This window comes from Nitrosomonas ureae (assembly GCF_900108305.1).
Lineage (GTDB): Bacteria > Pseudomonadota > Gammaproteobacteria > Burkholderiales > Nitrosomonadaceae > Nitrosomonas > Nitrosomonas ureae_B.
The window spans coordinates 1-115,343 of sequence record NZ_FNUX01000003.1; the positions used below are offsets into that span (position 1 = coordinate 1).

Annotated in this window: 96 protein-coding genes, 3 tRNA genes and 1 CRISPR repeat array (1 of these 100 running past the window's edge); of the genes, 34 read left to right on the forward strand and 65 right to left on the reverse strand. The window is 45.6% G+C overall.

Annotated features, from left to right (window positions below; all coding sequences use genetic code 11):
- The first annotated feature begins 395 nt into the window (after positions 1-395).
- The 5 genes from cheY (at position 396) to pbpG (ending at position 3,879) form a co-directional block, all read left to right on the forward strand.
- A complete protein-coding gene (gene cheY / locus C4S39_RS02585; RefSeq protein ID WP_103965500.1) occupies positions 396-803 on the forward strand; it encodes a chemotaxis response regulator CheY in 408 nt (135 codons plus the stop codon).
- 32 nt (positions 804-835) lie between these two features.
- Positions 836-1,591, forward strand: coding sequence for a protein phosphatase CheZ (gene cheZ, locus C4S39_RS02590; RefSeq protein ID WP_103965501.1), 756 nt, complete (start codon positions 836-838; stop codon positions 1,589-1,591).
- Between the two features lie 138 nt (positions 1,592-1,729).
- Entirely contained in the window at positions 1,730-1,984 is a 255-nt protein-coding gene (locus C4S39_RS02595; RefSeq protein WP_258039250.1) for a helix-turn-helix transcriptional regulator, read from the forward strand.
- A gap of 385 nt (positions 1,985-2,369) precedes the next feature.
- Positions 2,370-2,597 carry a hypothetical protein gene (locus tag C4S39_RS02600; protein ID WP_103965502.1) on the forward strand — a complete coding sequence of 76 codons (228 nt, stop codon included), beginning with the start codon at positions 2,370-2,372 and terminating at the stop codon, positions 2,595-2,597.
- A 427-nt stretch (positions 2,598-3,024) separates the two neighbouring features.
- Positions 3,025-3,879 carry a D-alanyl-D-alanine endopeptidase gene (gene pbpG / locus C4S39_RS02605; RefSeq protein ID WP_103965503.1) on the forward strand — a complete coding sequence of 285 codons (855 nt, stop codon included), beginning with the start codon at positions 3,025-3,027 and terminating at the stop codon, positions 3,877-3,879.
- Here pbpG and C4S39_RS02610 read toward each other — a convergent pair.
- Positions 3,876-5,381, reverse strand: a complete 1,506-nt coding sequence (locus C4S39_RS02610; RefSeq protein WP_103965504.1) for a carboxypeptidase M32 — start codon at positions 5,379-5,381, stop codon at positions 3,876-3,878. The genes pbpG and C4S39_RS02610 overlap by 4 nt on opposite strands.
- 120 nt (positions 5,382-5,501) lie before the next feature.
- Between C4S39_RS02610 and hemJ the strand changes: the two genes are divergently transcribed.
- Positions 5,502-5,945 (forward strand): protoporphyrinogen oxidase HemJ, encoded by a 444-nt coding sequence (gene hemJ, locus C4S39_RS02615; RefSeq protein WP_103965505.1) that lies wholly within the window; start codon positions 5,502-5,504, stop codon positions 5,943-5,945.
- A 54-nt stretch (positions 5,946-5,999) separates the two neighbouring features.
- Here the strand turns inward: hemJ and C4S39_RS02620 are convergent, their stop codons facing one another.
- The 6 genes from C4S39_RS02620 to C4S39_RS02645 form a co-directional block, all read right to left on the reverse strand.
- A complete protein-coding gene (locus C4S39_RS02620; protein ID WP_103965506.1) occupies positions 6,000-6,401 on the reverse strand; it encodes a hypothetical protein in 402 nt (133 codons plus the stop codon).
- Positions 6,398-7,330 (reverse strand): ParA family protein, encoded by a 933-nt coding sequence (locus tag C4S39_RS02625; RefSeq protein WP_103965507.1) that lies wholly within the window; start codon positions 7,328-7,330, stop codon positions 6,398-6,400. The genes C4S39_RS02620 and C4S39_RS02625 overlap by 4 nt, the downstream gene beginning before the upstream one ends.
- A gap of 121 nt (positions 7,331-7,451) precedes the next feature.
- A complete protein-coding gene (gene def / locus C4S39_RS02630; protein WP_103965508.1) occupies positions 7,452-7,985 on the reverse strand; it encodes a peptide deformylase in 534 nt (177 codons plus the stop codon).
- Positions 7,975-8,721, reverse strand: a complete 747-nt coding sequence (locus C4S39_RS02635) for an S-methyl-5'-thioinosine phosphorylase (protein WP_103965509.1) — start codon at positions 8,719-8,721, stop codon at positions 7,975-7,977. Before C4S39_RS02635 ends, def begins: the two co-directional genes overlap by 11 nt.
- Positions 8,722-8,740: 19 nt before the next feature.
- Positions 8,741-9,286, reverse strand: coding sequence for a hypoxanthine-guanine phosphoribosyltransferase (locus tag C4S39_RS02640; protein ID WP_103965510.1), 546 nt, complete (start codon positions 9,284-9,286; stop codon positions 8,741-8,743).
- Positions 9,287-9,596: 310 nt separating this feature from the next.
- Positions 9,597-9,746, reverse strand: a complete 150-nt coding sequence (locus C4S39_RS02645; protein ID WP_258039251.1) for a hypothetical protein — start codon at positions 9,744-9,746, stop codon at positions 9,597-9,599.
- A gap of 100 nt (positions 9,747-9,846) precedes the next feature.
- On the opposite strand from C4S39_RS02645, the gene C4S39_RS02650 reads away from it, so the two are divergent.
- A complete protein-coding gene (locus C4S39_RS02650; protein ID WP_103965511.1) occupies positions 9,847-10,416 on the forward strand; it encodes a hypothetical protein in 570 nt (189 codons plus the stop codon).
- A gap of 25 nt (positions 10,417-10,441) precedes the next feature.
- Here C4S39_RS02650 and ligA read toward each other — a convergent pair whose 3' ends face one another.
- A complete protein-coding gene (gene ligA, locus C4S39_RS02655; protein WP_103965667.1) occupies positions 10,442-12,469 on the reverse strand; it encodes an NAD-dependent DNA ligase LigA in 2,028 nt (675 codons plus the stop codon).
- Positions 12,470-12,589: 120 nt separating this feature from the next.
- Here ligA and C4S39_RS02660 point away from each other — a divergent pair, with 120 nt between their 5' ends.
- From C4S39_RS02660 to C4S39_RS02680, 5 genes are all read left to right on the forward strand, one after another.
- On the forward strand, positions 12,590-13,414 hold the full coding sequence (locus C4S39_RS02660) for a DUF2914 domain-containing protein (protein ID WP_103965512.1): 825 nt from the start codon (positions 12,590-12,592) through the stop codon (positions 13,412-13,414).
- A gap of 39 nt (positions 13,415-13,453) precedes the next feature.
- Complete coding sequence (locus C4S39_RS02665; RefSeq protein ID WP_103965513.1) at positions 13,454-13,999, forward strand: NUDIX hydrolase; 546 nt, start codon at positions 13,454-13,456, stop codon at positions 13,997-13,999.
- 161 nt (positions 14,000-14,160) lie between these two features.
- Positions 14,161-14,940, forward strand: coding sequence for a DUF4126 family protein (locus C4S39_RS02670; protein ID WP_103965514.1), 780 nt, complete (start codon positions 14,161-14,163; stop codon positions 14,938-14,940).
- 103 nt (positions 14,941-15,043) lie between these two features.
- On the forward strand, positions 15,044-16,180 hold the full coding sequence (gene earP, locus C4S39_RS02675; RefSeq protein WP_103965515.1) for an elongation factor P maturation arginine rhamnosyltransferase EarP: 1,137 nt from the start codon (positions 15,044-15,046) through the stop codon (positions 16,178-16,180).
- 78 nt (positions 16,181-16,258) lie between these two features.
- The gene (locus C4S39_RS02680) at positions 16,259-16,822 is read left to right on the forward strand and encodes an elongation factor P (RefSeq protein WP_103965516.1); all 564 of its coding nucleotides are present in this window, start codon (positions 16,259-16,261) and stop codon (positions 16,820-16,822) included.
- Between the two features lie 58 nt (positions 16,823-16,880).
- Here the strand turns inward: C4S39_RS02680 and C4S39_RS02685 are convergent, their stop codons facing one another.
- The 12 genes from C4S39_RS02685 to gluQRS all read right to left on the reverse strand — a co-directional run bounded on the left by C4S39_RS02685 (position 16,881) and on the right by gluQRS (position 27,810).
- The gene (locus C4S39_RS02685; RefSeq protein ID WP_103965517.1) at positions 16,881-17,441 is read right to left on the reverse strand and encodes a NifU family protein; all 561 of its coding nucleotides are present in this window, start codon (positions 17,439-17,441) and stop codon (positions 16,881-16,883) included.
- Between the two features lie 85 nt (positions 17,442-17,526).
- A complete protein-coding gene (gene sufU / locus C4S39_RS02690) occupies positions 17,527-18,015 on the reverse strand; it encodes a Fe-S cluster assembly sulfur transfer protein SufU (RefSeq protein WP_103965518.1) in 489 nt (162 codons plus the stop codon).
- On the reverse strand, positions 18,015-19,274 hold the full coding sequence (locus tag C4S39_RS02695; protein ID WP_103965519.1) for a cysteine desulfurase: 1,260 nt from the start codon (positions 19,272-19,274) through the stop codon (positions 18,015-18,017). Before C4S39_RS02695 ends, sufU begins: the two co-directional genes overlap by 1 nt.
- Positions 19,271-20,578, reverse strand: coding sequence for a Fe-S cluster assembly protein SufD (sufD, locus tag C4S39_RS02700; RefSeq protein ID WP_103965520.1), 1,308 nt, complete (start codon positions 20,576-20,578; stop codon positions 19,271-19,273). Before sufD ends, C4S39_RS02695 begins: the two co-directional genes overlap by 4 nt.
- On the reverse strand, positions 20,575-21,369 hold the full coding sequence (gene sufC / locus C4S39_RS02705) for a Fe-S cluster assembly ATPase SufC (protein ID WP_103965521.1): 795 nt from the start codon (positions 21,367-21,369) through the stop codon (positions 20,575-20,577). Before sufC ends, sufD begins: the two co-directional genes overlap by 4 nt.
- Positions 21,366-22,802 (reverse strand): Fe-S cluster assembly protein SufB, encoded by a 1,437-nt coding sequence (gene sufB, locus C4S39_RS02710; protein WP_103965522.1) that lies wholly within the window; start codon positions 22,800-22,802, stop codon positions 21,366-21,368. Before sufB ends, sufC begins: the two co-directional genes overlap by 4 nt.
- 129 nt (positions 22,803-22,931) lie before the next feature.
- Positions 22,932-23,267, reverse strand: coding sequence for a HesB/IscA family protein (locus C4S39_RS02715; RefSeq protein WP_103965523.1), 336 nt, complete (start codon positions 23,265-23,267; stop codon positions 22,932-22,934).
- A gap of 148 nt (positions 23,268-23,415) precedes the next feature.
- Positions 23,416-23,904, reverse strand: coding sequence for a Fe-S cluster assembly transcriptional regulator IscR (gene iscR / locus C4S39_RS02720; RefSeq protein WP_103965524.1), 489 nt, complete (start codon positions 23,902-23,904; stop codon positions 23,416-23,418).
- A gap of 646 nt (positions 23,905-24,550) precedes the next feature.
- Complete coding sequence (locus C4S39_RS02725; protein ID WP_103965525.1) at positions 24,551-25,003, reverse strand: PAS domain-containing protein; 453 nt, start codon at positions 25,001-25,003, stop codon at positions 24,551-24,553.
- Between the two features lie 56 nt (positions 25,004-25,059).
- Positions 25,060-25,539, reverse strand: a complete 480-nt coding sequence (locus C4S39_RS02730; protein ID WP_103965526.1) for a polyketide cyclase — start codon at positions 25,537-25,539, stop codon at positions 25,060-25,062.
- Positions 25,540-25,564: 25 nt separating this feature from the next.
- A complete protein-coding gene (locus C4S39_RS02735) occupies positions 25,565-26,728 on the reverse strand; it encodes an NAD(P)/FAD-dependent oxidoreductase (protein WP_103965527.1) in 1,164 nt (387 codons plus the stop codon).
- Positions 26,729-26,868: 140 nt separating this feature from the next.
- On the reverse strand, positions 26,869-27,810 hold the full coding sequence (gene gluQRS / locus C4S39_RS02740) for a tRNA glutamyl-Q(34) synthetase GluQRS (protein ID WP_258039252.1): 942 nt from the start codon (positions 27,808-27,810) through the stop codon (positions 26,869-26,871).
- A 98-nt stretch (positions 27,811-27,908) separates the two neighbouring features.
- On the opposite strand from gluQRS, the gene mpl reads away from it, so the two are divergent.
- On the forward strand, positions 27,909-29,303 hold the full coding sequence (gene mpl / locus C4S39_RS02745) for a UDP-N-acetylmuramate:L-alanyl-gamma-D-glutamyl-meso-diaminopimelate ligase (RefSeq protein WP_103965528.1): 1,395 nt from the start codon (positions 27,909-27,911) through the stop codon (positions 29,301-29,303).
- A 38-nt stretch (positions 29,304-29,341) separates the two neighbouring features.
- Here the strand turns inward: mpl and C4S39_RS02750 are convergent, their stop codons facing one another.
- Positions 29,342-29,869 (reverse strand): adenine phosphoribosyltransferase, encoded by a 528-nt coding sequence (locus tag C4S39_RS02750; protein ID WP_103965529.1) that lies wholly within the window; start codon positions 29,867-29,869, stop codon positions 29,342-29,344.
- 129 nt (positions 29,870-29,998) lie between these two features.
- Positions 29,999-31,099, reverse strand: coding sequence for a copper-containing nitrite reductase (gene nirK / locus C4S39_RS02755; protein ID WP_103965530.1), 1,101 nt, complete (start codon positions 31,097-31,099; stop codon positions 29,999-30,001).
- A 704-nt stretch (positions 31,100-31,803) separates the two neighbouring features.
- On the opposite strand from nirK, the gene gshA reads away from it, so the two are divergent.
- Entirely contained in the window at positions 31,804-33,099 is a 1,296-nt protein-coding gene (gene gshA / locus C4S39_RS02760) for a glutamate--cysteine ligase (protein ID WP_103965531.1), read from the forward strand.
- Between the two features lie 8 nt (positions 33,100-33,107).
- Complete coding sequence (gene gshB / locus C4S39_RS02765) at positions 33,108-34,082, forward strand: glutathione synthase (RefSeq protein ID WP_103965532.1); 975 nt, start codon at positions 33,108-33,110, stop codon at positions 34,080-34,082.
- A 176-nt stretch (positions 34,083-34,258) separates the two neighbouring features.
- Here gshB and C4S39_RS02770 read toward each other — a convergent pair whose 3' ends face one another.
- On the reverse strand, positions 34,259-36,724 hold the full coding sequence (locus C4S39_RS02770; RefSeq protein WP_181023734.1) for a DUF4832 domain-containing protein: 2,466 nt from the start codon (positions 36,722-36,724) through the stop codon (positions 34,259-34,261).
- Between the two features lie 428 nt (positions 36,725-37,152).
- Here C4S39_RS02770 and C4S39_RS02775 point away from each other — a divergent pair, with 428 nt between their 5' ends.
- The gene (locus C4S39_RS02775; RefSeq protein ID WP_258039253.1) at positions 37,153-38,145 is read left to right on the forward strand and encodes a peptidylprolyl isomerase; all 993 of its coding nucleotides are present in this window, start codon (positions 37,153-37,155) and stop codon (positions 38,143-38,145) included.
- A gap of 46 nt (positions 38,146-38,191) precedes the next feature.
- Here the strand turns inward: C4S39_RS02775 and ftsH are convergent, their stop codons facing one another.
- Positions 38,192-40,033 carry an ATP-dependent zinc metalloprotease FtsH gene (gene ftsH / locus C4S39_RS02780; protein ID WP_103965534.1) on the reverse strand — a complete coding sequence of 614 codons (1,842 nt, stop codon included), beginning with the start codon at positions 40,031-40,033 and terminating at the stop codon, positions 38,192-38,194.
- Between the two features lie 121 nt (positions 40,034-40,154).
- Complete coding sequence (locus C4S39_RS02785; protein ID WP_103965670.1) at positions 40,155-41,501, reverse strand: OmpP1/FadL family transporter; 1,347 nt, start codon at positions 41,499-41,501, stop codon at positions 40,155-40,157.
- Positions 41,502-41,847: 346 nt separating this feature from the next.
- Here C4S39_RS02785 and C4S39_RS02790 point away from each other — a divergent pair, with 346 nt between their 5' ends.
- Complete coding sequence (locus C4S39_RS02790) at positions 41,848-44,244, forward strand: EAL domain-containing protein (protein ID WP_103965535.1); 2,397 nt, start codon at positions 41,848-41,850, stop codon at positions 44,242-44,244.
- Positions 44,245-44,679: 435 nt separating this feature from the next.
- Here the strand turns inward: C4S39_RS02790 and C4S39_RS02795 are convergent, their stop codons facing one another.
- The 10 genes from C4S39_RS02795 to C4S39_RS02825 form a co-directional block, all read right to left on the reverse strand.
- Positions 44,680-45,045, reverse strand: a complete 366-nt coding sequence (locus C4S39_RS02795) for a LuxR C-terminal-related transcriptional regulator (RefSeq protein ID WP_103965536.1) — start codon at positions 45,043-45,045, stop codon at positions 44,680-44,682.
- Positions 45,046-45,175: 130 nt separating this feature from the next.
- Entirely contained in the window at positions 45,176-45,949 is a 774-nt protein-coding gene (locus C4S39_RS02800) for a plasmid recombination protein (RefSeq protein WP_103965537.1), read from the reverse strand.
- Between the two features lie 3 nt (positions 45,950-45,952).
- On the reverse strand, positions 45,953-46,093 hold the full coding sequence (locus C4S39_RS15220) for a hypothetical protein (protein WP_181023735.1): 141 nt from the start codon (positions 46,091-46,093) through the stop codon (positions 45,953-45,955).
- Positions 46,086-46,382 (reverse strand): helix-turn-helix domain-containing protein, encoded by a 297-nt coding sequence (locus C4S39_RS02805; RefSeq protein ID WP_103965538.1) that lies wholly within the window; start codon positions 46,380-46,382, stop codon positions 46,086-46,088. Before C4S39_RS02805 ends, C4S39_RS15220 begins: the two co-directional genes overlap by 8 nt.
- Position 46,383: 1 nt before the next feature.
- Positions 46,384-46,623 (reverse strand): helix-turn-helix transcriptional regulator, encoded by a 240-nt coding sequence (locus C4S39_RS02810; RefSeq protein WP_103965539.1) that lies wholly within the window; start codon positions 46,621-46,623, stop codon positions 46,384-46,386.
- 134 nt (positions 46,624-46,757) lie between these two features.
- Positions 46,758-47,390, reverse strand: coding sequence for a hypothetical protein (locus C4S39_RS02815; protein WP_103965540.1), 633 nt, complete (start codon positions 47,388-47,390; stop codon positions 46,758-46,760).
- Positions 47,391-47,413: 23 nt separating this feature from the next.
- Positions 47,414-48,103 carry a tyrosine-type recombinase/integrase gene (locus tag C4S39_RS15660; protein WP_258039254.1) on the reverse strand — a complete coding sequence of 230 codons (690 nt, stop codon included), beginning with the start codon at positions 48,101-48,103 and terminating at the stop codon, positions 47,414-47,416.
- Positions 48,085-48,405, reverse strand: coding sequence for a tyrosine-type recombinase/integrase (locus tag C4S39_RS15665; protein ID WP_258039255.1), 321 nt, complete (start codon positions 48,403-48,405; stop codon positions 48,085-48,087). Before C4S39_RS15665 ends, C4S39_RS15660 begins: the two co-directional genes overlap by 19 nt.
- Positions 48,315-48,608, reverse strand: coding sequence for an Arm DNA-binding domain-containing protein (locus C4S39_RS15670; RefSeq protein WP_258039256.1), 294 nt, complete (start codon positions 48,606-48,608; stop codon positions 48,315-48,317). Before C4S39_RS15670 ends, C4S39_RS15665 begins: the two co-directional genes overlap by 91 nt.
- 164 nt (positions 48,609-48,772) lie before the next feature.
- A tRNA-Leu gene (locus tag C4S39_RS02825) sits at positions 48,773-48,859 on the reverse strand.
- A gap of 413 nt (positions 48,860-49,272) precedes the next feature.
- On the opposite strand from C4S39_RS02825, the gene aroC reads away from it, so the two are divergent.
- Positions 49,273-50,442, forward strand: coding sequence for a chorismate synthase (gene aroC, locus C4S39_RS02830; RefSeq protein ID WP_103965541.1), 1,170 nt, complete (start codon positions 49,273-49,275; stop codon positions 50,440-50,442).
- Between the two features lie 555 nt (positions 50,443-50,997).
- The gene (locus C4S39_RS02835; RefSeq protein WP_103965542.1) at positions 50,998-51,639 is read left to right on the forward strand and encodes a PEP-CTERM sorting domain-containing protein; all 642 of its coding nucleotides are present in this window, start codon (positions 50,998-51,000) and stop codon (positions 51,637-51,639) included.
- A 104-nt stretch (positions 51,640-51,743) separates the two neighbouring features.
- Here C4S39_RS02835 and C4S39_RS02840 read toward each other — a convergent pair whose 3' ends face one another.
- Positions 51,744-53,810, reverse strand: coding sequence for a di-heme-cytochrome C peroxidase (locus tag C4S39_RS02840; protein WP_258039257.1), 2,067 nt, complete (start codon positions 53,808-53,810; stop codon positions 51,744-51,746).
- A gap of 480 nt (positions 53,811-54,290) precedes the next feature.
- Between C4S39_RS02840 and C4S39_RS02845 the strand changes: the two genes are divergently transcribed.
- The 3 genes from C4S39_RS02845 to C4S39_RS02855 are packed head-to-tail and all read left to right on the forward strand — an operon-like array spanning position 54,291 to position 59,865.
- Entirely contained in the window at positions 54,291-55,550 is a 1,260-nt protein-coding gene (locus C4S39_RS02845; protein ID WP_308457298.1) for a TolC family protein, read from the forward strand.
- Positions 55,547-56,701 (forward strand): efflux RND transporter periplasmic adaptor subunit, encoded by a 1,155-nt coding sequence (locus tag C4S39_RS02850; RefSeq protein WP_103965545.1) that lies wholly within the window; start codon positions 55,547-55,549, stop codon positions 56,699-56,701. Before C4S39_RS02845 ends, C4S39_RS02850 begins: the two co-directional genes overlap by 4 nt.
- A gap of 2 nt (positions 56,702-56,703) precedes the next feature.
- Positions 56,704-59,865, forward strand: coding sequence for an efflux RND transporter permease subunit (locus C4S39_RS02855; protein ID WP_103965546.1), 3,162 nt, complete (start codon positions 56,704-56,706; stop codon positions 59,863-59,865).
- Between the two features lie 116 nt (positions 59,866-59,981).
- On the opposite strand, the gene C4S39_RS02860 is transcribed toward C4S39_RS02855, so the two are convergent.
- The 3 genes from C4S39_RS02860 to purL form a co-directional block, all read right to left on the reverse strand.
- Complete coding sequence (locus C4S39_RS02860) at positions 59,982-61,970, reverse strand: M1 family metallopeptidase (protein ID WP_258039258.1); 1,989 nt, start codon at positions 61,968-61,970, stop codon at positions 59,982-59,984.
- A 72-nt stretch (positions 61,971-62,042) separates the two neighbouring features.
- A complete protein-coding gene (locus C4S39_RS02865; protein ID WP_103965671.1) occupies positions 62,043-63,272 on the reverse strand; it encodes a ChaN family lipoprotein in 1,230 nt (409 codons plus the stop codon).
- 40 nt (positions 63,273-63,312) lie between these two features.
- On the reverse strand, positions 63,313-67,299 hold the full coding sequence (gene purL, locus C4S39_RS02870; protein WP_103965548.1) for a phosphoribosylformylglycinamidine synthase: 3,987 nt from the start codon (positions 67,297-67,299) through the stop codon (positions 63,313-63,315).
- 71 nt (positions 67,300-67,370) lie between these two features.
- Here purL and C4S39_RS02875 point away from each other — a divergent pair, with 71 nt between their 5' ends.
- A complete protein-coding gene (locus C4S39_RS02875; RefSeq protein WP_308457299.1) occupies positions 67,371-68,933 on the forward strand; it encodes an NAD(P)H-hydrate dehydratase in 1,563 nt (520 codons plus the stop codon).
- A 175-nt stretch (positions 68,934-69,108) separates the two neighbouring features.
- On the opposite strand, the gene C4S39_RS02880 is transcribed toward C4S39_RS02875, so the two are convergent.
- The 9 genes from C4S39_RS02880 to C4S39_RS02915 all read right to left on the reverse strand — a co-directional run bounded on the left by C4S39_RS02880 (position 69,109) and on the right by C4S39_RS02915 (position 81,500).
- Positions 69,109-71,016, reverse strand: a complete 1,908-nt coding sequence (locus C4S39_RS02880; RefSeq protein WP_103965549.1) for a GGDEF domain-containing protein — start codon at positions 71,014-71,016, stop codon at positions 69,109-69,111.
- A gap of 321 nt (positions 71,017-71,337) precedes the next feature.
- On the reverse strand, positions 71,338-72,354 hold the full coding sequence (locus C4S39_RS02885; protein ID WP_103965673.1) for a ribonuclease T2 family protein: 1,017 nt from the start codon (positions 72,352-72,354) through the stop codon (positions 71,338-71,340).
- Positions 72,355-72,454: 100 nt separating this feature from the next.
- Positions 72,455-73,132 carry an EAL domain-containing protein gene (locus C4S39_RS15675; protein WP_258039259.1) on the reverse strand — a complete coding sequence of 226 codons (678 nt, stop codon included), beginning with the start codon at positions 73,130-73,132 and terminating at the stop codon, positions 72,455-72,457.
- Entirely contained in the window at positions 73,015-75,357 is a 2,343-nt protein-coding gene (locus C4S39_RS02890; RefSeq protein ID WP_258039260.1) for a diguanylate cyclase, read from the reverse strand. Before C4S39_RS02890 ends, C4S39_RS15675 begins: the two co-directional genes overlap by 118 nt.
- Positions 75,358-75,369: 12 nt before the next feature.
- Positions 75,370-76,815 carry a hypothetical protein gene (locus C4S39_RS02895; protein WP_103965550.1) on the reverse strand — a complete coding sequence of 482 codons (1,446 nt, stop codon included), beginning with the start codon at positions 76,813-76,815 and terminating at the stop codon, positions 75,370-75,372.
- Positions 76,784-77,128 (reverse strand): hypothetical protein, encoded by a 345-nt coding sequence (locus tag C4S39_RS02900; protein WP_258039261.1) that lies wholly within the window; start codon positions 77,126-77,128, stop codon positions 76,784-76,786. The genes C4S39_RS02895 and C4S39_RS02900 overlap by 32 nt, the downstream gene beginning before the upstream one ends.
- Before the next feature lie 174 nt (positions 77,129-77,302).
- A complete protein-coding gene (locus C4S39_RS02905) occupies positions 77,303-78,139 on the reverse strand; it encodes a PEP-CTERM/exosortase system-associated acyltransferase (RefSeq protein WP_103965552.1) in 837 nt (278 codons plus the stop codon).
- Between the two features lie 551 nt (positions 78,140-78,690).
- A complete protein-coding gene (locus C4S39_RS02910) occupies positions 78,691-79,926 on the reverse strand; it encodes a pyridoxal-dependent decarboxylase, exosortase A system-associated (RefSeq protein WP_181023736.1) in 1,236 nt (411 codons plus the stop codon).
- Positions 79,926-81,500, reverse strand: a complete 1,575-nt coding sequence (locus tag C4S39_RS02915; protein WP_103965553.1) for an acyl-CoA ligase (AMP-forming), exosortase A system-associated — start codon at positions 81,498-81,500, stop codon at positions 79,926-79,928. The genes C4S39_RS02910 and C4S39_RS02915 overlap by 1 nt, the downstream gene beginning before the upstream one ends.
- Before the next feature lie 200 nt (positions 81,501-81,700).
- Between C4S39_RS02915 and gltX the strand changes: the two genes are divergently transcribed.
- The 4 genes from gltX to C4S39_RS02935 all read left to right on the forward strand — a co-directional run bounded on the left by gltX (position 81,701) and on the right by C4S39_RS02935 (position 84,930).
- Entirely contained in the window at positions 81,701-83,095 is a 1,395-nt protein-coding gene (gene gltX / locus C4S39_RS02920) for a glutamate--tRNA ligase (protein ID WP_103965554.1), read from the forward strand.
- Between the two features lie 53 nt (positions 83,096-83,148).
- Positions 83,149-83,224: transfer RNA gene (locus C4S39_RS02925), tRNA-Ala, on the forward strand.
- A 38-nt stretch (positions 83,225-83,262) separates the two neighbouring features.
- Positions 83,263-83,338, forward strand: a tRNA-Glu gene (locus C4S39_RS02930).
- Positions 83,339-83,802: 464 nt separating this feature from the next.
- Positions 83,803-84,930 carry an ADP-ribosylglycohydrolase family protein gene (locus C4S39_RS02935; RefSeq protein WP_103965555.1) on the forward strand — a complete coding sequence of 376 codons (1,128 nt, stop codon included), beginning with the start codon at positions 83,803-83,805 and terminating at the stop codon, positions 84,928-84,930.
- Positions 84,931-84,943: 13 nt separating this feature from the next.
- Here C4S39_RS02935 and C4S39_RS02940 read toward each other — a convergent pair whose 3' ends face one another.
- On the reverse strand, positions 84,944-86,674 hold the full coding sequence (locus tag C4S39_RS02940) for a thiamine pyrophosphate-dependent enzyme (protein ID WP_103965556.1): 1,731 nt from the start codon (positions 86,672-86,674) through the stop codon (positions 84,944-84,946).
- 375 nt (positions 86,675-87,049) lie between these two features.
- Positions 87,050-87,520 carry a sodium:proline symporter gene (locus C4S39_RS02945; RefSeq protein ID WP_103965557.1) on the reverse strand — a complete coding sequence of 157 codons (471 nt, stop codon included), beginning with the start codon at positions 87,518-87,520 and terminating at the stop codon, positions 87,050-87,052.
- A 535-nt stretch (positions 87,521-88,055) separates the two neighbouring features.
- Between C4S39_RS02945 and C4S39_RS02950 the strand changes: the two genes are divergently transcribed.
- Complete coding sequence (locus tag C4S39_RS02950) at positions 88,056-89,228, forward strand: type III PLP-dependent enzyme (protein WP_103965558.1); 1,173 nt, start codon at positions 88,056-88,058, stop codon at positions 89,226-89,228.
- A 72-nt stretch (positions 89,229-89,300) separates the two neighbouring features.
- A CRISPR array of direct repeats spans positions 89,301-91,831; the repeat unit is 28 nt; unit sequence GAAACACCCCCACGAGCGTGGGGAAAAC.
- A gap of 110 nt (positions 91,832-91,941) precedes the next feature.
- On the opposite strand, the gene cas2e is transcribed toward C4S39_RS02950, so the two are convergent.
- The 9 genes from cas2e to yidD form a co-directional block, all read right to left on the reverse strand.
- On the reverse strand, positions 91,942-92,208 hold the full coding sequence (gene cas2e / locus C4S39_RS02955; protein ID WP_219817907.1) for a type I-E CRISPR-associated endoribonuclease Cas2e: 267 nt from the start codon (positions 92,206-92,208) through the stop codon (positions 91,942-91,944).
- Positions 92,195-93,094, reverse strand: a complete 900-nt coding sequence (gene cas1e, locus C4S39_RS02960) for a type I-E CRISPR-associated endonuclease Cas1e (RefSeq protein ID WP_103965560.1) — start codon at positions 93,092-93,094, stop codon at positions 92,195-92,197. The genes cas2e and cas1e overlap by 14 nt, the downstream gene beginning before the upstream one ends.
- Complete coding sequence (cas5e, locus tag C4S39_RS02965) at positions 93,084-93,815, reverse strand: type I-E CRISPR-associated protein Cas5/CasD (RefSeq protein ID WP_103965561.1); 732 nt, start codon at positions 93,813-93,815, stop codon at positions 93,084-93,086. Before cas5e ends, cas1e begins: the two co-directional genes overlap by 11 nt.
- An 11-nt stretch (positions 93,816-93,826) precedes the next feature.
- Positions 93,827-94,870, reverse strand: coding sequence for a type I-E CRISPR-associated protein Cas7/Cse4/CasC (cas7e, locus tag C4S39_RS02970; protein WP_103965562.1), 1,044 nt, complete (start codon positions 94,868-94,870; stop codon positions 93,827-93,829).
- 56 nt (positions 94,871-94,926) lie between these two features.
- Positions 94,927-95,565, reverse strand: coding sequence for a type I-E CRISPR-associated protein Cas6/Cse3/CasE (gene cas6e, locus C4S39_RS02975; RefSeq protein ID WP_103965563.1), 639 nt, complete (start codon positions 95,563-95,565; stop codon positions 94,927-94,929).
- Complete coding sequence (casB, locus tag C4S39_RS02980) at positions 95,558-96,106, reverse strand: type I-E CRISPR-associated protein Cse2/CasB (RefSeq protein ID WP_103965564.1); 549 nt, start codon at positions 96,104-96,106, stop codon at positions 95,558-95,560. The genes cas6e and casB overlap by 8 nt, the downstream gene beginning before the upstream one ends.
- Before the next feature lie 2 nt (positions 96,107-96,108).
- Positions 96,109-97,611, reverse strand: coding sequence for a type I-E CRISPR-associated protein Cse1/CasA (casA, locus tag C4S39_RS02985; protein ID WP_103965565.1), 1,503 nt, complete (start codon positions 97,609-97,611; stop codon positions 96,109-96,111).
- 8 nt (positions 97,612-97,619) lie between these two features.
- On the reverse strand, positions 97,620-100,127 hold the full coding sequence (gene cas3 / locus C4S39_RS02990; RefSeq protein WP_219817908.1) for a CRISPR-associated helicase Cas3': 2,508 nt from the start codon (positions 100,125-100,127) through the stop codon (positions 97,620-97,622).
- Between the two features lie 192 nt (positions 100,128-100,319).
- Positions 100,320-100,559: a membrane protein insertion efficiency factor YidD gene (gene yidD, locus C4S39_RS02995; protein WP_103965567.1), complete on the reverse strand. Its 240-nt coding sequence runs from the start codon at positions 100,557-100,559 to the stop codon at positions 100,320-100,322.
- Positions 100,560-101,034: 475 nt separating this feature from the next.
- On the opposite strand from yidD, the gene C4S39_RS03000 reads away from it, so the two are divergent.
- A complete protein-coding gene (locus C4S39_RS03000; RefSeq protein WP_103965568.1) occupies positions 101,035-102,600 on the forward strand; it encodes an amino acid permease in 1,566 nt (521 codons plus the stop codon).
- A gap of 107 nt (positions 102,601-102,707) precedes the next feature.
- On the opposite strand, the gene C4S39_RS03005 is transcribed toward C4S39_RS03000, so the two are convergent.
- The 5 genes from C4S39_RS03005 to C4S39_RS03025 form a co-directional block, all read right to left on the reverse strand.
- Entirely contained in the window at positions 102,708-103,340 is a 633-nt protein-coding gene (locus tag C4S39_RS03005; protein WP_103965569.1) for a DedA family protein, read from the reverse strand.
- A gap of 165 nt (positions 103,341-103,505) precedes the next feature.
- Complete coding sequence (locus C4S39_RS03010) at positions 103,506-104,741, reverse strand: AI-2E family transporter (protein WP_103965570.1); 1,236 nt, start codon at positions 104,739-104,741, stop codon at positions 103,506-103,508.
- Positions 104,742-105,737: 996 nt separating this feature from the next.
- The gene (locus tag C4S39_RS03015; protein WP_103965571.1) at positions 105,738-106,835 is read right to left on the reverse strand and encodes a lipocalin-like domain-containing protein; all 1,098 of its coding nucleotides are present in this window, start codon (positions 106,833-106,835) and stop codon (positions 105,738-105,740) included.
- Entirely contained in the window at positions 106,835-109,384 is a 2,550-nt protein-coding gene (locus C4S39_RS03020; protein WP_103965572.1) for an FtsX-like permease family protein, read from the reverse strand. The genes C4S39_RS03015 and C4S39_RS03020 overlap by 1 nt, the downstream gene beginning before the upstream one ends.
- On the reverse strand, positions 109,381-110,046 hold the full coding sequence (locus C4S39_RS03025) for an ABC transporter ATP-binding protein (protein ID WP_103965573.1): 666 nt from the start codon (positions 110,044-110,046) through the stop codon (positions 109,381-109,383). The genes C4S39_RS03020 and C4S39_RS03025 overlap by 4 nt, the downstream gene beginning before the upstream one ends.
- Before the next feature lie 283 nt (positions 110,047-110,329).
- Between C4S39_RS03025 and C4S39_RS03030 the strand changes: the two genes are divergently transcribed.
- The 5 genes from C4S39_RS03030 to C4S39_RS03060 all read left to right on the forward strand — a co-directional run bounded on the left by C4S39_RS03030 (position 110,330) and on the right by C4S39_RS03060 (position 115,141).
- Positions 110,330-110,611, forward strand: coding sequence for a peptidylprolyl isomerase (locus C4S39_RS03030; RefSeq protein ID WP_013646895.1), 282 nt, complete (start codon positions 110,330-110,332; stop codon positions 110,609-110,611).
- A 39-nt stretch (positions 110,612-110,650) separates the two neighbouring features.
- Positions 110,651-111,181 (forward strand): toxin-activating lysine-acyltransferase, encoded by a 531-nt coding sequence (locus C4S39_RS03035; RefSeq protein WP_103965574.1) that lies wholly within the window; start codon positions 110,651-110,653, stop codon positions 111,179-111,181.
- A gap of 238 nt (positions 111,182-111,419) precedes the next feature.
- Positions 111,420-112,847: a calcium-binding protein gene (locus C4S39_RS15085; RefSeq protein ID WP_146059735.1), complete on the forward strand. Its 1,428-nt coding sequence runs from the start codon at positions 111,420-111,422 to the stop codon at positions 112,845-112,847.
- 82 nt (positions 112,848-112,929) lie between these two features.
- On the forward strand, positions 112,930-113,142 hold the full coding sequence (locus C4S39_RS03055) for a response regulator transcription factor (protein ID WP_103965578.1): 213 nt from the start codon (positions 112,930-112,932) through the stop codon (positions 113,140-113,142).
- Positions 113,143-113,350: 208 nt separating this feature from the next.
- Positions 113,351-115,141, forward strand: coding sequence for an ABC transporter transmembrane domain-containing protein (locus tag C4S39_RS03060; protein ID WP_258039262.1), 1,791 nt, complete (start codon positions 113,351-113,353; stop codon positions 115,139-115,141).
- Here the strand turns inward: C4S39_RS03060 and C4S39_RS03065 are convergent.
- On the reverse strand, positions 115,124-115,343 hold the end of the coding sequence (locus tag C4S39_RS03065; protein ID WP_103965580.1) for a phosphorylase family protein. It continues 542 nt past the right edge of the window; the window shows 220 of its 762 coding nt (coding positions 543-762); the start codon falls outside the window, past its right edge — the gene reads right to left on this strand; its stop codon occupies positions 115,124-115,126. The genes C4S39_RS03060 and C4S39_RS03065 overlap by 18 nt on opposite strands.

The window sequence follows — 115,343 nt, forward strand, 5'->3', positions numbered from 1 at the left end:
GGCCATTTTTTGGTTGTCTTTTCCATGGAGAAAGCTGCAAAATTTCCCAATCTTTCGATGAAAATCCAACCAACCAAAGTTATTCTCCACATTGAATGGAAATATCAGATTCAATTTCTCAACAACAATTGTTGGGTACTTTTTTCAGGGATGACTAATTAATCAAAAAATACTCCTCCGAAAAATATCGGTAAACGTCATCTGAAGCACATTAAAACCTCTAAATCTAAAGTACGATTCCCACCCAATCTTTTTCTGATTTTACCTAAACTTTAATAATCATCTGTCGTAAACACACCAGGTGAGATTAATACAAACAAAACCATTTAATTAGTCAGTTATAGATTTTGCAATTCCAGCACTACGAAAAGATATAGCTATTTACGGAGAAAAGTATGTCTGACAAAAATTTAAAATTCTTGGTGGTCGATGATTTTTCTACTATGCGTAGAATCGTTCGCAACCTTCTAAAAGAACTTGGATTTGTCAATGTTGACGAGGCTGAAGATGGTGCAATTGCGTTGCGTAAACTGCAGGATGGTAATTTTGATTTTATTGTATCCGATTGGAATATGCCCAATATGGACGGATTAACCATGCTCCAGCATGTGCGTGCAAATTCGATATTAAAGGATATTCCCGTCCTCATGGTTACCGCTGAAGCTAAAAAAGAGAATATTGTGGCTGCCGCTCAAGCTGGTGCAAGCGGTTATATCGTTAAACCATTTACTGCCGCCGTGCTTGAGGAGAAGTTAAATAAAATTTTCCAGAACATGAAAGCCAAGATAGCTGAGAAAGCGTAAATCCCATTTAATAACATACAGGTAAGTTAACTATGAATACAAAACACCAGACAAAAATAAAAGTTAATGAAATTGATCAAATTCCCACCCCCAAAAGATCCAGAAAACCGATTCAATTAGCTGATGCATCAAAAAGTTTTGAAACTAATCTCACAAAAAGTGAGGAACTAATAACCGATAAAAAAGTTATTGATCAGGTTGGATTGTTAACACGAAATTTACATGATAGCTTACGAGAATTAGGATATGACACACGTCTCCAAGAGATTGCTGCTGAAGTGCCCGAAGCTCAAGATAAGCTGACTTATGTAGCCACAAAAACTGAACAAGCTGCGGAGCGCGCACTCAACGCTACTGAGATCGCGATGCCGATTCAAGAAAAGCTTGCAAATAATGCAATTTATCTATCCGAAAAATGGAAACAAGCCTTTGAAACTCAGCAAGTGAATCCAGATACTGAAATATTCAAAACATTACTTATTGAAACACTTCAATATCTTGACAAAGTACCTGAACAAACTAATGCAACCAATACACAATTGCTTGAAATAATGATGGCACAGGATTTCCAAGATCTCACAGGCCAAGTAATCAAGAAAATTACGCATATGGTACAAAGCTTAGAAAAAGATCTAATCGATCTATTGTTGGCCAATGCCCCTGTCAAGAAGAACCATGCGGATGATGAAGGGCTTATGAATGGACCGGTCACCAATCCGGAGAAAAGAAATGATGTTGTATGTAATCAAGATCAAGTAGATGATTTTCTGGCTAGCCTTGGTTTCTGAGCTACACATAAAATTTTCCAGGTATCACTGTATGAATTGATCTCTGGTTTTGCGATTCTGATTTTCTTTATTTTGGAGGGATTTCTTCCCGCGATAGCATCTGATATACAAAACCATGCAAGGACGCACAGGGCAAGCTTGAGCAACCTTATAAGGAACAAACATGGCGAACACTACGCAACAAATCGCACTCCACCCCCGCGCAATCCAGCGGTTGCCATATCTCAAAAACAGCGTTTAGGCGTTTCCGGCTCTACAATTTGGAACTGGTATAAGAATGGCACATTTCCCAAGCTCATCAAATTGTCTGAAAACTGTATAACCTGGCATGCCACAGATGCAGAAGCATGGGCACAAGCTCGCATCGCCGCTAGCCTTCCAGATCATGCTTAACAACAAAATACCCCCGCTAGCAGGCAAAGACAGGTTTGGAAATAAATCACCGTCAAATCGTAACACTAAAAAATTTCTCGCATACGGTAAGATAGCTAGAAGATAGTAGTGAAATCCAACTCAAACCATCCAATTGCTTTTATGTCTTTTAAGAAAAAGCAAAGAATAAAAATTGCACTTCGTACTTAAATCCATCTTGGCTTATAAAGTTCGTCATCACTTTTAATTGATTTAAACTCAATCAATCGCAAGAAATACACATTCCCCCAGTTCTTTAATTTGAAAAAGAAATGGCCATTACAGCCTTGATTGTGATAAATTCATGGTTGGTAAGTCAGGTATATAAAAATTGGCTTCCTTCATAACATTAATATAGGAGTTGAAAATGAACAAATTTCTGATCGCTGCAATCGGTTTGGTTTTTTTATTGGGATCTTCTGTCACAATGGCAAGCGGAAACAAAGAGTCTTCACTGCCTCCAGTATCTGCCCAGGATATCTTGAATAAAATGTCATGCGAAGGCAAAAAAGACGGTGAGAAAATTAGAGATCGTACTGACGGTGAAATGATTACCTGCCCTGCGAAAATAAAACAGCCCAATTTTGGTAAATAATTAATTAGCTGTAGAGCAAACCCATAAATAGGTCAAGTTTGGATAGATAGTTTTTTTATGCTTTATCATCTAAAGCAATCGTATCGATTGAATAATGATTTGAATAAATTAAGCGACTACTGGCTTGATCTATTGTTTTGCGTGCCAACGCAAGAATATATCTTGGAGCGGATGGATAATCCCTCAGCAAACTGAATAATTTTTTCTTGGATTTGTCGCAATCATATTGGTGGATATAATCATCTAAAATAACTTATCGCAACGATCCATTAAAACTACACACAAAATTATCATTCCCAGAAGAAAGTAAGGCCCCAATAAAAATATCTTGATAATAAAATGCTTAAAAGATATTTTCCTCGCTCATAAAAATAGGTGAATTAATACAAATTTGATTTGCAATTTTTACTCATTGAGAAGGAAAATAATGAAACAAGTATTTATTTTATATTGTATTTTGTTTTTTTATACCGGCAGTTCACTGGCACAAAAAAACAATCTGGACGTTAAATCTCAGGCGGCCCTCGTTTTTAATGCACAGAATGAGCACGTCATCTACGACAAGAATGCCGATAAGGTTATGCCCATCGCTTCCATCACCAAATTAATGACGGCTATCGTCACACTGGATACCCGATTATCACCGAATGAAATCATCACGATAGAGAGTGCTGATGTTGACAAGCTGAAGTACACAACTTCCCGCTTACCCGTAGGCAGCAAGCTTTCGCGACATGAATTGTTGAAGTTATCACTGATGTCTTCAGAAAACCGTGCAGCAGCAGCATTAGGGCGTACCTACCCTGGTGGCACTCAGGCATTTGTGAATGCCATGAACATTAAAGCCAAACAAATGGGTATGCTTAATAGCCGATTTGTCGAACCTACCGGATTGAGCAGCAATAATGTATCGAGTGCGCGCGATTTGGCCAAACTGGTCGCTGCCTCCAATCGCTATAGTGTCATACGTGAATTCTCCACCGCATCACAACATTCCGTATTTCCGGGAAACAAACGCGGTCAGTTGCAATATGTCAATTCCAATAGCTTGGTGCGCAGCCAGAACTGGACTATCGATGTTTCCAAAACCGGATACCTGAATGAAGCCGGGCGCTGCCTAGTCATGCACGCCAAAATTTCCGGGCAGCCCGTTGTTATCGTGCTCCTTAATTCGTGGGGTAAAAATACCCGTATCGGTGACGCAAATCGTGTCAGGAAATGGATAGAAAGCAATCAAAACCGTAAGCAGGTTAGCGGGATCAATCAGATTAAACCAAACTAACCCAGTTGGTAAATCTCACTGTATTTAGTCGTTAAGTAATGAATAAAATGATCCGGACTCAAAGCCTCACCTGTTACACGCTGCACCAGTTCTTGTGGCGTGTAAAGTCTGCCCTGGCGATGGATTTTTTCGTTTAACCACCTTTTAATTGGCGAAAAATTACCTGTTGCAATGTTCATTTCCGTCTCAGGTTGCTCACTCAGCAATACGGTATAAAACTGACAGGCATATATCGCACCCAGTGTATATGAAGGAAAATACCCGAACGCTCCGCCGCTCCAATGCGAATCCTGCAATACGCCCAAGGTATCAGTGGGTGGCGTAATTCCCAGATATTTCCGCATCAACTCATTCCAGATATCAGGCAAATCATCGACTCGCATCGAATCGTCAAACAGACCCTTCTCGATTTCGTAGCGCAATATGACATGCAATGGGTAAGTCACTTCATCCGCTTCCACACGGATAAAACCCGGTTTGCACGTATTGATCGCGCGATAAAACGAATCCACATTGGCGGATTGCAGATTATCCGGAAATGTGGCTCGAATCGTATCGAAATAATGCGAGCAGAACGGCTTGCCTTGCGCAACCATGCGTTCCCAGAACAACGACTGGGATTCATGAATCCCCATCGTTAATGATTCCGATGCCGGCACATCGCCCAACTCACACGGGCGCCCCTGTTCGTACAGTGCATGACCAGTCTCATGAATCACCGAATACAAAGATTCGATAAAATCACTGTCTTTATAGCGCGTTGTAATTCGCACATCGGTAGGATGGCTGCCACCGCAAAAAGGATGCACCGACACATCGATCCGACCTTGTTGAATATTAAAACCGATATCCTGGCTGATTTTGCGTGCTAACGCTTCCTGTTTATCCAACGCAAATCTGCCTTGCAAGAACGATGTATCCGGCTGCAGAGGATGGCTCTGAATAGTCTCGATCAATGGGATCAATTCCTGTTTCAGGCGTTCGAATATGGGCGTGATCATGTCCATCGTGGTGCCGCGCTCAAACAGGTCGATATTGGCATCATAAGGCTTCAAATCGGGCGATACACGCTGCGCCCACTCGGTTTTCAATGCCAGGAAACGTTTCAACACCGGCGCGAAATCGGAAAACTTATTCTCTTTTCGCGCCATCACCCAAATACCCTGCCCGCGCGAACTCAATTCTGCCAGCTCCTGCACCAGTTGCTTCGGCACTTTGGTTTCCAATTCATAACTGTGCAGCGCTTCGCGGATATTACAGCGCTCCACTTCACCCAGGCAATCAGAATTTTTTTCTTTCAGCTCATTCAAGCAATCCCCCAGCGCAGGATCTGTCATGCGCTCATGAATCACCCCCGCCAGCGCAGCCATCTGTTTCGCGCGCGCCTCACCGGCACCTGCAGGCATCATCACTTCCTGATCCCATCCCAGCGTACTCATCACGCCATTTAAATGAGCAATTTCTTCCAGTTTCTGTACTAAATTTTGATAATGTTGATTCATAGTCATTCCACTCTTTAATCAAAATACTAATAATTACACTTAATCCCCTAGCCTCAGAGAATAGCGCTAAAATCACAATCACCATTTCGTACAACTTTAACACTAATCATTCACACAAACATGCTCTGGATAAAATCACTGCACATCATTTTTATGGTCACCTGGTTCGCAGGATTATTCTACCTGCCACGCTTATTCGTCTATCACGCCCAATGCGAAGATCAACCCGGCAAAGAGCGCTTCAAGATCATGGAGCGCAAACTGTATTATGGCATTATGACCCCCGGCGCGGTGCTGACTGTAGTGTTCGGCGTGTGGCTTTGGCTGAGCTACGGTTTCTCGGGAAGCTGGTTGCACGCCAAGCTGGCATTGGTATTGATACTGATCGTCTATCATTATTACTGCGGAAAATTTGTCACGGCGTTTAAAAACGACAGCAATACGCATAGTCACGTGTTTTACCGCTGGTTCAATGAATTTCCGGTACTTGTTTTGTTTGCAGTAGTAATACTGGTGGTGGTTAAACCGGATTTGGTTGAATGGATTTCCGGATTACTTAATTAAATATTATTAATATAGAGGTATCGTTAAAATTCCCAGAGGTTTCTTGTTTTAAATTTAACGCACTGAATCACCCTGAATAGCTTGCGAACGTATACGCGCACCTACAGTTGCTTCGATAATTTTATCACGAAGAATTTCCAATTTGTCTTGCCTAGAAATTGGAATATCAAGTTTACGCGCTATTGGCTCAACCGACTTGCGTGTACAGTAATGTGTGTCGAGAAAGCGTTGAGCCTCTTCTCTATTTGGAAAGGCTATAAGTTTGTTTATCACATCCACCAAATCAATTTCATTAACCTGATTTATTGTTTCGTCTCTATTCCTTTTGCGAGTAAAGCGTATCTCGATATTGTATGAATCATCACTCAACTTAGACAGATCATCCTCACTCAACCTATCGATTGCACGAGCAAGTCGCCGAAAAACTTTCTGAAATATAAATTTTCCGTTATTCATTTTTTGCCCTTATTCTCAAGCACAGCCTCAAATTCATCAACGAATGCTTCAATCTCACTTACTACATCAGCGTGAGTGCTATTCGAATAATAATTTAGTACTACTGGCTTCAAATTCTGAGGTGCATCAGAAAAAATTGTTTTATTTTCACGGAAATAGCTTTTGAATGTTGGAACACCGAGTCGTTTTGTTTGAGAGATAAATTGCCTTTGTGCCGAAATTGGCTGACCACTATTGATCTGAATCATTGTGAAAATAACACCAAGTATTTCAGGCTTAATTTTCTCTGTGCCATTATCTAAGTCGACATAATCGTTAAATTCTTTGACGAGTTCATTAACGCTACGATGCAAGTAATCGATTCCAAGAGTTGAAAGATAATCAGGCTTGGCAGGAATAAGGATCTTTTCACTTGCAACAATTGCATTTTTAGTGACGATATTGAAGTTGGGCGGACAATCCATCAACACGATATCGTAGTCATCGCTGTTAGCAAGCCCAGAGATTGCTTCTCGAAGCTTCCCATGTACTTTGATGTAATTTCGCTTTGCTTGTTGTAAATTTACGCCACCAAGGAGAGTGGCCAATTCTAAATCTACATTTATTAATCCCAAATGGGAGCAAATTAGATCAATACATCCTTCATTTTTTAGGAAACGATTAACATCTGGTGAAATCACATAATCAGTTAGCGGAGCTGGCTCTTTTCCTTCGCTGATCGCATCAAACCAAGATTTGATGGTTAGTGATGCTTTGTAAGCATCATCCCATTTATCTGGTGTAACGAAGGAAAATGTTAGGCTCGCTTGGGCATCCATGTCAATCAATAATACCCTTTCACCTCTGTAAGCAAGTTCACCAGCAAGATTTGCTGTTACTGTGGTTTTACCGACACCACCCTTGTAGTTTATGACAGCAACAATTTCCATAAACATTCCTTAATAATTCTAACTAGAATTAAACAAACAACAATAAATTACCCATTAATTTTCTCTTCTCTAATTACATCTACATTTCTATTTGCCATAAAATATTTAGCCTCGCAAATACCTAATCATCCACAACCACTTGACCCGGAAATAGCACATCCGTAAATCCAAAAGAACGAAAATCCTTGATCCGCATCGGATACAGAATCCCCTGCAAGTGATCACATTCGTGCTGCACCACGCGCGCGTGGAAACCATTGACGTTGCGGTCGATCGCTGAGCCGTATTGATCGAAGCCCTGATAGTGCAGGCTCGCATAACGTGGTACGACGCCGCGCATGCCGGGTACGCTCAGGCAACCTTCCCAGCCGTCTTCTTTGTCGTCGGATAATGGCGTCAAATGCGGATTGAGGAGCACGGTAAAGGGCACTTCGTCGGCATCGGGATAACGTTGATTCTTTTCAAATCCAAAAATGACAACTTGCAGGCTCACGCCAATTTGCGGCGCCGCCAGGCCTGCGCCGTTCAAATACGCCATGGTGTCCTGCATATCCTGAATCAGCGTATGCAGTTCCGGGGTATCGAATCGATCGACAGGTTTAGCCACTTGCAGCAGCAATGGCTCGCCCATTTTGAGTACCGGTTTAATGGCCATTGCAGCTCACCACATGTTCCAGAATGTTTCTAACTCCCTTCATCGCTTGCTCCAATACGGCATAAATCTCCTTTAACGGAATACCGTTCACGTTAGTGCCGCGTCCTGCGGCATAATTGGCGACCACGGCAATACTGGCATAATTTAAGTTCAGCTCCCTTGCCAGCGCGGCTTCCGGCATACCGGTCATGCCTACGATATCCGCGCCGTCGCGCTCCAGTCGGTTGATCTCGGCAGCTGTTTCCAGCCGGGGACCTTGCGTCGCGGCATAAACTCCACCATCGAAAACTGCTTCGTTGGCATTTTTTGCCGCTTGCAGCAATAATGCACGGGTGCGCTGACTATATGGCAAGGTCATATCAATATGCGTAACGGGCTGTTCCTTGCCTTCAAAAAAAGTGAAGCTTCGTCCATAAGTATAATCAATAACCTGATCCGGAATCATTAGCCGTCCCGGTGCCAGATCAGCGCGAATACCGCCGACCGACGCTACAGCGATGACATGCGATGGCTGCAAAGAATGCAGCGCCCATAAATTTGCGCGATAATTGATCGCATGCGGTGGAATCGTGTGTCCATGCCCATGCCGTGCCAGAAAAACGATATCTTCATTTCTCATCTTGCCAAAGGTCAATGGACCGGAAGGCTCACCGTAAGGGGTACGTATAATTTCCCGGCGCGATATTTCCAGGCAGGATAATTGCGTCATTCCACTGCCGCCAATAATTGCAAACATCATTCTCCCAAACTTAAATTCAATCCTTTACTGCATAAACGGCGGGTAAATTCCGCCACGCGCCGTGTATATCCATACCAAATCCGAAAACGTAGCGATCCGGAACGATCAGCCCGACAAAATCGGCCTGGAGGGGTTTCGGCCTACCTGTCTCTTTCTCGGCAAACACCGCGCTATAAAATGCTTTCGCGCCATTCTTCAGCACCTTGTCACGAATGGCAGCAAGCGTAAGGCCTTCATCCAGAATATCATCCAGCACCAGCACAACCCGATCTTTGACACTTTTTCCAGGCTCCACCCGCCATTGAATTTCTCCGCCGCAGAGTTGCTCGTTATAACGCGACAAATGCAAATAATCAAAATCCAGCGGAAAATGAAGTTGCGGTAACAAATGTCCGGTAAATACCACCGCACCACGCATCACGCATAAAACCAGCGGCTGTTGCTGCGATAACCGCTGCGTGATATCCAATGCCATACGATGCACTGTTTGCGTAACTGTCCGCTCGGAATAAATAAGTTCCGCCGTTTGCAGGATTTGTTGCGCTTGTTGGATACTCAACATAATATATACTTAATTAAATTAGATTTATTTCATTTAGTTATAATAATAGTTTGTTGGAACAGGTACTATTCCATATCACCCTGTAATCTTATGAAGAAAAATGAAAATGTATCTTATCGGAAACTTGCTAAAAATAGTCGCAATCGTTTTATTATTGACGAATCCCGTTTTTTCCCAAACCCCGCTCTCTTTTGATTACCCGGTCTACAAAGATGGAAAGTTGACCATTCCCCGTATAGATACAGAAACACAAACGGGCCGCTTTCAGAAAGCGGAGTTTCAGTTTGACAGCTCGACGAATACTTGGAAGCTACTTACTTTCATCGAGACTCCAATGTTGCTGCGATAACCGCTGCGTGATATCCAATGCCATACGATGCACTGTTTGCGTAACTGTCCGCTCGGAATAAATAAGTTCCGCCGTTTGCAGGATTTGTTGCGCTTGTTGGATACTCAACATAATATATACTTAATTAAATTAGATTTATTTCATTTAGTTATAATAATAGTTTGTTGGAACAGGTACTATTCCATATCACCCTGTAATCTTATGAAGAAAAATGAAAATGTATCTTATCGGAAACTTGCTAAAAATAGTCGCAATCGTTTTATTATTGACGAATCCCGTTTTTTCCCAAACCCCGCTCTCTTTTGATTACCCGGTCTACAAAGATGGAAAGTTGACCATTCCCCGTATAGATACAGAAACACAAACGGGCCGCTTTCAGAAAGCGGAGTTTCAGTTTGACAGCTCGACGAATACTTGGAAGCTACTTACTTTCATCGAGACTCCAATTACTCCGGGACCAGTCACCTATGAGGAAAAAGTCGAAGTTATCGTGACCGATTCCTCACCGGTTCAGGTTTTTCTCAAAATCAGCGGAGAATTCTCTAATGGTTGCGCACATTTTCAACAAATCAATCAAATATTGAAGGGCAATATATTTGAAATCACGCTGCATATTGGTCCTAATCCATTTCCATCAGGTATAGCCTGTACAATGGCATTGGTACCCTATGAAAAAATCATTCCGCTGGAAGTGTATGGTCTACCCGCAGGAATCTATGAGTACAACGTCAATGGAGAGCACACCGGTTCGTTCACGCTGGCTCAGGACAATACCTTATGAGCGGGCGCCCCATTCGAAACAAGGATTATTGCAACAATGCCAATAGTCCCGTTTCGTCAAGAATAGTTATTCCCAAGTTTACCGCTTTATCATATTTACTGCCCGGATCAGCACCCGCCACGACATAATCCGTTTTCCTGGAAACACTACCGCTCACTTTGCCGCCCAGCAATTCAATCTTTTCCTTGGCTTCTTCCCGGCTCATGGCCGGTAATGTTCCAGTTAAAACAAACGTCTTGCCCTGCAAGGGTTTGGTGTTTCCGGCTAACGCGGATATTCCCTCATGCTCATTCCAATGCACTCCACAGGCGCGAAGCTGTTCAATCACTTCACAGTTATGCGCTTCGGCAAAGAAATCCGCGATGCTTTGCGCAACCACCGGACCAATATCCGGAATTTGTTGCAAACGCTCACTACCGGCTTCGATCAGCCGGTCGAGGCTGCCAAAATGAGCCGCCAAATCCTTTGCGGTGGCTTCTCCAACGTTACGAATCCCCAATGCATAGATAAATCTTGCTAATGTTGTCTGTTTACTTTTTTCTATCGCACGCAGAATATTACCGGCTGATTTCTCCGCCATACGTTCCAGATTAGCCAGCGCGCTTAATCCCAATTTATACAAATCTGCCGGGGTGCGCGCAATCCTCTGATCGATCATTTGTTCAACCAGCTTATCGCCCAAACCCTCAATATCCATCGCCCGGCGCGAAGCAAAATGCAGAATCGCCTGTTTACGCTGCGCCGGACAAAATAATCCGCCGGTACAACGCGATACCGTCTCATCCACAAGCCGCACGGCTTTAGCGCCACATACCGGGCAATGCTCCGGCATTACAAAAACCCGCACATCTGGCGGACGTTTTTCCAGTATCACCGATACAATTTCCGGAATCACATCGCCCGCACGACGAACGATGACGCTATCACCAATGCGGACATCCTTGCGCTCAATTTCATCTGCATTGTGCAAAGTGGCGTTGGTAACGGTCACGCCACCGACAAACACCGGTTTCAAGCGCGCAACCGGCGTCAAGGCACCGGTTCTGCCAACCTGGATATCAATACCCAACAGTTGCGTGATCGCTTCCTGTGCCGGAAATTTATGCGCTAGCGCAAATCGTGGTGCGCGTGATACGAATCCTAACCGTTCCTGCTGTGCCAATGAATTGACTTTATACACTACGCCATCAATATCATACGGCATGCGCGTGCGCTGCACCTCAATCGCTTGATAATACGCTAACAATTCTTGCGCCCCCTTAACTACACCACATTCTTTGGCAATAGGGAAATGTAACGCTGCAAGATAGGCCATTACCTGACTGTGTTTTTCCAGCGGCATGTCGCCATCCTGATAGTCCCCGACGCCATAAGCGAAGAAAGTTAAACGCCGGGCTGCAGTAATACCGGGATCCAGTTGACGTAACGACCCTGCTGCCGCATTGCGCGGATTGGCAAATTCTTTTTCACCTTTAGCGGATTGACGCTGATTCAAAGCCAGAAAATCCGCTTTCAACATTAATACTTCGCCTCTCACTTCCAGCAATGGCGGTGGATTCCAGACCGGGAGCAATAAAGGAATCGATCGAATCGTTCTCAGATTCAACGTGATATTTTCACCCGTATAGCCATCCCCACGTGTCGCGCCGGTTTTAAAAATTCCATCTTCATAACATAAACTGACAGCCAGCCCGTCAAATTTCGGCTCGACAGCATATTCGACGTTATCTACCGATAATCCTTCGCACACACGCCGGTCGAAGGCTTCCACGTCAACCGCTTCAAACGCATTACTCAGCGATAGCATCGGCATACGATGCACAATTTGCGAAAAAGCTTTGAGCGGTGCCGCGCCCACGCGTTGCGTCGGAGAATCGGCTGTGATGAGTTGCGGATAGTCTTGCTCAATGTGCTGTAACTCGCGCAATAGTTTGTCATAATCGGCATCAGGAATGGTTGGATTATCCAACGCATAATACCGGTAATTGTGCAGCTCGATCTCGGCACGTAAATGTTGTGCGTATTGTCTTATTTTCTCGATCTTTTCATTCATATTGAATAAGTATAATGAATATCGGTGAAACGCGGTTTCAGTTCTTGAGCAAAAATCCTTTATACTGCGCATTCGTCAAAAACTAATCCTGCGACTTCATCTTGCCCCAAAAAGTACATCATGAGCAACAATAACAATACATTAAAAATCCGCATTCAAATTCAACAAGAATCTCCACAAGCCATCGAAGAAATCTACCCCGAACCTGAAATCGTTTATGAAGAATCTCTGGATTGGAGAAAAATTTCCATTGCCGCATTCGCGCTGCTAACTATTTTAGTTTTGCTCGGCTATTTAATTTTCAGTAGCGGAAGCTCTGAGAAGCCCATGAATGATTCGGTTATTTCCGCGCCTGAGAACACATTTTCTCCAGCAAAGATTGAGATTGAGCCCGATACGCTTGATGCCTCAGCGGGATCTGAGTTAAATACTCCGGTCAACACGCATCCTGCTGAATCAGTCCCGGCGCCCGGCAACAACGTAATCACACCCCAAACCATAATCCTGCCCGCCAGAAAGCCAGAAACAAGCTCTATTACTGATTCATCCAATACATCAGACAAAAATGCACCCCATACCGCATCTCAATCCAAACCACATAAAACATCGGACCAACCCGAAGTTATTAGAGCCTTGTTAACTCATGCCATTAAAGCGCTCGAACCTGTTGATTCGATTGATACTGTACAATTAAAACCAAGTGAAACCAAGCTCATTCATTTCTACCTGCAATTACAAAACCTGCAAGGGAAAAATATCCGGGTTAACTGGTATTTCAATAACAAACTGGATTCACAATTGCGTTTGCAAGTGCATAATGACAATTGGCGCACTCACGCCAGCAAGCAACTTGATCACCAGCGAATAGGCTCCTGGCATGTGGAATTAACCGATGAATCGGGAAATCAACTGGCGGCCCGGGATTTTACCGTCACGCAAAACTAAGTTTTTTGATATTACTGAATAAGCAAGCTAGGATGCATCATGAAATATTGCAGCAACTGTAGTGCCACTGTCGTATTGATGATACCTGAAGGTGATTCTTTACCCCGCTATGTATGCAGTACCTGCAATATCATTCATTATCAGAATCCTAAAATGGTTGTGGGATGTATTCCTGAATGGGAAGATAAAATCTTATTGTGCAAGCGTGCCATAGAACCTCGCAAAGGCTGGTGGACTTTGCCCGCCGGTTTTATGGAAAACAATGAAACGCTGGCACAAGCCGCGGCTAGGGAAACCCTGGAAGAAGCTAATGCACGCGTGGAAATAGGCGATCTATACGCAGTATATAGCCTGCCTCATATCAGCCAGGTTTATTTTATTTTCAGGGCAAAATTGCTAGACCTCGATTTCAAGCCCGGAATCGAAAGCCTGGAAGTCAAGCTGGTATCCGAGCAAGAAATGCCGTGGGAAGAAATGGCGTTTCGGGTCATTCACGACCCGCTCAAGCACTATTTCAAGGAACGCAATCAGGGAAAATTCGGTCTACATGTCGATGTGATTAACAAAGTTCAAAATACCCCATAAACTAGCCAATGGTCAGTATTCCGGAAGATACGTACAAACAGCATCTATACGCATTGTGTTGATTTTCTGACATTGATTCGGCAAGCGGATCATAACCATCTGACAACCCCACGATATGTCATAATTTGATCAATGATCATATATGGATAAGTAATTCTACTATGGAAAATTACGAAACACTGCTGGCAACAATTGCCTTAGTGATGGGTGCTTCCTGGGCCAGTGGCATTAATCTGTATGCGGTTTTACTGGTGCTGGGACTAGGCGGCTCGACAGGCCATATTAATTTGCCTGCCGAATTATCGGTATTGCAAGAACCGTTGGTGATAGGTGCTGCCGGTATTATGTATTTCATTGAATTTTTTATGGATAAGATTCCGGGAATGGATTCCGCATGGGATTCCATTCATACTTTTGTTCGAATTCCTGCAGGTGCCATGCTAGCAGCTGGCGCAGTCGGAGACGTGACGCCCGCGCTCGAAATTGCAGCGGGTATTTTAGGAGCCGGTGTGGCTGCAACCAGTCATGCCACCAAAACTGGCACACGGTTATTGATAAACACGTCTCCTGAACCGGTTACGAATTGGTCAGCTTCCATCGCGGAGGATTTTTTGGTGTTCACTGGGATGTGGGCAGCGCTGAAACATCCGGAAATTTTCCTGATATTATTTGTTGTCTTTGTAGGTATTGTCGTCTGGTCATTACCAAAACTATGGCGTTTAATCAGAGTGTTGATTTCTGAAATCACAAAATTTTCCGGCTTTACAAACGAGCAGGCTGTGGCAAGCAATGATCCGGACTCTATTGCGCCATCAATGGAATCCCAGTCACATAAACAGATAATGGCATTAGAACGACTGCAACAATTGCACGATAGCGGTGCGCTCACAGAACAGGAATTTGAGCAGCAAAAAAGCACTATCGTGAGAAAAAACAATTAGAAAGATAATTGCGTGATTAAATTTCCCAATCATTGCGATGCAATACTCCTGACAATATACGCGCGCAAACAAAAGATTCCGAACGTAACCTGCCGGTAGCTGAATGCGACGCCAATGGGATATCTTTTGCGCAGTTATCGATAATTTCGGTGATATTGGCGTATGCTGGCGTCTTGCCAAACAACTGGCTCATGAACATGACCAGTCAGTACGGCTGTGGGTTGATAATTTAGTCAGCTTTGCCAATATATTACCGGATGTAAACTCTCAAGCCCGGTACCAAATCATTCAATGCGTTGAGATCTGTTATTGGCAACAGTTATTTGTGGAAACTGAACCGGCAGACGTGGTCATTGAAGCATTCGCTTGTGAATTGCCTGAAAAGTATGTGATGGCAATGTTACAGAAAGAAAGGAACCCTGTCTGGATTAATCTGGAATATCTGAGTGCCGAACCTTGGGTAACTGAGTACCACGGCTTACCTTCACCACACCCTCGTTTTTCTTTAACCAAGACATTCTTTTTTCCAGGCTTTGTGCCTGGCAGTGGCGGATTGTTGCGAGAGAAGGATTTTCTGGCAAGGCATGATGCCTTTAACCAAGCAACTGAGCGGGAATTCTTCCAACGCAAAGGGTTACCTGAAAGAAAAGCCGGGGAGATACGTATTTCACTATTTTGTTATCAGAGCGCACCCATCGAAAACTTCATTCAAGTATTATCAGAATCAACAGTGCCCGTTTTATTGATCGTACCGCAAGGAATTGCTGCTGATCGCATTGCAGCATTATTTAATCATGCGCCATGCCAGGCTAAGGCATTAATAAACTATAAGCGACTCACTATTGAGATTATTCCGTTTATGGAACAAACGGAATATGACCTATTGTTGTGGAGTTGTGATTTTAATTTTGTGCGCGGTGAAGATTCTTTTGTGCGTGCACAGTGGGCGATTAAGCCCTTTATATGGAATATTTATCCTCAACATGAGGGGGCGCATTGGGATAAATTGGATGCATTTCTTACGCTATACACAACAGGGTTACCCGTCAAAGCAGCATCTGCCGTGCAAGCAATGTGGCACGGCTGGAATGAAAAACATGAACTGAATAATCTTATTTGGGAAAGCTTTGCAGCTTGTTACGAGCCTTTGATTCAGCATAATAAAAACTGGACTAATCAATTGCTGAAGCGGGAAGATTTGGCATCCAATCTGGTGCAGTTTGCTGGAAATCAGCTATAATTCCCGGCTATCAAGCTCAAAGTTTACTGTTGATAACCACATTAATCTAGCTTCTAACCTAAAATTTGGAATTGAACTATGAAAACCGCAATGGAATTACGCTCAGGTAACGTGATAATGATTGGTAATGACCCTATGGTTGTGCAACGGGCAGAGTTTACCAAGTCTGGCCGTAACGCATCTGTGGTAAAAATGAAATTGAAGAACCTGTTTTCCAGTACCACAACTGAAACCGTCTACAAAGCGGATGAAAAATTCGATTTAGTTGTTCTGGATAGAAAAGACTGTACATACAGCTATTACGCCGATCCACTCTATGTTTTTATGGATGCGGATTATAATCAGATTGAAGTTGAGGCTGACAACATGTCAGACGTTCTGAATTACTTGACGGATGGTATGGAAGATGTATGTCAGGTAACTTTCTACGATGACAAGGCGATTTCTGTTGAGCTACCCAATACGATTGTACGCGAAGTTGAATATACCGAACCAGCAGTGCGGGGTGATACAACGGGCAAGATCATGAAACCGGCTCGCCTTGCAGGAACAAATTTTGAAATTCAAGTGGCGGCTTTTGTAGAGATTGGCGATAAAATCGAGATTGATCCGCACAACAATGAATTCCGAAAGCGTGTTTGATGACTGATCGGAATTCATTGATGAAAGGTGGCTATGCCGCCTTTCTTATGTCGGGTATTTAACTGGCAACAACTTGAATATCCGGCTCTATGGTTCTAAGCATATTCTCAATTCCTCTCAGTGTGCCTGAAATAGAGCTGGGACAGGTACCGCATGCGCCTTGATAATGGATATGCAGAATGTTTCCCTCAAGTCCCAGGATATGCAAATCACCACCATCACTTTGCAGATAAGGACGTACCTCTTCATCTAATAAAACATTGATTTTCTCCAAACGCAATTGATCTTCCGGATTCAAGTTAGCCAGAGCCTGGCTGGCAGTAGCGACGGTTTCGGCAGATTGTGCAGAAGCAGCCGGCGCTGCACGGATAGGATCGGCAATATCTCGCGCCAAGTCTTGCCAATTAGCTTCACCATCCTGGGTGACAGTGACCCAATGATCAATATAAAAAACATTCGTGACATGATCAATATCGAATAACGCAGATGCTAGCGGGTCGTCTCTGGCAGCTTCGGCATTATCGAATGAACGTGCAACGCCCCATGTCAATGGTTCTTTAAGAATGAATTTCAAAGCGTTCTTATTGGGTGTTCCTTCAATGTCAGAAATTTTTGGCATTTTTTCAGTATTAAAATATTGAAGTTGCTATTTATATGCAATATGGATGGCTAATAGTTGCTATACACATATCTTGGATTGGCACTCAACCAGCAGAATGACTCGACATCGCTTGCGAGGAATCATTATTGGCCTCGGTCGAAGTGCTAGAAATAGAGTTGAGTGCGGCATACAGAGTGTGCCACGGCAGAATTGCGCATTTAACCCGCGTCGGTAAGTCACGAATGCCTGAAAATACCGTTAATCGTCCGAGATGATTCGGATGACCGGTATCCAGTTTTCCAGTAGCCAATTCGCGAAATTCGTGAATCAGTATTTCCGCATCCGAGCGGGATTTCCCTTTGACTGCAGTTGTCATCATTGACGCAGAAGCCTTGCAGATTGCGCAGGATTCTCCTTGGAATGCAATATCGCAAATCTGCTCATTCTCAAGCTGCAATGTAATATCCAGGCGATCACCACACAACGGATTGTGACCAACCGCATGATGATTGGCTTGATCCAGCTTGCCATAATTACGCGGCTTTCTGTTATGGTCGAGAATAACTTCCTGATACAAAGAATTGGTATGCATTACAAGAAAACCTTCTGAACAGTTTTAATCCCGGCAATCAAAGCATCAACTTCTGCCTTGTTATTATAGAAAGCAAAAGAGGCTCTGGAAGTAGCCGGCACATTAAATCGCTGCATGACAGGTTGTGCACAGTGATGCCCGGTACGCACGGCAATGCCATCTTGATTTAAGATGGTTCCAATATCATGCGGATGGATTCCATCAATGGTGAAAGAAATGACGGCGGTTTTTTCTTTCGCTGTACCAATAATCTTAACCCCAGGGATTTGAGCAAGACATCCCGTTGCGTAATCAAGCAATGTAGATTCATACGCAGCAATATTCTCGATACCAATAGCCGTCAGATAATCAATGGCAGCACCAAAGCCAATGGCAGCGGCAATCGGTGGAGTACCCGCTTCAAATTTATGAGGAATGGTGTTATAGATCGTTTCTTCAAAAGTTACCGATGCGATCATATCCCCACCACCTTTATAGGGCTGCATCGATTCCAGGAGTGCAGCTTTACCATAGAGTATGCCTACTCCGGTCGGCCCATATAATTTATGCGCTGAGAATGCATAAAAATCGCAATTAAGTGCCTGCACATCAATAGGTATATGGGGAGCAGCCTGCGCACCGTCGATTAGCACAGGAACTTCATATCGATGGGCGAAATCGATCATTCTTTTAATCGGATTAATCGTGCCGAGTGCATTAGAAACATGAATCAAGCTGACGAATTTAGTGTGTTCATTAAACAGCCTTTCATATTCGTCGACATCTAATTCGCCTTTGTCATTAATTGGAACGACACGGATTTTTGCACCTTTTTCATTAGCCAGCATTTGCCACGGAACAATGTTGGAATGATGCTCCAATGTTGTAAGAATAATTTCATCGTTTTCCTGGATAAATTTGCGTCCATATCCTTGCATGACCAAGTTAATGGAATCTGTTGTGCCGCTGGTAAAGATAACTTCTCTGTCTTCGCGTGCATTGATGAATTGCTGTAATTTGCATCGTGCATCGTGATATTCCTGCGTGGCAACTTCAGATAGATAATGTACGGCACGATTAATATTTGCGTGTTGTTTAGTTTGATAGCGTACTAAACGATCGATGACTAATTGTGGCATTTGACTAGATGCAGCATTATCAAGATAGGCGAGCGGTTTCCCGTCAATTGTCAGCTCGAGGATAGGAAAATCGGCGCGGATCTTTCTCCAATCAACGTCAGAAGTAATTTCTGATTTCAGAGAAGCATGGACTGAATTCATAATTTATTACCTCGAGTTTGATTAAGTACAGTTTGTTCCAGCTGCTGCCTGAGTGAGCTTACGGAAATACGATCGATTATTTCCGCACCGAAGGCGTAAGTTAACAAACTGCGCGCTGTTGCTTCTGATAAGCCACGGCTTTGTAGATAAAAGATTTCTTCTTGATCAAGCTGACCAACTGTTGCTCCATGTGCGCATTTAACATCATCGGCAAAAATTTCCAGTTGTGGCTTTGTATCTATTTGTGCAGTTTTACTGAGTAACAAGTTACGGCTCGATTGCGACGAATTTGTTTGTTGCGCATGAGGCCGTACAATAATTTTTCCGTTAAATACAGCATGCGCTTTATCATTGACGATACATTTATGTTGCTGACGGCTGATTCCATTTGGTTTTATGTGATCAATGCTAGTATGCGTATCGGCTAACTGGTTACTTGAAATTAACGCAAGCCCATCAATCGCGCACTCTGCAGCCTCATCAATGAGCTGAACATTCAGATTGTAGCGAGAAATCTGCGCTCCCAATGAAATACTGACTGACTGATAATTACTTCCACGAGCCAGTGAAACTGCGCAATTTGCCAGATGATAAGCTTGTGCGCTCTCACGTTGAATTCTAATATGTCTGGCATGTGCATTGGCGGACAAGCTAATTTCTGTTACTGAATTCGTGACGTAGGCGGCCTCCTGAAGAGAGACATAATCCTCAACAAATGTTACGTTACTTCCGGACTCTCCAATTATCAAACAGCGCGGATAAGAGGTTACTTCTGATTGTGTCGCGATGAACAATAAGTGAACAGGTTCTGCGATGACGGTATTCTTTGGCGCAATGATCAATGCGCAATCATGAAGGAATGCTGTATTGAGTGCGGCAAATACGTTATTATCAAATCTCGCGTATTGACCGAAATGAGACTCCAGAATTGACGCATGCGTCGATAAGAATGTTGATAAATTGCCAATCTGCAGCACTGTGGGATCAATATGAGTCGACAATTGCGGAGAATAATAGCCATCTACAAACACCAGAGAGTTTTTTGCCTCCTTCAGATACAAATGTTCAATATCCTGCGCTCGCAAACTAGTGTGCGGTTGTGCAGATTGGAAGGATAAGCGAGTGAGCGCTGAGATATCAGTGAAGCGCCATTCTTCGTCGCGCTTCGTGGGTAATCTTTGCGTACTGACATGATCAATTGCACGAGCACGTAATTGATTTAACCATGATAACGGCTCATTTGATTTTATCGACCAAGATTTCAGCAAGCAATCAAGGTAATCGGTAGCAACTGTTTCGCTCATGCGATTGCTCCGGCAATTGATCGTTTATTCGCAGTAACCCAGTCATAACCTCGTGTTTCCAGTTCAAGTGCTAATTCCTTTCCACCTGTCAACACAATACTGCCTGATTGCATAATATGCACAAAATCCGGCACGACATAATCCAGTAAACGTTGATAGTGCGTTACTAAAATTGTGGCATTGTCTTTATTGGCAATTTGATTAACACCATTGGCCACGGTCTTCAGTGCGTCGATATCAAGGCCCGAGTCCATTTCATCCAGGATGCTCAATTTCGGTTCTAGCAAGGCCATTTGCAAGATTTCGTTTCGTTTCTTCTCGCCACCTGAGAATCCCTCATTCACACTACGATCCAAGAAATCGGGATTCATGTCTAATAATTTCATTTTTTCACGTACGAAATCATCAAATTCGAGAGGATCCAACTCTTCTTTGCCTCGCTGGGCTTGTATTGTGTTATAGGCAAGACGAAGAAATTGCGTGTTTGCTACGCCTGGAATTTCGATGGGATACTGAAAAGCCAAAAATAATCCGGCGCGCGCACGATCCTCAGGCGCCAGTTCCAACAAATCTTTGTCTTCAAATCGAACGGTTCCTGCTGTAATTTCATATGCAGCGTGGCCTGCCAGCACTTTAGCTAAAGTGCTTTTTCCAGATCCATTCAAACCCATGATTGCATGAATCTCCCCACTTTTTACCGTGAGATCAATACCTTTGAGAATCTCGGTGCCATTAATACTGGCACGCAGTCCTTGAACCAAGAGAAGGGTTTTACTGTTATTAACAATCATCCGACACTCCCTTCCAATTTAAAGCTGAGAAGCTTGGTAGCTTCAACCGCAAACTCCATCGGCAATTGTTGAAACACATCCTTACAGAAACCATTAATAATCATAGAAACCGCTTCTTCTGCATCAATTCCACGCTGTGAAAAATAAAAAAGCTGATCTTCACCAATCTTAGAAGTAGAAGCCTCATGCTCAACAATTGCGCTGTTATTATGAACTTGAATATACGGGAAAGTATGCGCGCCACATTGATCGCCAATAAGCATAGAGTCACATTGCGAGTAATTTCGCGCACCTTCGGCGGTCGGGGAGATACGTACCAAACCACGATAGCTACTATTTGAATGGCCAGCCGAAATACCTTTACTCACTATGGTGCTACGCGTATTTTTCCCGAGATGAATCATTTTCGTCCCAGTATCAGCTTGTTGATAATTATTGGTTACCGCAACTGAATAAAATTCTCCGACCGAATTATCACCTCGTAATATGCACGATGGATACTTCCACGTGATTGCGGAACCGGTTTCTACCTGTGTCCATGAAATTCGAGAATTCTTCCCTTTTGCCAAGCCCCTTTTAGTAACAAAGTTGTATATACCACCAATACCATTTTCATCACCGGCATACCAGTTCTGGACTGTTGAATACTTGATATCCGCATTATCTAGCGCAACCAGCTCAACTACTGCGGCATGTAGCTGATTAGTATCAAATCTGGGTGCAGTACAGCCTTCAAGATAAGAAACAGCGGCATCTTCTTCAGCAATGATTAATGTACGCTCAAACTGCCCGGATCCTTCTGTGTTAATGCGGAAATAGGTGGATAGATCCATCGGGCATTTGACACCTTTAGGAATAAAACAAAAAGAACCATCTGTGAATACAGCAGAATTCAAAGCTGCAAAATAATTATCACCCACAGGCACAACAGTCCCCAGATATTTCTGAATAAGCTCAGGATGGTTATGCACAGCTTCGGAAATGGAGCAAAAAATAATGCCGACTTCCGCAAGCTTTTGCTTATAAGTAGTGGCTACTGAAACACTGTCAAAGATAACATCAACAGCGACACCTGCAAGTGCTGCACGCTCGTGCATCGGCACGCCAAGCTTTTCAAATGTACGCAATAATTCAGGATCAACTTCATCCATACTTGCCAGTTTTTTCTTGGGCTTTGGTGCTGAGTAATAACTGATCGCTTGAAAATCAATTTTTGGATAATGAACGTTCTGCCACTCGGGCTCTTTCATTGTTAACCATTTTTGATAGGCCTCCAGGCGAAATGACAAAAGCCACTCAGGCTCATTCTTTTTGGCTGAAATTAATCGAATGATATCTTCATTGAGCCCTTTGGGAGCAACATCAGATTCAATTTTAGTAACGAAGCCGTGTTTATACGGTTGATTAACCAGACTTTGCAGTACTGCACTCATTTGGTTTCTTCCTTTATTTTAGTATTTATATAGTTTGAAACAGATATCCTACAATCTTAAATTACATCAAAACGACTACTGATATACAAACCGGAAATATACTGGAATCGAGATTGCTATTAATTAAATCTAAACGGATTCTTTTACGCTGAAGCTATCGCCACAACCGCATGTATTATCAATATTCGGATTAACAAACTGGAAAGAACTGTTGAGACCTTCCTTGACAAAATCGATTTGAGAACCATCCAAATAAGGCAGGCTGTATCTATCAACAACTATCTTAGTTTTATGTGACTCAAATAACTGATCATCGGGTTTAATCTCATCAGCATAATCAAACGTATAAGAAAATCCTGAGCAACCCGATTTTTTAATCCCAACCCGGAGTGCAAGTCCTTTACCACGCTTAGCAAGTTGTTGCTGAATATAATTTGCAGCATTTTCAGTTAGTGTAATAAGCATAATTTAGTCCAATGTATTATTTCTTCATATAAGCAAAAACTTATGCTAATTCAAATTAGACACAGACTTAATAATATTGTTCTATAGCAATTCATCGATAGAACATTGTTGGATTTCTGAGAACGGAAAATCTTATTAAAAACGAGTATCAACTGTACGCAGCTGTTGTTTGACGTCGTATTTCAGTTTCACGTCGCATATCAAGAAGCGGCACAATTGCTTCATTCTGCTGATTGATTTGATTATCAACCAACTCCTTAAGCGTAACAGCACCAAGATACTCAAAAATGAGCTCATTCAATTTTGCCCATAAATCATGCGTCATGCACTTTCCATCATTATGGCAATTCTCTTTACCGCCACATTGGGTCGCGTCGATAGGCTCATCAACTGCAAGAATAATGTCGGCTATCGATACCTTATCCAAATCTTTTGAAAGACAATAACCGCCTCCAGGACCGCGAACGCTATCCACCAATTCAGACTGGCGCAACTTTGCAAATAGCTGCTCCAAGTACGACAAGGAAATCTTTTGTCTTTGACTGATATCCGCCAGTGTTATTGGATGGCTGCTTTGCTGCAAAGCAAGATCAAGTAGCGCAGTAACCGCAAATCTTCCTTTTGTAGTTAATCTCATGATTAATCCTCTAAATTAAGTGTTAGCAAAAATAATACCCGATTGATTTGGTCAACTATACAATACCCGATTGATTTAGTCAACAATAAGCAAGGTAATTATTTGATCATGGCAACGGCCCGATAATCATCGAATAATTAGTCAACCGCTCCTAAAAAATATCCGACAACTAAAGCAATCTAGTGAATACATTGCTGTACGATTTTTGCATTGTTTCTGTTTTCTTTTTCTGTTTCATCAGATTGCCCTGCACGGCGCAGGTTATCAATACCGCTGGTTTGAGGTGACATCGCCCTTGTTTATGTGCGAGGAATACCGTTGATAGTCGGATATTAGCAACTCATTGCTCGATATATCCGTTTCTTGCAAGCTCTGGGGATATTCTGAAGTTCTTCAGCAAGATTCGGTAACCTTCCTTTGTGTTTAATAATTGGATTGTTATTAGCATGAGCATCACCTTTCTTTCTGTTTTACTTAAGGTTGCGAACCCATATCAAACTCGGCAACACTCTAAATTTTCAGCGCTTTATATAATTAGACCGAACTGGTAGAGCAAATATGATCATGTATCGAAAACGCCACACCCGATACCACCTCTGCCATCATCTAGTGGTGCCGGTAGTTTTATTTTTGTATCTGATAGTACCTATTTCTTAAATGCCGCCAGCTGTTCCTTCAGTACTTTGATTTCTTCTTCCGCCCGGATTTGCGGAGTAATATCATACTGTACCCCGAGGAAATAGAGTAAGTTTTCGTTTGAATCAAAAAGTGGGGACACCAGCAGATGGTTATAAAATAGTTCGCCATTTTTGCGATAGTTTCGCAATACCACTTCTACAGATCTTTTATTCTTAATGGCTTCCCGGAGTTGCTTAACACCTGATTGATCATGCTCACTTCCCTGTAAGAAACGGCAATTCTTACCCACGGTTTCCGCCAATGTATAACCCGTTATAATTTCAAATGCCTTATTAACATACACCAAAGGCAAATCCTCTTGGTCAGGATCGGCCAGTGTCACCCCATTGACGCATGAATCAAGAATCTTGGACAATACTTGTGGAATCAATCCAGGGTCTTTTTCAACGATAAAATCCATGATTTTTTCTCCAGGTTAATCAGCTATTGGCTAAATACACGCATTGCGATGATTGATTATTTTGAGCTGGCCAAATCTGCCTCAATAATTTTTTTGATGTTTTTTACGGTTCTTTCCGTTCCGTCCTGAACTGCTATGCGTACCAGTTTCTCAAAAGGCCTCACATGAAGATCAAGGCTCAGCAGTTCAAAGGTAAACGTTATTCTGCTATCAGACGCATTGACTGATTCCATCACATAGTCACATCGATAGGGATTGGATGTTCCTTCAAAACAAATGCGCGTACCAACATCAAAAATTTTAACCTTGAAAGCTGATTCCGATCGATTGCCTTGGTCAATGCGTACTTGACGGCATAACGTTCCCAGCTGTATTGGGCCATCCGTCAATTTTTCCAGTTCCTTAACTTCAGGTGACCATCTGGGGTAGTTAATAAGCAGATCATTACCAATGAAATTGAAAAGTTTATCTGCCGGACTTTGAATAATTGTACTGGCCTTGCCTATTACAGGACTATCTTTAAACAAACCAAGCATATATATATCTCCTGCGTAGTGTTTGCTAAACCAAGTAAGTATCGATTCCCGCCAATAATAAGTCATATTGGGCTTCTACGAGTTCTTTTATTGTCAGTGCCGGAATACCGGTGATCACATTTCCTTCCGAAACCAGCCAACCAACAGCATCCGCGGCTCCAATGCTTACCACATAGCCTAATTCGTGGTGTATATAAGGCTCAAGCAGTCCGGGAAAACCTGAATGGCGTAATATATTGCGCGCTACTAACTTTCCTTTACGAACAGCTGATTGTGCTGTTAGCGTATTCGATCCTGGAGATTGATAGTACGAGCAGTCACCGGCCGTGAAAATATTTTGTAACGGCTTCCGGTTAATTACAATCTGCCCGAAAGCGTTAGCTGTATAAGTTTTTTGCTGCTTCTTGCCCAGAAACAAAATTGACAGACCGGATGGTAATTCAAATTGCTTCTTTGTTATTTTTTCGGCCAGAAAAACATGATCAGAACCCTGCTCACTGTAGTATGTGTTAGGGTAAAAAGCAATTCCCAGATCTCGCATACGGGATTCAGCATACGTACCAAAACCATCGGGAAATTGCTCAAGAACATGCTCACCTGAATGAATCAAACGTAATTCTGCTTTATATTTCTTACGCATCAGGAATTGCTTTATCTCAAACAGAAACTGTATGCCGGTTGCCCCTCCCCCTACAACAGAAATCACTGGGTTCGCAGCATCGTTTTGATCAAAAAAATTTCCTAATAAATCAGATCCACTGGTAGCAGAAAAATCAGACAAACCCAATACATTTCTTGAATCCATGGGGCTTGATACACTGTTCTCGCAGCCGGATGCAATAATCATATAGTCAAAATTCAGAACCCCTTCATCAAGAATTAATTGCTTGCTTTCTTGACAATCCTGTAACGTATTTTGATCAAGATCTACCGATGCCAGCACATGCCTGCATCCATAACGACTTTCTAAGTCATAGAATGGAAACAATAAATCTGTTAGGGGATACCTGAATGTTTCATGCAAATGCGTAATCTTCAGATGCTGCGTTCCAGGATCTATGAGCGTGATATCCGTATCGGGAGCAAATTGCAACAGATTGATCAATGCAGCAAGCCCTGCATATCCTCCGCCTACAATAATCACTTTCAGTTTTTTTTGTTTTTTTATATTAAAAGGCAAAAAAGCCACGCCATCTCCTTACCTGCTGTCGCTTAGGAACACTCAATTCCCCCGTTAACATATTATCAACCTCAGCACTTCTCAAAAATGCTTCTAATCACCGCCACTACAGACTAGCACAAATATTGTTTGATAGCTTCAATTCGAAATTATCGAGGAATAAGATTGATTTGCCAGTTTTCTCTAGCCCACTGCCAAAAAGAAGAGATATTTCCTTCGAGAATCACCACCGGGGGTTTCTGCCCCAGAAAACATAGCGCCTTAACCAATTGCGGCAGGGCATTTGCAATATCAATTGGCTCGGCATTGGTTTGTTTACTGAGTTTCTCACCCGTTGCATTGGTTACGACCGGAAGATGCATATATCGCGGCGTGCTATAACCTAATAATCGCTGTAGAAATATTTGGCGCGGCGTAGAATCCAAAAGATCCGCACCTCGAACGATATGCGTAACACCCTGCTCAGCATCATCGACTACAACGGCCAATTGATAAGCATATATGCCATCAGCCCGGCGTAGTACAAAATCGCCAATTTCCCGCTTGAGTTCTTGTACATATGAGCCCCTTAAAATATCTTGAAATTGAATTTCATTCTCATTCGTTTGGATACGCAGTGAATATGCTTTGTCTGATAAAGAAGGATTTTTCAAACATGTCCCGGGATAGACGGGACCACCAAGGCCGATGATGCTGGAATCAGCGATCTCTTTCCTTGAGCAAGTACACGGATAAATTAAATTCTGTTTCTCCAATCTATTCAGAGCTTCCTGATATGCTTCAAGACGTCGGCTTTGAAAAATTACTTCTTCATCCCATTCCATGCCCAGACTTTCCAGTACAAATAAAATTTCACTTGCAGCTCCCGGCACTTCGCGCTGAGAATCAATATCTTCAATTCTGACTAACCATTTGCCTTGATTAAATTTTGCATCAAGATAACTGCCTATAGCCGCAACCAGTGAACCAAAATGCAAAGGCCCGGTTGGTGATGGCGCAAACCGACCACGATAACTTTTTTCTATCAATGGGTGAATACTCACTAAAGAAAGTATGTTGAATTTATAAAATACTACACTACTGCGTTGCATTGGTATTACTGACTGAACTTATGAACTATAATTTACAAAGAAGCGCACTCTATTTGTTTTTCTATTTCCTCTAATCGAAATTTCTTTTAAGCTGGATCATGCATATTCACATCGTTGGGATTTGTGGCACTTTCATGGGAGGCATTGCAGCCATTGCACGAGAGTCCGGGTATAAGGTAACAGGTTGCGATCAAGATGTTTATCCGCCGATGAGTACACAGCTTGAATCTCAAGGGATAGAATTAATATCGGGTTATTCAATCGAGCAAATCCAGCTTCAACCGGATATATTTGTAATTGGTAATGTGATTACCCGCGGAAACCCGCTGATGGAAGAAATTCTCAATCGGAATTTACCTTATATTTCCGGTCCGCAGTGGTTATCAGAAAATATTTTGAGGCATCGCTGGGTGCTTGCCGTTGCCGGTACGCACGGCAAAACCACAACCAGTTCGATGCTAGCCTGGATATTAGATTACGCTGGATTAAACCCAGGCTTTCTGATTGGTGGAATTCCCGAGAATTTTGGCCTATCTGCAAGAATTGGAATTATTCGACCGGAACACGCACGGGATTCTGAGTCAAATTCAGCTGAAATTTCACCATTCTTCGTTATTGAAGCAGACGAATATGATACGGCTTTCTTTGATAAACGTTCTAAATTTGTTCATTATCATCCCAGAACCGCAATATTAAATAATATTGAATATGATCATGCGGATATCTTTCCTGATCTTTCAGCCATCAAACGTCAATTTCATCACTTTGTACGAATTATTCCCAATAACGGCTTGATCATAGCCAATGGAAGAGATGAGAATATAAAACAAGTTTTGACACAAGGCCGCTGGACCCCTCTAGAGGAATTTGGAACTGAGGCTGATTGGAGTGCTCAATTGCTTGCAAATAATGAAATGGATATTTATTTTGATCGAATCCATCAGGGTTGTTTACAATGGGATTTATTAGGTGAGCATAATCGCATGAATGCTCTGGCAGCATTAATCGCTGCCAGGCATGCCGGAGTACCGATCGAAACAGGAATTGCAGCATTATCAGAATTCAAAAGTGTTAAACGTCGCATGGAGAAACGCGGCACCGTCAACGGCGTTACGGTTTATGATGATTTTGCGCATCACCCTACTGCAATTCAAACAACATTAAATGGCTTAAGAACCCATGTTGGTCAAAAAAGAATTATTGCGGTACTCGAACCTCGCTCTAATACGATGAAAATGGGTGTTTGGAAAGATTATCTTGCGCAAAGTCTGCAAGAAGCAGATCATGTTTTTTGCTTTGCGCGTGACTCGCAATGGGCAAAATCAACTCTCAGCATGTTAAACAATCGAGTCGATTACTGCGATGATTTAAATCAGCTAATACAAAATATCGCAGCAATTACAAAACCTGGGGATCAGGTCTTGATCATGAGCAATGGCGACTTTGGCGGCATTCATGATAAATTATTATCGATCTTACAAGAAAACCAGTGATATCTTCTGGTGCAGGTATCGAAACAGGTTAGCGATATCTACTCGCCCTCAAATTCACATAATGCAAAGACTCTATGTCCGAGCTTCTCCAGGCGAGCTCTCCCTCCCACTTCTGGTAAATCAATAACGAAACAACACTCCACGATTTCCCCGCCCATATCTTCTACAAGTCCTACAGCCGCTTCCGCAGTCCCGCCGGTTGCAATCAGGTCATCAATCAAAAGTATTTGATCTCCCGGTTGAATTGCATCCACGTGGATTTCAATACGGTCACTGCCATATTCTAATTGGTAGTCTCTTCCCAATGTTTCCGCAGGAAGCTTATTTTGTTTGCGGATAGGTACAAATCCTTTGCCCAATTGATACGCAACCGGCGCCCCAATGATGAATCCACGCGACTCAATCCCAGCCACCTTATCAATCGTGACTGCATCATAACGGTTAGCAATCCCCTGTATTGTGGTATACAACCCGCAAGGGTCCTTTAATAGTGTTGTGATATCACGAAACATGATTCCATGCCGTGGATAATTCGGGATGGTGCGGATACGAGATTTAATCGGCATAAAGTTTGAATATATTCGATTGTATTTAAAAATAAAGCGATCAACGTCTTACCAGTAAACAAAAAGGCCCCGACCCATTACAGGTCAAGGCCTTCCGATGTGACTTCAACAATTACACTAAATCAAATCTTAGTGATCCATTGCAGCGTCTTTATTAAAGCTCTTTGGCGCTTTAAGCTGGATCATGAGATCATCATCCCATTTTCCTTCAACATTCATGTGCAGTGCAGCACCCAGCAATACAGCTTCAATCAGGTTATGATTCAAATATACGTATAATCCTGGTTGCTTGAATTCATACGCAGCAGCAACTGCACCACCGGCTGCAACAAACCAAGTTTCCTGATTGGTAGCAGGCGTATCGTTGAATGAACCTTCTGGCCAAAACAGATCAGCATGGCCGCCGATCAAGTGCGGATAGGAAGCGCGATTAGATTGTGAATGGATAAACAATACCTTATCGCCCACTTTAGCTTTCAGTGCATTGTCACCGGTAATCGCACCAACTGCACCGTTGAATACCACGTGAGTTGGAATGAGTCCTTTAGCTACTTCCAACATGTCTGCCATGCCTTCGGCTGGTGAACCATAGGTTTTGAAGTTGCCTTTGTCGTCTTTAGGCAGATAGAAATCTTGTTCGCCAATGTAAAAAGCTTTGTCATATTTGTATGGCTTGCCTTTCGCATCTTTCAGACCATCTTTTGGTAAAACCATAACGGCACCATTCATGCCAGAAATAACGTGGAATGGAATCATGGTTCCGCCTGGTGCGCAGTGGTAAACAAACACACCTGCTTTAGTCGCTTTCCAGCGTAAAACCACTTCTTCACCCGGTTGCACCAATGTTAAGCCAGCACCACCCAATGCGCCGGTTGCTGCGTGGAAATCCACATTATGAGCCAACGTGCTTTCTTTTGGATTAACCAATGTCAGTTCAACATAGTCGCCTTCATGAACAACGATGAGCGGACCAGGAATACTGCCATTGAAAGTCAGACCCCAGACTTTTGCACCTGGCGCAACTTCCATCAGTTTTTCTGTGGTTTCCATGCGTACTTCAACGATTTTTGGTCCTTTAGAAACCTGATCATGCACAGGTACATTCGGTGGAGCCACCAATTCTTGTTTTACACGTGGTAATTTTGAAAGGTCCGGAGCGGCCACAACTGCTTGCGTTGCGCCGAAACAGAGCAATCCTAATCCTACTACTGCCTGAACAGCTTTAATCATATCTCCCTCCATAAATGATGAACTTTGCGCTTTTTGTATACGCCATTCTTAATTCGTTGAGACAATCTCAAATTGCTTCAACATCTTCCCTTTTCTGAACCGCAAGAGTAAAGGGCAGCGGGGGCAACTATACACTTTCTTCGTTGTACTGTCTATTTTTGCCTAACGTAAACTACTGAAATCTTTTTAATAAAGTCACAATATGAATAGGGTATTTTCTCATTAATATGAATAAAAAAATAATCCTCCTACCATCGCAATAATCTAATCTCTGCAACAACCAAATCAGCTTACGCGCCTTTAAGCACAACAATAACGCCACCAATTTCATTCATGTCTCATCGGCAGCCACCAATACTTCGCCTTTTCATCACGGTTACTTCAGCAGCCAGCCCTGCAAAATCAGTCTCTCACAAAGCTTTATTGATGACTGCTACCTCCGGCATCCATTAATTGCAAGGAGTCGCGAAAATAATTTTCATGATCGCTCTCCGTTTCACCGGCTACCTTATGATAGAAGCCGCATAATAAAAATTGACAGTACTGCCGCTACCAGAACACGCCGGGGAAAAACTTTCCACTAATCCTACCGCGCTTGCTTGCGTCGCTCCAAAACCAAATATAAAACACTTCAGGATTAGGCTGATCACAATCTATTTAAGCCATAATGCTATAATGGCTCTAGTTCAACAATTCAAAGCAAAATGCCAGTACCTCATCTTTCCACAGCCCTGCGCGGCCCTATCCTTGACCTCGAAAATCGTATCATTAATGCCATGCCAACCATTGAACATTGGATGAGGGGCAAATGGCGCGAGTATACAGTGCCATTTTACTGTTCCGTAGATTTACGTAACAGCGGTTTTAAACTGGCGCCCGTTGATACCAATTTGTTTCCCGGTGGGTTCAACAATCTAAATCCGGACTTCATTCCTTTATGTGTACAAGCGATGATGAATGCAATCGAAAAGATATGTCCGGATACGCATAGCTTATTGTTGATTCCGGAAAACCACACACGCAATATTTTTTATCTGCAAAACATTGCCACCTTGCAAAATATTATGCAACGGGCCGGACTGAATGTCCGTATTGGCACCTTATTGCCGGAAGTGACTACAGCCATCGATATTGATCTTCCCGATGGGCAATCTATACAGCTTGAACCGATTGTGAGGAAAAACAATCAATTGGGTGTAGAAAATTTTCAACCCTGCGCTGTGTTGCTTAACAATGATCTATCCACAGGCATTCCGGAGATTTTACAAAATCTGAATCAAATTGTGATTCCTCCTTTGCATGCCGGCTGGGCAACGCGCCTAAAATCTAATCATTTTGCCGCTTATGATCGCATTGCTCTGGAATTTGCGGATTTGATTGGCATTGATCCTTGGTTAATCAATCCACGTTTTAGCTCATGTGGAGAAATTAATTTTCATGAAAAACAAGGTGAGGAATGCGTAGCAGCGGCTGTTGACCGCATTATCTCGGTGATCAGGAAAAAGTATCAACAATATGGTGTTAAGGAAGATCCTTTCGTCATTGTCAAAGCCGATTCGGGAACTTATGGAATGGGAATCATGACAGTAAAAAACGGCACCGAAATTTTTAAGCTAAACCGCAAACAGCGGAATAAAATGGCCGTAGTGAAAGAAGGATTGCAAGTTTCCCATGTGCTGGTACAAGAAGGCGTTTATACATTTGAAACGATCAATCAAGCGGTAGCGGAACCCGTTATCTATATGATAGATCGCCACGTCGTCGGAGGTTTTTATCGCGTTCATACCGGACGCGGTATCGACGAAAACCTTAATGCTCCCGGCATGCATTTTGTTCCTTTGGCATTTGAAACCACTTGCCTGGAGCCGAACGCCTCCCAATCTAATATCATTCCGAATCGTTTTTATGCCTATGGCGTTGTAGCGCGTTTGGCGTTACTAGCCGCAGCATTGGAATTGCAGCAAACCGATACCTCGGATGCGAAATTAAGTTCCGCTTAAATTCCGCTATGAAGCTTGCCTTTATCATTGATCCGCTGGATTCCATCAAAACGCATAAGGACACCAGCTATGCTCTGATCCATGAAGCAGTCGCTCGAAACCATCAGATATATGTACTTTATCAACAGGATATCGCATTAATCAACCAAATTGTCACAGGCTTCTCACGCGCACTGTCACTCACAGGCTCATCATCTGTGGATGATCCGTGGTACAGCATCAGTGATATCTCGGCCATCCCTTTACGCGAATTCGACGCTGTATTAATGCGTAAAGACCCACCGTTTGATATGGAATACATTTACAGCACGTACTTGCTGGAATTAGCTGAGACCCAGGGTGCCTGGGTAATCAACAGCCCCAGGAGTATCCGCGATTACAACGAAAAATTTGCCATCACTAAATTTCCGCAATTTATTACTCCTACGCTAGTAACCAGCCAGGCACATTTAATTAGAGAATTTCTTATTATTCATAAAGATATTATATTAAAACCACTGGATGGCATGGGTGGTGCCAACGTGTTTCGTATCCATCTTGCAGACTATAATATCAGCGTGATTCTCGAAATGCTGACTCACTATGGGACGCGAACTATCATGGTGCAACGCTTCATTCCTGAAATCGCTCAAGGTGACAAACGCATACTTCTGATTGCAGGCAAAGCGGTACCTTTTGCTTTAGCACGCATTCCTAAACCCGGTGAAACGCGTGGCAATCTTGCTGCCGGTGGTACGGGAACAACGCAACCCCTCTCTGCGCGCGACAAAGACATTGCAGACTCGCTAGGTCCGGAATTGGTTAAAAATGGTTTAATGCTGGTTGGATTGGATGTGATTGGTGACTATTTAACAGAGATTAATGTCACCAGCCCTACAGGAATGCAGGAAATCACACAACAGACCGGATTTAATGTTGCAGCTATGATGCTGGATGCCATAGAGGGACTGTCGGAAAATAGCCAGAACAGCGATTCTCCATAAATAAATTACCGATAAAATAATTACTTGAAAATATCATTTATCTCGAAAATTCTATTTTCCGATAACTCCATAGAAGAAAACAGCTATTGATAATCAAAATCACCATCTTTAGATGGTGATTTTGATCAAATTTGTTGAATTAAAGACGGCAATAATACTTGGCAATACCCCTAATTCTATTTCACCTTCCAAGACAGAAAATTTGCCCAGCTATAGAATTGATTATTTCCATTTTTGAATCCACGTATCCGAACACGGCTTTTACCATCGGATGAAAGGTAAGCTTGCGGAGCCGCGAGGGTTATCCGAACCATTACATCATCGGTATTATCTACGCTACGAGTATCCATCAGATCCCAGTTTGCACTATTATAGTTGTACAAATAGACTTCCTGTTTCACTTTTTTCTTGGAATATTGTCCCCCATAGATTAAGTTGAGTTCCGAAATCCTGTCTGGTGGAAGAGCTGTGATGGTAGTCGATGCGTACCAGTCGGTGGCTTTGCCACCAGATGTATTGAGAGCTTTGACATCATAGGTATCAGCATCGCTATTTATTAAACTAGCGAGGCTCCCTGTGTCATATTTTCCAACTATAATCCCAACTTTGTCTGCATAATAAATAGGGGGTTCAGCGATAGATGTGTGATTTAGCTTGTTATAACCTGTCGCCGCTTCCCAACTGTTTGTATTAGCTAGTTGAATAGCATACTCCGGCCTTGGGTATAGCTTAGGCTCTGGATCGGGTAAATTAAGCAGTAACTCATAATCACCCGCTGGAAAATTCGCTGGAATACTAACCTCACCGGCAATAGTATGTATCGCACCAGGTAACCAAAGCCTTGGGTCAGTTGACAACTTAAACGCATGCACTGAACCACCGGTGTGTCGCAAGATTAACTCTGCCGCACGTGGATTAATCGGTGCAGAAAACCCTTCATTCTTTAGCTGTAAACTGAATTTGAATTTATTGCCGGGTATGATTTGGTTATCGAAAACGCTTTGCAAAAGAATAAAGCGATAGCCCAACCGCTTCTCGATTTCAGCATAGCAACTACCATCTACCCATTTCCGCAATAGCGGCTTATACCAATCCAGATTGAGAAACGACCAATGAAACCTAGCTAGTTCATTTAATGCAGTCGCACAGTTAAGCCGACTAGGATCCGGATCGAAAAGAGAATTATAGTCGCACGTTTCGCCACTCATAGGCACCCATTTTGTATCCTCCTCAAGATAAGAATACTCAGAAGCGTTAGCAAATGTTCCACCATCCGATTTACTAGAAACAAAACAATCGTTATGATGCCCGATACGAGCCAAGTAGGAACCATTATGCGCCGCAGCTAGATCTACCGGCGAGGTATTATTGAGTATATTTTGCTTGTAACGCGGTGTTCTGAGTTGGATCATACGATTGGCAGGTAACATATCAAGCATGCCAAAAACTACATCGGCGCGATCATTCCAGTCCGCATCGGGTTGAAAATGGTCCGAATACCACCATTCCCCCCAAAGACCAATGAAGCCAGCCTCCATTACGGCAATCAAATCACTATTATTGTTGAGCGTACTAGATAATTGGTTTAAATGGGATAATATCCTTTCTTTGGATGCATCATTATAAGGCGGAGTTAGGTTTGGTCCCGAAGATTCAGAATAAGAAAATCGAGGAATCACTTTTAATCCTGCTTGGCGGATTTTATTAAAATCAGCTTGCATCAAATCCAGATACTGTTGACTGATATCACTGTTTACAAAATCCTCAAGATAGAAATAGCGGTGAATTAGACTAATTCCCTCGTTTTTACGGTAACACTGCAGAGTGGCCAAATCGAGCGGTTTATAATTGCCAGATTTCACTTTAGCGCTTGCAAAGAATCCGCGTTCAGGATTTGCAATAACTCCATTTATTGGCGTGTAATCAAATCGATACGTATTAAAATCGCCTGTATCTCCCTGAAAACCACTATCTGGATAGAAATCTATGATAGCCGTCGAATGATCGGCCCAAGCAACCCAATTAAAACTGGGCACCCCATTACCAAAGATATTCAGGTCAGAAATTCTAATACTGAAATCAATATCTCTTCCACCGTCAGCTAATGCTTTATCATTAACCGGATAAAAGTCAATTTGCTGCCAACCCCAAGCCTCCTGATGAGGGTCGCCCGTAAATTTAAAAATTGTGATCTTATCCTGCCCACCCTGAATAAGCACATCGGCTCCGATCGAAAGTGAATTTCCGGTTCCTCTGTAGCCCGTCGTGGGATCCTTGTCTACATCCACAAGTAAATTATATCGATAGCCATCCGGGATAAACGCTGGCCCATCATTCACTTTATAGCGTATATGCAGATCATCGCAATCATGAGCCATGGTAATTGTGTTCCAATCAATATGGCCTGCCTCAGCTTTATCTCCAGAGGGGTCGCTTATATATGGCACAGCGGATTCCCATCCTTCACGGTTTCCATCGATGACAATCGATGTTCCTCCAACTTGATTCGAGAGATTCTGCAGTCCTTCCTGCGTCGAATTGACCTCCTGGACATAACTGCCCCCTACGAGGACTAGCGTAGTAATTGCCAACCACCTACCCAAAAGAGGCATTTGTGCGGTTTTTAGTTTGTTATTGTTCATATTCATCCCATAACGTTAAGCTCAGCGTCTGCATCATATTGCTGAGAATAAGGACGTTAATCAACAAAAGCTCTAAAGTTACACGAGATTTAATAGCAAATTTGTTGTTAGCGCTCCGTTTTTTCGGTTCTGTCATAAGTAAGGCGCCCCGCAGCTAGCTGCGGGGCGCCTTACTTATGCATTTTATATCTCCTGCAGCCAAGATAGATATAAGTAACTTGTACCAACATTGCACTGAATTTGTCCTAGAATTGTCCTGTAGGAATTAGGGAGTTTCCGAAGATGTATTTCAGTCAACAACAGTGCAGTGGCTCTTTTAAGTTGAACTGCCCTAGGGTTAGAAGTCTCCGGCAGAACCAGGGATTTATCGGTTATTATTACCACCGCCTTGCATAGATACTATGATACAAAACTGCAGCTTATCCAAAATGAAATATTGCCTCAGCCAGGCATCTGTCAGTAAAATCCAATTTCAATCCATACAAAAATACCCAATTATCATGCGCGTCAGCCCAGCCTTATATAAAATCGTATTGTTTGCCTGTCTGTGTTTTTCATCGCCCATTACACACGCTAACCAGGTTGCGTGCTTTACAACCAATATGGGACAATTTTGTGTTGAGCTTTTTGAAACACAGACACCAATCACAACCGCCAATTTCATCAGCTACATCAACAGTGACGCCTATACCAATGGAATCTTCCATCGCAGTGTTCCTGATTTTGTCATCCAAGGTGGCGGTTTTAAAATTATTCCTGGCACCACCGGAGAATCACTCACCGCTGTAAATTCTCTTCCTCCAATAATTAATGAATTTAAAATTTCCAATACCCGTGGAACCGTCGCCATGGCAAAAGTTGGCGGCAATCCCAACAGCGCAACCAGCCAATGGTTTGTCAACTTGAATGACAACTCTTTGAATCTGGATAATCAGAATGGAGGGTTTACCGTATTTGGCCGCGTTATTTTTGATGGCATGACCGTCTTCGATGCTATTGAAAAACTCCCCATAAGGAACCTGGGAAGTGGCAGCTTTACTGACACGCCACTGAAGGATTATGATGACTCATCATCCGTATCGTTTAATAATTTAGTCCGGATAAATAGTGTTGAGCTCATTGATACGGCAAGCATCTTCAGTCAGGAGATTTTGAGTTTTGCGGTGGATATCGGAACAGGCAATGCGCTGGAAGTCAATTTACGGTTGATTCAAAGTAGCCCTTCCATTGTATTTGAACTCGACCTGAACAACATAGTAACGCTGGACAATATCCCCCCTAATATCGCCACTTTCTCGAGCGCAAACGGTCAATTACACATCCCATCGGCAATGATCAATCCATCCACCGTTATCAGAAACGTGCAAATGCAATTAACCAATGCAGAATCATTTCAATTCACATTAGTCAGTTACGAATAAAATTTCGATGCGGCAAAGATACGCCCCAGAGAGGTAACGCCATGAATCAACCTGAGTATCCGGATTTATCGACGGGATACGCAATTATCGCTTGCTTTAATTTAAGTATTTCAGGTTGATTGAGCGTTTCTTTTTCCAATAGCTCTTGCGCAGTTTGATTCAGCAAACCACGATTGGATTGAAGTATATTGAGCGCACGTTCCAGAGCTTGATCAACCAGCATACGAATCGCAACATCGATCTTATTAGCAGTTTCTTCACTATAATTGCGGCTTTGTGGCATAGGAACATTGGGTTGTAGAAATACCGATTGCTCCCGGTCATACGCCACGTTACCCAATGCCTCGCTCATGCCATACCTCAGCACCATGGCGCGCGCAATATCGGTGACACGCATTAGATCATCTGCCGCGCCGGTAGAAACTTCGTTAAACACGATCTGCTCGGCTGCGCGCCCTCCCAGCAATACCGACATTTTATTTTGCAACTCCACGCGAGTCATCAAATAGCGGTCTTCGGTAGGACGTTGAATGGTGTAACCCAGTGCGCCGACACCCCGCGGGATAATGGATACTTTATGAATCTCGTCGGTGCCCGGTAACGCCAACGCCACCATCGTATGTCCAAGCTCATGAAATGCCACTACACGGCGTTCATCGGGGTTCAGCAGGCGGTTACGTTTTTCCAATCCTGCCACAATGCGCTCAATGGCATTATTAAAATCCGCCATCGTAACCGATGGCGCGGCACGCCGGGTTGCTAACAGAGTCGCCTCGTTGATAAGATTAGCCAGATCCGCTCCGGTAAATCCCGGCGTCAGCGCTGCAACCTCTTCAATTTTAACGTCGCTGTGCAGCTTCACTTTTCTTGCATGGACATTAAGAATTTGTTCCCGCCCGATTTTATCAGGACGATCCACCAACACCTGGCGATCGAACCGTCCGGCCCGCAACAATGCCGGATCAAGAATCTCCGGTCTGTTGGTCGCTGCCAATAGCACGATGCCGCTGCTGGAATCGAAACCATCCAGTTCCGCCAGCAGTTGATTGAGGGTTTGTTCCTTTTCGTCATGCCCGCCACCCAATCCGTAGGCACCGCGTGCCCGCCCCAATGCATCCAGCTCATCAATAAAAATTATTGCCGGCGCCATCTGCCTTGCTTGTTCAAACAAGTCGCGCACCCTGGCCGCACCCACACCGACAAACATTTCTACAAATTCCGATCCGGAAATGGAGAAAAACGGTACACCCGCCTCACCCGCCACTGCGCGTGCCAGCAATGTTTTTCCAGTGCCTGGCGGCCCCACCAGCAAAATACCTTTCGGTGCCCGTCCGCCTAAACGGCCATAATCCACCGGGTTTTTCAAGAAATTGATAATTTCTACCAATTCCTCCTTGGCTTCATCGACACCCGCCACATCATCGAAAGTAACCTTGGTTTCCTTTTCCACAAACACTTTGGCGCGGCTTTTACCGATCGACATCAATCCGCCTCCCATACTGCTTCCCATGCGGCGAATCACAAATAACCAGATTCCGACAAAAATTGCTGTCGGCACAATCCAGGACAATAAATCACGCAGCCAGGTGCTTTGTACCACACCGGTATAAACCACATGATATTTATCCAGAATTTCCGCTAATTCCGGCTCCACCCGCGTCGTAACGAAATCCTTATATCCATCCGCGTGCTTTTCTTTCAATGTTCCGAAAATCTGATTCTCGGTAATTGCGATCTCGGCTACCTGCCCCTGCTCCAGCAAATGCTGGAAACGACTATAGGGAATGGGTTCAACTTGAGTATATTGCTTATACAAATTCTGCACTAACAGCAAGCCCAATAGTGCCATGGTAATAAACCAGAAATTAAGATGCGTTCTTCTGTCCATTGATTAATTCCGAAATTGGGTTGGAAAATTTATCTATTACACCGTTACAAGCGACATTATAAGATAATGCAGCTCCGCACAAGTTTCAGCTCCGCAACCCGATGAATTGTGACGATCAGAGTTAGAAACGCCAGTCTAACTGCAGACCACCGATATTGATTTGCTCGGAAAACTGACCGGAAAGAAAATCCCCCGTTACACCCCTGCGACTGATCGAAGGACTGTCCATAAACAGATGCGCATATGCACCATGAATGGAAATATTATTCCGAACTGCATAAGTAAAGCCAACAGTCAACCAATAACGATCGCTATCGGGAATTCGAGGCGATCTGTGCTGTGCATTGGGAACCGGCGTTTGATCATAAGCAAATCCTGTTCGCCATATCCATTTATGGGTTGCGGAAAAATAATTAACTCCGAAAGCATAACGCCACGTATCGTTCCATTTAAGATTTTGCACATCATCGGATTGCGATGAGGAGAAATTCGTTCTGAGTTCTCGAACCAAGCTCCAATGCGTCCATAAAACATCCGCGGAAACTTCCCAGCGCGGATTGAGATGGTGCGAGAAACCGAATAAGACCGAGTCCGGCAAAGTCACTGGTGTAACCGCATGCGTATCCACCAAAATATTTCCTTGCGTCAGCGCAATGGCTTTATCCGGTATCGTAAAATTTGCATTCCCTTTCACGTCATGAGCAACGCGGGAACGATAACTGACGCCGAATCGAGTATCAGGAGTCAGCGCGTAGAATGCGCCCAGATTGTAGCCAAAACCGACGCTATCGCCCTTGAGCGAAACATGCCCATCCGCGGCTTGCGGCGCAATTCCCTGACTCAGGCATGGCAATGCGCCCTGCAATAAAAAACATGCCGGCCCCAGATCAATTGCGTTGGTTAATTTGGCTCGCAGGTACTGGACATTAAAACCGGCACCTAAAGAAAATTTTTCGGTCAGCTTGAACGACATAGACGGATTAAAGTTAATCGTCAGAATTTCTGAATCAATGGCCTGGTAACGCCCTTTCCAGTCCGAATCATAACTATTGCGCATGCCATAAGGTATATTAAATCCAAAACCAAAGGCTACGCGGTTTGACAACTCCTGCACATAATAAAAATTCGGAATGAAAACCGATTGCCCGGCATCTCCGCCATTCCCGCCCGTAAGCGGCGCGTTACCTAGCTGCGAAGCGCTATTATGAAAAGTCGCAGACGGTGCGATATAGTAACTCGCGGCAGAAATCAATTTACCGCGCACCTGACTCATCGCAGCCGGATTAAAGAACACCATACTGCCATCACCCGTATTAGTGGGCGCGCCAGAGAACGCTTGACCCAGTTCCTTGACACTGTGTTCCATCACAGCAATACCGGCACCGGATACCGGCGAAGAAACCGCGAGTAAAATAAACCCGGTGCACAGAAACTTCCAATAAAATAAACCTTCTGCAATACGTCTCATATTAATGAGCATACTCCCGTAATTTTTCTCCAGTGCCTTACCCGCCATGTCGCACTATAGAAGCTTACTTTATTTCAAAAAATATTAAGCCCAATTTTTTGAGTATGGATATAAGAATTCTCTGACATGTAACGCAATGAATATTTATATCTTTCACGCACTCCGCATTTTGCCATAGAAAACCGCATATTTACTCACCGATTTCAAGTCGCTGAGAAGCGATGCACCCTCACTCGAAACTACGCTTGCACAATCATCGTAACCATTCAGCAATACTCCAAAAATCTCCATTATCTTCCTGCAAAAAAGCCTTATTATATGATGTCAGGATCCAATTAATCACAATGTGAATTCCCAATCTCCCCCTCCCAATCGTTCTGGCGCATTACTGGCGGAACAAATCAAGCTGACTTATCAGCAAGCTCCTAAGGCATTATTTGTCACATTGATTGTTGCCACCATGCTAGCTTATATTTTTTGGGGATTGGTCGGAGAAAACTGGCTTCTAGGCTGGCTGGCGGCAATTTATGTCCTCACTCTCGGCAGGTTTCTGATGGTCAAAGCCTATTTTCGTAAAATGCCATCCGCTGCCGAATCAGTAACCTGGGGGCGGCAATTTTTTATTAGCATACTATTAGCAGGGATACTGTGGGGTTCTGCCGGGAGCATTTTTTTTGTTGCCGATAGTGCCATTCATCAACTGTTTCTGGCCTACTTACTAGGCGGCATGATTGCAGGCGCAATGGCAACCTTATCATCGTATAAAGGCGCCTTCTTAGCTTTTTCGGTACCTGTCGCGCTTCCTTTCACCTATCAGGTCATCATGCACGAAAGCGATATTCAGATGATCATCGCGCTGACTTATTTGCTGTTTGTACTTACCATGAGCAGAATTTCACACCAACTGCATCAGACAGTCACGGATTCGTTAAAATTCCGTTTTGATAACGTTGAGCTGCTAAAGCGCCTGATTCAAACCAAAAACCAACTGGAGCAGCGAGTAGCGGAACGCACCGAAGCGCTCACCATAACCAATGATATCCTGCATCAGGAAAAAGAGCTGTTTCAGATCACATTGGCAAGCATCAGTGATGCAGTCATCACCACGGATACCCATGGAAAAATCACTTTCCTGAATCCAACTGCGGAAATATTTACCGGTTGGAGCAATGCGGAAATGCACGACACATCGCTACAGAACGTATTCAATATTATGGACATAGCCACCCATAAACCGGCCCCGGACCCATTGATAGATCACTTAAACGAGCTTGAAAATTCTTCCAGGTACCGCGAATGTATACTGATCCATAGAGACAAGAAAGAATACATCATTGATTACGCCGTAGCGCCGATTCAAGACGAACAAAAACATATGATTGGTGCCGTGATAACGTTTCGCGACGTGACGGAACAACGCAAGTTGACGTTGAAACTTGCCTACCAAGCTGCACATGACTCGTTAACCGGTTTGCTCAATCGTAAGGAATTCGAGAATCGCCTCAGCAAAATCCTGACATCCATACGCAAAAATGACATGCATGCGCTGCTGTATCTTGATCTCGATCAATTCAAAATTATCAACGACAGTTGCGGCCATAGTGCCGGTGATAAATTGTTGCGTCAAGTAACCGCATTATTGCATTCCAAACTGCGCGCAAGAGACACATTGGCACGTCTTGGCGGTGATGAATTCGGTGTTATTCTCGAGCACTGCCCTAGAGATCAAGCGCTACAAGTAGCCGACACATTACGTGAGCTGGTGCAAAATTTCCGTTTCCAATGGCGGGGAAAAACTTTCACTATTGGTGTAAGCATCGGATTATTTCCGATCACTCATGAGAATCAAGGTCTCGAGCATGCACTCAATGCAGCTGACAGCGCTTGTTATGCCGCCAAAGAACAAGGACGCAATCGAGTACAGATATATCAATCCGTACCTCATCTGCAAGATTCTGTCGAAATGCAACAATGGTTGCCGCGTATTCAGAATGCCCTGACAGAGCAACGTTTTCAGCTTTATTATCAACCAATCCAATTAATCTCGCCGGAGCACACGGAACAGGAACAACATGGTGAAATTTTGTTGCGCCTGCAAGATGAGAATGGTCAATTGATTATGCCCGGAGCATTTCTACCTGCCGCAGGGCGGCATGATCAAATACTGCTAATCGATCGCTGGGTGGTGCAACGATCACTACAGCTCATAAAAGCGCATGCAGCACACACAACCAATGCAATCTACACCGTCAATATATCCGGACAAGCACTTGTAAGCGGGGACTTCCTTGATTTCACGGTAAGCAGCATCAAAGCCAGCCAGTTGGATCCCGCCTGTATCTGTTTCGAAATTAGTGAACAGACTGCGCTGAATGACTTACAGCATGTTGTACGTTTTGTCACTACCTTGAAAGAATTGGGCTGTCGCATTTCCATCGATGATTTTAGCAGCAACTTATCATCGTTCAGTTATTTGAAAGATATTCCGCTTGATTATCTGAAAATCGACGGGCGATTGATCAAAAATATGCTTACTGATCCGATCAACCAGGCAATGGTTGAATCGATTCATCACATCGGCCATATCATGCGGCTTAAAACAATCGCCGTGTGGGTGGAAAATGATCAAACACTGCAAATTCTGGAAAATATCGGTGTCGATTATGTACAAGGCTTCTGGGTGGCTGAACCCACACCTCTTAATGCGGGCTTACCCTCAACTGACAAAAAGGCTCAGGGATAATCTCCAACCCGCTTTCCTTTCTGCATTACTATACGCCTATGAACCAACTGATGATGGGTAAACTATATTGAAGGTAATGATTCCAAAGACGGTTTCTAGTTATAGATAAAGCAGTATTCGAGGTCATTAGCACGTACTTTTTTAACGCACTCAATGATTTCTAAGAATATAATTTTATTAATATAAAATTATATTCTTGGGAGAGGGGGAACCGCGAAATGGCCTTAAACCATTAACTGGCATAGCTTATATAACTATAAATTAAAAAAATACCGTCATAAGTACCGTCAAATTCTACTGTTGAGTATCATGTAAGGGGGATGAGTGCGCCCAATTATTGGTGTTAACGTTAACTAAAGCTTAGACTAGCGGTATTTTATTTAAAACACCTAAAACTATCATCCGCCCCTGACAAGAAATATCCCCCTACCAGAATCATAAACTATCCATAAGCGCGTCATAACGTGCAAGCTTTGCTGCATTAGTAAGTCCAGGTTTAATCGGTTCCACTTTGCACAGTTCCAATACTTTAAAGCTAGCCGCTAATCTATCCTTGGGTGATAGCCCTTCATCATTCAGTGAATCTTCAATTGTTTTTAGTGCCCGCCCGCACAAGCTTCTTAACCGCTCAGAATGCGCCGCTTTGATGTTTGTAAGATATTGATTCAATGCTGCGCGAAACTCAGGGTCTGCACGCCAAACACTCACTGTTTTTGCCGTTATTTTCAAGGTTTCCGCTATTTCTTGACACATTTTTCCCTGGGCCAGCAATAAAATTGCTTGTTCCTGTTTTTCGTTCATTTTTAACATTCCTTAACTTTTATTTACTTATAAACTTCTTCATTAATCTGTGATTTATTGCCATCTCAACTAGATTGCAAATGAAACACTATACACAGGATAGTGTTTGATGTTTTTGAGGGTCAAAACGCTATATAGTGTTTATTTCTTTTCCCTTGCCTTTGGAAGTCATGATCTGTACGAATGATCTACCGGTATATTTTGCAGGCTGGTGTTTTTGATTAATCCCCAACAATTGCGCATAAGGTAGCGGATCATTGTGAATAGCATCACGCACACATGGCCAAATGAGTGACTTAATCACTGGATCAATCGCTAAGACGGCCAATATCTGTCTTTCGAGGGATTCTTTAGTTTTTCCATTCATTCGTTTGGCATCATTCCTACTAAGGCCATAATACCCTGCAACTTCTGCATGAAACACGTTAATCAAACGGGTTAAATTACCAATGCCCCCCATGATCTTATTGCCTTGCATTTTGTTATTCAGTAACGGCAAAATTAAGGCGTGCGCATGAGGTGCGCTTTCATCTAAATGGACATCAAAAGATAACAACACCCCCGGCACATGCCGTTTAACCCATTCCAAGCAATCTCTAAAGAAAGGCCTTGTGTCTTGCTGGTGTCGATCAATGGGCAGGCTAAAAATTATTTCAATGCCCATTACTTGATTGGTACGTGTTTGATCTATCCCAGCCTGTAACAGTAAAACTTTAGCATGACGATCAATCGATTCGGCACTATCCGATGTTGTCAATGAGTAGTTTAATGACGTTCTGAGTGCATCAATATTGGCGCCAGCGGCACGTTCAGCCTGTAGCGTGCGTTTATTATGTTTCAATGCATTCAGTACGCCATTTTTCCCCTTAACCTTACCTAGCCGTAATAAATGGCTTGCTGCCATCTTTCAACCTTCCGCAAGCCTAGATAAGTACAAATAAATAGACCATAACTCGTTTATACTCTGGGAAGGTATATCAGCGCCCATCCCCAGATAAGAAAAACGCACCAGCAGCATTTCCAGACGTTCCAGCCATCTTTCATTCATGATCTACCCCGCTATGTAAGACATAGCAACCAACACGATGCTTATCACCATTTTCAGCCTCAATGACTTGCCACACTGTTTCGATAAAAAACCCTTTTTGCCTTAATTGCAATATTCGTGCTGGTGGGTGGTAGACGCCCAATCCACGACTGGCTTCATAGGTGTTGATACTGAACAGATGCAAGGCTCGCAATAATCGGGTACATTGCTGTTTTGCGTTATCGCCGGTAAACTGCTGGTTGATTTCTTTAAAAGCCACTTCTTTATGGGGTGGTATTTTTTTGTTCATATTAAGCCCCTTGATTGCCGGTGATCGCTAACGCTGCGCGAAGCTCACCAACATTCCAGCAAGTGGTACGAGGGGATAATTTTCTGGGCCTAGGTATGCGCCCGGCATTTACACCACGCCATACACTGGCAGCAGAACAGGCGTATAAGGCTTGTACGACTGGTTGCCTCACATTGGCAGTATCAGGGAGCTGATCGAAGTTTTTGAGAGCTTCAGGGATTGAGGTTTGAATTGCTTTCATACGATATTTTCCTGTAGTTGTGGATTGCAGGTAGAATCATAAGAAAATCAATTTTTACTTCCTATATGGCATAGTTAAGAAGTCAAAATAAGGGTATTAAAAATAACTTTCTTTGCTTTGCCCTATCTTATCGTTTAGCTTAGTTTTCCTTTTTGAGTGGAAACCGTTTCCAACAACTGCTGTATCGCCTTTTTTATGTACTTGATCTCTTTAAATTTTAAACTTTTCCAATCGTTTAACCTAAGGCTTTTTAATTCAGCTCTTTCTCTTAAATTGGAAAGTTCATTTTGAATTTTTTTCAAAGAAATTTGAATATTTCTACTCTCAAGCCATTTTACAGCCATACGCTCAGCATCAGATCGGTTCTTCGCTGACCATTGGCGCAAAAACTCAATTCGACTTTTCAAGTAATCTATTTCATCAGCTTTATATTCCAGTGCTATTCGTTCCGCATTAGCACGAGTTATTGCAAGAGAAGCTATTTTTATTTGATTTTCTAGCCAATCAGGGCTTTCCAATTCATGTAACTCATTCTCTAATTGCTTTACTTGTTCGGCATTTTCTAGAAAACCGAATACAATACTTGCTATTGCCCCTTGGTTTAAATGACGGCGATTCATATTACAGAAAGTTTTTGGCGGTCTATGGTTTGGCCGAACAGTACCGCCAAGAAGCAGTATCAATTCATCACACTCGTTAGGTGTTAGGAATCTCGGTTCATTTTTTAAAGCTCTTAATTTGCGAAACCATTCACGTTTAGTTGTCATTTTATAAAATATTTATCTATTAATCAGTCCCTTAAATTCATCACCTTAGCACCTATCGCCAATTCATCCAGATAATCCGCCCACCAGCACATCATTTCTTTGCGTTTAGGCAAATGTTCAGCGTAGTTATAAGCAGCTACTACTTTGTTTCGTTCCGCATGAGCTAATTGCCTTTCAATCGCTTCATGCGGCCACCCATGCTCATGCAACAGTGTGCTGGCCATGCTGCGGAAACCGTGTCCGGTCATTTCATCTTTTTCATAGCCCATGCGCCGCAAGGCTGCATTGATGGTATTTTCAGACATTGGCCGGGCACTGCTGCGTATGCTGGGAAAAATATATTGACCATCACCGGTTAAAGGATGGATGGATTGCAGAATCTCGATAGCTTGCGGTGACAGGGAGATAATGTGCGCTTCACCCATTTTCATTTTATTTCCTGGTATACGCCATTCTTTCTTGTCAAAGTCGATTTCTTGCCATTCTGCTTGTCGGAGTTCGCCGGGTCGCACAAAAACCAATGGCGCAAGCTGTAATGCACATTTAGTAATGTAAGAACCATTAAATCCCCGGATTGACCGTAGCAATGCGCCGATGGCTTTAGGGTCGGTTATGCTGGCATGGTGTTTGACTTTGACCGGTGTCAGTGCCCCTCTTAAATCGCCGCTAGGATCGCGTTCAGCGCGTCCGGTGGCTACGGCATATCTAAACACACTCGCCCCGCATATTCCCGGCAACGTTGAGCTTTTTCATGCGCTCCACGGCTTTCTATCTTGCGCAATACCGCCAGTAAATCCGGTGCGGTAATATCTTTTATAACGCGGTTGCCTAGCCAGGGAAAAATATCTTTTTCCAAATAGCGCTTGATATTGTTTGCAGTCGATTCTGCCCATGTTTTGCTGGTTTTGGTGTGCCATTCCAGCGCTACAGCCTTGAAAGTATTTTCTGCCGCAGTGCGTGCAATCCGTTTATTGATGGCTTTGACCAGTGATGGGTCAATATCTTTTGCAAGCAATTCACGCGCTTCTTCCTGGCAGCAACAAGAGAAACAGTTGGGTAGACACCGATAGCCAAGGTTTTACGCTTGCCCACAAACCGATAATCCATGCGCCAATATTTACCAGTAGATTTCACTAATAAATATAGTCCACCGCTATCGCTAACTTTATAAAATTTATCTCTTGGTTTAGCGTTTCTTATTGCGGTATCGGTAAGCATTTGACGGTATCTCGCATGACGGCATCAAAAAGTACCGACAAAAATACCGTTAAATCGACGGTATGTCAAAATATCTCACGATATCTCTTGATACGATCATTTCTTAAAAATATTATTAATTACAATGGATTTGATACGATATGAAGCTTACTGAAAATCTTTATTGGTGCCGAGAGGGGGAATCGAACCCCCATGATGTTACCATCGCGGGATTTTGAGTCCCGTGCGTCTACCAATTCCGCCATCTCGGCCAAAACATTTTACTGTTCTTGAACAAACAAGAAAGCGCGATTATCACTGAAAACTAGGTGTACAGCAAGCATCATGGGGGAAAATGTACTAATGGAATGGGCACCCGCTACCCTAAATGACATCGATGCACCAAAGTAAGGGGTATTCCAGAATTACGTAACTAGTGCTGTGATTCAATAAAACCGGATACTGAAGTGGTGACCATGTCACTTCCGCGCCGACTAATAAACCGCATTCCAGCGCAAGAGATAGCATGACAAATGAATTTCATTCTTGATATGCTTCAAGCTAAGCTTGATGGCTTGCATACATCGGCCAATAGACCAAGCTCAGAAGCTTTTTCAGAGAAAAAAGCTGAGGTACATATGATAGACTCGCATCATCACCCTAAATACAAAATAGCAATAATAATATGTCTGGCAATACATTCGGTACGCTTTTTACTATCACCTCATTTGGCGAATCACACGGCCCAGCAATTGGTTGTATTGTGGATGGATGCCCACCAGGCTTAACTATCAGCACCGAAGAGATACAACTTGAATTGGACCGGCGTAAACCCGGCACGTCGCGTCATGTCACGCAACGGCGTGAATCCGACACGGTTGAAATTCTATCCGGTGTGTTTGAAGGACAAACTACGGGTACGCCCATTGCTTTACTGATACGCAATGAAGATCAGCGCAGCAAGGATTATAGTAAGATCATGGATACCTTCCGTCCCGGCCATGCTGACTATACCTACTGGCAGAAATACGGCATCCGCGATTATCGTGGCGGTGGCCGCGCATCGGCGCGTGAGACTGCAGTGCGTGTTGCAGCCGGTGCGATTGCAAAAAAATGGCTGTACGAGAAGCATGGTATTATGATCCGCGGTTATATGGCGCAGTTGGGACCCATCGAAATTCCATTCAAATGCTGGGAGGATATCAGGCAGAATCCCTTCTTTGTTGCAGACAGCAACTATGTCGATCAATTGGAAACGTTCATGGATCAATTGCGTAAATCCGGCGATTCGGTGGGTGCCAAAATCAGCGTAGTGGCGCAGGGTGTTCCAGTCGGCTGGGGCGAACCGGTATATGATCGACTGGATGCCGAAATCGCCTACGCCATGATGAGCATCAATGCAGTAAAAGGCGTTGAAATCGGCGCAGGTTTTTCCAGCGTAACGCAAAGAGGCACCGAGCATTCGGATGAGATGACACCGAATGGCTTTTTAAGTAATAATGCCGGCGGCATCCTCGGGGGTATTTCAACCGGCCAGGACATCGCTGTTCATATTGCGATTAAACCGACATCCAGCATTCGTCTCGGACGACATTCAATTGACAAGAACGGCAATCCGGTTATCGTCGAAACGCATGGCCGGCATGATCCTTGCGTTGGCATCCGCGCTACCCCGATTATCGAAGCTATGCTCGCCCTGGTATTAATGGATCATGCTTTGAGGCATCGCGCGCAAAATGCCGATGTACAGTGCAAAACACCCAAAATTCCCGGCACTGCAAATGCAATAGAAAAATCTGTGATGACATCTCAAGCACCGTCGAGAGAAGACCCAGAACCTGAAGAAGATGTCTAGGCACTAACAACATGATAAAAACCTTGTTATCAAACAAGGTTTGGATATTGCTTAAGCTGAGTATTTCCTACCGCTGCAAACTTAATTCTTAACAGTATCGTGTCATTGCAGACTCTTTACTCTGCTGATTCTCAGCCAACTCTCGTCCTAGGAGACGGAGAATTAACCCATAGAGATTTAAAAGTATCGCATCATTCATTGCGATGCAAAACTTCCTATATCGATATTGCTAGTGCAAAAAGGATATATATCCTATCGCTCAAACTGAAAACATAGTACTAGTGTACTAGAAGAAAAGGAGCTATCTCTTATTACGTTCGAGAGATTCTCAGATTATCTTACAGATGGCTATGCAGAAGTATTTCTTCATGTAAATTTAAAAAATAACTAAGAAAAACAAATTATCTGCAAGTCACTACACACCAATTTCATTTCTCTCTGCAAACACGCAGCCTCATTAAATCCGCTGCAAGTAAACAGGGCATATTATTGACACGTGTAGATGAAATAACAAACTTTAATGCAACTTTTCTTCTTCTTATGGGAGGTTTTATAATGCGTATTATACCTATGATGGCTTTACTTGCGCTGGCGAGCGGGCCGGTCGCAGCGGCATCCTGGCAAATCGGTGACAATGATGGTTATGGTGCCGGTATTTGTGACAACTGCCAGCACCCGTTCAATGGCTCCACCGCAAACTATGATGGCCGCAGTGCTGCAGAAATGATAGCAACCGATGGTACACAATACACCGATACCTATAGCACTACCCATCCCGGCTTCAGTCCACATGGATCAGAAACCGTAGCAACGTTCAGTTTCACAGGATTAGGCAATAGTTGGACGGTCGGTCATCTGGAAATCGACATGGCTGACTTTCAAGCTTCGATAGGTGGTTCAGTAATCACTACATTTAACGGCATTGCACAAGACTTTGCCTACGATGACGGATTCCCGAACACATTTATTCGTTTCTATACACTAACCGGCTCGGTGGTTGATTCGATCAACGCTACGGGTGAACTGGTTATTACCATCGATCGCAATAGCTCCGGTGATTTTTATGGCTTTGACTACTTAAAACTCAGTGATATCGCAGCACCAGTACCAGAACCAGAAACTTATGCCATGTTGCTTGCTGGTCTCGGCTTACTTGGCTTTGCTAATCGCCGCCGGATGCAAAATCCGGTTGCATAATCCAGAAACTTAAGTATTGCTCAGAGAAGCCCGCTGAAGCGGGCTTCTCTTTATAAGACTGGATATTAAGCTTAAGTATGTATTTGCTCATCTACGCTTACACTTCAAAGTGATTTAAGGTACTCAACAAGATCGAGCCGTTGCTCTTTGGTCAAGGCTGGAAGGAACACCCCATCAGGCTGGGGCATTCTTCCGGAGGCGAACTCGTGACCGCCATTATTGTTACCCCAAATATGTGTTCGAAACAGAAAGCCATCATAATCGGTCGATTTTAATCCAACTTTTACTGGATCAAACTCGCGCGATCCCACCATAAATTCATCAGGACGATATTCTCCTTCGGCAGGATCACCAGGCCGCCATTTGGGCAGAAGCAAATCATACAAAGTTGGAACAGAGCCATTATGCAAATAAGGCGCAGTCGCCCAGACGCCATTGAGCGGACGAGCTTTATAAGCCAAGATTGAAGCAAAAGGATTGCCGGTTGTATCGGGAGTATAATCGCCGCGTTTCAGGGAAGATTGCACTTCGTTATCAAAAAATGTATACGCAAAATCCAGCGATCGTTCAACCCACCTACGTACAAACCATTTATCCGGATCAGGCGTCGTTACCACATTGCGCGTAGCTGAAGTTAATAACGCTGCCGCTGGCGCTTGGGGTTGCAGCAAAAGATTACCTGTACTGACACCGACATATTGATTCCGCAGAATACCGCTATAGCCGGCATACTCAATACCGTTGGTGGCCATCTTAGAATCCGTTCCAATAGACGAAATACCAATCATTTTAGCCACAACACGACGATCCGGATCAATGCGGTCAATGTGCCCGTGACAGGATGCGCAATATCGGGAAAATAGCTCCGCACCTTTAACCATTCGTGCTCTATCGATCTTAGGTAGAATATGCTCGGGCCATTGCGGCGAGGTTAGTTTGCGCAGATGCTTCTCCACCCGACGCAAATTTCGGATATCGATGGAGGACTGGAAATCAATATGTTTTGGGCCAAATCCTTGTCCGCCAATGACTGAAGACAACGTGAAGCCATCTCTTTCCTGCCAATCCAGCGTGCCAAATACGCCAATCATTTGGCCCGCATTCCTGGCCATAGGACCTAATCCGCTGTTGTCGACCCTACCATTCCATTGAACGTAGTCATGTTGCGGTATATCCCACAGAAACGGATAACTGACTGGCGCATCGGCCGGATTATAAATTCTGTTGCGCAGCCGGATGATCTGCTTGCTGGTCAAATATACCTGAATCCTTTCAATAATATGATCGCGATTTGTACTGCTGAGAACAGGTTCCGCATTTGACATTACCTCAGCCAGCTCCTCCGTGGTCAGAATCTCGGTGAGCAGCTCGCGTAATTGTTGCGCGCTCATAATATGCTCAAGTACACGATTATAGATTCTCCCAAATGCATCCAGTCGTGCATAGCCGTAGCGGGTTAATGGCCGTGTGGTATCTCTGGGAACATTGACGATGGTATAAGCTTTGATTCGCTGTGCGTATTTTTTAAGATCACTTAATACATCCTCCTGATTCTTAAATTTACCCTGTTTCAATACGTTAACAACGAACCGATCACGTTTTTCCGAATTCTTCAGGGTGGCATACAATGCGTCTGCCAAATCAATCATAAAGGTTTCCATATCCGAATTTGCCGGACCACCATCAATGCGGATTCCTGCGCCCAGGTAATTGAGTTGAGTCGTATGGCAGGCTGCGCAGGTAAATCCCATAAATGCTTTGCCTTGGTACTCATCTCGCACCATGCCCACTGGCAAACCATCCGGATTGCTTATGGTTGGGCGCTGCGGCAAATAACCATAACGATCAATGTTTTGATTATTGCGAAATAAATCAGATGAATCAGATTGCTCGAGTACCAAAAAAAAGCTGTAGGGTAATAAATTAGAGCCTTGCGTTGTACTATAAAACCACAAGCTGTCAGACGCCGACCAACCTTGATCAAGATAAATTGTTTGAAAAAATTGATCGCCAAATTTATCGGTACCGCTCGAAATAGCGCCACGGCCAGGATCATTATCACGAAATTCATACAGTCTTAGCACTACTCCTGCCAATAGCCAAATAACTGCCGCCACGCCACATACAAGCAGGAATAATTTGATCCGCTGTAAAAAATAATTGAGCAACATTAATTTATCCAAATTTACTATCTGTTCAGCAAGCATTCAGGAATGCTCTGTTTAAATCACGCACAACTGGAAAATCAGCTTACTACAGTTTCTTTAAAGTAATAAAATGAGGCTTTATGATGACTGATTTTTGTATTAGCTCATTATAAATTTCAATATAAAATTGGGCTATTGCGAATCAATTTCGATGTAAATAATCTGGAAATAATTGTAATAAATTTAAGTGAATCGTGATTAAATTGCCCTTTGCTTTGCACCTGTCAAAGGATTAATCAGAGTTTCCTTCTTAAATACCCCCTGACAAGATATAAATTAAAGGATTCTATGCGAATTTCCCGAGTTAACCTTTTATTACTGAATATAAGCTTAATATTTTCTTCGATAACCTTAGCACAACCCACGGTTCCCCTTCCAATTGGAGCTGATTCATTAAGACAGCCTGAGCATTCATCACCATCTGCACATGAATTGCCTCCATCAATGGCACCATTCAAGAGTGACTTGCCAGGACTGCAAGTACCTATGCCAACGAGAGAAACACAAGGGCCGGTTGTACTTTATACGATTGAGGAACTACAACAATTGGGTTTACAAGCCAATGGCCTGGTGCTCGCAGCGCGTTCACAAGTTGGTATGGCCAAAGGTGGAGTAATTGCCGCTACAGCGTATCTCAACCCAGAAGTCATGTTCATGATGGGCCCCATGGATCGACGACTGCCGGAAGTCGATACTGGACCAGCAAACAGTCAACGCTCGATCACCGTTATCCAGCCGATTGAAAATCCTTTTATGCGCAGTGCACGTATCGCTGCATCGGAAGCCATCGTCGATGCCAGCAAGGCTAGTTTGGGCCAAGTCAGTACCGATCTGGCCGCACTATTGCGCGTTCGTGCTTATGAGTTATTGTTGCGGCAAGATCAGGCTGCCTTGGAGCAAAATATTTACGATTTGATAAACACCGTACGGCAACGCATTGCAGTCAACGTCGAACACGGTGAACTTGCCCGCTTTGAACTCATACGTGCAGAAACTGAATTACAAAGCGCGGCAAATCGCAAGGAAGCGGCAAAACTTAATGCGGAACGTGCAAAGATATTTTTGATGCAATTAACCGCAGGAGCGTTACCGGCAAATTTTCAAATTAAAGGATCCTTAAAGGATCCGATCGATCTTCCATCATTGGAAGAGCTGCGCCGCCAAGTACCTATCGTCAATCCGGATATAGTTCGTTTAGAAGCGGAACAAGAGCGCGCCAATCAACGGATCAGCCAAGAACGCGCTTCTATATTGCCATCTGTCAATGTAATGTATACCAATTATCAGGATCAGCAATTTAACTCCAATACTGCCGGACTCAGCGTCAGAATTCCGATCTGGTATCGCCGCCGTGGTGAAATCGATACGGCTATCCATGATTCCGCTCGAATTCGAGAATCGCTCGAATATCGCCGTTACGAAATGTCCCAATTATTCGAAGCAGCGTGGCAGGCTTATCAAATTGCTCAGCAGCGGGTAACGATGTTCGAGGGTGGTTTAATCAAGGAAGCGGAAAATGCAGTGAGAGTAGCGGAGGCAGCTTACAAATTTGGTGAACGTACTTTGATCGAGTTTTTAGATTCACAGCGTATTCTTAGAGGAATTCTTTTTGACTCTCTGCAAGCTCGCTTTGAACTCCACTCAGCGGTTGCCGAAATCGATCGTTTACGCGCATATTACCCCAAGGAGTTAGTTGCAGAATGAAAATTATTTACTTGATCTTTAGTTTCTTATTTATATCCACATTACTGCTGGCAGGCTGTAGCAGCACATCCGACGAACAAGTTATCAAGCAATCCGATGAAGAACGCGATATCAATACCATTATCGTCCGTCCTGAATTGATCGACCGATTAAAAGTCGGCAATCCATCCTTAATTGATCTTGCCGATAAAATACTGGTACCCAGCCGGGTTCAAGTCGATGAGGAAAGAACAGCGCAAATTGGTTCTTACGTTACCGGACGTATCATTAATTTATTTGTCATCCTGGGTGATTATGTCAAAGCGGGGGAACCGCTGGCCCGCATCACCAGTCCGGATTTAACGCAATCGCAATTAGCTTATCTCCGCGCTGCCTCACGTGTCGTAGTCACTCAAAAATCGATTGATCGCGCGCGTCATTTATTAGCCGCCGATGCTATCCCGGTTGCCGAGGTGGAACGACGCCAATCCGAACTGGAAATTGCCCAGGCTGAACTGGGCGCAGCCAGTGATCAATTGCGACTGTTTGGTATGAATGAGGCCGAAATAAAGGAATTATCCAAAAAAGGAAAAATTCTTCCATGGCTGGACATCAAAGCCACCCGGGAAGGATACGTCATTGCGCGTAATGTGATTGTAGGCCAAGTTGTACAACCTTCCGACCCGCTCTTTCAGATTGCTGATCTCTCTTATGTCTGGGTCGTTGGCGATGTGCCGGAACAAATTGCGCGCGACGTCAAATTGGAACAACATGTAGAAATCAATGTGCCCGCGATAGGCGGCACTGATTTCGATGGCGTCATAATATTTGTTTCGGACACCGTTAATCGCCTGACCCGCACTGTCATGACCCGGGTAATGGTGGAAAATCCGGAACGGAAATTGAAGCCGGATATGCTGGCCAATATGCACATCACCGACACGCAGCTTAAAACCCTGGTTGTTCCGGAAGCAGCTATCGTTCGCGAACTAAATCAGGATTATGTTTTTGTCGCCGTCAGCAATAATCAATTTCAGCGCGTACCTGTTGAACTGGGCCCTGAAGTGGCCGATTTCCGGCCTGTGCTCGATGGGCTCACAATTGATCAGCGAATTGTGATGGAAGGCGCTTTTCATCTGGATAGCGAGCGCAAGCTGGCTGAATTGGAATAATCATGATGGCAGCAATTGTTCGTGCGGCATTAAACCAGCGTTTGCTGGTATTGATAATCGGGTTGATGTTGTGTGTCGCGGGTGGATTTGCCGCAAGAAACCTGTCGGTGGATGCTTTTCCCGATGTCACCAACATTCAAGTGCAAGTCGCTACGGTAGCCATTGGCCGCAGCCCGGAAGAAATGGAACGGTTGGTCACGGTACCGGTCGAGATTGCCATGACCGGTCTGCCGGGATTGGTTGAGATGCGCTCAATGAATAAAAGCGGATTATCGCTGATTACCCTGGTTTTTACTGACAAAACGGATGTATTTTTCGCGCGCCAGTTAGTCATGGAACGCATTATTGATGTCACCCCACGCTTAATACCCGGCATTACACCTGTACTTGGACCGGTTTCCACTGGATTGGGCGAAGTTTATCAATATACCATCGAGCATCCGAATGACGATAAACGCGCTCTCACGGTTGAAGAACTCACCGAACGCCGCACCATCCAAGACTGGGTAGTGCGCCCATTGCTGCGATCTATTCGCGGTGTCGCGGAAATCAACTCAATGGGTGGGCACGTCAAGGAATATCAGGTTTATGCCGACCCGAACAAATTGCGGCATTACGATCTGACACTCACGGATGTGGATCGTGCGCTGGCCAGCAACAATGCCAATGCCAGTGGAAATATACTGGCGTTGCATTATGAGCAATACCTGATCCGTGGCGTGGGCCTGATTGCTACGCTGGACGATATCCGCAATATCGTGCTTAGGGAGTTGAATGGTGTACCGATTTATGTGCGTGATATCGGTGAAGTCACTTTTGGCGGGGAAGTGCGCCAGGGTGCCAGCATCAAAAACGGCTACACCGAATCGGTTGCGGGCATCGTGATGATGCTGCGTGGCGGCAATGCCAAGGAGATTGTAGGCAGGATCAAGGAAAAAGTTGCTGAAATCAACGAACGTGGAATATTGCCGAATGGTTTGCAAATCGTGCCATTTTATGATCGCACCGATCTGGTGGATGGTGCGCTATCTACAGTACAAAGCACCTTGATGGAATCCCTGATTCTGGTTATCGTTGTACTATCGATTTTCCTAGGAACCATTCGTACCAGCATCGTCGTTTGTTTTACCCTGATTATCACGCCACTGATTACATTCATGATAATGAATTACAACGACATGCCTGCCAACTTGATGTCATTAGGCGGATTAACCATCGCGTTAGGTATGATGGTTGACCCCACCGTGGTAGTGGTTGAAAACATTTACCAACGCCTGGGCGAGGCAAAAGACACCGGTCAATCCAAGTTTGATGTTATTGTTAATGCCGTTGCTGAAGTCGGCACTCCGGTTATTTTTGGCGTGTTTGTCACGATTCTGGTTTTCCTGCCCTTGATAACACTCGAAGGTATGGAGGGAAAAACATTCAGTCCATTGGCTATGACAATTGCCATTGCACTGTTGGTGTCCCTCTTTGTGTCATTGCTACTATCACCCGTATTGAGTGATTATCTTCTACAGGGTGGAAGTGAACAGGACACAAAAATTGTCGCTGTCTTGAAAAATGGTTACCTTCGTTTCTTTGATCTAGCCATGCGCAATCAGAAAAAAACAATGATTATCGCAATCAGTTCACTGATATTTGCTTTTGCTTTGTTTCCCTTCCTCGGCACCTCTTTCATCCCGATTATGAAGGAAGGCGCCATAACACCGGTAATTATCCGCGCACCTTCCATTTCCTTGGATGAAGCGATCAAGATTGAAACCGAAGCAATGCAGTTAATTGCCGCGGTACCAGGGGTCAAAAGTGTCGTGTCCAAACTGGGTCGCGGTAATACTCCCGCGGATCCCGCGTCGCAAAATGAATCCGATCCGATTGCCGACCTGGATTTGGAAGGATCAGGCCGGACTCAAATAGAAATCGAGGAGGATATCCGCAAAGTATTGGAGGTATTACCCGGTGTGAATGTTGTCCTGTCGCAACCAATTGAACAACGGGTGGATGAGATGGTAACCGGGGTACGTTCGCAAGTGGCCATTAAAATTTTTGGCGACGACCTGGAGCAATTGCGTTTGTTATCCGAGCAAGTAGCGCGCATTGTCAAATCCACAGCGGGCGCCAGAGATATCCGTATTGAACGGTTATCCGGTCAACAAGAGTTGACAATCAACATTGATCGACGCGCCATAGCACGCCATGGCATCAATGTTTCAGATGTCAACGAATTAATTGCCACCGCGGTTGGCGGTAAATTTGTCACCCAGGTTTTTGAAGGTGAGCGCCGCTTCAACCTGCTTTTAAGATTTCCGGAAGCATTCCGCATCGATGTAGAAGCCATCAAAGACCTCCTGTTAAGACCTGTCAATACAAACGTACAAAATGGTATGGCGCAAGGCGGCATGCTGGTACCGCTCAGTGCTGTGGCAGAAATAAAAGTGATCGACGGCCCGGCGATTATCTCGCGTGAATTCGCCAAGCGACGCGTTGTGATTGGCGTTAATGTGCATGGGCGCGATATGGGTGGATTCGTGGAAGAACTGCAGGAGCGTGCCGCGAAAGAGATCAACCTACCCACGGGCTATTATTTTGTCTGGGGTGGGCAGTTTGAAAATATGCAACGGGCGATGGCAACGCTTTCTATAATCGTTCCGGTTACGCTGGCAGCTATTTTTTTCTTGTTGTTCATGTTATTTAATTCAGTCAAGCAGGCCATTTTGATCTATCTGGTATTGCCATTTGCATCTGTCGGCGGAGTTATCGGGCTTTTTGTCACCGGTCAGTACCTATCGGTACCGGCATCAGTAGGTTTTATTGCCGTATGGGGAACATCGATTCTGAATGGGGTAGTAATTATTTCTTTTATACGGGAACTGCGGAGTAAAGGTTTAACTGTCGAAGAAGCGGTCAGGAAGGCCTGCGCGCAGCGTTTCCGGCCCGTCATGATGACGGCGGCCACAACTGTTTTAGGTTTAGCGCCGTTCCTAGCAGCCACAGGACTGGGTTCTGAAGTACAAAAACCCCTGGCTATCGTGGTCATATTCGGACTAACGACAGCAACCATGATGACCATGGTGGTCATGCCAATGCTGTATCGATGGTTCGATGATAAAACCGATACACCACCACCGGCCCAACCTGAGAAACTGTCTCCTCCGATTGCATGACAATATTTTATTAGGCTCTAGCCTAGCAGATACAATCTGTTAGGCTAGCCTTTATTATTTTGATCCGTTGCAATATACCGATTATTGATTACAGGATTGCAGAGTTAACGCACACGTTATTTAATCACTACTTTTTGTACTTGCATCGGCCAAACGCCTTTCTCTATCACTTGCCGGCCGTCAAACGCAAGATAGCTTTGCCGCCCGTAATGCGGCAACGGACGGATCAAGGCTTCGAGTGCTGCGGTGTCTTGTGCGGAGATAACCGTCAGCGATGCTCCCTCAGCGCGAGCCAAAGTCCAGACTTGTGCGGTGCCTTTGCTGTTGATCTCATCCGGCTTAGCGGGCAACTGTTCGGCGGCAAGCCAGGCATCGACTTCCGAATCCAGACCGATAATCAGCACAGGTGCAGTGGAAAGTGATTCATCCCGTGCAATAATTTGTGGCTTGCGGTCTTGCAATTTGCTGGCAAGCGTTCCGGCAATTTTCCTAATCCCGGAATCAGAGGACAATAGAACTGTCCGCGTAGCGGCATTAATCATCGCTTCGCGCAGGATTGGCGGTGCTTCACCAGGCGCCAGCTGACGAAACAGATGCAAATCCGGATCCAATGAAACCGCTGACGGCTTATCCGCTAGTTTCAGCTTAAAAAGCTGTTGTTCTTGTTGTAAATCCAGTATGTGTGTTGTTGTGCCCTGCGGGCTTTCAATTGCAACCGGGACGCGCAATTGGTACACCGGTCCGGATTGTTTCAAAGTAATTGATAATTCATAGCCGGAATCCGTTGCAATATTTTTTACTTCGCTAATCATGATAGCCGGTGCGTCGGTGCGTTCCAGCCATTGAGAAAAGAATAGCTGCAGATTCTGTCCTGAGATCATCTCAAATATTTTTTGCAGCTCTTGCCATGAGGTAATTCTGAAACGCTGCACGCGCCATAATCCCTGGATACTGCGTTGAAAAACCGCCTCACCTAAATGATCGCGCAACATAAGGAAAAACATTGCGGCTTTGTTATAACCAACAACTTTAGACGCACCGCCGTGCATGCGTGAAGTAAACGCTGTCAATGGCGCATCCTGGCCCGGTTGCAATGCGGCAAAATCACGCACCCATCCCAGCCTCATTTCACGTGCAGCTTCGCTGCTCTCCTGTTCTTTATAGGTATAATCGGCCATGAACGTGGTCAATCCTTCCGACCAGTTGCCGCTCGAGTAATCCGGATAAACTCCATTGCCCCACCAATTGTGCAACACTTCATGGCCAAGTGAAGTATCGCGGATAAATGGCAATTGCAACACATCAATGCCAAGATAAGTCAATGTAGGCATACCAAATCCGGTAGGCGTGGGGCTTGAAACCACGCTAAATTCCGTATAGGGATATGCACCGATCCAGGATTCGTAAAGGTTCAGATAACGTTTTACCGCATCCAGATAATCCTTTGATAAATTACTGATTTGTGGATGAAAATAGGTGCGCAGCTGAACTGGTTTGTGATTTACGCTCTGATACGTCTGTGTTTCAATCACATACGGTCCGGCTATCAGATCAATCCCTTCGGCCGGGTGAGAGAAATCAAAAGAAGCATGATAACCCTGCTCGGACTCGTTTTCTTCCACAAGCCGGCCCGCCACCAGACCCTTCTGACCGGGAGGTAGTTCGATATTGATCTTATACCGCGCCAAATGTCCAACTACGCGCGGATACCAACCCGACCCATCCGGTAGAAACGAGCCGGTTTCACCACTTACCGCGACCGGTCTGCCTAGTGTCTGCTGATGATCCAAAGAAGTATCCAATGCGGCCAGTGTTCCTTTCCACCGTATCAGAAACTGGATTTGATTCCCGAAATGAAATGGAATATTCCAAATATGCGCTTGATTGACTTGCTCACGGCCAATGCCCAATGGTCCATCATTAAATTCCGCTTGAGTCACTTCATATGCCGCTCCCAGCATCAACTGCAACTCCCTTGGATTACGGACGGTAATAAGGCTTTTCCCTTCAATGGTACGATTCACAGGATCAATTTTTACCGTGATATCGTATTCGACCTCATTAAACTTGACCAGCACAGGCGCCGATAGAATATGTTCTGACACTAGGAAAGAAAACAAAAATAAACAACAACTTCTGATTAAGCTATCAACTGTCATAAATTGAAATAAAAATAATTAAAAACTCAAGGCCGGGAATTTGGCGATAATCAGCATTTCTATATCATCTCGTTTTATTTTGATCGGCAACCAGGTTCCTGGTGCTTGCCGTTTTACGACATTGATCACATCTTCGGTAATTTTGATCGGCACGCCAGCCATTTCCAGAATCACATCCGAAGCCATGAGTTCCGCGACTTCGGCGATGCTGTTTTTTTCTACTTGCAGCACCACGGCGCCGCCCCGCCCCATTTCGTAGCGGATTCCCAGACGCTGGAATTGCGGCCTGAAGGATTCGGAAACATGCGGCATTACACCAAAAACAGCATCGGCTACACCTCTAACTAACTGTTGGCAAGATTTACTGCTATCCCACGGCAGCAATGCAACAACGTTTTGAATACCCAAATCATGTAACTGATGCGCCACCCCAAAACCATGCAATACATGCCCCGAACCCATGACACCCACAACCAGCGGCTTCTCCGAACTGGTAGATTTTGTTACGGCTTGCTGCAGTATCTGTGCCATGGCACGATCCCACAACTGCTGTCCACCGATAAAACGCCGGAAATCCGGATCATCTTGCGTAATTTCTCCTGCTTTCCTGTCCTTACGGTCGTGTTGCTTATAAATCGGCAATAAATAATCGATATATGCTTGACTTGGCTCCGCCGGGCGCGTCAATCCTTCACGCTCTTCCATTGGTACGCCATAAAAGCCTTTTTCAGTCACCTGGTGACGCAGCTTCGTTTCAATATTCAGAGCAACCATCGGGATACGATTCATGCGCGCAAAGTGAAACAACGGTAGATAAAGATTGGCATCGGTATTCCACACCCGATCCCACTCAGCTGCACGAAGAAATTCCTTTTCACTTAATTCACCGGCACTCCATTTATCCAATACGGCTTGCACGCGACGCGGAAACATTTCGAATCCGATCACCATATTGGGGCGCACACCGTGCAAAGCCACTAGTGTTTGCAACTGCCAGCGATGATGATCCGCATTGACATGCGTTTCGCCCAACAGCACCACCGATGCCTTCGCCGCGCGCGCGATGATTTCCTGCTGTGAAGCTTTACCCAAACCTGGAACAACCCAATCCCCCAATGGTACGCAATCTTTAGATGCCGGTTTTTTTGCCGGAATGATGGCCGCCGTTGCGTTATTTACACACAACCCCAACAGCATAACGATCATGCCAATAACTCTGCTACAGCGGCTTACATTAAAATTTGTCATTTTTTTGATTATCCTGTTAACAGATTCATAAAATAGTGAGTTATCCAATCCATTTGCGCGCATTCCGGAATAAACGCATCCAAGGTCCATCCTCCCCCCAATCAGAACGAATACCGGGATACCAGGAATGCTGTGTCACTCGGAATACCCGTTCCGGGTGTGGCATCAACACATTAAATCGCCCATCCGGTGTAGTCAATCCGGTGATCCCTTGGAGCGACCCGTTCGGATTATAAGGATACTGCTCGGTTACTTGTCCGTAATTATCCACAAATCGCATGGTCACCAGTGATGCAATATTGCCGGATTGATCGGAACAAAGCTCAATCTTGCCCTCGCCATGCGCCACCGTGATCGGCATTCGGCTTCCGGCCATGCCATCAAAAAATAACGATGGGCCAGGTTGTATTTCCACCATGACAAAACGTGCTTCAAATTGCTCCGATAGATTGCGTTTAAAACGAGGCCAGGCTTCGGCGCCGGGAATAATCTCATGCAGATTACTCATCATCTGACAACCGTTGCATACACCCAGCGCAAATGTGTCGCTACGCTGAAAGAACGCTTCGAATTCTTCGCGTGCACGTAGGTTGAACAAAATCGACTTGGCCCAGCCTTCGCCCGCACCCAGTACATCCCCATAAGAAAATCCGCCGCAGGCAGCCAATCCCATAAAATCTTTTAGAGACGATTGGCCTGACAGGATATCGCTCATATGCACGTCGATTGCTCTAAAGCCGGCGCGGTCGAAAGCCGCTGCCATTTCCACGTGCCCATTCACACCTTGCTCACGCAATATGGCGATACCCGGACGCGCCCCAGTTTGAATATATGGCGCCGCAATATCATCATTGGCATCAAAACACAGCTCGACCTGGAGTCCCGGATCGGCAGCATTAAGGATTCGATCGTATTCCTGTCGCGCGCAATCCGGATTATCACGCAACTTTTGCATCTGATACGTAGTCTCCGACCAGGCGCGCTGTAAATCTACCCGTTTCTCTGCCAGCACGGGTTTATTATTTCGCATCAGACGGACTTCATCGGCTTTATTTAATTGGCCGATGATAAAACTGACGTCACGCAATCCGGCTTCGGCTAGCACTTGCAACACTTCCTGGCGCCGCCTGGTTTGAATTTGAATCACAGCACCCAACTCTTCATTGAAAAGCACCTTTAAAAGGTGTTCCAGGAAGCGTCCGCTCAATTGCTCAGGCTGCAATTCCGATCCATCGATATCACAGCTATGCGGATCAAAACACAGCTGATCCAGATTCACGGTCAAGCCGGTATGTCCTGCAAATGCCATTTCACATAATGTCACGAATAAACCGCCATCGGAACGATCGTGATATGCAAGCAGTTGGCTCATTTCATTGAGCTGCTGAATCGCATTAAAGAATTTTTTCAAGTGCTGCGCACCCGTTGCACCATCAATATTTGGCGCAACATTGCCAATCTGTTTATACACTTGCGCCAATGCTGAACCGCCCAATCGATTTTTCCCTTGCCCCAAATCAATCAAAATAAGTTCAGTGTCGCCACAATCAGTGCGCAATTGAGGCGTCAGGATTTTGCGCGCATCCATCACCGTTGCAAAAGCGGTGATAATCAGCGATAGTGGCGCCGTAACGTCCTTGCGCACTCCCGATTCTTCCCAGGTGGTTTTCATCGACATCGAATCTTTTCCAACCGGTATGCTGATACCCAGTTGCGGACACAATTCCATGCCGATGGTATGCACTGCGTCATACAGTCCGGCGTCTTCACCTGCGTGTCCGGCTGCAGCCATCCAATTAGCCGATAATTTAATCTTTTCGAGATTGCCGATTGATGCCGCGGCAATATTGGTAATCGCTTCGCCTACCGCCATGCGTGCGGCTGCCCTGAAATCTATCAAAGCCAGGGGTGTACGCTCGCCAATGGCAAATGCTTCACCCAAATGAGTCTGATATCCCATGCTGGTCACCGCAACATCGGCAACCGGAATCTGCCACGGACCAACCATCTGATCGCGTACGGATAAGCCACCGACACTGCGATCACCAATAGTAATTAAAAAAGTTTTATCGGCCACCGCAGGCAAACGCAAAACCCGGTAAACAGCTTCGGTTAAGCTTACGCCCCGCCAATCAAGCATAGGAATTACCCGGTTACTGTGAGCAACGTCCCGCATCATTTTTGGCGGCTTGCCAAGCAGCACTTGCAGCGGCATATCGACTGGCGCTGTGGAGGACTGCGCATCGGTTACCACCAATTGTTCATCACTCGTGGCTTCACCCGCTACGGCAAACGGACAACGTTCACGCGCGCAAATGCTTTGAAACAGCGCTAAAGATTCCGGTTTTATTGCCAAAACGTAACGTTCCTGGGCTTCATTACTCCAAATCTGCATCGGTGACAAACTGGTTTCTTCAGAGGGAACAGCACGCAAATTGAAACGTCCGCCGCAGCCGGAGTCGTGCACCAATTCCGGAAACGCATTGGATAAACCTCCCGCACCCACATCATGGATAAATAAAATTGGATTCTCAACGCCACTTCGCTGTAGTTGCCAACACCGGTCTATCACTTCCTGTGCGCGTCGCTGCATTTCCGGATTACCACGCTGCACCGAATCAAAATCCAATGCCTCGGCATTGCTGCCGGTATCCATGCTGGAAGCCGCACCACCGCCCAGGCCGATCAGCATACCCGGCCCGCCCAGTTGAATCAGCAGAGTGCCCGCGGGGAATTTTTCCTTACGTACGTGTACCTCTGAAATCTGCCCGATACCGCCCGCCAGCATGATTGGCTTGTGATAACCACGCATCTCTCCGCCCAGGTGCTCTTCAAAAGTACGAAAATAACCTGCCAGATTGGGACGCCCGAACTCATTGTTGAATGCCGCTCCGCCAATCGGGCCTTCCAGCATAATCTGTAGCGCCGATGCAATGCGTCCGGGCTTGCCATAGGTTACTCGATTATCGCTTCCATCGTACTCCCACGGTTGCACAAACCCATCAATATTCAGATTGGATACCGAGAAACCGCATAATCCCGCCTTTGGTTTAGCACCTCGCCCTGTAGCGCCTTCATCGCGAATTTCACCACCGACTCCGGTTGCAGCCCCTGGGAACGGTGAAATCGCAGTCGGATGATTGTGCGTTTCAACCTTCATCAATACATGGGTTTCTTCTTCGGCGTAACCGTAGGTTTGCTGATTACCTGGATAAAAACGGTTGATTTTCGCACCCTCTATCACGCTGGCATTGTCGGCGTACGCCACCAGAGTACCCTGCGGATGCATTTGATGCGTATTACGTATCATGGCAAACAACGATTTATCCTGTGGTTTGTCATCAACAATCCAGTCAGCGTTGAATATTTTGTGGCGGCAATGCTCGGAATTAGCCTGCGCGAACATCATCAATTCGACATCGGTCGGATTACGCTGCACGCTCCTGAAATGATGTAACAAATAATCAACTTCATCGGGCGATAAAGCCAACCCCATGTTCCGATTCGCTTGTAACAAAGCCTCAATGCCGCCGTGCATCACATCAATCGTGTTGAGCGGTTTCGGAGGGAAATGCTGGAATAGTTTGACAGCATCATCAAACGCAGCAAAAACGGCTTCTGTCATGCGGTCATGCAACGCGAGTGCGAGACGATTCTTGTCATCCATCGCAAGCTGCACATCGCATTGAATATAATACGCAATCCCCCGCTCAATGCGTTCGACAGCGGTTAAGCCGCAATGATGAGCAATATCCGTGGCTTTTGTTGACCATGGGGAAATTGTGCCCGGACGCGGCAAGACTAAAAAAAACTCCCCTGAATGGCGTTCACTTTCCTGTATCTGATGATGGTTAAGTATTTTTCTTAACGCATCCAGTTCATCACCTCGCAAATTACGCGTCACGGAACAAAAATGCCAATATTCCGCATGAATCGCTGTTACTGACAGATTGAAGATTCTAATCTCTTTGAATAATTTCTCTAGACGAAACGGAGAAAACGCACGTCCACCACAAAATTGGAGCATCGGAGGAAATAAAATTATTATATAAAGATTGCAATTTTACACGAGAAGCTGTACTTATCGCTGATCATCCCATGAGTATGAAAAATATGATGACTGCTGATCCGGTTTTGCTTACTGCAGAAATTCGCGCATTAGAACATCTGACCGCCCTGCTGCCCGAGCCTCCTCAGTTAATGGAAAAAGCGGGCTTAGCCGCCGCACAAATCATCCGTGATCAATTGCACAAAGAATCCAATCCTCACGTACTGGTACTCGCCGGCCCAGGCAATAACGGCGGCGATGCCTTCGTTGCGGCACGTTATTTGAAGGAATGGGGAAATGCCGTTACTGTGGTTTTTCACGGTGATCGTAATCGCGTTCCACCGGATGCCAAACTGGCAATGCAAGCCTGGCTCGATATCGGTGGCGAAATTCTTGCTGATATGCCTGACGGCGATCGAAACTGGGACACGGTAATTGATGGCATATTCGGCATTGGTTTGAATCCGTCTCAAAGCCGACCCATCGAAGGTAAATATCGAGAATGGGTGAATACCGTCAATCGAATGAATATTCCCATTGTATCTCTGGATGTTCCATCCGGACTCGGCAGCGATGATGGCTGCATTTACGGTACGGCAATCCGCGCCGCCCTCACCGTAACATTTATTGGACTCAAACCGGGCCTGTTCACGAACTTCGGGCCGGAATGCTGCGGCACGATCGTTTTGCGCGACCTGAATATCTTGTTATCCTCGCCACCACATCCGCACATCTGGCTTTTGAATCAGAAGCTTATGCATTCGCTTCTGCCACCACCTCGCCCTGTCAACAGTCATAAAGGTTCATTCGGCAACGTGGCGATTCTCGGCGGCTCCACCGGTATGATTGGCGCTGCGCTGATGGCAGGCCGGTCTGCTTTGCATCTGGGCGCAGGGCGCGTGTATCTCGGCTTACTGGCAGAGAACGCACCACCGGTCGATTTCTCGCAGCCGGAATTGATGCTATGCGCTCCATCTGAATTGCTCACATTGAGTCCATTGAATTGCCTGGTAGTTGGCCCCGGCCTGGGGCAATCCGCGCAAGCATTGTTGTGGCTGGAAACTGCCTTGAATAGTGAATTCACGCTGGTGTTGGATGCCGATGCACTCAACCTGATTGCTCTACACCCTGATCTAGCCAGAAATCTCAGCCAGCGCAATGTGCCAGCTATTTTGACCCCACACCCCGCCGAAGCTGCGCGCCTTCTGAATACCGACACCGCCACCATACAAAACGATCGAATGCATGCCGTGCATCAAATCTCGCGCAGTTTTAATTGTTATGTCGTATTGAAAGGCGCAGGCAGCATTTGTTGTTTCCCGGATGGAAAACGTTATCTGAACACCAGCGGCAATCCTGGACTGAGTACTGCTGGCACCGGCGATGTATTAGCCGGAATTATTGGCGCACTGATCGCACAAGGTTTGAATCCCGGCCAGGCACTATTGCTTGCTGTTTACTTGCATGGCACTGCAGCAGACTACCTGCTGCAGAAAAATCATGGGCCGCTGGGAATGATTGCATCGGAGGTTATCGGTGTCGCTCGGCTGTTGCTAAATAAATGGATCTACCAAAACGCAAATCCTTCAAACCCTTTACATGAAACCCTATAAGACATTAACAAACTTCGTCTTTCATTGACGAATAACCCGGGTAATTTTCTCAGTTACAGCGGCTCAGGTGCTAGACGATAAGAACAAAGAAACGAACAAAATAACATGTCACGCCAGCACAGCATGTAATATTCAAACTGATATTGGATCTTGGCGATTGCGTCACTACATTGAATCAAATGGTGTTAACCAGATTTAAATCCTGACTTTCACAAATCTCACCAGTTGCAGCCTCTTCAGCTGCAACAATCTGATTCTTACCGTTTCTTTTAGCAAAATATAACGCTTCGTCAGTACGCTTAAACAAACTTTCCTGAGATTCCCCCGGCTGATATTGGGTCACGCCAGCACTGAATGTAATCAACAATCGATTGTTTCCATGCAAAAAGAATTTCTTGGTTAGATAACGCCGTATCCTCGCAACTGTTGATATCGCCACTTTTAACCCGGAATTAGGCAGTAAAATTGCAAATTCCTCGCCACCATAGCGTGATATCACGTCATCCCGGCGCACAGTTTCTTTGACGGCCTCAACTAAGTATTTCAATGCATCATCACCCACATGATGTCCATGCGTATCGTTTAACTGCTTAAAATTATCAATATCCAATAAAGCAAAGCAAAGCATTCCCTTGCTGCGAGCTAATTGTGTAATCTCACGTTCGAATGCCTTATCAAATCCTCGCCGATTCAGTGCACCCGTAAGATGATCTTCTTGCACTTGTTCACTCATTTCCTGCAGCTTCGTTTCAAGCTGATTGATTTGATTTTGTGCTTCATTAATTTCTGCACGCGCAAATACCAAATCATTGCGATATTTCAGCACATTATTTTGCACTTTTTGAGTCTCTTGCATTATATCTTCAAGCAATTGATTTATATCATTAATACCATTTATCTGATTAATCTTTTCGGAATAGTATTCTAATTTCTCATGATATCCGCCTGCAGCATCCGAAAGTTCTTCAAGATTGGAAATCAGGGAAGCTATCATTTGCCGCATGGTTTCCCTGGCTTTGCTCAGGCTTTGTTTTACTTTGGCCTGCCTTTGTATTATTTCTCCAAGCGAAAATTCAGCTTGCGCTATTATCTGCATATCCAGTGGCCTAGACATCGTTTTCTTTAACTTGGAAACCTGTAATTTAATCCACTGATCTTCGGACAACAATTCGCTTGTGCTATCCATCAGCATGCTTAATAATTTAAGCAGGCCTTGTTGTATATTCGATTTGTCCTCATTACCCAATTCCAACTTGATACAGAATCTCTGAAAACCAGCCATGAATTGTTCCATTCCCAGCTTGCTTTGAATTTTTTTAACCTGCTTACCCAGAGATCTAGCCTCGCCTGCCAGAACTTTATCTTCAATCTGATTAGCAATTATTTGTTCCAGAATCTGTGCCAGCAATTCCAGCAATTGATCCGTATAGCCGCTGATTTGATATTCTTGTGCCAGAACATCCTCTTTGGGCTCAGATTGTTGCTTAAAAGAGTTTGCATTCGATACCGGTATCGATATGTTTTCTATAATCTCTTCAGATTCTTGAGAGGTAAAATCCGAAACTTCCCATGACTGAATTAATGCCATTAATTTACTGTAAGCAAGTTCAGGATTGTCAGAAAATTCATCCAGTACATATTTTAATTTTTTTCTTTTATCTACGTTCTTAGAAAAATCTTCCGAATCAGCGAGATTATCGAATAAGCTGTTAATAATTTTTACCCAGAATGTTCCAGGTATAGATTTTGCAGTTTCAATCGGCGGAACAGACTTATTAGAAGCCGTTACGGTCGCAACAAATTTTATCAATACGGATTTAAAATCGGACCAACTCTTATCTTTCACAGCCTGCTCTAAGCTATTGGCACAGTTGAGTAAAGGTGGTGTATGACGAGGAAATTCTTTTGCCAGCTCTATCAGTAATTTTGCAGTAGCAGCAGAAACCTGACTATCTGGATTGCCTGCTATTTGGTTGTACAGCTTAAAATAGCTTTCAGGAGTGGGTTGTATTTTGAGTATGGCAAGCTGCTTTAATGTCTCCCGTGCGATTACGGATGGACTAGCATTAGCAAATTGATTCATATAATCGCTCCCTGCAATTACCAGACAAAAACTTTAGCGATACAAATATCAGCAATAACATAATCTTAATGATCTCAAATTGATTATCAACAGTAAACATCAAGTGTCGCCCAATTACTCACAGCCATTTGATTCTTATGATGCTAGAAACCTGTAGTAGACTCCCCTAGTGAATTTATGATTACGGAATTTTTAGTGTTCCATTGATACTTGATCTTATGAATAATTCCAAATCGCTTGATCAACCGAATATGATCTTCTTCAAATACCGGAATTAGAATAAACCTGAAGTGGATAATCTTTGTATTTCCTCAGACAGGATTACTGTCCAATGCGATCAACCCGGAACGTTTCTCCGCAATTGGATTTTTCTTGCACTGGCGCATTCATGATCAATTTTTCAAGATCAGCGCCCGCAATTAAATCACCAGACAGACTCAACTGAATCTCCACCATCATTCCTTGCTGATTGCAATTCAGTTTAATTCGATCTCTGGCAGCGAAACCCAGTACCGCCTCCAGGCGATTAAGAAAATCTTCCGTACGCACCTGCTGGTTAATTCTACGATTCATAAAATAAGCCATACCGGAATCATTAAACTGTCGCGCTAAATCAGCAGACAGATCAAAAAATTCACTTATCGACCAGCTTTCCTGACAACTGCCATGTTTGTGCCACTCATGCCGCTCAAGGCAAGAGCCAGCTATCACACTGGGCATTACTTCTGCCAATGATGCTTGTGAAGCGGCATCCAATTGAATCTCCGGATAATCACAAAATTCATCTTTCTTCTTTTTTACAATACCGCAGAATGCATAATTCTTATTGCAGTTTTTTTTGTTCGGCCACAAACCATGCAATGCAAAATGCTTGGCGTGATACGCATTCGGATCAGTTATTTCACATTCCGGCTTGTCCGGTTTAGTCTCACAGAAAGCAGGCTGCCATGATAGTGCCAGTACATAACTATCCACTTGACCTGCAGTATTGCAGTTATTATCACTTTCGCCACTTTCATTATCTCCCGTGTCTCCACCTGTTATCTGCGCCTGACCGCAGGCCGCACTTATCCAACGCGCTTCAGGCTTAACCCTTGGCAGAACAATTCGATACCAGGCAGGAGAGTTTGATTTGCCGGCCTCGATAATAGCGTACCGGTTGCCCGCCAGAATTTGTGCATTATCCGGATTGGTTGATTTATTTTTTGATACAAAGGCTGGGCAAGACTGCTGTGCGGAGAAAATTCCACTCACTTTATCCGCAAATACGGGATGAACAAACAAGATCGCCAGTCCGGTCAGCAAAATTAGAAAAACTCTGCTATTACGAAATTTCATGCTGAACTTGCCCCATTGCTCCGCCATTATTCCAAATGGCTGCTTGTCGAACAAACTATGATATTGCTACCCCATGCGCCGCACACCACTGAGCTACCGTTTATTTCATCAGAAACTGACTTGCAGGTGCCGGCTTTCCTATGTAATAGCCTTGAGCATAATCAATATCCATTTTTTCTATTAGTGAGAGTATTTCCGCACTCTCGACAAATTCCGCTGTAATTTTTTTGCCAAAACCCCTCGCAACACTACAGAGTGCATTCACCAGAATAAGATCATCACTGTTTTCGGATAAGTTACGTATAAACGAACCATCAATTTTTACAACATCCACCGGTAATTCCCGCAAATAATAAAATGACGAAAAACCAACACCAAAGTCATCCAGCACAAAACCACAACCCAATTCCTTAATCTCCACCATTAATCCGCGTGCTCCGGGCAAGTCTTCCAATGCCGCAGTTTCAGTAATTTCAAACATCACGCATGCCGGTTCCATTTGATGCAATGCCAATTCTGCCTTGAGAATTGGCAATAATTCCGGATCATTGAAAGCATGCGCAGATAAATTGATCGAGAAATTAACTTGAAATCCGGCTTGGTAAATTTCGGCTACTTGCGCTATGGCCTTGCGCAGCACCATATGATCAATCGCATGAATTAACCCGGTATGCTCTGCAGCGGGGATAAAATCTGCCGGCGATAACACCGTGCCATCGATATCCTGCATACGCAACAGTACTTCATAATGCGAAATTTTTTTCGATTTAACATGCATAATCGGCTGCAAATACAATATGAAATTATCATGTAAATGCGAATACTCGATTTTTTCCTTCCAATATACCAGCGTATGAATACGTTCGCGGCTGCGGTCCTTATCCGAGAACAAATACCAGGGGCATTCCGTCCCATTGCTTTTGCCTGATACATGGCGAGATCAGCAGCTGCCAGCAAATCATGGATGTTGGCACCGTGTTCGGGAAATAAGGCAATTCCGATGCTGGCTGAAATTTTGTGAGTACGATTATTGATCGTCAATTGTGCCAGACTCAGTTGATCCAACACCTTCTTGGCCACGCCTATCGCCCCGTTGGCATTAATTTCCGGCAAAATGATCGCAAACTCATCCCCTCCGAGACGGCCTGTAATATCATCCGCCCTAATGTTTTGCGCCAGCATACTCGAAACCATTTTAAGCAGTGTATCGCCGGCCTGGTGCCCGCTGGTATCGTTGATATACTTAAAGCGATCCAAATCAAAGAATAACAAAGCGCCCGGGTGGTTATACCGCTCCGCGCGGCTAAGCACCTGCTCCAGTTCTTCACTAAAGCGGCGCCGGTTAAACAAATTAGTCAACGGATCATGATCAGCCAGCCAGGCCAAATGCCCTTCAACCCGCTTGTACTCGGTAACATCCAGACCGACTGATAAAATTGATGGCTCATCGGGAGATTTCCAGGATAAATGCGAGTGCAGCCAGGCAACATGGCGCGTTGTTCCATCCTTACAATGCGTTATAGCCTCATGACGCAATTGCATCCTTTGTCCGGTATGAATTTCTTTAATGTGAAAAAGCAGGTCGTGTGATTCATAATCCGGGATTAAGATATCCAGAAAAGATTTGCCATACAACTCACTTTCCGAATAACGAGTCAGCATCTCTCCATAGGCGTTTAATGACATAATTTCGCCGTTGGAATCCTGAGTTAACACAATTGCCTGCGCCGTATCCAGCAAATTCTTCACAAAATCTCTTTCTTTGCTGAGCTCATTCTTTTGTTCAATCAGCATTTCAGTCCGGCTTGATACCTCCTGCTCCAGCTTTTCCAGCTGTACCGACAAAGATACGGCTGCTTCCGAAAGCGTATCGACCTCATCTCTAAAACGTTGTACACGGCCTGTAGCAGCCAGAGACAAGCGGAATTTCTCAAATTGTCCGTCGGCAAGCAGTGGAAGCATGAACGCCACATCTTTGAGCTTTGCCAGTAACCTGGTAAAAATAAGAAACAACAAAATTTCAGAGCAAATTAGCCCCAGCAAACCGATTAATGCAATTTTCCAGATAGAATCATAAATATTATTCACTGCGGCCGTAACATCCGTGATGATGACCAAATAGGCTTTATCCGGCTCATATGAATTAAGCGGGAATACCTTTAATTGAAAATACTGATCATTCCAGCGAACTTGAATTCCATCGCTCAACGCGGACATATCCGTATAGTTCTGAGCCGCCTTATTGAGAATTTCAAGATTTCTTTCTTTGCTGGTTAATGCTGAAATATAGATATCCCAATGCCAGAAATCAGAATCGCCCTGCTTCAGGTTATCTTGCTCTTTGATCAACAAACCCATATCGGCGCCGGAGAGCCGCTTAAAAGCCAGAAACACGTCCGCCAGGGAAATTCCCATAACCACGACACCTACTTTCTTTCCTTCTACCAGCAGAGGCGCGACAATGTATTGAATGCAGCTTTCCCGGCAAAGCAACGGATTGATCGGCCGTTCGGACTGATTAACCTGGTACACCCAATTTGACAGTAAAATACTGTCATCTATATTGGTAGCCAAACTGTCCCAACTGGCGCTCAATTGATTCGACGGATTATAGAAATGAATAAATTCAACACTATTATGAAATTGCAACAGTGCCCAATGCGAATCAAAAGCATTACTGATAGCTTCATCATCACTCATCAGCAAAGCCTTTTTCATGCCGTCCAGGAACGGAATCATTTCAGCCAGCTGATATAAATTCTGCGAAGTGTTCTGGATCAGGCTGTTGACTTCTCTGGAATAACGCCGGTAATCACTCTCTTGTTGATTGTCAAAATTAGCCATTAAACCCAGATAGCTAACAAAACAAAACAGCATTACAACGGCCAGCAATATCAAACTGCTGCTTAATGAGATTTTCCATCTCAGGCTGCGGAACCGACGGCCCTTGTAGCTTGAAATAATGAGCGCTTTTTCCAATTTAACCCCGGAACTAGTCTCCATTAGAATACCTGCCTAGAAACGATAAGAGGCCTGAATTGCGAAAAGATGCCAGTGTTGATCAGTATCAAATGGGCGCCTCGTTCTTAGATCAATTGGATTATCCAAACCTGATAACCATGCCGTTCCGTTCACATAATGATATTCAGCCCGCAGCATGAACGCCGGCGTAACATTCCAGCGTAAGCCCACAGTGATATCTTTGGCAAAGCGGGAATGCTCCAGACCATGCCGCCTTTCAGGATTCTGAGCAACCCAATCGCTTCCATTCCGATCTGAACGATCAGTAAATAGCGCATCATACCGCAAAATTCCTTCCCATTTTGGAGTAAAGCGATATTCTCCCTGGATGTAATAACTCTCACCAACGACATGTAACCCATTGAGGCTTGGGTTTTGGAAACTGTTATTATACTGAAAAGGCCGTATGGCATATTCAGATGTCAATGTCCAACGCTCCGCATTATATTGTGCAGAAAAAAACACGGGGGTAAATTCTAATCCGCCAGGACCCAGCTCTAACGGATTTAGCGAAGAGACCGGGTTTTTCGGATCATAAGATGTATTCAACCATATTCCACTGATACCCAATCGAAGCCGCTTATCATTCGTTTCAAAAATTCCGCGACCTATGTACGAAACTTCCCGATTCAAGCTTCCGTCCCGCACTAATCCAAGCAACGAGCTCTCAGTATCCCTATTATCCACAACGGGCAGCGTTACCCCAAATTGAGTAGAGAATGTACCCCGATCAAATACTGCAGCATTCCCGTAGAGTTGCACAGAATCACTTGAAAGCCCCAAATTCCGGGTACGATCAAAATATATCGACTGTGGTAATAGAATGCTGGGACGCGTAAATGCCACGTCCCGGGTCTCGTTGTAAAAACCGAAGGGATTCTTCAATCGCCCTACTCGAATACCAAATTGGTTTGCTTCATGAGAATACAACTGATAGTCCAAGATAGCGTAATCCAGGCGTGGCATACCCGAATTTCCCTCACCGGCACGACGTGACAGCACCTGAGCCGACAACTGCAATCTCGGAAGCGGCCGTAACGAAGCATTAAGTCCTGCTTCTGTAAGACCGAAGCTGCCACCGTTATCACTATTTCCAAAAACATTATTATCGGAAGTCGTAATGTAGGCCTGACTGACAAAACCATGAATCTGCAAATCCCCCGGACGGTCTGTTGAACGCAACCACTGCATCGCGGTGCTTACCAATCCAGGTTTCTCAGTAACGCGACTAACCTCGGTCTCGTTAATCTGAGCAAGCAAATCTGCGCTTTGCAGTTTTTTATTAAGCGGCTTGATCAATTCAGACTGTTTTTGCGATGGAAACTCCTGAGCCTGCACGGAAATATTTCCCACCGTAAATAACAAAATAATCCCCCTGGCAATCCATTTGAAAGGATTGACAAAGCAACTATTTAATCTGGAGCACGTTAACATTTTCATCAATATTGGCTCTCCACAAATAACCTATCGCTCCCGGGGTATTAATAACCTTGTCGCGCATCTCTTCTATTGAATTAACTCTGATAGGGGCCTGACCTGTGCCCGAAAATACCAAACGATCCCAGGTAGACCTTAACTGATAAGGAAACACGTTCAATTTTTCCTTTGATACCGCCTTATGTAACTTATCATCATCGGATAATACGAATACTCGAATCTTGGTTCCATCCGGCCAGGTTTTTAGACTCATACTAAAAATGGAACGCAGTGAATTGACCGTGAGTGCGGTTTCGCTGACATTCAGGTTAGTCACGATCTCATAGTGATCATTTGCCCTGACATCAGCTTTAACACCCAGAAAACAGATAAATAGCGCAAATCCGAAGTATGATCTGGCTCTTGACAAACAGTAGCGTAATATTCGAATTTGTATTGAGAAATGAAATAAATTCAAGAAACAGATCCCTGATTCAAGGCGGATATTCCATTAGTTGGTATGAGCAAGGTTATACTCGCCACAATCAGTTACCACTTCCCATGCGTCACGATGCTCGTTATACATTCTTTCCAAAGCATCTTCCACTTTCACGTAATAAGGCCTGCGTATACCATGATAATTAACTGGGGGGCCTATCGGATTAAAATTCAAACCATAAAAACTCATCAATTTATTCAGTGCGGGATCCGCTACCGACAACCAATGCCTGATGTCATATTTGACTGACATACGCATTACACCCGCCATAAGCACCAATCCGATACTAAGTGTAGAACGCCGATCCGAAGAGCGCCGATCTTGGCGCCGATCTTGTTGTGTTCCTCTTTGCTCCCTTTCTCGTTGTTCTCCTCTTCGCTCCCTCTCAGCCCCTTCCGTTTGCTTTCGACGATCCTCTTTACGCCGGTCAAACCGGCTGACAACCAAGAAGCGTGAAATTTCAGCGGTTTGCTGACGAGGCAATGCCTTGACGTCACACAATGCAGGATCCAACTGCCCATATAACTCTACCGGCAGAGGCTTTTCAGGCCTGGATGAATCAGGCAGAATCAGTCTTACGGTACCAATAAATTCTCCGGAAGGGCGATAGCGCAAAAGAATGTGTGACGAGTGACTATCGTAACCATCCCTTTCCATTTGATCCGGACACAGTACCGGGTCAAAGCCAGGCAGACGTTGTTCAACACATAATACTTGATAGCGAATCCTGTAAACATGTTCCAGAAGTTCAGCGGTATCAGCGGCAACAAGTTCAAAGAATTTCTGAAAATTCTGATACAAATCACCCATAGAATCACCTGGCTTGGTTTTAAAATTCACTCTATTCATATTTAAACAAACCCTTAAAGCAATTTGTAATTATTCAAAAAATGAAGATGATAATGAATCGGTTAATAGCAATACATAGAAATTATATATCGCACCTACGCTATATCATCAGTGAAAAAACGCAACAACTGCAGTGTATTTTCTACTTTATTAGCATAAAACAAAAACTTTCTCATGTTAAATGAGAATGTACATTAATTGCCCCTAACCACCATTTAAGTATATTTAAAGCGAATATTCAACCGCTTTGCACAATTTATCGAAGAAATCCGGTAATGACCCAACCCCCATGCACAAATAAACAACATGTAAACTTAGGGAAGCGCTGATTAATTCGGCGAACGAGATGAAGCACGAGGCGCCCGGAACGCAGCAACTGAGACATATCAACGAGATAGGCGAAGGCGCGAGTACCGTGCAACGAAGTGATTCGCTCGTGCAGCCAATTAATCAGTGCTTCCTTAGCGCAAAGAACTTTATCAAAATGAATAGCATAGATTATGCCTCGTTTTATTGCAGAAAAAATAATGGCTTTTGCGGCAAATGGTTGCTTAAACCAACACTTCAACCGGTGGAGGGTGATCAAGAAATGCTGTCGGACTGGCGGTCAAACCATAGGCGCCTGACTGCAAAACAACTACCAGATCATTTACGGATGCTCGAGCCATTGCCATTTGATCCGCCAGCACATCCAGCGGCGTGCATAGCGGCCCCACGACGGAAACAATTTCCGTTGCGGTACCTTGAACTTTGTTGCCGATGACGACAGGATAGTTTTTGCGGATAACTTGACCTAAATTCCCGGAAGCCGCCAAATGATGATGCAACCCGCCGTCCGTTACGAGAAAGACCTGCCCGCGTGACACTTTACGCTCCAAAACACGGCAGACATAAATGCCTGCCTCGGCAACCAGATACCGCCCTAACTCAAGCGCCACCGTGGTTTCCGGCAATTGCTGCTTTATCTTCCTCATCAGACGCTGCAAATTGACACCAATCGCTGCAATATCCAGCGGCCGGTCACCCGGAAAATAGGGCACACCAAAACCACCGCCGATATTCAGCAACTTCACCGGTGATGGCGCATATTCAGCCAGTTGAATGGCAAGCAAAACGATTTTCTCGTGCGCCTCCTGAATTGCTGCCGCATGCAGATTCTGTGAACCGCTAAAAATATGAAATCCAACAAAATCCAAAGCAAGTAAATCCAGTCGTTTCAACAAATCTGGCACACATTCGGCATCTATACCGAATGGTTTGGAGCCGCCACTCATTTTTATCCCGGAAGACTTGAGCTCAAAATCCGGATTAATGCGAATGGCAACTTTAGGAACAATACCTAAATCCACGCCTTGTTGTGCGATCAACTCCATTTCCTGCGGTGATTCAATGTTCAGCGCCACACCTGCGGCAATCGCACTGCGTAACTCATGCACCTTTTTCCCCGGACCGGCAAAACTTATATTTTCAGGGGCTAGAATGGTATCCAGCGCAACTCTCATCTCCCCTGCCGAGGCAACATCCATGCCATCGACCAAACTTGCCAGATGCTGCACCACAGCCGGCATGGGATTAGCTTTTATCGCGTAGTGCAACAAGATCTCTTGCGGTAGATTCTGGCGTAGCAGTTCAACCCGTTCGGTAATTTTTTTCCGATCATAGGCATAAAACGGTGTCGTACCCACCCGATCCGCCAATCGGGTCAATGCCATCCCGCCTATCTGCAGGCAATCGTTTTGCACAGAAAACTGCACAAGCGGCGCATGTTCCAACAGTTGATTGATCATCAGTCGTTTCCGCTAAATAGTAGTTGTAATTGCCGGGAAAGAAATTTACGGTCAATTTTGCCGTTTGGATTGAGCGGCAATTTTCCTTCGCGCACCTCGAGATGACTGGGCACCATATAAGCGGGCAATTGTTTCTTACACGCGCCCAACAGCCTATCAGCATCCGGCTGAATGCCTTCCCTGGCTGTAACAATAACAGCGATTGCCTGCCCCAGCATCGGATGCGGAACACCAAAAACAACTGCCTCAGCGACACATTCCGTGGCGTAGATGACTTCCTCGATTTCAGTCGGGCTGACGCGATACCCGGAAGTCTTGATCATTTCATCACGGCGTTCGATGAAGTACAGAAATCCTTCTTCATCCATTTGCACCGTATCGCCCGACCATGCGGCAATTTCTGCAAGCATCAACCCAGCCTGGCGCGACTTGATGGGTTTGAAGCATGTCACGGTCTTTTCCGCATCATTCCAATACCCCATGGCTACCAGAACACCCCGGTGCACCAATTCACCAGGCTCACCCGGTACACAGTGCGACCCATCCTCCCGCAGCACCATGACCTCGGCATTCGGTATCGCTTTACCGATAGAGTCAGGATGCCGGCTGATTTCTTCCGGCGCCAGATACGTTGAGCGAAAAGCTTCGGTAAAACCATACATCAGAAAAATTTTCGTATCAGGCAAAGTATTGCGTAATTGATCCAGTATCGTACGGGGTATGGCACCACCCGAATTGGTGATATAACGCAACGAAGGCACTTTGTCCCAATGCAACTGCGCAAGTTGAACCCACAAGGGTGGTACAGCGGCTAATCCGGTGATGCGCAATTCCTTGACAACGCGGAGGATGTCGCGCGGCAGCAGGTAGTTCATCAATACGTTTGCTGCGCCTGCATAAAAAGCCGTCGTCAGTTGGCTTAATCCGTAATCAAAGCTCAACGGAAGCACAGTCAGAATCCGGTCATCAGGACAATTCTGCAAGTATTGCGCAACACTTTTAGCGCCGGCAACCAGATTGCGATGTGAAAGCACGACACCTTTCGGTTTGCCGGTGCTGCCAGAGGTATAAATGATAGCCGCCATATCGCTATCGATCGTTGGCACAGCCGTATTGATGCCCCCCATTTCTTCCCAGCAAACGATGGAAAAACCGGGAATGACCGCAAGTTTATCTTTGCCTTCCACCAGCACGATCGTATGCAAATCACGACAGGATAACAAAACGGTTTGCAATAACTTCAATCGTTCCAGCGAAGTAACCAGTATCCTCACATTGCAATCGATCAAAATATAGGCGACCTGTTGCGGTTTTAATACCGGATTGACCGGAACAAAAACACCTCCCGCGGCAGCTGCGGCGAATAATGCAATGACAGTCTCGAAACGTTTCTCGAGATAGACTGCAACCCGCTCGCCCCGACTTAAACCAAGCGCCCGCAAGCCACCTGCTTTTGCCTTAATCTGCCCTGCCAGCATGGCGTAGCACATGCATCGATCCTGATACAACAATGCTTCAGCATCCGGCGACCGTTCCGCGGTTGCAAAAATCAGATCATGGATTAAATCGGTCATTTGTCAAATGCATGATGATCATACATACCAGTTAAAAATCATTGGAATTAAATTGCGCATATTATAATCGGCTTTAAGCCGCAAGCTTCGATGAACATGCATCATACTTGCAATAGCCGGGGCAAAAGAAACACTGGTTTTACGGAATCGCGTAAACTATCCTATTCCCGACATTCGGCATTACAGTTAATACAACAATCATGATAGTACGTACACGATTTGCACCCAGCCCTACCGGTTATCTCCACATTGGCGGTGCGCGCACCGCGCTTTTCTCCTGGGCTTATGCACGCAAGCACGGCGGGCAGTTCATTCTGCGCATTGAAGACACTGATCTGGAACGCTCAACCCAACAGTCGATACAAGCGATTCTTGACGGCATGGCATGGTTGGGGTTGGATTACGATGAAGGACCGTTCTATCAGATGCAACGGCTAGCGCGCTATCATGAAGTAGCCGAACAATTACTGGAAAATAATCAGGCCTATTATTGCTACGCCACCAGGGAAGAGCTGGAAAACATGCGTGAGCAGCAATTGGCTGCCGGCCTGAAACCCCGCTATGACGGACGCTGGCGTGATTCCCGAAAAACCCCGCCGACTGACGTAAAACCGGTGATCCGGCTGAAAAATCCATTAGAAGGCCATGTTACATTCAACGATCAGATCAAGGGGAAGATTACGGTCGCCAACACTGAACTGGATGACTTGGTGTTACTGCGCAGCGATGGCGTGCCGACTTATAATTTCAGCGTCGTGATCGACGATCTGGATATGAATATCACTCATGTGATACGCGGCGATGATCATGTCAACAATACCCCGCGCCAAATTAACATTCTTAAAGCCCTGAATGCGCCGTTACCCCAATATGCGCACGTTCCAATGATTCTGGGCGCGAACGGTGAGCGTCTGTCCAAGCGTCATGGCGCCGTCTCGGTGATCCAATACCGTGAAGACGGTTATTTACCCGAAGCCTTGCTGAATTATCTGGCCCGACTGGGATGGTCGCACGGGGATGAAGAAATTTTCAGCCGCGAGCAACTAGTCGAATGGTTCGATTTAGCCGCAATCAGCCGCTCCCCGGCTAAATTCAATCCGGAGAAACTGCACTGGATCAACCAGCAATATCTCAAAGCCACTGATAATGCGTGTTTAGCCGAATTGGTCACACCTTTTCTTGCAAAAAACCATTGTCAAATTGATGGCGGCCCCGACTTAGCGCTGGTTGTCGATTTACTCAAGGAAAGAGTCAATACCATCGAAGAATTGGCCGATGCGGCGGTGTATTTTTATCGTCCGCTGGAACCCGCCGATGAACTGAGAGCGCAACACTTAACCGCGGAAGCAAAGCCGATCATGATCGGCCTGCTGGAAAAATTCCATCACATTGAATGGACGCGCGAATCGATTCATCAGGAAATAAAAGCTGTAGTCAAGGAGCACGACGTTAAATTTCCGAAAATTGCGATGCCGTTGCGCGTCATGGTAACCGGAGAGATTCACACGCCTTCCATCGATGCAGTACTGGCGCTGCTCGGACGCGAAGAAACGCTCACCCGCATGAACAGCCATCTTGGCAATTTTCAGGATTGATCTTTTCTTTACAATGAATCAAGGCATCAGTATAATCCCCCTTCCTTTGCTCAGGGGGTATAGCTCAGCTGGGAGAGCGCTTGCATGGCATGCAAGAGGTCAGCGGTTCGATCCCGCTTATCTCCACCAGTTAATTTTAGCAACGCGAAGCTGTACCGACATAACATGTCCCCATCGTCTAGAGGCCTAGGACATCGCCCTTTCACGGCGGTAACAGGGGTTCGAATCCCCTTGGGGACGCCAAAAAACAGATACTTAAACAAATTTAAGTCTTTTTGTTTCTTCCGTGCATAATCTATGTGTACTCTGTAAATATATTTTGAAGACAACGTCGAAGTTGGAGCCGTAAAAATCTTATCACTGGAATGGCTACGCCAATACATGAATAAGCGGTAGCCTGATGGATAGCCGATGAAGTGAATTGTGTTTTATCTCTTTCACTTAGGTCGCCCGCGCTGACGGTATAACCTGCTCTTCTCTTATATGTGCCCGACGTTATTAAATTATTTCATACCTTCTTGAAATAGAAAAACAGGCATGCTCTCTTAAAACGTGCTGAATCTTTCCTCCTAAATCTATTCAATGTTTGTAATCGCACGGATGCGATATTCATATGCCATCATAATTACTTCCGATTATAACTAATGAGTGATTCATTTCCTGGGTTCGGAAAATCATTCAGACAACGCTAACAGGAGGATCAGTATATGCTCGGCTCTTCTAATCAAGACTCTGCCACTCGGGATCGTGCAGCGGGCGCTATTATGGGCGCCTTCGTTGGGGATGCATTAAGTCTCGGCCCTCATTGGTATTATGACCTGACGGCGCTCCGTCGGGACTACGGCGATTGGATCACGACCTATACCGACCCCAAGCCCGGCCGCTACCATTGTGATCTCAAAGCGGGGCAACTTTCCCAGGGAGGCATTATTCTCCGCCTGATGCTGCGTTCCCTCATCGAGCGCGGCGGCTATGATGAAGCGGACTTCTGCCGGCGCATGGACGATGAAATATTTCCGTTGCTCAATGGCATGCCTGTGAACGGGCCGGGCGGATACACTCAGCAGTCGATTCGCGATGCTTGGCGCAAACGTGTCCAGCAAAATCTGCCTTGGGGAGTAGAAACGGGGGGACCAGCGGACACCACCGAAGGGATAGGAAGAACACTCGCCTTGGCAGTACGCTACGCCTTTCAACCGCGGGAAATGGCGGACGCCATTTCTAGCAACACACGCCTCACCCAGCGCGACGATACCGTTGTTGCTCTTACGGTCGCATACGGGGCGGTGCTGGGACTTCTGGTACAGGGTGACAAGCTCGACGACCATATTTCCGGCAAGCTCATGCGGCTGGCAAGGGCGAGAAAACTGCCCTTCCATACAATGGCGCATACCGACTTGCAACCGCCGCGGAAGGATCGTCCATTGGAAAGTGGTTTTTTTATCTCGCCAGACGCCCTGCTCACCCCTTCCTATGTCGCGGGTGCCGCTATGGATCCCGATGTTCGCATAGAGCCTGCCTGGAAAGTCTCCTCCGTTTATGGTATGACCTGCGCTATATATCACCAACTTCCCGCCGCCTATCATCTTGCAGCCCGCTTTTCGAACGATTTCGAAACGGCAGTACTCCACGCTGTAAATGGCGGCGGTGAAAATCAGGCGCGCGCTGTTCTGACCGGAGCACTCGTCGGAGCTCAAACCGGGTTATCCGGTATACCCAGGCGCTTCCTGGAAGGCCTCGATGAAACCGACATATTGCAGCGCCTTGCGCAGGATGTGGCCTCAAAAGTAGGAGTTTCAGTTGTCGCCGATGGAGCAAAGAATCAGGAATATTGATTTAATTAGCATGTCACAGGTCTCGGATATATTTGATATTTGTCCTAAATGCATCCCAGACTTCGTCCATCCGGCCTCCCAACGCCAGCTTGGCTTGAGATTGTATATAACGGGACATTACGCCGACCGAAGTGTGCGGTGGCAAAGTCGGCACATGTGGGTTAGTGAACACATTCACCAGTGCCGGACCGTTATGCAGCAGGGCTTGTTGAAGAACATTCTCAAGCTCATCGGGATGAGTGACCGAATAGCCTCGGATACCGCAAGCTTCCGCCACCCGCGCAAAATCCGGATTGATCATTTTAGTCTGCCAGTCGGGCAAGCCCGCAACCTGCATTTCCAGTTCGACCATTCCCAAACTGCGGTTATTGAAAACAATCAGCTTTATCGGCAGTTTATATTGGGCAATAGTCATCAGATCTCCCATAAGCATCGAAATACCCCCGTCTCCACAAAATGCGATGACTTGGCGTCCGGGCGAGTGTAATGCGGCGCCGATTGATTGCGGCATCGCATTGGCCATCGATCCGTGAGAAAAACTACCCATCAATGTGCGCTTTCCGGTACCGTGCAAATAACGTGCCGCCCATACGGTACTCATGCCGGTATCGGCGGTGAAAATGGCATCGACATCGGCTAGCCGATCAATCAACGCGGCCACAAACTCAGGCTTAATCAAGTTTTCCTCCCCCGGATCAGCAGCATGCACGCGGAGATCTTCTTCCACTTCGACATAATCCGCCTGACAGGCATTTAGAAAACCAGCGTCGGTCTTGGGATTAATTAATGGCGACAACTTTAATAACGTGGGGCCGATATCACCGCACAGACCCATGTGCAATGCAACACGCCGCCCCAGCCGTTCCGGCTTGTTGTCGATTTGTACGATGTTGACCGAGCTATCGAGAAATTCCTTCCAAGGAAAATCGCTGCCGAGCATGAGCAACAGCTTGCCCCCGGTGATGGCGCGAGCGCCGGCCTTGTTGCCGAGCAAACCCGTCAATCCCACAGCGTAAGGATTTTCATATTCCAACATCATCTTGGCTTTAAGCGTATAAGCCATTGGAGCTTTGAGAAGACGAGCCAGCTCAATCACCTCTGAACGGGCATCGGCACAACCAACGCCTGCATAAATGCCAATGTTCTGAGAACTATTAATCAATTCCGCCAATAGCTGAATCTCAGCGTCAGAAGGGGTCAACACCGGCTGTGGCCGGTACAAATCGGCACATAGTGCGTCATCATCGGCGTTGCATGTCATCAAATCCCCGGGAAAAGCACACACGCCTACACCCTTACGATTCCATGCATGCTGAAGCGCCTGCTGCAACATTCGCGGCAATTGCTGCGGTGTCGTCGCTACCTCATTGTAATAACTGCATCCGTCGAACATGTGCAGATCGGTGGATTGAAAGCTTTCAGTTCCGTAATCCTCGGAGGTAATGGTCGAGGTCAGGGCCAACACGGGTGCACCCCAGCGATGAGCATCGTAAAGACCATTGATGAGGTGGACATGCCCCGGCCCGGAACTGCCAGCACAACAACCCATCCCACCCAGCACGCTCTCAGCCATCGCTGCATAGGCGCCAACTTCCTCATGACGAACGTGAATCCAATCCATATTGCCATCCCGCCGCAAAGCATCGTTGAAAAAATTCAGGCTATCGCCAGTGACGCCATAAATGCGACGGATACCGGCCGCTTTTAGCATTTCGACCAATTGTTCGGCAACGGTACGATTCATGGGATTCTCCTAAATGTTTAAGTGCGATGAATTCAAACAGAGAAATATCTAAATAGGCAGGATGCTCCCGCCTGATGTTTGTTAAATAGGAACTTTTCAGAAAGTAATATTAATTACTCATGCCCCGGCTCTAACAAATCCTTTACAGAAACGAGCAGTAAGTGAGTACATTTGCAATGCTCGTGCTTGCACTTGAATATCTACCTATCCAATACTTATATGGGGATAGATATTAAAACAAAGGCATTCGAATTTCCGTTCGTTATCGTACATAACCTCTGCCGTCAAATCCATTCTTAAACATACGCTTAATCAGGATGATAAGAAGCTGAATCTCACATACCCCCCAACAACAATCAATAGCTTTATGGCTGTTTATTGCCGGGATAAAACCTTGTACACACCTGCAGCAGAAACACCGAACGCTATATGAGCAGCGACTGTAATCCAATCCCGCGTATCAACAAACCACGGGAAAATCATGACAAAACCGTACATATTCATGAGGAACAATCCCAGACCATATAAACCACCAGCGATCAGTGAGTTTGTTATGTCAATACAGTGAATCAGCCAGGAAAGGATAATCGCGTAAGCGATGGAAAGACCGAAGTGAAGCAATGCTGCGATGAACATTACATACCAATCGAGGGTTGCTGGAGGTGGCAAAACTCCCTCCCCCAAAATGATCGCGGCCGCAAACCGTGCATCACGATACAAAATCGAAGGTAGCTCATCCCAGAATAACCACCACAAAAGTATCTGTGCGACGGTTGAGAATATTCCCGCAGCTATTCCTGCATAAAACGCAGGCCACCAGAATTTATACGACTGATCTCGCACCATTTTGATATTAATCCAATCATTTCAGAATGATCATTGCATTCTCGTAACTACAAGATATAGGAACAAGCGGCAGGAGATTACGAAATCGACAGAAATTTTTCATAACCGCTAGCACAAGCAGAAAGGGCGAAGTTGCTTATGGCCAGCACAATTTACGCAGCGATAGTATGCAAATCTTCTTGCAGCTTGATTCCATGGACTCCAAATTAGACTACGCACTCACTATTTTCTATTTCTTAGGAAACGCTGATTAATTGGCTGCACGAGCGAATCACTTCGTTGCACTAGTACTCGCGCAGCCGGTGAACTGCCAAGATAGCTTGCTCCCCATTTATTATCGATATTTATTACCGCACTGACTAACTCTGATACTATAAAACGGGATTAGAAATCCATTTTTTTCATATTGTTATGTTTATAATGCTAGAAATTTCCGGAATTGTCAGTTGCAACAACGGGCAGATACCCTGTAGGATCATCCGCTCTCGGCTACATAATACTCCCGAACACCCTAACTTGGAGAATCCATCTGCTCATGTCCGACACAGCGATTACAGTTTACGATTATTTCGATGAATCCACCTGGAGGCGAATTAAAGCCTTCTCCGACACGCGCGAAACACCCTTCCTGGTAGTAGATCTCGCGACGATTGATCGCCAATACGATGAAATGTCGCGGCATTTTCCGTACGCGCGCACCTACTACGCGGTCAAAGCCAATCCGGCACCGCAAATCCTGACACTGCTCAAAGATAAAGGCGCATGCTTTGATATCGCATCGACATACGAACTCGACAAGGTGCTCGCACTGGGCGTGACACCCGATCGCATCAGCTTCGGCAATACGATCAAAAAAGCCAAGGACATCCGCACCTTCTATCAGAAGGGAGTACGGATGTTCGCGACCGATTCCGAGGCAGATCTGCGCAACATTGCGAAAGCCGCGCCCGGTGCGCGCATCTACACCCGTATCCTGACAGAAGGCACTTTGACCGCTGACTGGCCGCTGTCGCGCAAATTCGGCTGCGAGAGTGACATGGCTATGGATTTGTTGATCCTCGCACGCGATCTCGGCCTCGACCCTTATGGCGTATCGTTCCATGTCGGCTCACAACAACGTGAAATCGGCGCTTGGGATGCGGCGCTCGGTAAGGTAAAAGTAATCTTCAATCGCTTGTGGGAAGAAGATCGCATTAAGCTGAAGATGATCAACATGGGCGGCGGCTTCCCAGCCAACTATTTGCAACGCACGAACGAACTCTCGATCTACGCTGAAGAGATTGCGCGATTCCTGCACGAAGATTTCCTGAATGACATGCCCGAAATCATCATCGAACCCGGCCGTTCAATGATTTCCAATGCTGGCGTGCTTGTCAGCGAAGTCGTGCTGATCTCGCGTAAATCACGTACAGCGCTGCATCGATGGATATACACCGACGTCGGGAAGTTTACCGGGCTGATCGAGACACTTGACGAATCAATCAAGTATCCGATTTACACAGAGAAGAACGGCGAATTTGAGAACGCGATCATCGCCGGACCGACATGCGACAGTGCAGACATTATGTATGAAAACTATAAGTACGGCTTACCCTTGAATCTCGCAGCGGGAGATCGATTATATTGGCTGTCAACTGGCGCCTACACAACGACATACAGCTCAGTGGAGTTCAACGGGTTTCCGCCATTAAAGGATTACTACATTTAACCACCATAAACGCGGTAGTGAACTCTGATGTTAGGGCTTTACTCTCCCGGAGTGTTTACATGTGTTGACACTGAAACACCCCCACGAGCGTGGGGAAAACCAAGTCTCAGCGCACTCGGAAATCACGATTGAAGAAACACCCCCACGAGCGTGGGGAAAACGAATTCATCATTTTTAAATCAAGCCCGGATGGAGAAACACCCCCACGAGCGTGGGGAAAACAGATACTAGGATCCTCCTGATGGGGCTGATACGGAAACACCCCCACGAGCGTGGGGAAAACAATCGTAATGCAAAGATTAAGCTCGAACATTGAGAAACACCCCCACGAGCGTGGGGAAAACGACCTTTACTTGCGATTCTTTCACGCCTAGAAGGAAACACCCCCACGAGCGTGGGGAAAACGGTCTATTTTTCCATATTAAATGACCTTGTTCAGAAACACCCCCACGAGCGTGGGGAAAACTCTAGCCAACGTTTGAAATTTTCGCATTGATGTAGAAACACCCCCACGAGCGTGGGGAAAACGCAGGCTCTCCTTTGGTATCAAATACGATCACGGAAACACCCCCACGAGCGTGGGGAAAACATAATCATTGCAAAATTCCTATCAGATGGAATAGAAACACCCCCACGAGCGTGGGGAAAACCCACTTTGAGAGCATACTTCTCAACCAACGGCAGAAACACCCCCACGAGCGTGGGGAAAACCAGTTAAAAACGTAAATACCGACACCGGCGAAAGAAACACCCCCACGAGCGTGGGGAAAACTTTATTCTGTAGCATTTCTTTTTCCATTCGATGGAAACACCCCCACGAGCGTGGGGAAAACCACCCGGCTTGATGTCAAACTCAACATCACAAAGAAACACCCCCACGAGCGTGGGGAAAACGTAGTGATTCTTTGGAATCCCAGTCCGATGATGGAAACACCCCCACGAGCGTGGGGAAAACCTGATTTAATTATTGAAGGCAAAAAACGGCGTAGAAACACCCCCACGAGCGTGGGGAAAACCCAGAGGATTATCAAATCCCGACTTTATAGGTGGAAACACCCCCACGAGCGTGGGGAAAACGTAATTGCTACACGTTTTTATCTTAATGGCGTAGAAACACCCCCACGAGCGTGGGGAAAACCATGGCGAGCATATCCTTTTAACCCTTGCATTAGAAACACCCCCACGAGCGTGGGGAAAACAGATAGGTGCAGTCTCGGGAACATCGGCACATGGAAACACCCCCACGAGCGTGGGGAAAACGCAATCAAGAGCAAGCTCCCGGATCATTCAGTGGAAACACCCCCACGAGCGTGGGGAAAACGTCATCGCTTTGAAACCCGCGTCTAATACCGTAGAAACACCCCCACGAGCGTGGGGAAAACGATCACACAAACAGTTGACATGTACCTTGATTAGAAACACCCCCACGAGCGTGGGGAAAACCCATGACCGGCGATTATTCCACCATCGTGATCTAGAAACACCCCCACGAGCGTGGGGAAAACATCATCTATAACATCCAATCGCAATTTGTTATAGAAACACCCCCACGAGCGTGGGGAAAACACCGGACAAATCAATCGCGGTGTATCAATCTGGGAAACACCCCCACGAGCGTGGGGAAAACTTGGTCATGTAAGTGCTGCTGTGCCAGCAAGTGGAAACACCCCCACGAGCGTGGGGAAAACTGCTATCAATTTGATTTTCTGGAGGCATGATTAGAAACACCCCCACGAGCGTGGGGAAAACTAAAGGTTGCGGCGCGGCGACTGTAACGCCGTCGAAACACCCCCACGAGCGTGGGGAAAACAACAAAGGACTCGCTAAATACTCAAGAAATAGGGAAACACCCCCACGAGCGTGGGGAAAACGCAAATCCGAATTGATGGCGATACGCTGTATCAGAAACACCCCCACGAGCGTGGGGAAAACAATCTGCCTTGTAACGTCCAAGTATCCACGAAAGAAACACCCCCACGAGCGTGGGGAAAACCGTCTCTACTAGCACAGTTTCCTCAAGTCTGAAGAAACACCCCCACGAGCGTGGGGAAAACTAGCCTCATTAAGCCAAAGCGCGTAAAATCCGAGAAACACCCCCACGAGCGTGGGGAAAACTTTTGTTAAATAATAGTTGACAAGTCTATTTTAGAAACACCCCCACGAGCGTGGGGAAAACTTATAACCTAATCAGTAACATCCGTGTGACTGAGAAACACCCCCACGAGCGTGGGGAAAACACCCGGCAACTGTTTTTCTATCCCGGATATCTGGAAACACCCCCACGAGCGTGGGGAAAACGTGACATCTTGGCCACACTCCCATTTGAAGGAAGAAACACCCCCACGAGCGTGGGGAAAACAGATTGAAGTGATAACGGATGGTGCGTTGAAAGGAAACACCCCCACGAGCGTGGGGAAAACAATCATTATATTAATGTTGCTATCAGCTTGATAGAAACACCCCCACGAGCGTGGGGAAAACATTACTTCACGTTCACTCATTTCCTTTGTCGTGGAAACACCCCCACGAGCGTGGGGAAAACTGGACATGCACATTGATTCCAGGCCATGGTATGGAAACACCCCCACGAGCGTGGGGAAAACCCCAACAAATTGTTAAAGAGCGATGCTAAAACACTATTGGTTGTGTTCTAGCAATCCAATCTCTTCATACTGAAATACTATAACTTTAAACCCACGGCTTCAGTCAGTATTTATTTTTCAATTACTAATTGCAAACCAGAAATTTCGGTAAGATTGCGCTTGGTATCACCTACACCGCATATTTCATAACCAGGCGTCTCTGGAATACGCCGAAAAATCATCAAACCGCTTTCAAGCGGGCAGTGGCGGTGCAAATAATCCACTACTTTTTTAGCAACCGCATCTTTTACTCCTGAAATAAACACGTTGGGACGTGGCTCAATAAACCAGAGTTTCATTCGCCCGCGCACAGCAGGCGGTAAATCATTGGCTATCACAACGAGCATTTTTCACTCCCAATATGGACTCAATGTCTTGGCCTATCTTACCCAGCAAATCCGTCTCAATGACACGCTGACGAAAAGCATCAGATACTTTGTGCTTGTTGTAGCGTCCGGCCATCTCAAGTGTCAGAGAAAAAGCCAAGTCGATACAAAGATATTCTTTGTATAGATCAGCCAAGTCGTATACAAATGGCAATGGACTTCCGGAATGAATAAAGCCAATATGTGGTGAATAACCCATACTATGCACAGCGGAACTTAAAATACCGTAAAGCGCAGCATTACTGGCCGTAAGCACTTGGTTAGTGATATCTCCCAGCTCAAATTTGCCTGGTGTAAAACTACGACCTTTCCAACCTACACCGTATTCTTTCCCCTTTTGTTCATATAAAGCACGGACACGGTAGCCTTCCATACCCATCATTTCTTTTAAAGACTTGCCCATCAAATCTGCTTCGGGGAAACGTCTGGCGAACATTCGTCGCGCAACTTCTACTGATTTTTTCGGATCAGTAGAAAGCTTGATTTGCTCGCGCATATTACGAGTATCTGCTGTTGGTGTTTGCCCGTTGGCATAAAACAGCAAACTGTCTTCTCCCACCCAACACACGTTGCAATTGGATTGCGCAATAACTTTGACCGCTTCGTGAGTAATGCTGGTGCCTGGACCCAATAGTAAACAATTGACAGTGGCAATGGGTAAACGCACGACATTGGCTTCACAGTCTATCCATTTAATACTGGAATCATCGATTTCCAGCCGCCCGCGTTCAAGGTAGATAAATGGATATTTGTCTTTGACCTGCGGCAAACTGTCACGGGTAACCTTGATGAGCAAACGGCTAGATGGCGGCTTTGATAACGTAGCTTCATCGGGCATAAATCAAACTCACTTGACGATCCCGGTATCGCTTATCTGCACCGAATTGCACAGGAACGTCATTAATGGTAAAAATTTCATCTGCCTCGCCATCATCAAGCGCGCCATGCACCACTCGAAAATCCTCGATGCGTTGTTTTTCCATTGCAATTAACCCTGCCTGTTCTATAGCGGCAGCTTCATTATCAAAGGTTCCGCGATAGATAAAATCGGTTGGCACACAATTTTTACGTCCGAGATAAATATCCCAGGCAGGATTTTGCAGGGCTTGCGCGATGGCTTCTGCTTTATCAGTGGGCACGCCAAGCACCACAGCAAAAACGGCGTCTTGCAAATAATAGCGATAGGTCATTTTGGTACCTCCCCCCACCGCCTTTTTGCCTTCGCTAGTTTTTGGGATAAGCAAACTCGTCCACGGATCCTGATCGTCATAGCCGCTGCCAACCATATGGAAATCACGCAACAGAGGTTCTCGATCTTGCTTGATAACGCCATTTGCTGTTTGTTTACCGCGCACAAAGGAAATCACCGTTTGATCGAGTGTAGCAAACTCAGCCAGGAACTCCCGCTGCTCACCGCCAGCACCTAACGCTGAACACAGCAAACCCAGCACCCCCGACTTGGTAGGAAAAATTTGCGTATCGCGCCGTCCAAATTTGGAATCAAAACCCCAGGACTGCAATGGGGCCTCAAACCATAATAATAAATAAATGTTACTCATCTACCTTATCCTCAAGCGCACCCGGCGGCATGCTGTCTAAGTGCAGCGATTAAAGTGTCAATATTGAAACTATCATCCTGCCCGTAGGTATATTCCGCTTGCTTTCCGAACAGACTGCCATGCAGTTTTTCTTGTCTGGTTAAATAGCCCGTCATAGCCTCTATGCTGGGTTGGATAAAACCGCCGTCTTTAGCCTTAATTGCTGTTTCGAATGGCACTTGCAGGCGCTGGCCTTTTCGCACCAGTACCTTGGCAAATTCCCAAGGCGATGCGCCCGATTGAGTGGTTTGCCGCGCAGTCGGTATCGCCACAAACAAGGCTTTGGTAAAGTTTTCAATTGCATCCGGCAAGTTTTGCCCCATCAGGGTTTGACACAGTTGCCCCAAATCCAGGCACACATAACGATAATAAGTGGCGGAGTTGAATTCCAAGCTGCCCATGTGGGCAGAACCGGGTTCGGTAGCAAGATCATCCAGGGCGGTGAAAAATTCAACTTCGTTACTGACTTTGTGCGTAGAAATCGCATGAGAGAATGACGCGGCAGCTTCGACATTCAATTCAGCCGCTTGTGCAACCATACGGCCAAAGAATGCAATATCGACGCCATCAACAGCCGGATTTAAAACCTTTTTCGCCACTTTATGAGCATCTTTGTCTTTGAGTTTTTTGGCATCGAAACCTTGCTCTCTGGCATATTCGGCAAAAGCCTTGGCCTCTGTCATGGTAAAAAACAGCAACGTGTCTTTACTCAAATAGGTGGCGAGCATTTCACCGCAAGCATTGGCCTGCTCATTGGTCGCACCTGAATCAACACAAGCTTGTGCAATGGTGCTGGCAACATGCTTGGTACGCACGCCTAGTTTTGCTCCAAAATCGTGCATCGCCATCCGCACTGGACGCTTCCACGCCTGCGAACTGACCCGGGCGCGTTGCACACCACCAATCATGGCAGTTTTTGGCGCACCGACATCGTCTCGATTGAGGCAAGTAACAGGGAAGGATTGCAGGATATGAAATTCGATGCGTATATTTTTGAATGGATTATTAATGGTCATTTGATTACCTTTCAAGTGAATAGGATTGGGGTTTAACGTCAAACAAGAGTTAGATGTTAGATAGCGGTTAAAGGTACGATTTGCAGCAACCCGAAGCCAAATGCCCGGCCTCGTCCTATGCCGTGGAGAAAACTCAGGATAAAACGCTCCCGATCGATGACTGTCAGTTCTCCTTGAAGCGTAGCGCTACCATGCGTAATGGTTTTTCCCATCTTCTCAAAAACTTGCACGCTGATCTTATGGGTTTGCAGATTTCTAGGGTTCACACTAAACCCCCAGGATTTTGGTGCACGTTCCTTAAACCATTGCTCGATACCTTCGCGACCACGGATCGGCACGATTTTGCCCGTTTGCTTATCACGCTTGCCGGGATTCAGGGTGATTTCAAAGGCGTAGCGTTTGTGGGCCAGAAAATCCGAATGAATGGACTTGGTTTGTACTTCGCCAAATTGCGGCGTTTGATGCGGTTTGCGATTGGATAACATCAGAATTTGCCGGGTATTAAAATCACCGCTTTTATCCGCATAAGTAATACCGCTGGCGATACTGGTTTGTTTTTCAGCATCGGTACGCACATCCTCAAACAAGCCATACACGACTTTATGCAAGGCATAAGCATCCTTGATATTCAGGATTTTCATGTCAGCACGGCTTAAGCGCAGCACACTGGCATAAGCCAATATATCTTCACTCATCCTTACCCTCCACTGCCGGTTTACCGTAAAAATCCTGCGCCCAGCTTGCCTTGATGCGAGACTGGCTATCGTTATGGCCAAACCACAGCAAATCATTAAGCAAACCGGCGTAGTCCAGAGCAATATTGCTCTTGGCTTCGATCAAGCTAAACAACGGACGTAAAATACGACAGACCTCAGGTACGGAATCACAGGCTAACAAACGGCGTAACTTGGCTTTGGCCTGATCGCTGGCATTGCCGTCCTCGTAACAATTTGCAATCGCTCGTCCGATTCTGACAGTGCCATTTTTCTCGGTTTTTGTCCGGGCAATGGCGGCACCAATCGCCGCATAGGGTAAACGTTGATTTTCATATTCCAAGTCTACTTTGAAGCCTGCTAATACCTCCCAGCTTTGATATTCAGTGGCGGGATTGTCAGCGCGTTTAAGCGCTGCCCTTAAACCATTATCAGCCTGGCAGCGGTTAATGATGTAATCCACAAATGCAAGGCTTTTATTGTGAGGCGAATCATTTTTTTGTGTCTGCACCTTGGTATCCATACTTATGCCGCCTCCTGGGTGGGTTTCTTAAGATATTTTCTTAGATCAGGACGATTCTTTGCCCAGGCATCAAGCTGACGCGCGGTATCCTTTGAGCAACAGGTATCGTAAGCTTTGTCGACAAACCGGGCAAAAACCGGACGCATGGCAAGGACTTGCTCCGCGTTATCACAAATGTTAACCAACTCTTGGAAGCGCCGTTCGCATAGTTGCCAGAAAAGGTTACTGGCCAATGCCGCCTGTTCTTTGGTTTCCATGTTCTGGCTTTTGAAATAATTGAAGGTTGCGCCATAAACGGTTTTTGAAAGCTTATCCAACTCGTCCATTTCAAGTTGCAGATTGGCAAACCAAACCTCACCCAACATATCGCTTCTAAGCTGAATTATCGATTCAACAAAATCATCGGAACCTGATACATATTGCTCACCCGCGTTGCTACTAACCCGTAGACCGCCCGACCAAATACCAATAACGTGTATTTGCCGGATGGCACGGTCCATGTTCCATCGCAGTTGATAACAGTCAAATCCTTTATTGCTTGTTTGCGAAAAAAAGCTCAGTAATGCTGTCAACAGTCGCCAAGGACGTTTATCAGGATCGGACCAGATAGCTTTTGGGTCTTTCGCAGAAGAATCTATGGATATACTGGGATCAATACCTCCCTCTTTATAGCCCGGATGCGCAATACCTTCGGAGTAATGCAAGCCATTTTCTGTCAATAAGCAAAAGCGCGAAAGTGGAATCAGCCGCCCCATAATGCTGGATTTCAATGCTTCGGCAACTGCACAGCTTTCACCTGCGGGCATCTGCTCCCAAGGTGCTGCTCCCATTCCTTGGGGAAATATCGCCAAACCGGAAATTTTCTGCCTGGTAAATAAATTAAGCCACAAAGTTTCTTGCAAAGAGTTGCCCTGCAAGAAATTATGTAAAAACCCCAAAAAACCAATGGATGCACTAGGTTTGCCCGTAGACGGCTTGCCTTTGTCGTTAAACTTACCTTGATAACCGGGTGAAAGAATAACTGAATTATCAGTTTTCTTGCCACCCAAGCCAAAACCCATCAACTGCACAATCAACAAGGACTTGTCTGCATCAGATAAGCTTTTTTCTATGTGGGATTGAGTAAGTACAGTCGTATTGCCAGTGGAAATTTCAGGCAGCACCACACCATAATTTTGCACAGCAGCAGCTTTGATGGCTGGCATTTGCAAAAACGGTTTTTCACCATACAAATAAAACCGGTCATGCCAGCGCTCGAGATATTCCAAGCTTTTCTTCACCATCCCCTCCGCACCCAATTTAGCCCAATCGCTATCATCTTCAGGCGTATACGCGGCCTGGGCAATGGCTAATAGCAGTTTTATTAAAGCGATTTTTTGCACTGGGTTACCACCTAATGCGCGATAGTCTGAATGGTCAAATAACTGCTTTAAACTGACTCGCCCTACATCGACAATTGGAATCCAGGGCTCATCAATCAGGTTAAAACGGTTTTCTACAATCATATTTTTCCTTATTTTTTTCTGGCTTGATAACCAATCAACGCATCATAGCTAATGTCATAACTATCATTGACCACGCTGTTATCCAGTGACTTAACTGCTCCACTTTCATCGACCAGTGCCACTCGCAGCATGACACTTTCTTCATATTCAGGCTTACCCAGATAGAAGTAATCACCGAGCCAGTGGATTTGGGTTTTGCTAACCGCCTTAGGTGCAAGATAATCGGTAACTTTTAATGTGTTTTGCATGAGCGTTGCACTGATCTCACACCATTGTTTGCGCGACAAGGAACGGCCATTATAGGGAACCCATTTTTTTTCATCGCTGAGAAAAGTAACCCAAATCCCTGGCTTTTTCTGATCATGTTGACAAGAACGAATCAGTAGCACTTCGGTCGATTCCAGCTCGCTGTGACGGGTTTGCGCCTTTTCTTCGGGTAATGTCGTGCCGCCTTGCGATATTCCCAACAATGCCAGTCGTTCGAGTTTGTCCCGCATAATCTCCACTTGATACAGATACTTGGCCATTTGCTCACTCTCGTTTTGTGCGGCGTAGGTCGCTTCAATCAATTCACGAATCTGGTCGGGCAAACGAACTTGGGTGATACCCTGCCAAACCGTCAGACTGCGGCAAAGCACGTAAGGCGCATAAACCTTCGCCGTTGCCCCAAAGACTAGTTCAGGAGAGTCGATGGCGGCTGCCAAATCTGGTGAAATTATCCAAGCTTCGCGCCGGGCTGTTTGCGGACGCGGGGTCTTTTCATGCCGCCATAAACGTCCCAACCTTTGCAGGAGCATATCGGTAGGGGCGATACGGGAAACCAGAAAATCCGCATCAATATCCAGAGATTGTTCGAGTACCTGAGTTCCAACGAGAATTCGCCCTTGCTGTGCACGAGTCTCAACACCATCTTTACCAAAAAATGTTACCCAAGTATTTTCATTGGTTGTCCGGTTGGTTTTAGTAAAACGCGAATGCAACAGGCCGCACGCCACGCCGATTTCTCTGGCACGATCAGCAAGTTTTTGGTAAAGCACTTGCGCTTCGTTTACGGTGTTCTCTATCCACAGTACCTGCTGACCTTCCGCAGCCCGGTGCAAAACTTCTTCAAGGGCAGTGGTTTCTGGTTGATGAACAATGGCTACTGAAACATCAGAAATCAATCCAGCTGAAACTTCTGCAAGCTCTCCTGTATTAGGCTGAGCTGTAATTAAAGGATATGCGGTGGAAATTGGCGCGATACCGAGCAATTTAGCCCGCCGTTCCTGGGTAAGCGTGGCACTCAGGATAATAACTGTGCAATGTAATTGACGTAGCGCCTTAACCAGTGCATCTAAAATCGTACCCGTAAAACTGTCATAAGAATGAACTTCGTCCAGTATCACCACCTTGCCCGCCAAGCCGAAGGTACGGACAAAACCATGCTTGACATTCATGACCGCCATCAAAGCCTGATCGACCGTGCCCACTGCAAAAGGCGCCAAAACACCGCGCTTACCCTGGGCAAACCACGCCCCGCCAGGATTGCCTTCTTCACCCATTTCAAACTGTTTCAACCAAGCATTACTGTGGACGAGCAAGGCCTTATGAGGTGATTTATCATCCAGGATTCGAGTTAAGAATGTATTAACCCGCTCGTGAATTTTGTCAGAAGTGAGCTGGGTGGGTAGCGCAAAATAAATGCCTGTGGTTAGCTTCTTAGATAGCAATTGATAAGCCGCATAGAGCGCAGCTTCGGTTTTTCCCAGCCCCATCGGCGCTTCGAGCACATACACGCCAGATTGATTCGCCGCCTCAATCAGCTTGGTTTGAGTATCTTTCGGATCAAAATCAAATACATTGCGAAAGCTTAATCCAACCCTCAACTGTGGCTGAACGAATCCAGCCGAATCCAATGCCTGCTCAATTCTTGACTGCCACTCGCCATCAGGGTCTTCAAACAGCGGGCCGGAGCCAATCCAATCGGAAACCGTGGTAAGTCCGGCAAGTACACGCGCCTGTAACGCGTCTTTCACAATGGGAAAATCGACACCCAGAGCTTGTTTGAGTTGCGCTAGTAATTCGATACGTTGTGCTTGCCATGCTTGTCCGCCAAACACCTCACTAGTCGCTTGATGCGTAGACAAATTTGGTGAAAATCCATGATGCTGGCCTAGAATCTCCGGAATATACTTCCCGATATTTTGAGCATCTGCCGTAGCCTGACTAACACCGCCATGTCCTCCCCAACATTTCTCGGCATCAGCATTAAACTTAAACGCGCTCAGTCTTAAACGGATAGCTTCATCGTTTTGAGAAAGTGCGGCATAAATTTTCTTTTGAAAAGCCGGACTAACCTTTCCAATATCATGAGCAGCAGCAATTAATTCGGCACCGGCGGGAAACAATTCCGCACGCAGCCATTCAGGCATACGCCTTATCAGTGCACGCGCCACTTCACCAACAATCTGACAGTGACTAAATACCAGCCGCCCAGGCAGTATAAGGTTGCTACGCGTTTTACGCGATTTAGCCAAGCATTGATTCAAAGTCAAAAGTGATGAATCAGGCGATTTCTGTATATGGCGTCCAAGCATCTATCTATTTACCCCGTATCAAAGGTTTAACCATATCCTATTTATCGCCAGCACAATTACGCAGTGGTACTATGCAAATCTACTCGCTACTTAAATCAATGAGCCCCATTTTTAACAACATACCTCATCATTCTAACGCTCCGTCTTATCCTGCGGCACCGGATCAAAACCACCCGGATTCCAGGGATGGCACCGCGAAATGCGCTTGATCGCAAGCCAGCCGCCACGCAAAACACCATGAAGCTCCAGCGCTTCAATGGTGTAATTGGAACACGTCGGATAAAAGCGGCAACTTTGCCCCAATAATGCGCTGATCACGATTTGATAAAATTTAATGACCCCAATCAGGACTCGCCGGAAAAACGCACCCATCAACGCCTCCTTCTTGTTTTTCTTTCGTTATGATTAAATCTTAAGACTGCCAGCAGCGTACCTGCCTAGCGGGTTGAAGTATAACTTTTTCCGCGCCTGAAACAAATCCGGCTGATCATTCAAGGATTGTGCGGGTAATATTGATCTGCAAAATACCTCTTCTCTTATATCCTATTCCGCTCTAAGGAAGCGCATGATAATCACTGCACCACAAGCCATGATCCACTTCCCGATATTAAGGTATGGTATATTTAACAGATTGTGCAGCTCTATTGCAGAAACCACTAAGGAAATACTGTTCTTATCAATTAATACATTGTGTTATAAATAACCATTCAGTTTGCAGAAGGATTTTCTCAAACTTTACGCTTTTGTTTACCATAATTGCATTTTGAACATCGCGAATGCTTGCACACTGTCTCCCAACGTATATCTGGACTATCAAAAACAATTGCATTAACAAAAGGAAGAATTCATGATTTTCTGGCGCGTAAAATCACTTGACGCCATTCTGGCTACAGCAGAAAAGAAAAGCCTTCATCGATCTCTGGGGCCATGGCAATTAACCCTGCTGGGTGTCGGAGCAATCATCGGAACCGGTATTTTTGTACTCACAGCGGAAGCTGCACAGAAAGCCGGGCCAGGCATGATGCTCTCATTCATCATTGCTAGCTTCGTTTGCATCGTAGCGGCCCTTTGTTACTCTGAATTGTCTTCAATGGTGCCTGTCTCAGGTTCAGCCTATACTTATTCCTATGCAGTACTGGGCGAATTGGTAGCCTGGATGGTGGGCTGGGCACTAATCTTGGAGTACTCTGTCGCCGCCAGCGCGGTGGCGGTCGGTTGGTCTGGCTATTTTGTTGGTCTTCTCGATAGCTCCCTAGGAATCACCATACCCTTCGGGCTGGCTAATGGTCCCTTCGCAGGCGGTATCATCAATCTACCCGCGGTTTTCGTCTGTATCCTGGTCGTCGGACTACTGGTTGTGGGTACGCGGGAAAGCGCCTCGTTTAATGCTGTGCTGGTCACAATCAAAATTGCTGCTTTGATGCTGTTTATTGCATTGACCCTTCCCGTTGCTGAGATCGAAAACTTCCAGCCTTTCCTGCCGTTGGGCGAAGCAGGCGTGGTTGCTGCCGCATCCTCGATTTTTTTTGCCTATGTCGGATTCGATGCGGTTTCAACTGCCGCCGAGGAGACCAAGAATCCGCAACGCAACGTGCCTATAGGACTTATCAGCTCGCTCGTAATTTGTACCATCTTCTATATATTGGTTTCAGCCGGTGCGATTGGCGCTATCGGCGCACAACCGATACTCGACGAGACCGGAAAAGGCCTGATGCCCGGCTCAATCGCTCTGGCGGAACAATGCCAGTCGCTTGCCGCTGTTGGACAGCAGCCGCTCGTATGTTCGCGTGAAGCTCTGGCACTGGTTTTACGTGAGATTGGATGGGAAAAATTTGGCAATTTACTTGGCTTCGCTGCATTCCTGGCATTGCCTTCTGTCGTTCTGATGATGCTGTTCGGACAAACGCGCATTTTTTTCGTTATGGCGCGCGATGGATTGCTTCCTGAAGTATTAAGCCGCGTACATACACGGTTTAAAACACCTTATATCGTGACTTACGTAACAGGTATCGGCGTCACCATTGCTGCCGCCTTCTTTCCGGTTGGCAAGCTGGCAGACATCTCCAACTCCGGTACATTGTTCGCTTTCATGGTGGTTGCATTGGCAGTCATGATACTCCGCGTCCGGGATAAGCATCGCACACGGCCTTTCAGGGCACCGATAATCTGGCTGGTGGGGCCGCTTGCTGTGATTGGCTGTATTACACTTTTCTGGTTCCTGCCCAACGACGCGAAACTGGTATTCCCGATTTGGGCTGGAATCGGATTGATTTTCTATTTTCTCTACGGTTACCGTAAAAGCCACCTCGCGCTCGGCATCGATACCTCATCGGGCGGTGAAGATATTATCAGTCCGATTCGACCGCTGGCTGATCGCAGTCAAGACTCCACAAAATCAAAAGGTAAGGACTGAGAATGAAGTTTCCCAGGAAATAAACGCTAATGCGCGGACACCCGGTAAATAGCCACATGGCAGTAGTGGCGCTTTGATTCACCAATAAGCAACTATAATCAGGGATGCTACTTTCTATATCGATGCTTCAGATATTCTATTATGGGAGGGGTTATCGATAAAACAATAATAGCCAGGATGACCAGTTTGAAGTTTTGCTGAATCACCGGAAGTTGCCCGAAGTAAAATCCTGAATAAATAAATATACCGACCCACAATATGGCGCCGATAACGTTATACGTTATAAAGGTGCGGTAGGGCATTGTTCCGATCCCGGCAACAAAGGGGGCAAACGTTCGGACAATTGGAATGAAACGCGCAATAATTATCGTTTTGGCTCCATATTTAAGGTAAAAAGCGTGCGTTTTATGCAGGTATTCGCGTTTAAAGAAACGGGATTCCTGCGAAGTAAAAACTTTGGGACCGGCCTTTTTTCCGATCCAGTAATTCACGCTATCTCCCAGAATACCTGCAATACATAATCCGACAAACAGGACATGAGGGCTAAGTTGCGAATCTTCAAACGAGGCCAGAGTACCTGCCGCAAACAAAAGCGAATCCCCTGGTAAAAAAGGCATTACAACTAATCCGGTCTCGCAGAATATGATGAGAAAAAGAATGCCATAAACCCATAGACCATATTCTGAGGATAGCACATGGAGATGCCGGTCAATATTAAGTATAAAGTCTATAAGAAACATGGGGGTAAAGTGAGTGCGTTATAAAATATAATATTGTGTGCAAAAATGATTGCTCTACGTTAACTGCATAAGCCTATTTTTAACAAATATAGACACAGACTTTTAACACCAGCGATGAAATTCTCCCCTGCAGAACCTGGCTACACAACGCTTAAAGTAAATTGATTAATTATTAGCTACGCTTGGCCCTAATCGATGCCTATCCCATAACGGCACGCCAAACACATCATGAATAAAATAATATGCGACCGGAACCCCCAGTATCATTCCCCACAGACCAAAACCATGATAGGCAATAAGTAAAATAATAAGCACCAGCACCGGATTAAGCTTGAGATGTTTACCATAAATCATCGGATTAAGGCCATAAGCTTCAATAATATGAATGATGGTTATCATGCCGACTATTCCTAACGCCAAAGTCAAACCGCCTGTATTCAACGCAACCAACACCATCGGCGTAGTAGAAATGAATACCCCCAGTACCGGGATAAAACTGCACACAAAAACAATGAGTGATAACAATGCGACCGACGGAATTCCAAGCATTATCAAGCCTATCAAAGTCAGAAAAGTATTAACGCAGGCAATCATTGCCTGCGCTTGAATGGCGCGACCAACGACATAAGCAAAACGAATTACCGGTTGTGCGGTTTCCTGATAGAAATCCCTTAATCTCGACTCATGCAGGCTTTTCATCAAACCGCCCAAGCGGACGTTGTCAAACAAAATCAAAAAACTGAATAACAGCGCCAGTGACATCGTACCGATCGCTTTATAAAGATAATTAATAAGTTTCGGTAATTCCTCACGAACCTTACCTATCTGTTTGCTCATAAGGAGTTCCACCAGCAACTCGGTTTCCTTGTCGTAGTACTTTCTCAGCTTCTCATAGGTATCTTCGGTAATCTCATTTTCTTTGACGTCATCCAGGTGCTCGATATCAGAAAAATCGAGCTTTTGCCGGAACCGGCTAAGCTTGGCGTCGATTACCCGCAGACTATCCTCATCCAGAATACTGCGGGCATAACCATGCAGAGGGCTTTCGATACCCGGGTATTTTCCGATAATGTCCCGTTTCATTTCTATCAGCTTTAACTGTACTTCGCTGAAGTTATTAATAAAACGATTGGATTCACCGATGACACTGGGGGTCACGTAACGAAAAAAACTACCCAGCACGACCAGGAAAAAAATGTATACCAGCACCAGGGAAGCACGATGCGGCAATTTAAATTTGTTCCGGCCCATCTGTACCAATGGTGTCGCAATAAAAGTAAGAACAAAGGTGATGAAGATCAGTCCAAAGAAATCTTGCAAAAGCCATAATATACCAATCAGAATAAGCCAGATCAGTATGCGGCGGTTGGCCTCATAAAAACTATCAAAGCTGAATGACATTATTTTCAAATTCTCTGTGTGGTTAACAATTAAATTAACTAACCCGTATCAAGAGATTACTTGATAAGTATTATGGGAGTATTTCAGAGGCGTTATTGCATTTAAAATGCTTATAAGACACCCTGCTCCCAGTGTACCAAAAAATATTTACTGAAAACTATGCGCTGCCCAGAATCCGTAAAGATTCTTTTGCATTTTATGTTAACGCCATGTATTTCATGGCATTGGCCTGCACCATCATTCATAATTTCTCTATTGGGTAATACGATTAATGGATGTGCAGCTACTTATGGTTTTATTGAGTAAAAAATTCTATAGCAGGATAACACTATCTTTACATTAGAACTCGACTGATCACCATTGATTCAAGAAGAAGGAAGACTACAGCAATAGCGCTGTATATGATATAAGCAATGCCCGTTCAGTAAACCAAAATCTTTTACTAGACGGGCATTTTATTTTTTGCATGCATTGACTGATACCGCCCTATTTTTCAACTTAAAAGAATCAAGTTCCGATAGAAAACTAACGGAACTTAAGCCTATAAAGGGCAGCGGCAAACTTCTCAGTCTAGAATACGCCGTATACAATTGCTCCAATAACGATAAAAACAGCTGCTGAGATGAAGAACAATCTCAGAACTTGCGCATCTGTTTCTCTTCTGTTGACTTCGCTCATAGTTTATCTCCTTATTTAAGGTACATTCTTTGATTTAGATTTAAAGCCGACAAATTATCGACTCCCCTTGCTCACACAATCACAAAATTTGTAATCGTGAATCTTATCTCCGCCCCTCAGATTCACTGCCACAGCGATCTTTATGTGTGGAGCCGAGTAATTATTCGCAATCATCTTGTACCACTTAGATTACTGCGCCACCGAATTCTAACTCACATTTAACAACAATGAAAGTGTTGAAATTTAGTACGCTTTATTATTTGCCAGAAAATCGCATGATTGAAAATTCTTTTCCGGTTACCGGATGCACTTTAAACATCACAATGTCAAAGGTTTCACGTAGCCCGTCAGCTCAAGATAGCCGCGCCCCGCTGGCTTATTATCCTTGGTCAGCATCACAGCGCCTTCCCAATATACCGCTGCGGTGGATTGGCGCGCATCCAGCTCCTGATCGTCCAGCAATGGTGTAAGCCGCCATTCAATCTCACCGGTGCGAATATGCATGGCAACCGGATAAACCGCCTCTGTATGCGGTGATCGCCAGGTACGTATCGGCGTAAATTCCACCTGATCGGGATCAAACAAGGTCATATTTCCCTTTGCATCACGCAGCGCTGCATAAGCCCATACTTTCCCGCCCTGTTTCGCACGTATTTGAAATGCCACCAGTGCAGAGCCATCATCCAGATTGGCGCCTACCCAATCCCATCCGTCGGCATCCGAATCCAAATGGGCAGTTGACCATTCATGATCCAGCCAAGCCCGTCCTTTAACAGTTACTGGCTTATTTTGCCTGAGTACTGTGCCGGTTACGCTCAAATGCGGCTCGCTATAATAATAACTGGCCTGTTCCGGTTTTGGGCCTTTACGGGAAAAACCGTCCATATCTTGCAGCATCATGCTTTGCGTGGGTGTTAATGACAATTGCAAACCAAAATCGCTGGCTTGCATATCCACCTGATAGCGGCCATCCTCCTCTCGCACCAATGTCCAATCGTCTAATCTAACATTGGTATTCCCTGGCTTGGCATAGGCAAGATCAAAACCTTCACGAGCAGTTCTTTCAACATGCATCAATTTACCAACCGCAGGATCGGATAAGGCCAAGTGCGCGATAATTAAATCCTTTGCAGCAAAGCGGCTCGGATTATCGTGATTACGATCAGTGGCATAACGGAAAAAAGTAACCTGAAAACCCAATGGTTTCTTATCTTCTGTCTCCAACCAACCCGTGATATACCACCATTCAATGCGAAAATCCTGGTGTGCGCCATAATCCATAGGAAAAGAGAGCTGGTAATCGGGAGTAACCGGTTTTAACCGGTTCGACTCGGCATATACGCCGGTAATGAGTAAGCAGCTAAAAAGCAGCATGACAAAAACGTTAAAATTACTGCCAGATTTATTCCGTTTCATTACCAATCCTCCCGTACCGCGCGAATAACCTGAACGGAAACCGCTTTACGTCCGAAAAACAGAGCTGTCAATGCCGCCGAAATCAACATAATTACGGCAATCGCCAATAACCAGCCCCACGGCAAATGCAACTGCATCGTCCAATGAAAGGACTGCGGATTGACGATAAAAACCAGAATCAAACTGATACCCCAACCCAGTACAAAACCTAACACGACTCCGAGCGCAGTCAGCAACCCGCCTTCCGCGGTCAACATAACAAGAATCTGCCGGCGCATTACGCCGATATGCCGCAGCATGCCAAATTCCTTAGCGCGCGCCAGTATTTGCGCAGAAAAACTAGCCGCCACACCCAGTAATCCAATAACGACCGCCACTATTTCCAGTAAATAAGTTACCGCAAAGCTCCGGTCAAAAATTTCAAAACTCAAAGCACGCATATCACTCGATCTCGATATTTCAAGGGCCGCACCAAAAGGCAGCTGACGCAAGCTCGCAACAACGGTATCTGATGACGTTCCAGCTTGCAGCCACAGCGCCACGTTATTGACACTCAAATCCCCCGTTAATCGCTGATAATCCGTCAGCTGCATCTGTATCGCGCCAAACTGCCGGCCATAATCACGCCATACCCCGGCGACCAGAAATTCGCTGGGCACTGCGCCAATCGGCAGGACCACTTTCTCACCCACCCGATAACCATATAAATCAACCATCGCCTCGGATACCCAAACCGGCATTACCTCTTCGGGCAACGACCCGGGCGCAATCACATCATCCGTCAGCGGCAGCGTATTGCGCGGATCCTCCTTATCCACCGGCCTGGCAAACAAGGTGACATCCGGACGATTAATATCAAGTGTCAACTGCTGAGTGCGGAAAAAATCCACTCGATCAAATCCTGGCAACGCGATGATCGCATTTTGCGCATCAGACTGAAAACCACCCTGATCACCGATTGCAGCAGCACGCACATACAAATCGGCCGGTAATACCTGCCCAAGCCACGCATCGATCGATACACGAAAACTGGTCACCATAATCGCCATGGCAACCATCAGGCTAAAACTGGCCAATATGCCGCCCAATGCAATTGCGGCCTGATTCGGCGCATTCGCCAAGCGTGCCAGTGCCAACGTAAAAACAGCACCAATCCGCTCATGGTGCAACCGGTTTAATAAAGATGCAAATGTCCATGCAGCAAATCGCGGCATTAGCGTAATGCCGCCAATCAACAGTAATGCAATCGCAAGATAACCGAATACCGGCAGTTCGAAAATGGGGGGTAATTGCGTGAACAGCAATGCGAGCGATAAACAAATCACCGCAAACCAAGGCGAAGACAATTTCGCCATAACCGCATCTTCAGCGCCGGAGCGCAATGCCAATGCAGGCCGGGCTCGAACGGCTTCCAATGCCGGCGCGATACTTCCCAGCAATGTCACACTCAAACCTATTGCAAAAAAAATTACAGCATCCCAAGGATCAAAAAAAATACCCGGTTTAACGCCTGGAAAGAAATTTGTCCCTAAATCTCCTCCCAAAAACCGAATGGCCACCGCTGCAACGGCATACCCCAGTCCCAATCCCAATACCGATCCCATTATCCCCAGAAACCCGCCCTCTGCGATGATCTGCCGCAACAACTGCTGCCGCGTGAAACCCAGTACGCGTAACAACGCAAATTGCTGACGCCGCCGTATCACCGATAAAGCCTGCGTGGAAAATACCAGGAATGTGCCCGTAAATAGCGCCACCAAGGCCAGCATGTTCAGATTAATACGATAAGCGCGCGACATATTGGCAATCCGCGCTTCCTGATCCGCCGCTTCCATAACCCAATAGGATTCACCTAATTCCTTAGCCAGTCTGGTTTTAAATGCCGCGTGATTAATGCCATCTTTGAGTTTCAGTTCAATCCGCGACAATTGCCCGATCTGTCCAAAGCGCCACTGGACCGCACCAATATCCATCACTGCTATGCGTTGACCAGCGCGCGCGCGCACTAAACCGCCCGCCACACGCAGCGTGATCGCTTGTAATCCAGCCTGTAATTGCAGCGCATCGCCCTGCTCGACCTGCAACCATTCCATTGCAGCGGGTGATAGAAATATCGTATCGCTGGCGATACGATCCAGCGTTTCTCCTTCTTCGGGAACCCCCAGCAAATCGGGAGAAATTTGCGCCGCCCTGAACGGATCGATACCGATGATTTTCAGTTTGTGATCATTTCTGCCTTGCTGTTTTCCAGGCACCGCCACATCCAACTCCAAAACAGGGTTCGCTAATGCAATGCTGGAATGTTTAGCCAGTAGCGGATAAAGCGCCTCATCAAGAAATGCTTTCCGTCCACGCACCTGCAAATCCGATTGCCCGGAGAGGCTCTTGCTGGCTGCAGAAAATTCATTGAAAGCAGCGCTGTTGATCAGATGAATCGAAAATGCCATAGCGACCCCGATGGCTATGGCGATGAGTGCAACGGCTATTTGCATAATATGCGCGCGCCATTCACTGATCATCATCCAGCGGAATATCGATGGTGGTTTCATAAATTATGCCCTGGCTGCGCCGGATGCAATCCATTCTTGGTCAAATGCAGCACCCTGTCGGCCGTGGCGGCTGCCATATGGGAATGTGTCACGATAATGCCGGTCGCACCATTCGCTTTGATTTCCCTGCGTATCAGCTGAAGAATTTCATGCGCGGTGTCCGGATCAAGATTACCCGTAGGTTCGTCCGCCAGTACCAATCGGGGTCGATGAATTAATGCACGGGCGATGGCAACACGCTGCAGTTCGCCACCGGACAACTGACGCGGGAAATGATGTCCGCGGCCATGCAGACCTACTTGCTCCAGCATCTGGTTCACGCAATCCGTTGCTATACCATTCAACAACAGCGGCAACGCGATATTCTGTGCCAGCGTCAAATGAGGCAACACGTGGAACGCCTGGAAGATGAAACCAAACTGTTCACGCCGCAATTGCGTCGCGGCATCATCTTGCATGGATGAAATGGCAGCTCCATTAATGCGAATTTCACCGGAATCCGGAGAATCCAAACCGGCAATCAGATTCAATAACGTCGATTTGCCCACGCCCGATTCGCCCATAATCGCGACGTACTCGCCCGCATTCAATGTGTAGCTCAAGTTGATCAGCACCTTCCGATTCTCGGCATAACCTTTGGTAATGTTGCGTAACTCCAGCATATTCGATAATACCCCGGCAATTCATTGAAAAATGGATGGTCAGCGATACTGAAAAAAACAGTGCATGTATCACCCGACCAAGGTATGCTTTAACTGTACCACGATAATTAATCACGAGCACTTCTGCAAATCAAGAATGCTGAGCAAGGCGAATACGGGCAAGAAATAATAATTCCGCATATATTTTATACCTTATTCAAGAGGTGTCTTTTTGCGAGTAATCCGGCATTGCAAATATGCCGGGATTTTCAGAAGTATTCGTCCAATAACAGGAGAAGAATTTATGGCACGAGCTAGCGCACGTCATATTTTGGTTAAAACTGAAGAACAATGTAACAACTTGAAAGCAGAAATTGAAAGTGGTGCCGATTTTGGCACACTGGCCCAGGAGCACTCATTATGTCCATCCGGAAAACAAGGTGGTGAACTGGGTGAATTCGGCCGTGGACAGATGGTGCAGGAATTCGACACCGTCGTCTTCAGCGCTCCGGTCGGTGAAGTACAGGGTCCGGTTAAGACACAGTTTGGCTATCATCTTTTGGAAGTGACTCAACGCAGCGATTGATGTCTACAGCATATTGATCGCGAACCACTCAATCGGAATATGCCGGATAAATCATCTGCGACTCAAATTGACGTTTCCAAAATTCGTCTTCTGACGGGAATCAACCCTGCGCAAGCGCTTGGATTCGCGGTCAGTTATTTGATGACTAAACCGGCTTTTGCGCGCCTGCCGTTCGGACACTGGTCCCGCATACTGGTTGGACAAATCAACCGTGGCCACTATCTGATCGCATCGGATAATGGGCACATTGCCGGGTTCCTTGGCTGGGCGCTGACCACTCGGGAAAAGGGTGAAATGTGGCTTGCGGAACAAGGTGAGCTTTCCTTCGAGGATAGCAAAGCCGGTGAAATCCTGCTGATCAATGCGTGGGCATCGGAATCGAACGAGGTCACGCACCTGCTGCTCGAACGCTTACGCGAAGTCGGACGCACCCAGAAAATGGTTTATTTCAAGCGCCATTACCCGGATGGGCGTGCCCGCCCCGGCCGCCTCAGCGTCAATGCTTTCGTCGATGCGCACATACACGCTGCTCGATTCGGCGAAAAATTTGATCACTCACCGGCTCCGTAACAAAAACAGCTTAGTCACGGCAGCATCTCTTTCTTCCTTTGAAACGGGCACTCCAGCGTCCCAATCATTCAGGATTGCTTAAATCGCAATTTACCTCATAATGACTAAACCGGAAATCGTTCCGGTTTTGTGACTTTTCTCACACACAACATAAAGAATATCTTGTAACCTGATGTTTGCTCGTCCTAATCTATCAGCTGATAGATGAATCATTTCATTCATTTTAAGGAGATTCAAAATGGCTATAGTCAATGGAACAAATGGTAATGACACAATTACAGCGGCACTGATTTCACCTGGCGTTTCCGGATTCCCAACACAGTTAGCCGATACTGTCAGGGGCTTCGGCGGCAACGACACTATCAGCAGCGCTGGCGGCCCCGATACTGTTTTTGGTGGTTCCGGTGCTGACAATATCAGCGGTAATGGCGGCAACGATACGCTGAATGGTGATGCAGGCAACGATATCATCGACGGCGGCGCCGACAATGACACCATCAATGGAGGTGACGGCAATGATGTCATATTCGGTGGCTTTGGCAGCGATATATTACGAGGAAACGCCGGTGTCGATCAACTGAACGGTGGTGGCGGTAACGACAATATTCTCTCCGATGGAGATGGCGGCATCTATAACGGTGATGCAGGCAATGATCTGATGTTTTCAGGCAATGGACCCGAGACCATGAATGGTGGCACCGGGGTTGATACCATCGATCATCAATGGTTTGGCGGAAATTATGAGTTCAACATGCTGACCGGGCTGACAAACTTTGGTGGAGAAAGTTATACCAATTTTGAAATCGCCAGAATGGGAGCAGGCAACGATACCGTAACCGGCAATAATGCAAACAATACCATTTTTGGCGGTCTGGGCAATGACACCCTGGTAGGTGGCGGAGGTATCGATACGTTAAATGGCGGCGGAGGTAATGACACGATCACCTCCGATGGCGATGGCGGAACCTATAACGGCGATGCGGGCAATGATTCCATGAAGTCAGGCATTGGTGGTGAAACCATGAATGGCGGAACGGGCGTTGATACTATCGACCATACGGCCTTTAATGGCAGCTATGTATTCAACATGACAACCGGACTGACAAACTTTGGTGGAGAAAGCTATACCAATTTTGAAAATGCCTTCATGGGCAACGGCAATGACAATGTCACCGGAAATGCCTCCAACAACACGATCAAAGGTGGTGGCGGCGCGGATACTCTGGATGGCGCAAACGGTAATGATACGCTTCTGGGGCAAGGCGGCAATGACATCATTTTCGGTGGATTGGGGCAAGATACCTTAACCGGTGGTGCTGGCAGGGATGTCATGTCCGGCGGTGGCGGTAGCGATACCTTTGACTATAATGCACTCAGCGAAAGCGCTGTCGGCGCCAACCGGGATGTCATCAATGGATTTACTGCCGGCGTTGATGAAATCGACTTGTCATCCATCGATGCTGTAAATGGCGGCGCTGATAATGCTTTCATTTTCAGAGGTACGGCCAATTTCAGCGGTGGAGGTGAAGTGCGATATTTTCAGGATCCTGTCAACAATAGGACCATTGTTCAAGCTGAATTTGAAGGTGATGGCAATTTAGATGTCGATATGGAAATCCAATTAAACGGGCTCCATGTGCTCGCTGCCACCGACTTTGTACTCTGATTTATAGTTGGTAGAATCAACCTGATCTGATAATTGCTTCATCAAGCTGGGTAATTGTCAGATCAATCCTGAATTGCTGCATATGAATATACTTTTCATCGAAGATCATGTATTGGTTAGAGAATCATTGATCTATGCACTTAAAAAGCTGCACGATGATATTTTTGTAATTGAAGCCTCGAATATCTCCGAGGCGGTGCAATTAATTCCTAATGTAAAATCGCTGGATATGATCTTACTGGACATTGCATTGCCCGGAACGGACGGCTTAACGGCTCTGCCGGACTGTTATTAACCCCGCAGTTGGCTGCGGGGTTAATAATTACCGTACGCTTTTTTTAATCTGCGGTCTTGAAGATAATTCTTATCCGATAACTCAAAGGCATCGATCCGGAAATTCCCATACCAGCTCCTACAATTCGTAACATCCTATCTACAAAAAGCTGCAAAGAATAAACCGATCAACACCGATTATTCAACATTGGGTGTATAAAGTACTTTTCATGATTGAATCACCTTCCATGCCCCATCATTCCGATAAAAAACAAACGCGCTGGCAAGCTGTCAAAATGGCGACAAGTTTTATTGCGCCCTATAAGCGCCAGGTCATCTACAGTCTGCTGGCTTTATTATTTACGGCGACAATTACGTTATCGATCGGACAAGGCATCCGCTTACTGATAGACCAAGGATTCGCAACGCAATCCAAAGACCTTTTGAGTCAATATGTAGCGATATTCTTATTACTGGTGATCGCATTGGCTGCGGGCACATTTACCCGCTACTATTGGGTCACCTGGCTTGGGGAGAGGGTAATTGCCGATATCCGCTGTAAGGTATTCAATCACTTGATCCATCTTCATCCCGGATTTTTCGAGCAAAACCGCAGTCTCGAAATCCAATCGCGCCTCACTGCTGATATGACGTTGCTACAAACTGTGATCGGGTCTTCGGTTTCATTCGCGCTGCGCAATTTGATTATGATGATAGGCGGCATTATCTGGCTATTCATTACCAATGCAAAACTCACCGCTCTGGTGATGATCTGTGTGCCGTTGGTCGTAGCTCCAATCCTGATTTATGGCCGACGGGTACGGCATTTGTCACGCCAAAGCCAGGACAAAATTGCTGCAGTGGGTGCTTATGTCGGCGAGGTGCTCGGACAAATTAAAACCGTACAGGCTTACAATCACCAATCCATCGACCAATCCACATTTCACGATCAGGTCGAGGCAGCATTTGCAGTTGCCAAACAACGCACTACTCAACGCGCGTTACTGATCACTATCGTCATAATTCTGGTCCTCGGTGCCGTCGGATTAATGCTATGGGTGGGCGGTATGGATGTCATCGAAAGCCGCATCAGCGCCGGAGAATTAGCCGCTTTTGTTTTCTATAGCGTTATTGTCGGATCGGCCGTTGCCTCCATTTCCGAAGTCATTGGTGAATTGCAGCGTGCCGCCGGCGCCGCTGAACGGACGGTAGAATTATTGCAAGCGCCAAATCTGATTCAATCTCCGGAGAAACCCCACCCATTACCAAAAGTATCCGGAAATATCGCCCTTGATCAATTGTGCTTTGCCTACCCCTCACGCCCCGAGGTGGTGGTTATCAATCAGCTATCATTTACAATTCGCGCAGGCGAAACTTTGGCGCTGGTAGGCCCTTCCGGCGCAGGAAAATCCACGCTGTTTGACCTGCTGCTGCGCTTTTTTGATAGCCAATCCGGTAGTATCAAGCTGGAAGGAATTGATATCCGGAATCTGGATATTTTTGCATTAAGGCAGTGCTTTGCCCTGGTATCACAAAATCCGGCGCTATTCTACGGCACAATCAGCGAAAATCTTCGCTATGCCCGCCCCGACGCTACCGATACCGAAGTCGAGGCAGCCGCCAAAGCAGCTTTTGCACACGATTTCATTCGCATGCTGCCACAAGGCTATCAGACACATTTGGGGGATTCCGGACTGGGCTTATCCGGCGGTCAGAAACAGCGGCTGGCAATTGCACGCGCACTATTAGCCGATGCACCCATTCTGCTACTGGACGAAGCCACCAGCGCGCTGGATGCGCAAAGCGAGTTTTGGGTGCAGCAAGCATTGCAACATCTGATGCGCAACCGCACCACACTGGTCATTGCTCATCGTTTGGCTACGGTGCAATCCGCCGATCGGATTGCTGTGCTTGATCACGGGCGTCTGGATGCATTGGGAACACATGCGCAATTGCTACAATCGAGCCCGCTGTATTCACAGTTGGCCGCGTTGCAGTTTCAGTCACATATTATCGGCTGATTCACCGTTGCCATCTGCATCGCGGCTTTCAAGAATGGATCCGCTGGCAAACGCCACTCCGGCGGTTTGCACGACTTTTGTCAATGTAGCGCGGGCTGCGTGCATTCCTAATGCAAGATGAAACAGTGTCTTGATTGAAACCGACCGTCCAATCAGCAATGTGATGAGACGAATAAAATCAACACTGCCATCCGGATACACC

Bases quoted from the DNA above. Each gene is read 5' to 3' on its own strand.
- cas5e (WP_103965561.1), bottom strand. From the start codon at position 93,815: ATGAGTAACATTTATTTATTATTATGGTTTGAGGCCCCATTGCAGTCC.
- C4S39_RS02640 (WP_103965510.1), bottom strand. From the start codon at position 9,286: ATGTTGAGTATCCAACAAGCGCAACAAATCCTGCAAACGGCGGAACTT.
- C4S39_RS02680 (WP_103965516.1), top strand. From the start codon at position 16,259: ATGAAAACCGCAATGGAATTACGCTCAGGTAACGTGATAATGATTGGT.
- C4S39_RS02660 (WP_103965512.1), top strand. From the start codon at position 12,590: ATGAGCAACAATAACAATACATTAAAAATCCGCATTCAAATTCAACAA.
- C4S39_RS02835 (WP_103965542.1), top strand. From the start codon at position 50,998: ATGCGTATTATACCTATGATGGCTTTACTTGCGCTGGCGAGCGGGCCG.
- nirK (WP_103965530.1), bottom strand. From the start codon at position 31,099: ATGATTAAAGCTGTTCAGGCAGTAGTAGGATTAGGATTGCTCTGTTTC.
- C4S39_RS03010 (WP_103965570.1), bottom strand. From the start codon at position 104,741: ATGTCATTCAGCTTTGATAGTTTTTATGAGGCCAACCGCCGCATACTG.
- C4S39_RS02670 (WP_103965514.1), top strand. From the start codon at position 14,161: ATGGAAAATTACGAAACACTGCTGGCAACAATTGCCTTAGTGATGGGT.
- C4S39_RS02950 (WP_103965558.1), top strand. From the start codon at position 88,056: ATGTCCGACACAGCGATTACAGTTTACGATTATTTCGATGAATCCACC.
- C4S39_RS02935 (WP_103965555.1), top strand. From the start codon at position 83,803: ATGCTCGGCTCTTCTAATCAAGACTCTGCCACTCGGGATCGTGCAGCG.
- C4S39_RS02625 (WP_103965507.1), bottom strand. From the start codon at position 7,330: ATGGAAATTGTTGCTGTCATAAACTACAAGGGTGGTGTCGGTAAAACC.
- gshB (WP_103965532.1), top strand. From the start codon at position 33,108: ATGAAGCTTGCCTTTATCATTGATCCGCTGGATTCCATCAAAACGCAT.
- sufC (WP_103965521.1), bottom strand. From the start codon at position 21,369: ATGATTGTTAATAACAGTAAAACCCTTCTCTTGGTTCAAGGACTGCGT.
- cas6e (WP_103965563.1), bottom strand. From the start codon at position 95,565: ATGAGTGAAGATATATTGGCTTATGCCAGTGTGCTGCGCTTAAGCCGT.
- C4S39_RS02725 (WP_103965525.1), bottom strand. From the start codon at position 25,003: ATGGATTTTATCGTTGAAAAAGACCCTGGATTGATTCCACAAGTATTG.
- C4S39_RS02750 (WP_103965529.1), bottom strand. From the start codon at position 29,869: ATGCCGATTAAATCTCGTATCCGCACCATCCCGAATTATCCACGGCAT.
- gshA (WP_103965531.1), top strand. From the start codon at position 31,804: ATGCCAGTACCTCATCTTTCCACAGCCCTGCGCGGCCCTATCCTTGAC.
- C4S39_RS03020 (WP_103965572.1), bottom strand. From the start codon at position 109,384: ATGAAACCACCATCGATATTCCGCTGGATGATGATCAGTGAATGGCGC.
- gluQRS (WP_258039252.1), bottom strand. From the start codon at position 27,810: ATGCAACGCAGTAGTGTAGTATTTTATAAATTCAACATACTTTCTTTA.
- ligA (WP_103965667.1), bottom strand. From the start codon at position 12,469: ATGAATGAAAAGATCGAGAAAATAAGACAATACGCACAACATTTACGT.
- C4S39_RS02770 (WP_181023734.1), bottom strand. From the start codon at position 36,724: ATGAACAATAACAAACTAAAAACCGCACAAATGCCTCTTTTGGGTAGG.
- C4S39_RS03005 (WP_103965569.1), bottom strand. From the start codon at position 103,340: ATGTTTCTTATAGACTTTATACTTAATATTGACCGGCATCTCCATGTG.
- C4S39_RS02815 (WP_103965540.1), bottom strand. From the start codon at position 47,390: ATGACAACTAAACGTGAATGGTTTCGCAAATTAAGAGCTTTAAAAAAT.
- C4S39_RS03055 (WP_103965578.1), top strand. From the start codon at position 112,930: ATGAATATACTTTTCATCGAAGATCATGTATTGGTTAGAGAATCATTG.
- C4S39_RS02715 (WP_103965523.1), bottom strand. From the start codon at position 23,267: ATGCTTATTACACTAACTGAAAATGCTGCAAATTATATTCAGCAACAA.
- C4S39_RS02810 (WP_103965539.1), bottom strand. From the start codon at position 46,623: ATGAAAGCAATTCAAACCTCAATCCCTGAAGCTCTCAAAAACTTCGAT.
- cheZ (WP_103965501.1), top strand. From the start codon at position 836: ATGAATACAAAACACCAGACAAAAATAAAAGTTAATGAAATTGATCAA.
- casA (WP_103965565.1), bottom strand. From the start codon at position 97,611: ATGATTGTAGAAAACCGTTTTAACCTGATTGATGAGCCCTGGATTCCA.
- C4S39_RS02840 (WP_258039257.1), bottom strand. From the start codon at position 53,810: ATGTTGCTCAATTATTTTTTACAGCGGATCAAATTATTCCTGCTTGTA.
- C4S39_RS03000 (WP_103965568.1), top strand. From the start codon at position 101,035: ATGATTTTCTGGCGCGTAAAATCACTTGACGCCATTCTGGCTACAGCA.
- cas1e (WP_103965560.1), bottom strand. From the start codon at position 93,094: ATGCCCGATGAAGCTACGTTATCAAAGCCGCCATCTAGCCGTTTGCTC.
- iscR (WP_103965524.1), bottom strand. From the start codon at position 23,904: ATGAGATTAACTACAAAAGGAAGATTTGCGGTTACTGCGCTACTTGAT.
- aroC (WP_103965541.1), top strand. From the start codon at position 49,273: ATGTCTGGCAATACATTCGGTACGCTTTTTACTATCACCTCATTTGGC.
- C4S39_RS02685 (WP_103965517.1), bottom strand. From the start codon at position 17,441: ATGCCAAAAATTTCTGACATTGAAGGAACACCCAATAAGAACGCTTTG.
- def (WP_103965508.1), bottom strand. From the start codon at position 7,985: ATGGCCATTAAACCGGTACTCAAAATGGGCGAGCCATTGCTGCTGCAA.
- sufU (WP_103965518.1), bottom strand. From the start codon at position 18,015: ATGCATACCAATTCTTTGTATCAGGAAGTTATTCTCGACCATAACAGA.
- C4S39_RS02845 (WP_308457298.1), top strand. From the start codon at position 54,291: ATGGCACCATTCAAGAGTGACTTGCCAGGACTGCAAGTACCTATGCCA.
- C4S39_RS15085 (WP_146059735.1), top strand. From the start codon at position 111,420: ATGGCTATAGTCAATGGAACAAATGGTAATGACACAATTACAGCGGCA.
- C4S39_RS02775 (WP_258039253.1), top strand. From the start codon at position 37,153: ATGAAATATTGCCTCAGCCAGGCATCTGTCAGTAAAATCCAATTTCAA.
- C4S39_RS02875 (WP_308457299.1), top strand. From the start codon at position 67,371: ATGAGTATGAAAAATATGATGACTGCTGATCCGGTTTTGCTTACTGCA.
- purL (WP_103965548.1), bottom strand. From the start codon at position 67,299: ATGCTCCAATTTTGTGGTGGACGTGCGTTTTCTCCGTTTCGTCTAGAG.
- yidD (WP_103965567.1), bottom strand. From the start codon at position 100,559: ATGGGTGCGTTTTTCCGGCGAGTCCTGATTGGGGTCATTAAATTTTAT.
- C4S39_RS02805 (WP_103965538.1), bottom strand. From the start codon at position 46,382: ATGAACAAAAAAATACCACCCCATAAAGAAGTGGCTTTTAAAGAAATC.
- C4S39_RS02645 (WP_258039251.1), bottom strand. From the start codon at position 9,746: ATGTTGAGTATCCAACAAGCGCAACAAATCCTGCAAACGGCGGAACTT.
- C4S39_RS02905 (WP_103965552.1), bottom strand. From the start codon at position 78,139: ATGAATAGAGTGAATTTTAAAACCAAGCCAGGTGATTCTATGGGTGAT.
- C4S39_RS02610 (WP_103965504.1), bottom strand. From the start codon at position 5,381: ATGAATCAACATTATCAAAATTTAGTACAGAAACTGGAAGAAATTGCT.
- C4S39_RS15675 (WP_258039259.1), bottom strand. From the start codon at position 73,132: ATGCATGTTAAATCGAAAAAAATTTCGCATTATGAAGTACTGTTGCGT.
- C4S39_RS02855 (WP_103965546.1), top strand. From the start codon at position 56,704: ATGATGGCAGCAATTGTTCGTGCGGCATTAAACCAGCGTTTGCTGGTA.
- sufB (WP_103965522.1), bottom strand. From the start codon at position 22,802: ATGAGTGCAGTACTGCAAAGTCTGGTTAATCAACCGTATAAACACGGC.
- C4S39_RS02620 (WP_103965506.1), bottom strand. From the start codon at position 6,401: ATGAATAACGGAAAATTTATATTTCAGAAAGTTTTTCGGCGACTTGCT.
- mpl (WP_103965528.1), top strand. From the start codon at position 27,909: ATGCATATTCACATCGTTGGGATTTGTGGCACTTTCATGGGAGGCATT.
- C4S39_RS03025 (WP_103965573.1), bottom strand. From the start codon at position 110,046: ATGCTGGAGTTACGCAACATTACCAAAGGTTATGCCGAGAATCGGAAG.
- C4S39_RS02910 (WP_181023736.1), bottom strand. From the start codon at position 79,926: ATGATCAATCAACTGTTGGAACATGCGCCGCTTGTGCAGTTTTCTGTG.
- C4S39_RS02865 (WP_103965671.1), bottom strand. From the start codon at position 63,272: ATGACAAATTTTAATGTAAGCCGCTGTAGCAGAGTTATTGGCATGATC.
- sufD (WP_103965520.1), bottom strand. From the start codon at position 20,578: ATGAGCGAAACAGTTGCTACCGATTACCTTGATTGCTTGCTGAAATCT.
- C4S39_RS03035 (WP_103965574.1), top strand. From the start codon at position 110,651: ATGCCGGATAAATCATCTGCGACTCAAATTGACGTTTCCAAAATTCGT.
- C4S39_RS02600 (WP_103965502.1), top strand. From the start codon at position 2,370: ATGAACAAATTTCTGATCGCTGCAATCGGTTTGGTTTTTTTATTGGGA.
- C4S39_RS03030 (WP_013646895.1), top strand. From the start codon at position 110,330: ATGGCACGAGCTAGCGCACGTCATATTTTGGTTAAAACTGAAGAACAA.
- gltX (WP_103965554.1), top strand. From the start codon at position 81,701: ATGATAGTACGTACACGATTTGCACCCAGCCCTACCGGTTATCTCCAC.
- C4S39_RS15220 (WP_181023735.1), bottom strand. From the start codon at position 46,093: ATGAATGAAAGATGGCTGGAACGTCTGGAAATGCTGCTGGTGCGTTTT.
- C4S39_RS02635 (WP_103965509.1), bottom strand. From the start codon at position 8,721: ATGTTTGCAATTATTGGCGGCAGTGGAATGACGCAATTATCCTGCCTG.
- C4S39_RS03015 (WP_103965571.1), bottom strand. From the start codon at position 106,835: ATGAAACGGAATAAATCTGGCAGTAATTTTAACGTTTTTGTCATGCTG.
- C4S39_RS02850 (WP_103965545.1), top strand. From the start codon at position 55,547: ATGAAAATTATTTACTTGATCTTTAGTTTCTTATTTATATCCACATTA.
- C4S39_RS03060 (WP_258039262.1), top strand. From the start codon at position 113,351: ATGATTGAATCACCTTCCATGCCCCATCATTCCGATAAAAAACAAACG.
- cas7e (WP_103965562.1), bottom strand. From the start codon at position 94,870: ATGACCATTAATAATCCATTCAAAAATATACGCATCGAATTTCATATC.
- C4S39_RS02915 (WP_103965553.1), bottom strand. From the start codon at position 81,500: ATGACCGATTTAATCCATGATCTGATTTTTGCAACCGCGGAACGGTCG.
- casB (WP_103965564.1), bottom strand. From the start codon at position 96,106: ATGGATACCAAGGTGCAGACACAAAAAAATGATTCGCCTCACAATAAA.
- C4S39_RS02945 (WP_103965557.1), bottom strand. From the start codon at position 87,520: ATGGTGCGAGATCAGTCGTATAAATTCTGGTGGCCTGCGTTTTATGCA.
- C4S39_RS02665 (WP_103965513.1), top strand. From the start codon at position 13,454: ATGAAATATTGCAGCAACTGTAGTGCCACTGTCGTATTGATGATACCT.
- C4S39_RS15670 (WP_258039256.1), bottom strand. From the start codon at position 48,608: ATGCTTACCGATACCGCAATAAGAAACGCTAAACCAAGAGATAAATTT.
- C4S39_RS02890 (WP_258039260.1), bottom strand. From the start codon at position 75,357: ATGGAGACTAGTTCCGGGGTTAAATTGGAAAAAGCGCTCATTATTTCA.
- C4S39_RS02795 (WP_103965536.1), bottom strand. From the start codon at position 45,045: ATGAACGAAAAACAGGAACAAGCAATTTTATTGCTGGCCCAGGGAAAA.
- C4S39_RS02695 (WP_103965519.1), bottom strand. From the start codon at position 19,274: ATGAATTCAGTCCATGCTTCTCTGAAATCAGAAATTACTTCTGACGTT.
- hemJ (WP_103965505.1), top strand. From the start codon at position 5,502: ATGCTCTGGATAAAATCACTGCACATCATTTTTATGGTCACCTGGTTC.
- C4S39_RS02895 (WP_103965550.1), bottom strand. From the start codon at position 76,815: ATGAAAATGTTAACGTGCTCCAGATTAAATAGTTGCTTTGTCAATCCT.
- C4S39_RS02785 (WP_103965670.1), bottom strand. From the start codon at position 41,501: ATGAGACGTATTGCAGAAGGTTTATTTTATTGGAAGTTTCTGTGCACC.
- C4S39_RS02880 (WP_103965549.1), bottom strand. From the start codon at position 71,016: ATGAATCAATTTGCTAATGCTAGTCCATCCGTAATCGCACGGGAGACA.
- earP (WP_103965515.1), top strand. From the start codon at position 15,044: ATGCGACGCCAATGGGATATCTTTTGCGCAGTTATCGATAATTTCGGT.
- C4S39_RS02730 (WP_103965526.1), bottom strand. From the start codon at position 25,539: ATGCTTGGTTTGTTTAAAGATAGTCCTGTAATAGGCAAGGCCAGTACA.
- ftsH (WP_103965534.1), bottom strand. From the start codon at position 40,033: ATGGACAGAAGAACGCATCTTAATTTCTGGTTTATTACCATGGCACTA.
- C4S39_RS02650 (WP_103965511.1), top strand. From the start codon at position 9,847: ATGAAAATGTATCTTATCGGAAACTTGCTAAAAATAGTCGCAATCGTT.
- C4S39_RS02800 (WP_103965537.1), bottom strand. From the start codon at position 45,949: ATGGCAGCAAGCCATTTATTACGGCTAGGTAAGGTTAAGGGGAAAAAT.
- cheY (WP_103965500.1), top strand. From the start codon at position 396: ATGTCTGACAAAAATTTAAAATTCTTGGTGGTCGATGATTTTTCTACT.
- C4S39_RS02940 (WP_103965556.1), bottom strand. From the start codon at position 86,674: ATGAATCGTACCGTTGCCGAACAATTGGTCGAAATGCTAAAAGCGGCC.
- pbpG (WP_103965503.1), top strand. From the start codon at position 3,025: ATGAAACAAGTATTTATTTTATATTGTATTTTGTTTTTTTATACCGGC.
- C4S39_RS02885 (WP_103965673.1), bottom strand. From the start codon at position 72,354: ATGAAATTTCGTAATAGCAGAGTTTTTCTAATTTTGCTGACCGGACTG.